The organism is Streptomyces sp. NPDC002680 (genome assembly GCF_042889145.1).
GTDB classification, from domain to species: Bacteria; Actinomycetota; Actinomycetes; order Streptomycetales; family Streptomycetaceae; genus Streptomyces; species Streptomyces adonidis.
In genome coordinates this window covers 1-90108 of the sequence record NZ_JBIAQP010000031.1, presented here as the reverse complement: position 1 = coordinate 90108, position 90108 = coordinate 1, and the positions used below count along the sequence as shown (strand labels likewise).

The 90108-nt window shown below is 71.0% G+C and carries 74 protein-coding genes and 1 riboswitch; of the genes, 42 read left to right on the top strand and 32 right to left on the bottom strand.

Annotated elements, in window-relative coordinates; translation table 11 throughout:
- The first annotated feature begins 237 nt into the window (after positions 1 to 237).
- Positions 238 to 1026, top strand: coding sequence for a carbon-nitrogen hydrolase family protein (locus ACFYXF_RS49420; RefSeq protein WP_389360516.1), 789 nt, complete (start codon positions 238 to 240; stop codon positions 1024 to 1026).
- Between the two features lie 51 nt (positions 1027 to 1077).
- Entirely contained in the window at positions 1078 to 2775 is a 1698-nt protein-coding gene (locus ACFYXF_RS49415) for a flavin monoamine oxidase family protein (protein ID WP_389360514.1), read from the top strand.
- Positions 2776 to 2790: 15 nt separating this feature from the next.
- Here ACFYXF_RS49415 and ACFYXF_RS49410 read toward each other — a convergent pair whose 3' ends face one another.
- Both ACFYXF_RS49410 and ACFYXF_RS49405 read right to left on the bottom strand, forming a co-directional pair.
- Positions 2791 to 3723 (bottom strand): LLM class F420-dependent oxidoreductase, encoded by a 933-nt coding sequence (locus ACFYXF_RS49410; RefSeq protein ID WP_389360512.1) that lies wholly within the window; start codon positions 3721 to 3723, stop codon positions 2791 to 2793.
- A gap of 89 nt (positions 3724 to 3812) precedes the next feature.
- Entirely contained in the window at positions 3813 to 4499 is a 687-nt protein-coding gene (locus ACFYXF_RS49405; protein ID WP_389360510.1) for a DUF5995 family protein, read from the bottom strand.
- A 175-nt stretch (positions 4500 to 4674) separates the two neighbouring features.
- On the opposite strand from ACFYXF_RS49405, the gene ACFYXF_RS49400 reads away from it, so the two are divergent.
- Positions 4675 to 5820 carry a glycoside hydrolase family 6 protein gene (locus tag ACFYXF_RS49400; protein WP_389360528.1) on the top strand — a complete coding sequence of 382 codons (1146 nt, stop codon included), beginning with the start codon at positions 4675 to 4677 and terminating at the stop codon, positions 5818 to 5820.
- A gap of 199 nt (positions 5821 to 6019) precedes the next feature.
- Here ACFYXF_RS49400 and ACFYXF_RS49395 read toward each other — a convergent pair whose 3' ends face one another.
- Positions 6020 to 7222: an MFS transporter gene (locus tag ACFYXF_RS49395; protein ID WP_389360508.1), complete on the bottom strand. Its 1203-nt coding sequence runs from the start codon at positions 7220 to 7222 to the stop codon at positions 6020 to 6022.
- 171 nt (positions 7223 to 7393) lie between these two features.
- Between ACFYXF_RS49395 and ACFYXF_RS49390 the strand changes: the two genes are divergently transcribed.
- From ACFYXF_RS49390 to ACFYXF_RS49345, 10 genes are all read left to right on the top strand, one after another.
- Positions 7394 to 8584 (top strand): ROK family transcriptional regulator, encoded by a 1191-nt coding sequence (locus ACFYXF_RS49390; RefSeq protein ID WP_389360506.1) that lies wholly within the window; start codon positions 7394 to 7396, stop codon positions 8582 to 8584.
- A 238-nt stretch (positions 8585 to 8822) separates the two neighbouring features.
- Positions 8823 to 8959, top strand: a riboswitch (FMN riboswitch).
- Positions 8960 to 9106: 147 nt separating this feature from the next.
- Positions 9107 to 9709 (top strand): riboflavin synthase, encoded by a 603-nt coding sequence (locus ACFYXF_RS49385; protein WP_389360504.1) that lies wholly within the window; start codon positions 9107 to 9109, stop codon positions 9707 to 9709.
- Entirely contained in the window at positions 9706 to 10347 is a 642-nt protein-coding gene (locus ACFYXF_RS49380; RefSeq protein ID WP_389360502.1) for a nicotinamide riboside transporter PnuC, read from the top strand. Before ACFYXF_RS49385 ends, ACFYXF_RS49380 begins: the two co-directional genes overlap by 4 nt.
- A complete protein-coding gene (locus ACFYXF_RS49375; protein WP_389360500.1) occupies positions 10344 to 11639 on the top strand; it encodes a bifunctional 3,4-dihydroxy-2-butanone-4-phosphate synthase/GTP cyclohydrolase II in 1296 nt (431 codons plus the stop codon). The genes ACFYXF_RS49380 and ACFYXF_RS49375 overlap by 4 nt, the downstream gene beginning before the upstream one ends.
- Positions 11640 to 11677: 38 nt before the next feature.
- On the top strand, positions 11678 to 12163 hold the full coding sequence (gene ribH / locus ACFYXF_RS49370; RefSeq protein ID WP_369032068.1) for a 6,7-dimethyl-8-ribityllumazine synthase: 486 nt from the start codon (positions 11678 to 11680) through the stop codon (positions 12161 to 12163).
- Positions 12164 to 12197: 34 nt separating this feature from the next.
- On the top strand, positions 12198 to 12470 hold the full coding sequence (locus ACFYXF_RS49365) for a phosphoribosyl-ATP diphosphatase (RefSeq protein WP_006378313.1): 273 nt from the start codon (positions 12198 to 12200) through the stop codon (positions 12468 to 12470).
- A 46-nt stretch (positions 12471 to 12516) separates the two neighbouring features.
- Positions 12517 to 13374 carry an ATP phosphoribosyltransferase gene (hisG, locus tag ACFYXF_RS49360; RefSeq protein WP_389360497.1) on the top strand — a complete coding sequence of 286 codons (858 nt, stop codon included), beginning with the start codon at positions 12517 to 12519 and terminating at the stop codon, positions 13372 to 13374.
- 46 nt (positions 13375 to 13420) lie between these two features.
- On the top strand, positions 13421 to 13903 hold the full coding sequence (locus ACFYXF_RS49355) for a PH domain-containing protein (RefSeq protein WP_389360526.1): 483 nt from the start codon (positions 13421 to 13423) through the stop codon (positions 13901 to 13903).
- A 198-nt stretch (positions 13904 to 14101) separates the two neighbouring features.
- The gene (locus ACFYXF_RS49350; protein ID WP_389360495.1) at positions 14102 to 15448 is read left to right on the top strand and encodes a hemolysin family protein; all 1347 of its coding nucleotides are present in this window, start codon (positions 14102 to 14104) and stop codon (positions 15446 to 15448) included.
- On the top strand, positions 15445 to 16530 hold the full coding sequence (locus tag ACFYXF_RS49345) for a hemolysin family protein (RefSeq protein WP_389360493.1): 1086 nt from the start codon (positions 15445 to 15447) through the stop codon (positions 16528 to 16530). Before ACFYXF_RS49350 ends, ACFYXF_RS49345 begins: the two co-directional genes overlap by 4 nt.
- Before the next feature lie 500 nt (positions 16531 to 17030).
- On the opposite strand, the gene ACFYXF_RS49340 is transcribed toward ACFYXF_RS49345, so the two are convergent.
- Positions 17031 to 18896 (bottom strand): AAA family ATPase, encoded by a 1866-nt coding sequence (locus tag ACFYXF_RS49340; RefSeq protein WP_389360491.1) that lies wholly within the window; start codon positions 18894 to 18896, stop codon positions 17031 to 17033.
- A gap of 430 nt (positions 18897 to 19326) precedes the next feature.
- Positions 19327 to 19980, bottom strand: coding sequence for a uridine kinase (locus ACFYXF_RS49335; protein ID WP_389360489.1), 654 nt, complete (start codon positions 19978 to 19980; stop codon positions 19327 to 19329).
- 194 nt (positions 19981 to 20174) lie between these two features.
- Here ACFYXF_RS49335 and ACFYXF_RS49330 point away from each other — a divergent pair, with 194 nt between their 5' ends.
- The 3 genes from ACFYXF_RS49330 to ACFYXF_RS49320 all read left to right on the top strand — a co-directional run bounded on the left by ACFYXF_RS49330 (position 20175) and on the right by ACFYXF_RS49320 (position 22620).
- Entirely contained in the window at positions 20175 to 21539 is a 1365-nt protein-coding gene (locus ACFYXF_RS49330) for a peptidase C39 family protein (RefSeq protein ID WP_389360487.1), read from the top strand.
- A gap of 158 nt (positions 21540 to 21697) precedes the next feature.
- Complete coding sequence (locus tag ACFYXF_RS49325; RefSeq protein ID WP_369032076.1) at positions 21698 to 21841, top strand: SCO1431 family membrane protein; 144 nt, start codon at positions 21698 to 21700, stop codon at positions 21839 to 21841.
- A gap of 119 nt (positions 21842 to 21960) precedes the next feature.
- The gene (locus ACFYXF_RS49320; RefSeq protein ID WP_389360484.1) at positions 21961 to 22620 is read left to right on the top strand and encodes a TetR/AcrR family transcriptional regulator; all 660 of its coding nucleotides are present in this window, start codon (positions 21961 to 21963) and stop codon (positions 22618 to 22620) included.
- A 56-nt stretch (positions 22621 to 22676) separates the two neighbouring features.
- Here the strand turns inward: ACFYXF_RS49320 and ACFYXF_RS49315 are convergent, their stop codons facing one another.
- Positions 22677 to 23939, bottom strand: coding sequence for a glycoside hydrolase family 18 protein (locus tag ACFYXF_RS49315; RefSeq protein ID WP_389360482.1), 1263 nt, complete (start codon positions 23937 to 23939; stop codon positions 22677 to 22679).
- 322 nt (positions 23940 to 24261) lie between these two features.
- Here ACFYXF_RS49315 and ACFYXF_RS49310 point away from each other — a divergent pair, with 322 nt between their 5' ends.
- Positions 24262 to 25434 carry an acyl-CoA dehydrogenase family protein gene (locus ACFYXF_RS49310; protein WP_389360480.1) on the top strand — a complete coding sequence of 391 codons (1173 nt, stop codon included), beginning with the start codon at positions 24262 to 24264 and terminating at the stop codon, positions 25432 to 25434.
- Here the strand turns inward: ACFYXF_RS49310 and ACFYXF_RS49305 are convergent.
- Both ACFYXF_RS49305 and ACFYXF_RS49300 read right to left on the bottom strand, forming a co-directional pair.
- Positions 25397 to 25684 carry a hypothetical protein gene (locus ACFYXF_RS49305; protein ID WP_389360478.1) on the bottom strand — a complete coding sequence of 96 codons (288 nt, stop codon included), beginning with the start codon at positions 25682 to 25684 and terminating at the stop codon, positions 25397 to 25399. The genes ACFYXF_RS49310 and ACFYXF_RS49305 overlap by 38 nt on opposite strands.
- 150 nt (positions 25685 to 25834) lie before the next feature.
- Positions 25835 to 26275, bottom strand: a complete 441-nt coding sequence (locus tag ACFYXF_RS49300) for a hypothetical protein (RefSeq protein WP_389360476.1) — start codon at positions 26273 to 26275, stop codon at positions 25835 to 25837.
- Positions 26276 to 26542: 267 nt separating this feature from the next.
- On the opposite strand from ACFYXF_RS49300, the gene ACFYXF_RS49295 reads away from it, so the two are divergent.
- The 5 genes from ACFYXF_RS49295 to fxsA all read left to right on the top strand — a co-directional run bounded on the left by ACFYXF_RS49295 (position 26543) and on the right by fxsA (position 30852).
- Positions 26543 to 26983 carry an Lrp/AsnC family transcriptional regulator gene (locus ACFYXF_RS49295; protein ID WP_053740313.1) on the top strand — a complete coding sequence of 147 codons (441 nt, stop codon included), beginning with the start codon at positions 26543 to 26545 and terminating at the stop codon, positions 26981 to 26983.
- Positions 26984 to 27240: 257 nt separating this feature from the next.
- On the top strand, positions 27241 to 28848 hold the full coding sequence (locus ACFYXF_RS49290; protein ID WP_389360473.1) for an amidohydrolase: 1608 nt from the start codon (positions 27241 to 27243) through the stop codon (positions 28846 to 28848).
- 27 nt (positions 28849 to 28875) lie between these two features.
- The gene (locus ACFYXF_RS49285; protein WP_389360471.1) at positions 28876 to 29151 is read left to right on the top strand and encodes a hypothetical protein; all 276 of its coding nucleotides are present in this window, start codon (positions 28876 to 28878) and stop codon (positions 29149 to 29151) included.
- Between the two features lie 233 nt (positions 29152 to 29384).
- Positions 29385 to 30179 carry a polyprenol monophosphomannose synthase gene (locus ACFYXF_RS49280; RefSeq protein ID WP_389360469.1) on the top strand — a complete coding sequence of 265 codons (795 nt, stop codon included), beginning with the start codon at positions 29385 to 29387 and terminating at the stop codon, positions 30177 to 30179.
- Between the two features lie 91 nt (positions 30180 to 30270).
- Entirely contained in the window at positions 30271 to 30852 is a 582-nt protein-coding gene (gene fxsA, locus ACFYXF_RS49275; RefSeq protein ID WP_389360467.1) for an FxsA family membrane protein, read from the top strand.
- A 213-nt stretch (positions 30853 to 31065) separates the two neighbouring features.
- On the opposite strand, the gene ACFYXF_RS49270 is transcribed toward fxsA, so the two are convergent.
- The 4 genes from ACFYXF_RS49270 to ACFYXF_RS49255 form a co-directional block, all read right to left on the bottom strand.
- The gene (locus tag ACFYXF_RS49270; RefSeq protein WP_003977404.1) at positions 31066 to 31440 is read right to left on the bottom strand and encodes an RNA polymerase-binding protein RbpA; all 375 of its coding nucleotides are present in this window, start codon (positions 31438 to 31440) and stop codon (positions 31066 to 31068) included.
- Between the two features lie 267 nt (positions 31441 to 31707).
- Positions 31708 to 33069, bottom strand: a complete 1362-nt coding sequence (locus ACFYXF_RS49265; RefSeq protein ID WP_389360465.1) for an MFS transporter — start codon at positions 33067 to 33069, stop codon at positions 31708 to 31710.
- A gap of 43 nt (positions 33070 to 33112) precedes the next feature.
- Complete coding sequence (locus tag ACFYXF_RS49260; protein ID WP_389360463.1) at positions 33113 to 33880, bottom strand: glycerophosphodiester phosphodiesterase; 768 nt, start codon at positions 33878 to 33880, stop codon at positions 33113 to 33115.
- Positions 33877 to 34530, bottom strand: a complete 654-nt coding sequence (locus tag ACFYXF_RS49255) for a YitT family protein (protein ID WP_389360524.1) — start codon at positions 34528 to 34530, stop codon at positions 33877 to 33879. Before ACFYXF_RS49255 ends, ACFYXF_RS49260 begins: the two co-directional genes overlap by 4 nt.
- Positions 34531 to 34638: 108 nt before the next feature.
- Here ACFYXF_RS49255 and ACFYXF_RS49250 point away from each other — a divergent pair, with 108 nt between their 5' ends.
- Positions 34639 to 36138 (top strand): PLP-dependent aminotransferase family protein, encoded by a 1500-nt coding sequence (locus tag ACFYXF_RS49250; protein WP_389360461.1) that lies wholly within the window; start codon positions 34639 to 34641, stop codon positions 36136 to 36138.
- A 174-nt stretch (positions 36139 to 36312) separates the two neighbouring features.
- Here ACFYXF_RS49250 and ACFYXF_RS49245 read toward each other — a convergent pair whose 3' ends face one another.
- Together ACFYXF_RS49245 and ACFYXF_RS49240 are read right to left on the bottom strand one after the other, a co-directional pair.
- Positions 36313 to 37875, bottom strand: a complete 1563-nt coding sequence (locus ACFYXF_RS49245; RefSeq protein ID WP_389360459.1) for an ATP-binding protein — start codon at positions 37873 to 37875, stop codon at positions 36313 to 36315.
- Between the two features lie 37 nt (positions 37876 to 37912).
- Complete coding sequence (locus ACFYXF_RS49240; RefSeq protein ID WP_318318678.1) at positions 37913 to 38107, bottom strand: hypothetical protein; 195 nt, start codon at positions 38105 to 38107, stop codon at positions 37913 to 37915.
- A gap of 247 nt (positions 38108 to 38354) precedes the next feature.
- On the opposite strand from ACFYXF_RS49240, the gene ACFYXF_RS49235 reads away from it, so the two are divergent.
- The 5 genes from ACFYXF_RS49235 (at position 38355) to ACFYXF_RS49215 (ending at position 43785) form a co-directional block, all read left to right on the top strand.
- Entirely contained in the window at positions 38355 to 38747 is a 393-nt protein-coding gene (locus ACFYXF_RS49235) for an ankyrin repeat domain-containing protein (RefSeq protein ID WP_389360456.1), read from the top strand.
- 301 nt (positions 38748 to 39048) lie between these two features.
- Positions 39049 to 40479 carry a HEAT repeat domain-containing protein gene (locus ACFYXF_RS49230; protein WP_389360454.1) on the top strand — a complete coding sequence of 477 codons (1431 nt, stop codon included), beginning with the start codon at positions 39049 to 39051 and terminating at the stop codon, positions 40477 to 40479.
- A gap of 128 nt (positions 40480 to 40607) precedes the next feature.
- Positions 40608 to 41732 carry a glycosyltransferase family 4 protein gene (locus ACFYXF_RS49225; RefSeq protein WP_389360452.1) on the top strand — a complete coding sequence of 375 codons (1125 nt, stop codon included), beginning with the start codon at positions 40608 to 40610 and terminating at the stop codon, positions 41730 to 41732.
- Positions 41729 to 42931: a glycosyltransferase gene (locus ACFYXF_RS49220; RefSeq protein WP_389360450.1), complete on the top strand. Its 1203-nt coding sequence runs from the start codon at positions 41729 to 41731 to the stop codon at positions 42929 to 42931. The genes ACFYXF_RS49225 and ACFYXF_RS49220 overlap by 4 nt, the downstream gene beginning before the upstream one ends.
- Entirely contained in the window at positions 42928 to 43785 is an 858-nt protein-coding gene (locus ACFYXF_RS49215; protein WP_389360448.1) for an SGNH/GDSL hydrolase family protein, read from the top strand. Before ACFYXF_RS49220 ends, ACFYXF_RS49215 begins: the two co-directional genes overlap by 4 nt.
- 591 nt (positions 43786 to 44376) lie before the next feature.
- On the opposite strand, the gene ACFYXF_RS49210 is transcribed toward ACFYXF_RS49215, so the two are convergent.
- Genes ACFYXF_RS49210 through ACFYXF_RS49190 form a run of 5 tightly spaced genes read right to left on the bottom strand, consistent with a single transcriptional unit; the run spans position 44377 to position 48788 of the window.
- Complete coding sequence (locus ACFYXF_RS49210) at positions 44377 to 45246, bottom strand: biotin-dependent carboxyltransferase family protein (protein WP_389360446.1); 870 nt, start codon at positions 45244 to 45246, stop codon at positions 44377 to 44379.
- Positions 45243 to 45860 carry an allophanate hydrolase subunit 1 gene (locus tag ACFYXF_RS49205; RefSeq protein ID WP_389360522.1) on the bottom strand — a complete coding sequence of 206 codons (618 nt, stop codon included), beginning with the start codon at positions 45858 to 45860 and terminating at the stop codon, positions 45243 to 45245. The genes ACFYXF_RS49210 and ACFYXF_RS49205 overlap by 4 nt, the downstream gene beginning before the upstream one ends.
- Positions 45861 to 45874: 14 nt before the next feature.
- Positions 45875 to 46627: a LamB/YcsF family protein gene (locus tag ACFYXF_RS49200; RefSeq protein ID WP_389360444.1), complete on the bottom strand. Its 753-nt coding sequence runs from the start codon at positions 46625 to 46627 to the stop codon at positions 45875 to 45877.
- A gap of 23 nt (positions 46628 to 46650) precedes the next feature.
- On the bottom strand, positions 46651 to 47472 hold the full coding sequence (locus ACFYXF_RS49195; protein ID WP_389360442.1) for a putative hydro-lyase: 822 nt from the start codon (positions 47470 to 47472) through the stop codon (positions 46651 to 46653).
- Positions 47469 to 48788 (bottom strand): MFS transporter, encoded by a 1320-nt coding sequence (locus tag ACFYXF_RS49190; RefSeq protein ID WP_389360440.1) that lies wholly within the window; start codon positions 48786 to 48788, stop codon positions 47469 to 47471. Before ACFYXF_RS49190 ends, ACFYXF_RS49195 begins: the two co-directional genes overlap by 4 nt.
- 165 nt (positions 48789 to 48953) lie before the next feature.
- Between ACFYXF_RS49190 and ACFYXF_RS49185 the strand changes: the two genes are divergently transcribed.
- The 4 genes from ACFYXF_RS49185 to ACFYXF_RS49170 all read left to right on the top strand — a co-directional run bounded on the left by ACFYXF_RS49185 (position 48954) and on the right by ACFYXF_RS49170 (position 57079).
- Entirely contained in the window at positions 48954 to 49649 is a 696-nt protein-coding gene (locus ACFYXF_RS49185; RefSeq protein ID WP_389360438.1) for a GntR family transcriptional regulator, read from the top strand.
- Between the two features lie 134 nt (positions 49650 to 49783).
- Complete coding sequence (locus ACFYXF_RS49180; RefSeq protein ID WP_389360436.1) at positions 49784 to 51310, top strand: hypothetical protein; 1527 nt, start codon at positions 49784 to 49786, stop codon at positions 51308 to 51310.
- A gap of 118 nt (positions 51311 to 51428) precedes the next feature.
- The gene (locus ACFYXF_RS49175; RefSeq protein WP_389360434.1) at positions 51429 to 52316 is read left to right on the top strand and encodes a hypothetical protein; all 888 of its coding nucleotides are present in this window, start codon (positions 51429 to 51431) and stop codon (positions 52314 to 52316) included.
- Positions 52317 to 52387: 71 nt separating this feature from the next.
- Positions 52388 to 57079: a hypothetical protein gene (locus ACFYXF_RS49170; RefSeq protein WP_389360432.1), complete on the top strand. Its 4692-nt coding sequence runs from the start codon at positions 52388 to 52390 to the stop codon at positions 57077 to 57079.
- A 63-nt stretch (positions 57080 to 57142) separates the two neighbouring features.
- Here the strand turns inward: ACFYXF_RS49170 and ACFYXF_RS49165 are convergent, their stop codons facing one another.
- From ACFYXF_RS49165 to ACFYXF_RS49150, 4 genes are all read right to left on the bottom strand, one after another.
- Positions 57143 to 58693 (bottom strand): GMC family oxidoreductase, encoded by a 1551-nt coding sequence (locus tag ACFYXF_RS49165; protein WP_389360430.1) that lies wholly within the window; start codon positions 58691 to 58693, stop codon positions 57143 to 57145.
- Positions 58694 to 58739: 46 nt separating this feature from the next.
- Entirely contained in the window at positions 58740 to 60311 is a 1572-nt protein-coding gene (locus ACFYXF_RS49160) for an APC family permease (RefSeq protein WP_389360428.1), read from the bottom strand.
- Between the two features lie 178 nt (positions 60312 to 60489).
- Positions 60490 to 61950 (bottom strand): aldehyde dehydrogenase family protein, encoded by a 1461-nt coding sequence (locus tag ACFYXF_RS49155; RefSeq protein WP_389360426.1) that lies wholly within the window; start codon positions 61948 to 61950, stop codon positions 60490 to 60492.
- 398 nt (positions 61951 to 62348) lie between these two features.
- Positions 62349 to 62921, bottom strand: a complete 573-nt coding sequence (locus ACFYXF_RS49150; RefSeq protein ID WP_389360424.1) for a hypothetical protein — start codon at positions 62919 to 62921, stop codon at positions 62349 to 62351.
- 423 nt (positions 62922 to 63344) lie between these two features.
- Between ACFYXF_RS49150 and ACFYXF_RS49145 the strand changes: the two genes are divergently transcribed.
- Genes ACFYXF_RS49145 through ACFYXF_RS49125 form a run of 5 tightly spaced genes read left to right on the top strand, consistent with a single transcriptional unit; the run spans position 63345 to position 71486 of the window.
- Positions 63345 to 66386 carry a nitrate- and nitrite sensing domain-containing protein gene (locus tag ACFYXF_RS49145; RefSeq protein WP_389360520.1) on the top strand — a complete coding sequence of 1014 codons (3042 nt, stop codon included), beginning with the start codon at positions 63345 to 63347 and terminating at the stop codon, positions 66384 to 66386.
- Complete coding sequence (locus ACFYXF_RS49140; protein WP_389360422.1) at positions 66383 to 66823, top strand: roadblock/LC7 domain-containing protein; 441 nt, start codon at positions 66383 to 66385, stop codon at positions 66821 to 66823. The genes ACFYXF_RS49145 and ACFYXF_RS49140 overlap by 4 nt, the downstream gene beginning before the upstream one ends.
- A 9-nt stretch (positions 66824 to 66832) precedes the next feature.
- A complete protein-coding gene (locus ACFYXF_RS49135; protein WP_369032109.1) occupies positions 66833 to 67228 on the top strand; it encodes a DUF742 domain-containing protein in 396 nt (131 codons plus the stop codon).
- 24 nt (positions 67229 to 67252) lie between these two features.
- Positions 67253 to 70900 carry a hydantoinase B/oxoprolinase family protein gene (locus ACFYXF_RS49130; protein ID WP_389360419.1) on the top strand — a complete coding sequence of 1216 codons (3648 nt, stop codon included), beginning with the start codon at positions 67253 to 67255 and terminating at the stop codon, positions 70898 to 70900.
- A complete protein-coding gene (locus tag ACFYXF_RS49125; RefSeq protein WP_389360417.1) occupies positions 70881 to 71486 on the top strand; it encodes an ATP/GTP-binding protein in 606 nt (201 codons plus the stop codon). The genes ACFYXF_RS49130 and ACFYXF_RS49125 overlap by 20 nt, the downstream gene beginning before the upstream one ends.
- Positions 71487 to 71600: 114 nt before the next feature.
- On the opposite strand, the gene glpK is transcribed toward ACFYXF_RS49125, so the two are convergent.
- From glpK to ACFYXF_RS49100, 5 genes are all read right to left on the bottom strand, one after another.
- Positions 71601 to 73112: a glycerol kinase GlpK gene (glpK, locus tag ACFYXF_RS49120; protein ID WP_389360415.1), complete on the bottom strand. Its 1512-nt coding sequence runs from the start codon at positions 73110 to 73112 to the stop codon at positions 71601 to 71603.
- A 58-nt stretch (positions 73113 to 73170) separates the two neighbouring features.
- Positions 73171 to 73896 carry an MIP/aquaporin family protein gene (locus ACFYXF_RS49115; protein ID WP_369032113.1) on the bottom strand — a complete coding sequence of 242 codons (726 nt, stop codon included), beginning with the start codon at positions 73894 to 73896 and terminating at the stop codon, positions 73171 to 73173.
- Between the two features lie 340 nt (positions 73897 to 74236).
- Entirely contained in the window at positions 74237 to 75862 is a 1626-nt protein-coding gene (locus ACFYXF_RS49110; protein ID WP_389360412.1) for an EAL domain-containing protein, read from the bottom strand.
- A 136-nt stretch (positions 75863 to 75998) separates the two neighbouring features.
- The gene (locus tag ACFYXF_RS49105; protein ID WP_389360410.1) at positions 75999 to 77189 is read right to left on the bottom strand and encodes a lipid-transfer protein; all 1191 of its coding nucleotides are present in this window, start codon (positions 77187 to 77189) and stop codon (positions 75999 to 76001) included.
- Positions 77186 to 77611: a Zn-ribbon domain-containing OB-fold protein gene (locus tag ACFYXF_RS49100; protein WP_389360518.1), complete on the bottom strand. Its 426-nt coding sequence runs from the start codon at positions 77609 to 77611 to the stop codon at positions 77186 to 77188. The genes ACFYXF_RS49105 and ACFYXF_RS49100 overlap by 4 nt, the downstream gene beginning before the upstream one ends.
- A gap of 246 nt (positions 77612 to 77857) precedes the next feature.
- Between ACFYXF_RS49100 and ACFYXF_RS49095 the strand changes: the two genes are divergently transcribed.
- Together ACFYXF_RS49095 and ACFYXF_RS49090 are read left to right on the top strand one after the other, a co-directional pair.
- The gene (locus ACFYXF_RS49095) at positions 77858 to 78661 is read left to right on the top strand and encodes a M15 family metallopeptidase (RefSeq protein WP_389360407.1); all 804 of its coding nucleotides are present in this window, start codon (positions 77858 to 77860) and stop codon (positions 78659 to 78661) included.
- Positions 78662 to 78709: 48 nt separating this feature from the next.
- Positions 78710 to 79243, top strand: a complete 534-nt coding sequence (locus tag ACFYXF_RS49090) for an NUDIX domain-containing protein (protein WP_389360405.1) — start codon at positions 78710 to 78712, stop codon at positions 79241 to 79243.
- A 6-nt stretch (positions 79244 to 79249) separates the two neighbouring features.
- Here the strand turns inward: ACFYXF_RS49090 and ACFYXF_RS49085 are convergent, their stop codons facing one another.
- Positions 79250 to 81616 (bottom strand): TIM-barrel domain-containing protein, encoded by a 2367-nt coding sequence (locus ACFYXF_RS49085; protein ID WP_389360403.1) that lies wholly within the window; start codon positions 81614 to 81616, stop codon positions 79250 to 79252.
- A gap of 182 nt (positions 81617 to 81798) precedes the next feature.
- Between ACFYXF_RS49085 and ACFYXF_RS49080 the strand changes: the two genes are divergently transcribed.
- Positions 81799 to 83775, top strand: coding sequence for an acetoacetate--CoA ligase (locus tag ACFYXF_RS49080; RefSeq protein WP_389360401.1), 1977 nt, complete (start codon positions 81799 to 81801; stop codon positions 83773 to 83775).
- 20 nt (positions 83776 to 83795) lie between these two features.
- Here ACFYXF_RS49080 and ACFYXF_RS49075 read toward each other — a convergent pair whose 3' ends face one another.
- Complete coding sequence (locus ACFYXF_RS49075; RefSeq protein WP_389360399.1) at positions 83796 to 85115, bottom strand: aminotransferase class I/II-fold pyridoxal phosphate-dependent enzyme; 1320 nt, start codon at positions 85113 to 85115, stop codon at positions 83796 to 83798.
- Between the two features lie 45 nt (positions 85116 to 85160).
- Between ACFYXF_RS49075 and ACFYXF_RS49070 the strand changes: the two genes are divergently transcribed.
- The gene (locus ACFYXF_RS49070) at positions 85161 to 86435 is read left to right on the top strand and encodes an MFS transporter (protein WP_389360397.1); all 1275 of its coding nucleotides are present in this window, start codon (positions 85161 to 85163) and stop codon (positions 86433 to 86435) included.
- 22 nt (positions 86436 to 86457) lie between these two features.
- Positions 86458 to 87351, top strand: a complete 894-nt coding sequence (locus ACFYXF_RS49065; protein ID WP_389360395.1) for a hypothetical protein — start codon at positions 86458 to 86460, stop codon at positions 87349 to 87351.
- A 105-nt stretch (positions 87352 to 87456) separates the two neighbouring features.
- Here ACFYXF_RS49065 and ptsP read toward each other — a convergent pair whose 3' ends face one another.
- The gene (gene ptsP / locus ACFYXF_RS49060) at positions 87457 to 89127 is read right to left on the bottom strand and encodes a phosphoenolpyruvate--protein phosphotransferase (protein WP_389360391.1); all 1671 of its coding nucleotides are present in this window, start codon (positions 89125 to 89127) and stop codon (positions 87457 to 87459) included.
- 76 nt (positions 89128 to 89203) lie between these two features.
- Positions 89204 to 89653 carry a PTS glucose transporter subunit IIA gene (locus ACFYXF_RS49055; protein WP_389360389.1) on the bottom strand — a complete coding sequence of 150 codons (450 nt, stop codon included), beginning with the start codon at positions 89651 to 89653 and terminating at the stop codon, positions 89204 to 89206.
- Positions 89654 to 90108 lie beyond the last annotated feature (455 nt).

Here is a 90108-nt window from a genome sequence, read left to right as displayed (position 1 = left end):
CGTCCGGCGTTTGAGGACGAGCGCGTTCAGCGCGAAAGGGGGGTCTGGGGGCGCAGCCCCCAGAAGGATGGGACGGGTAGGGGCGGCGGGGGCGAGAACAACGAATCGCTGCCCCGTGCCCTCCCCGCGCAACGATTCCCCCACCGACGCGCAACAGCCACTCCTTGTCCGCTCCAGCCCCCACCCGTACCGTCTATTCGGCCCCCAGAAAACGTTCAGCACCTGCAAGGACCCCGCATGCGCACCGCCCTCCTCCAAAGCTCCGGCCGCCCCGGCTCCCTCGTCGCCAACCTCAAGGTGCTCGACGAGACCGCCGCCCGGGCCGCCGCAGCGGGCGCCGCGCTGCTGGCCGCGCCGGAGATGTTCCTCACGGGGTACGCCATCGGCGACGACATCGGCCGCCTCGCCGAACCCGCCGACGGCGACTCCGCCGACGCGGTCGCCGAGATCGCCTCGCGCCACGGCCTGGCCATCGCCTACGGCTACCCCGAGCGCGCCGCCGACCAGGTCTTCAACTCCGCCCAGCTGATCTCCGCCGACGGCACCCGTCTCGCCAACTACCGCAAGACCCACCTCTTCGGCCGCTTCGAACGCGACCACTTCACCCCGGGCGAGCAGCCCGTCGTACAGGCCGAACTGAACGGTCTCCGGGTCGGCCTGATGATCTGCTACGACGTCGAGTTCCCGGAGAACGTCCGCGCCCACGCCCTCGCCGGCACCGACCTCCTCCTGGTCCCGACGGCGCAGATGCACCCGTTCCAGTTCGTCGCCGAGTCCGTCGTACCGGTGCGGGCCTTCGAGAACCAGATGTACGTCGCGTACGTCAACCGGGTCGGCCAGGAAGGGGAGTTCGACTTCGTCGGGCTCTCCACGCTCGCCGCACCCGACGGGGTCGCCCGTACCCGGGCCGGCCGCGGTGAGGAACTCCTTTTCGCCGACGTGGACCCCGTCCTCCTCGCCGCCTCCCGCGAGGCGAACCCGTACCTCCAGGACCGCCGCCCCGGCCTGTACGGCTCCCTCATCTGACCCCCCCCCCGTGCCTCATACCTGCTTCACCCCGCAAGGAGTCCGTACCCCATGACGTCCACGGTGCCCACCGCCGTCCAGCACGCCGACGCGCAGCAGCCGCCGATCACCATGTTCGGGCCGGACTTCCCCTACGCCTACGACGACTTCCTCGCCCACCCGGCCGGGCTCGGGCAGATCCCCGCGACCGAGCACGGCACCGAGGTCGCCGTCATCGGCGGCGGGCTGTCGGGGATCGTGGCCGCGTACGAGCTGATGAAGATGGGGCTCAAGCCTGTCGTGTACGAGGCCGACCGGATCGGCGGGCGGCTGCGGACCGTCGGTTTCGACGGCTGCGATCCCTCCCTCACCGCCGAGATGGGCGCGATGCGCTTCCCGCCCTCCTCCACCGCCCTCCAGCACTACATCGACCTGGTGGACCTGGAGACCCGGCCGTTCCCCAACCCCCTTGCCGAGTGCACCCCTTCGACCGTCGTCGACCTCAAGGGCGAGTCCCACTACGCGGAGACCGTCGGCGATCTGCCGCAGGTCTATCGCGATGTCGCCGAAGCCTGGAGCAAGTGCCTCGAAGAAGGTGCCGACTTCTCCGACATGAACCGGGCGCTGCGCGAGCGGGACGTCCCGCGCATCCGGGAGATCTGGGCCCGGCTCGTCGAGAACCTCGACAACCAGACCTTCTACGGCTTCCTCTGCGACTCCGAGGCCTTCAAGTCCTTCCGGCACCGCGAGATCTTCGGCCAGGTCGGGTTCGGTACGGGGGGCTGGGACACCGATTTCCCCAACTCGATCCTGGAGATCCTGCGCGTCGTCTACACCGAGGCCGACGACCATCACCGGGGGATCGTGGGCGGCTCACAGCAACTGCCCCTGCGGCTCTGGGAACGCGAGCCCGGGAAGATCGTCCACTGGCCGTACGGGACCTCCCTCGCGTCCCTGCACGTGAACGGCGTACCGCGCCCCGCCGTGACCCGCCTCCACCGCACGGCCGGCAACAGGATCACCGTCACCGACGCGGGCGGCGACATCCGTACGTACCCGGCGGCCGTCTTCACCGCCCAGTCCTGGATGCTGCTCTCGAAGATCGCCTGCGACGACTCGCTCTTCCCGATCGACCACTGGACCGCCATCGAGCGCACCCACTACATGGAGTCCAGCAAGCTCTTCGTGCCTGTCGATCGGCCCTTCTGGCTCGACAAAGATGCGGTCACCGGGCGGGACTTGATGTCCATGACTCTCACCGACCGTATGACGCGCGGGACTTACCTCCTCGACGACGGGCCCGACAAGCCCGCCGTCATCTGCCTCTCGTACACCTGGTGCGACGACAGCCTCAAGTGGCTGCCGCTGTCCGCGAACGAGCGGATGGAGGTCATGCTGAAGTCGCTCGGCGAGATCTATCCCCGCGTCGACATCCGCAAGCACGTCATCGGCAGCCCCGTCACCGTGTCCTGGGAGAACGAGCCCTACTTCATGGGTGCGTTCAAGGCCAACCTGCCCGGCCATTACCGCTACCAGCGGCGCCTGTTCACCCACTTCATGCAGGACCGGCTGCCCGCCGACAAGCGGGGCATCTTCCTCGCCGGTGACGACATCTCCTGGACGGCCGGCTGGGCCGAGGGCGCCGTCCAGACCGCGCTGAACGCGGTCTGGGGCGTCATGCACCACTTCGGCGGGACGACCGACCCGACCAACCCCGGCCCCGGTGACGTCTACGACGAGATCGCGCCCGTCGAACTCCCGGAGGACTGACGGGAATCGGGCTGATCAGATTCCGGCCGCCCGTGCCGCCTCGTACAACTCGGCGGCCAGGTCCTTGAGTTCGGCGGCGTTCCTCGGGGCGTCGCCGAACTCCACGAAGAACTCGTCGAGGCCGTCGATCCCGGCGTGGGCGGCGAGGTCCGTCACGATCTGGTCGATGTTGCCCTGGAAAGCCTGGCGGTCGGCGCCGTCGTACGCCTTCGCCGTGTACGTGAGGTTCACCCGCACCGCCGTCTCGATCGGCCTGGTGCGGCCCTTCTCGGCGGCGAAGGCCTGCACCTGCTGCCACTGGGCGGCGAGTTGCTCGGCGCCCATGGCGACCGGGTTCCAGCCGTCGCCGCGTTCGACGAGCCGGGTCAGGGACTTCTTGCTGAAGGCGGGCAGGAATATCGGTATCGGCCGAGCGGGCTTGGGGGCGACCACGGCCGACGCGATCTTCGTCAGCCGGCCGTCGTACTGGACCGGGTCCGGGCCCCAGACCGCCCGGCACACGTCGAGGACCTCGTCCAGCACCTGACCGCGCTCGGCGAACGGGGCCACCCCGGCGGCGGCGTACTCGTCGAGGGACCAGCCCGTGCCGAGGCCCGCCACCACCCGGCCGCCGCTCGCCGCGTCCAACGTGCCCAGCGCGCGGGCCAGTTGGAAGGGGCCGTGCAGCGGGGCGACCAGCACGCTGGTGCCGAGTCGGGCCCGCTCGGTGACCGCGGCGGCCAGCGTCAGCGTCACCAGTGGTTCGGACACACTCCGGTACATGTCGGGCCAGGGGACGCCCTCCATGCCGTACAGGCCCTGGGTCGCGGGCTCCGGGAACAGGGCGCGTTCGAACACCCAGAGGCTCTCGTAACCGATCTGTTCGGCGGTGCGTGCCACGTCCGGCACGTCCCGTCCGATCTCGTACTGGCGTGTTTGCGGTAGACCCAGACCCAGGCGGACGGCCATGCTCGTGCTCCTTCGCAAGAGGCGCTGTCGCCGTCGAACGTACAACGTTCATCTAGTTCTGGCGGGGGTCGTGCGCAGGAGTGGCCGGATCAGTCCGGCAGTGGCGTGAGAAGCATGCGGCTCGCGAAGCCGACCGCCGCGTCGAGGCGGTCGGTGAACTCCTCGGTGACATCGGGCAGTCGGCGCAGCGCCCAGAGCGCGCGGGCCGCCGACCAGGTGGCGGCCCGGGCCCGTTCCATGCTCCAGGCGCCGAGGAGATGGGTGAGCGGATCGGCGATCTGGAGGAGATCGGGGCCTGGCATCAGCTCTTCGCGGACGCGCTCCTCCAACGAGACGAGTAGATCGCCCACACGCTCGAACTCATCCTCCAGGTCGGCCGGTTCGCAGTCGAGCGTACGACAGGTGTCCACGACGGCGAGCGCCAGATCGTGCCCGATGTGCGCATTGATGCCCGCGAGTGCGAACTGCAGCGGTCGTACGCCGGGATGGTGGCGGAACTGGAGCAACGGGCGCCAGCAGGCGGGCGCGTGGTCGTCCTCGGCGACCCGCAGATACCGCTCCGCGAACCGTACGTCCAGGGCGATCGCGGCCTTCGCGTCGGGGAACGCGCCGGCCTCCAGATGCCGTTCGAAGGCCTCCGTGACGGCGAGGTAGACGCGGTTGAAGACCGCCAGTCCGTCGCGCGGCGGCAGGTGTGCCTCCAGCGCGCGCATCCGGGACACGACGTGATCGACCGGTGTATTGACAGGAGTGGTGAACTGTTCCAATTGCACCATGAGGGCAGGGTCCCAGTCCTAGGCTGGCGCACGTGCCGCCGGGCCGGACGCTTCCCCAGAACGGGGGAACGCGCCCACCCCGGCCGAGGAGAGGGAGCTGTACGTGTCAGGCTTGCGCGCCCAACGCCTGGCCGCGCGCCGGGCCGAACGCAGGCGCGCCGCCCGGCGTTCCGTCATGGTCGCCGCCGCCTCGGTGGTGGTCGCCGTCGGCACTGCCACCGGGCTGCTCTCCGCGCTCGACGACGGCGGTGGCGGCTCCGACGAGGCCAGGCCCGAGCTGAGCAGCTCACCGCTGCTCGCCCCGCTGCCCGCGGTGTCGTCGGCCTCGCCCACGCCGAGCGCCTCGAAGTCCCCGTCCCCGTCCGCCCGTACGAAGGAAGCGCGGAAGCCGAGCCGCACGCCCTCGCCGACGAGCGCGGAGCCGACACCTGAGCCGGAGTCGAAGAACGCCCCCGCGTCCGCCCGCCTCTACCGCCACCCCGACTCCCAGGTCCTCGACTGGGTCCGCGCCCACCGAGACGATCCGCGCCGCCCCGTCATCGAGACGGAGATCGCCGACCGTCCGGCGGCGGTCTGGTTCGCCGACTTCACGCCCTCGACGATCACTGCCCGGGTCCGCGCGGTCACCGCCGGCGCGGCGGGCGCGGGGCGGGTTCCGGTTGTGGTGCCCTACGCCGTTCCCGACCGCGACTGCGGCGGCGCCTCCCAGGGCGGTGCACCCGACCTCGCCGCGTACGACGGCTGGATCGACGCGTTCGCGGCGGGCCTCGGCTCCGACGAGGTCATCGTGATCCTGGAGCCCGACTCGATAGCCCTGGCCAACTGCCTGTCCACCGGCCAGCGCACGGCCCGCTTCGCCTCACTCGCCCGCGCGGGCCGCGTCCTCAAGGCCGCCAACCCCAACGCCCGCGTCTACTACGACGCCGGCCACTCCGGCTGGAACGCCCCCGCCGCACAGGCGGCCCTGCTCCGCCAGGCGGGCGCCGCCTCGGCCGCCTCCTCCGACGGCGTCTTCAGCAACGTCTCCAACTTCCACACCACGGCCGACGAGATCGCGTACGACCGACAGATCCTTGACGCCCTGGGCGGCCCCGCCGGCCTCGGCGCCGTCATCGACACCAGCCGCAACGGCAACGGCGCCCCGCCCGACGGCGAGTGGTGCGACCCGGCAGGCCGAAAACTCGGCCGCGCCCCGACCACGAACACGGGCGAGTCCCGCATAGACGCCTACCTGTGGGTCAAACTCCCGGGAGAATCGGACGGCTGCAAGGGCACCCCCGGCACGTTCACGGCGTCGTACGCCTACGACTTGGCACGCTGAGCTGCACCTACGTCAGTGACATGGTCGCGGAACCGCAGGGCGCTGGTCAGTGGGCTCAGGACAGGCGGGGCGGGTTGGACGGGCGCGGAGCGCCCTCCCAGGGGCGCGGGGAACTGCGCGACCAGCCCCCACCGACCCGCAGCCGAACGAATCTGGACGGACAGGCGGCCGGTCCGGCGTCCGCGCTGGAGCCGCCGGTTCAGGCCCTGCGCTCAGGCACCACCGCGCTGGGCGGACCGACCTTCGGGCGGTCCCGGTCACCCGTGCGCAGCACCCCCGCGAACCCCGTGAGCCCGCACGCCAGCACCGTGACCAGCCCGAACGACACCACCAGGCTCGTCGCCTGGGCCAGCGTCCCGATCGCGCTCGGGGCGACCAGGCCCGAGGTGTACGTGATGGTCGCGACGCCCGCGATGGCCTGACTGGGGTTGGGGCCGCTGCGGCCCGCCGCCGCGAAGCACAGGGGGACGACCACGGCGATGCCGAGACCGAGCAGCGCGAAGCCCGTCATCGCCGTGGCGGGATGCTCCGCGACCACGATGAGCAGACCGCCGATCACGGCGAGGGCGCCGCTCGCGCGGACCGTGCGTACCGAGCCGAAGCGGTTCACGACCGCGTCGCCGACGAGCCTGGCCAGCGCCATCGTCAGCATGAAGCCGGTCGTGGAGGCCGCCGCGAGACCGTCCGAGGTGCCGAGCTCGTCCCGCAGATACACCGCCGACCAGTCCAGGCTCGCGCCCTCCGCGAACACCGCGCAGAACCCGATCGCGCCGATCAGCAGCGCCGACTTCGGCGGCAGCGCGAACCTCGGGGGCGGCTCCTCGTCCTCGGTCGGGCGAAGATCGAGCACCCAGCGGCAGGCGGTCAGGCCGAGCAGCGTGAGGGTCGCCGACGCGAGCGCGTGGTGCAGGCGCGCGTCCGAGCCCAGATGCGCGGCGAGTGTGCCGCCCGCCGCGCCGATCAAGGCGCCCGCGCTCCACATGCCGTGCAGCCCGGACATGATCGACTTGCCGAGCCGGTTCTCGATCTCGACGCCCAGCGCGTTCATCGCCACGTCCCCCATACCGGCCGTGGCGCCGTAGACGAACAGGGCGAGACAGAGCGTGGGGAGGTTCGGGGCCAGGGACGGCAGCACCAGGGCCAGGGTCCAGAGCGAGATCAGCACGCGCAGCGCCGTACGGGCGCCCAAGCGGTGGCTGATCCGGCCCGCGAGCGGCATCGCGAGGGACGCGCCCAGCGCCGGGAACGCCAGCGCCAGCCCCAACTGACCGGCGCTGACCGAGGCATGGTCCTGAATCCACGGCACACGGGTCGCGAACGAGCCGGTGACGGCGCCGTGCACGGCGAAGACGGCGGCCACGGCGTACCGGGCGCGCTTCACCTCGTGTCGTTCTTTCAGCACTGAACTCATTCTGCGGCCTCTCCCCGGATCGGCTCCCCGCCCGTGTTCTGAGCTGCGTCGCGGAGGCTCCGCCGCGCGCTGCCGTAAACTATCAGGAACCCTGCCTGATAGATAGCGAGATATCGGCCGTCCACACCGGGAACGGCCCCGCCGATCTGGAAGGATCTCGGCATGCCCGCATCCCCGAGCACCGCCCGGGCCATCAACGACCGGCTCGCCCTGCGTCTGCTCCAGCAGGAGGGCCCGTTGACGGCCGCGCGGTTGAAGCAGCTCACCGGCCTGTCCCGCCCGACGGTCGCCGACCTCGTCGAACGCCTCACCGCCGCCGGCCTGATCACGGTCGTGGGGGAGTCGGGGGAGCAGCGGCGCGGACCGAACGCGAAGGTGTACGGGATCGTCGCCGGCCTCGCCCATCTGGCAGCCCTGGACGTCCGTACCGAAGGCGTCTCCGTCGTCGTCGCCGATCTGCTGGGCGAGGTGCTCGCCGAGGCGTCCGTGCCCATCGGGGACGACACCGGCACCGGCCCCGCCGTCGAACAGGCGGTGGCTCTCGTCGAGCAGGTCGCCAAGGAGGCCGGCGCCGACCGGCTCCACACGGTCGGGATCGGCGCCCCCGGCCTGATCGACCCGGCGACCGGCGAACTCCGGAACTCCTCGGGCCTGCCCGAGTGGCACCGCAGACTCGTCGCCGCGCTCCAGGAACGGCTGCCCGAGGCCCGCGTGATCGTCGAGAACGAGACCAACCTCGCCGCCCTCGCCGAACAGCGCGACGGCGCCGCCCGTGACCGGGACACCTTCGTACTGCTGTGGCTCGGCCACGGCACCGGCGCGGCCGTGGTCCTCGACGGCACCCTGCGCCGGGGGGTCTCCGGCGGCACCGGCGAGATCGGCTTCCTGCCGGTGCCGGGCACGGGACAGCTGCCGTCGGCGACGGACTGCGAGGGCGGCTTCCACTCCCTCGCCGCGGCGGCGGCGATCGGCCGGCTGGCGCACGCGGAGGGCGTGGTGGCCGACGCCGATGCCCATGAGCCCCACGCGGCTGCCCTGGTCCGGGCGGCCGTCGCGGCCCCCGGGGCCCCGGCTCACGCCCGTTTCCTCGACATCCTCGCCGACCGCGTCGCGATCGGCGCCGCGTCCGTCGTCGCCGTCCTCGACCCGGGGTGTGTGGTGCTGGGCGGCGAGATCGGCCGGGCGGGCGGTGACGTACTCGCCGCCCGTGTCGAGGAACGGCTCGCCCGGATGTCACCCCTCCCGGCGGAGGTGCACGCGAGTGCGCTGGGCGGCGGAGCGGTGTTGCGCGGGGCGCTGCTGACGGCGCGGGAGGGTGCCCAGGACGTGCTGTTCGGGGTCTCGGCGAGGTAAGGCGTGGGGGGCCCGGCGGCGGGCAAGGGCCATCTTCACCGCCGCCGGTCCGGCACCGACGGTAGGAGGTCCGGACCTTGACGGTCAATAGGTATGGACCAATTGCGTGGCTTGACTGCCCGCCCCTCACCTGCCGCTTGTCGCCCGCCACTTATTCCCGTCACTGCTTGTGAGTCAGTCCACACAACTCACCCGCATGGACCATGCCGCGGCGTGGCACACTGGCCTGTAACAGAAGCAGCGCACTCCGGGGTCGGTGAAAGTCCGAACCGGCGGTTATAGTCCGCGACCCGTCCGCTCAGCGTTTTGGCGGCCGGTTGACCAGGTGGAATTCCTGGACCGACGGTTAAAGTCCGGATGGGAGGCAGTGCGCGGCGAGCGGGCATTCGTGCGCGCCGCCGTACCGCTCGGTCATGGGCCGAGTCGCGTCCGGCGTCGCTCCCGGTGTTCCCGCTCGTTCACAGCTGTCGTCATCGACAGGCCCCGGAGTCCGTGCCCGAAGAGGCAGGGAGGACCCGGGAAGTGTTCACCGGAATCGTCGAAGAGCTGGGCGAAGTCACGGCCGTCGAGAACCTCGGCGATGCCTCACGCTTCCGGCTCCGTGGCCCCGTAGTCACCGAAGGCGCCCGCCACGGCGACTCCATCGCCGTCAACGGCGTGTGTCTCACCGTCGTCGAACACGAGGGCGACGAGTTCACCGCCGACGTCATGGCGGAGACCCTCGACCGCTCCAGCCTGGGCGTTCTCGCCGTCGGCTCCCGCGTCAACCTCGAACGACCCATGGCCCTGGGTGCCCGCCTCGGCGGCCACATCGTGCAGGGTCACGTCGACGGCACCGGCACGGTCCTCGAACGCAAGCCGTCCGAGAACTGGGAGATCGTCAAGATCTCGCTCCCCGCCGACCTCACCCGCTACGTCGTCGAGAAGGGCTCCATCACCGTCGACGGCATCAGCCTCACCGTCGTCGACGCGGGCCCCGACTACTTCACCGTCAGCCTCATCCCCACCACCCTCGACCTGACCACGCTCGGCCGCAAGCAGCCCGGCGACCCGGTCAACCTTGAGGTCGACGTCATCGCCAAGTACGTCGAGCGGCTGCTCGGGCCACAGGGGGCGGCGAAGTGAACCGGCTGAACACCGAGGCGTTCACCCTCCTCGACCAGCACATCCTCTGGTCGGACATGATCGGCAACATCCTCGGCCTGATCGCCCTGGCCCTGGGCTGGCGGCGCTCCCTGCTGAGCTGGCCGGTGCAGTTCCTCTCCGGACTCATCCTTTTCGGGGCGTTCTACGGCCATCTCACCGGCAGCGCCGGCAAGCAGGCCGTCGTCATGCTCGTCGCCGGTTACGGCTGGTGGCAGTGGAACCGCCGCAAGGGCGAGGGCGGGGACGGCCACATCACCCCACGGTTCGCCACCTGGCGCGAGCGCGGTGCGATGATCGGCGCCGCCGCCGTCGGCACGGTCGCCGTGGCCCTGCTCTTCAAGGCCTACCCGACCCTGTCCTGGGACCCCTGGCCGGACGCCTACATCTTCGTCGGCACCATCGTCGCCATGTACGCCCAGGCGCGCGGCATGGTCGAGTTCTGGTTCGCCTGGCTCCTCGTCGACCTCGTCGGCGTCCCCCTCAACTTCGCCAACGGCTACGCCTTCTCCGGCTTCGTCTACGTCATCTACGGCGCGCTCGTCCTGTGGGGCATGCGCGACTGGTGGCTGCGCTCCCGCAAGGACACGCGGCCCGTCCTGGAAGGAGCGCCCGCATGAGTACGGCACCCATCCTCTACAGCACCGACAACATCGAGGACTGGTCCCTCGACCCCATCGAGCAGGCCATCGCGGACATCGCCGCCGGCCGCCCGGTCGTGGTCGTCGACGACGAGGACCGGGAGAACGAGGGCGACCTCGTCATCGCCGCCGAGAAGGCGACCCCCGAGATCGTCGCCTTCATGATGAGCGAGTGCCGCGGGCTCATCTGCGCCCCCATGGAGGGCGACGAGCTGGACCGGCTCAAGCTGCCGCAGATGGTCGACGACAACACCGAGTCGATGAAAACCGCGTTCACAGTCTCCGTCGACGCCTCCGCCGTTCACGGTGTGAGCACCGGTATCTCGGCCTCCGACCGGGCCACCACGCTTCAGCTCCTCGCGGGCGGCGACGCCGGTGCCGACGACTTCGTCCGCCCCGGCCACATCTTCCCGCTGCGCGCCAGGCCCGGCGGCGTGCTGGTTCGCAACGGCCACACCGAGGCCGCCGTCGACCTCGCCCGCCTCGCGGGGCTGCGCCCGGCCGGCGCGATCGTCGAGATCGCCGGCGAGGACGGCCGGATGCTGCGGCTGCCCGAGCTGATCCCCTTCGCCCGCAAGCACGGCCTGACGATCATCTCCATCGAGGACCTGATCGCCTACCGCAGGAGCGCCGAGCCCACCGTCCGCCGTGAGGCCGAGACCCGGCTCCCCACCGCCTTCGGCACCTTCACGGCGTACGGCTACCGCTCCACCGTCGACGGCGTCGAGCACGTCGCCCTCGTCCACGGCGACCTCGGCGCCGACGACGGCGAGGACGTCCTGGTCCGCGTCCACTCCGAATGCCTCACCGGCGACGTCTTCCACTCCCTGCGCTGCGACTGCGGCCCCCAGCTGCAGACCTCCCTGGAACGCATCCGGGACGAGGGCAGGGGAGTCGTCGTCTACCTGCGCGGCCACGAGGGGCGCGGAATCGGACTGCTGTCCAAGCTCCGGGCGTACGAGCTTCAGGAGCAGGGCCGCGACACCCTCGACGCCAACCTGGAGCTGGGCCTGCCCGCCGACGCCCGGGACTACGGCGCCGGCGCGCAGATACTCCAGGACCTCGGAGTCCGCAGCGTGCGCCTGATGACGAACAACCCCGACAAGACCGACGCGCTCGTCCGGCACGGCATCGAGGTCACCGACCGCGAGCCGATGCCCGTACAGGCGGGCGAGCACAACCTCCGCTACCTGCGCACCAAGCGGGACCGGATGGGCCACGACCTGCCCTGGCTGGACACGACCCCCGTGTCCCCCTGCGGCAACCAGTAAGAACAGCACGACAGGTTTTCAAGGTTCAGAGGAGAGACGTGAGCGGCAAGGGTGCACCGGAGCTGTCCGTAAGCAATGTGGGTGACTTCAGGGTCGCCGTCATCGCGGCCCAGTGGCACGAGAAGGTGATGGACGGTCTGGTGGACGGCGCCCTGCGCGCCCTGCGCGACCTGGGCATCGACGAGCCGACCCTGCTGAGGGTCCCCGGCAGTTGGGAACTCCCGGTCGTCGCCAAGGTGCTGGCCGGGCGGGGCTACGACGCGATCGTCGCGCTCGGCGTCGTCATCAGGGGCGGCACCCCGCACTTCGAGTACGTGTGCCAGGGCGTCACCCAGGGCCTCACCCAGGTCTCGGTCGACACCGGAGTCCCCATCGGAATGGGCGTGCTGACCTGCGACACCGAGGAACAGGCCCTCGACCGCGCGGGCATCGCGGGCTCCAACGAGGACAAGGGGCACGAGGCGGTGACGGCGGCCGTGGCGACGGCGGCCACCCTCCGCTCAGTATCCGAACCGTGGCGTTAGGCCGGTCGGAGCAACGCGTAAAGTGGGCGTCACCATGTCCAATAAGACGTTCGAGGAGCTGTTCACCGAGCTCCAGCACAAGGCCGCCACGGGCGATCCCGCCACCTCCCGCACCGCGGAACTGGTCGGCAAGGGTGTCCATGCCATCGGCAAGAAGGTCGTAGAAGAGGCCGCCGAGGTCTGGATGGCCGCCGAGTACGAGGGGAAGGAAGCAGCCGCCGAGGAGATCTCGCAGCTGCTCTACCACGTCCAGGTGATGATGGTCGCCCGCGGAATCTCGCTGGACGACGTGTACGCCCACCTGTAAGCAATAGCCACACACCGTTCCGTACGAAACGAAGGAAGCTAGCCTCATGCTGCGCATCGCCGTCCCCAACAAGGGTTCCCTGTCAGGACCTGCGGCGGAGATGCTGCATGAGGCCGGCTACCAGCAGCGCCGCGAGTCCAAGGAACTGCGCATCGTCGACCCGGAGAACGAGGTCGAGTTCTTCTACCTCCGCCCCCGCGACATCGCGATCTACGTCTCCTCCGGCCGCCTCGACATCGGCATCACCGGCCGCGACCTGCTCATCGACTCCGGGGCCAACGCGGAGGAGATCCTCCCGCTCGGCTTCGCCCGCTCCACCTTCCGCTTCGCCGGCAAGCCCGGCACCGCGGAGGGAATCGAGGACCTGGCCGGTCTGACCGTGGCCACCTCGTACGAGGGGATCGTCGCCAAGCACCTCGCCGACCACGGCGTCGACGCCTCCGTCGTCCACCTCGACGGCGCCGTCGAGACCGCGATCGAACTCGGTGTCGCCGGGGTCATCGCGGACGTCGTCGAGACGGGCACCTCACTGCGCAACGCGGGCCTGGAGGTGTTCGGCGAGCCCATCATGAAGTCCGAGGCGATCGTCATCCGCCGGGTCGGCGCGGAGGCCGAGGAGACCGCCGAGTCGAAGGTCCAGCAGTTCCTGCGCCGCCTCCAGGGCGTCCTGGTGGCCCGGACGTACGTGATGATGGACTACGACTGCCGCGTCGAGCAGCTGGAGAAGGCCGTCGCCCTGACGCCCGGTCTGGAGTCGCCCACCGTCTCCCCGCTGCACAACGAGGGCTGGGTCGCCGTCCGCGCGATGGTCCCCGCCAAGGAGGCCCAGCGGATCATGGACGACCTCTACGACATCGGCGCCCGCGCGATCCTGACCACGGCCATCCACGCCTGCCGCCTCTGAGACACGGGAAGCGACCGACACCGTGAGCGACAGGGACCGTACGCCGATGCAGGATCCGCCCACCACCCCCGTTCCGCCCGCCCTGCCCGCGTTGCCCGTCACTTTCCGGCCGGGCCGCACCCGGGCCGTACTGGTCTCCGCGGGCGCCGCGATCTTCGTCGTCATCACGACGATCTCGCTGCTCCTGGACAGGCTCAGCCCCGGGGAACGCCTCAGCTTCGTCTTCACCGCCGCCCTGCTGTCGTCCGTACTCCTGCTGCTGTCCCGGCCGAAGGTGGTCGCCGACGAGGCCGGGGTCACGGTCGTCAACATCGCGAGCAAGAGGCGTCTGGACTGGGCGGAGATCCTCCGGGTGAACCTCCGTTCGGGCGATCCCTGGGTGTTCCTCGACCTCAGCGACGGTACGAGTCTGCCCGCCCTCGGCATCCAGCCCGGCATCTCCAAGCAGCGCGCCATCGACGACGCGCGCACCCTGCGGGCGCTCACCGAAGCGCGCTCCGCGGGCGACCCCGAGCAAGATCAGGGCTGACTCAGGGCCGTCCACCCTGCCGCACAGGCCCCTGTCTTGATTAATCTGTTGGCGGAGGTGTTTTCGTGCGCCTCCGCCACTGATGTTCCCCCCGGTCCTCAGAGGCCCCCTGCTACCCGAGGAGTGACTCCCTCCAGCGATGGACGGATCGTCCTGTAGTACCTGCGCCGCCCCCTCCCGACATACCGAGGCGGCGGCATGACCATCCCCCTGCTGCTCCTTGCCGCGGCATTCCTGCTGATCCTGGCCAACGGCTTCTTCGTGGCAGCCGAGTTCGGCCTCGTCACGGTCGAGCGACCGGAAGCAGAGAAGGCCGCCGCAGAGGGCGACCGACGGGCCCGTACGGTCGTCGACTCCCTCAAGGAGCTGTCCTTCCAGCTCTCCGGCACCCAGCTCGGCATCACCATCACCTCCCTCGTCGTCGGCATGCTGGCCGAACCGGCGCTCGCGGAGCTGCTGCACGGCCCGTTCACCGCGATCGGTCTGCCCGAAGGGGCCGTCCCGAGCGTCTCGGTGATCGTCGGCATGCTGCTGGCCTCGGCCGTGCAGATGGTGATCGGCGAACTGGTGCCCAAGAACTGGGCGGTGTCCAAGCCGATGCAGGTCGCCCGCTTCGTGGCCGGCCCGCAGTACGCCTTCTCCCGTCTCTTCCGCCCGGTCATCGCCGGGCTCAACTCGGTCGCCAACCGGCTGGTCAGGCTCCTGGGCGTCGAGCCCACCGCGGAACTGGCCTCGGCCCGCACCCCCGGCGAACTGGTCTCCCTGGCCCGGCACTCGGCCCAGGCCGGCGCACTGGAACAGGACACCGCGGACCTCTTCGTACGGACACTGTCGCTGGCAGACCTGACCGCGCAGCACGTGATGACCCCCCGCGTGCGGGTCAGCGCGCTGCAGTCGTCGGCCACCGCCGAGGACGTCGTCAACCTGACCCGGGCCACCGGCCTGTCCCGCTTCCCCGTCTACCGGGAGCGGATCGACGAGATCGTCGGCATGGTCCACCTCAAGGACGCCCTGGCGGTGCCCGCGGCGGACCGGCTGCGCACCCCCGTCGGCCGGATCGCCCAATCCCCCCTCTTGGTCCCCGAAACGCTCCCCGTGCAGCCGCTGCTCGAACTGCTGCGCAGCCAGCAGCCCATCGCCGTCGTCGTCGACGAGTACGGCGGTACGGCGGGCGTGGTCACCCTGGAGGACATCGTCGAGGAACTCGTCGGAGAGGTCCGCGACGAGCACGACGGCCAGGACGTCCCCGAACTCGCCGCCGCCCCGGCCGACGACGGCCGCCCCGCCTGGGACGCCGACGGCAGCTGCCGGGTCGACATCCTCCAGCGCATAGGTCTCGACGTGCCCGAGGGCCCGTACGAGACGGTCGCCGGCCTCGTCGCCGACCTGCTGGGCCGGATCCCGGTCCCCGGTGACCGGGCCGAACTGCCGGGCTGGCGCCTCTCGGTCCGCCAGGTCGGCCACTACCGGGCCGAGCGGGTACGCCTGATCAGGACAGAGGACAGCAAGCAGCCGGCCGACCTCGCGGTGGAGGCGGCCCGATGAGCGTGCTCCAACTCCTCTTCGCCCTTCTCCTCGTGCTGGCCAACGGCTTCTTCGTGGGCGCCGAGTTCGCCCTCGTCTCCGTCCGCCGCAGCCAGATCGAACCGCTCGGCACGGCGAGGTCCCGCCAGGTGCTGTACGGCCTGGAGCGGCTGCCGCAGATGATGGCCGCGGCCCAGTTCGGCATCACCGTCTGCTCGCTGACCCTGGGCGCGGTGGCCGAACCGACGGTGGCCCACTTGCTGGAACCGCTCTTCGAGGCGGCACACCTGCCCGAGGGCATGATCCACCCGCTGGGCTACGTCATCGCGCTGGCGGTGGTGGTCTTCCTCCACCTGGTCATCGGGGAGATGCTCCCGAAGAACCTGGCGATGGCGGCGCCCGAGAAGACCGCGCTGTGGCTGAGCCCGGGACTGGTGGCCTTCGCCCGCCTGTGCCGCCCGGTCACGGTGGGCCTGGGCGCCTGTGCGAGGCTCGTCCTCAGACTCTTCCGCGTCGAGCCCAAGGACGAGGTCGAGGCGGTCTTCACCAGCGAACAGCTCAACCGCCTGGTGGAGGACGCGGGCCAGGCGGGGCTGCTGGACCCCGGCGAGCAGGAACGCCTGGAGGACGCCCTGGAACTGGGCTCCCGCCCGGTCACCGACGTCCTCCTCGACCGCGAGTCCCTGGTGACGGTGGGCCCGTCGGTCACGCCGGGCCAGGTGGTCGCCCTCACGGCCCGCACGGGTTACTCCCGCTTCCCGGTGGTGGCGGAGAACGGCGCCTTCATGGGCTACCTGCACGTGAAGGACGTACTGGACCTGGAGGACTCGGAACGGGCGGTGCCGCAACACGTCTGGCGCTCCATGACGACCCTCCGCTCGGAACTCCCGCTGGACGACGCCCTGACGGTGATGCGCCGCGCGGCGACGCACCTGGCCCAGGTGGCGGACGCGTCGGGGCGGGTGATCGGGTTGGTGGCGATGGAGGACGTACTGGAACTCCTGGTGGGCGAGGTACGGGACCCGGCCCACCGCCAGCAGCCTCCGGTGCCGAAGGTGCGGGAGCCGCGGGCGGAGGCACAGGAGGAGGCACTGGCAAGCTAGGCGCTCCGCGGGTTGGGCGGGTGTTTTGCCGCGGGCCCGGTGGAGCTGGTCGCGCAGTTCCCCGCGCCCCTGGAAACCCCGCCCGTCCCGGTTCGTTTGGCTGCGGGCGGGTGGGGGTTGAGCGCGCAGTTCCTCGCGCCCCTAAAAGTGCGCCCGTGCCGATCCGTTTGGCTGCGGGCTGGTTGCGTAGTTCCCCGCGCCCCTCAAAGACCCGTCCGTCCCGATTCGTTCGGCTGCGGGTCGGTGGGGGTTGATCGCGCAGTTCCCCGCGCCCCTAAGGGGGCGCTCCAGCCGGGCGGAGTTCGCAACGGCGAGCCGCTTCGCCAGCTTGCGCGGCGGCTCCCGCCCGACCCGCCCAGCTGCAGGCATGCGCGTCGTTGGGCGGTGCCCGCCGAACCCACCCAGCTGCGGGCATGCGTGCCGCTAAGGGCGGCTCCCGTCCCACTGAGAGCGGCACCCCGTACAGCGCCGGGCTGCGCGACCCACCCCCGCCTCGGCACTCAGAGGGCCGACGGGTCCTGGGGGCCCCGGCCCGACAGGACCTCCCCGTACGCCTGCATCAGGTCCGGCAGGCGCAGCGTCGACAAGTCGTCGCGGGTCAGCATCCCTGGGTACACCGACAGCCGCAGATCCCTGTACGCACAGCTCTTCTCGTACAGCGTCCGCAGGAACCGCCCGTTCCCCAGTTCGTCGATCCACCCCTGGTCGACGACGTGCCCGGCGATCGAGCGCAGCTCGTCCAGCGCCTCCTCGTCCCACACATCTCCGTTCTCCGCCGCCAACACCTCCCCGATGGAGGTGAGTTCCAGCGGCCGGTACGAGGGGAAGTCGACACGGGTCGTGAAGCGGGACGACAGGCCGGGGTTCGCGGCCAGCAGGCGGTCCATGCCCTCCGGGTAGCCGGCCAGGATCACCACCAGGTGGTCCCGGTTGTCCTCGGCCCGCTTCAGCAGCACCTGCAACGCCTCGTCCCCGTACGCATCCCCCTTGCCGTACCCGGAGTTGGAGAGGGAGTACGCCTCGTCGACGAACAGGACGCCCCCGATCGCGGAGTCGATCAGCTCGTTCGCCTTCACCGCCGTCTGGCCGAGATACTCGCCCACCAGGTCCGCCCGCTGCGCCTCCACCAGATGGTCGCCGCCCAGGAGTCCGAGTGCGTAGAACACCCTGCCCAGGATCCGCGCCACCGTCGTCTTGCCGGTGCCCGACGGGCCCGAGAAGACGAAGTGCCGTTTCGGCGGCTGTACCGGCAGCCCCTGCCCCGCCCGCAGCCGCGCCATGTTCAACTGGGCCGACAGCGCCTTCACTTGGCGCTTCACCGGCTCCAGGCCCACCATCCGCTCCAGCTCGGCCAGAGCCTCCTCCAGCAGCGCCGGATCGGTCGGACCGGTCGGCAGCGGCTGTACGGGCAGCGCCGCCTTCTCTCGCACCGAGTCCGTCGCCGACGGCAACGGGGCGCCCGGCGGCGGGAGTTCGGGCTCAGACAGCTTCAGGTCGCGGCCCTCGCCGCCGAACAGGGGGTCGATGCCGTCCGGGCTTTCGAGCAGCTCCTGCCCGATGCCGGTGAGCGTGATCGCCGCCAGGTCGGCCGCCTCGTCGTACCCGTCGCCCTCGGAGATCGCCGCGAGCCGCGCCGAGGTGTCCATGAACGCGGGGTCCACGCGATGCACCGCCCGGTACAGGGGGAGTGCCGCCGCCGAGCGGCCCGTGCCCTCGTGGGCCCGCGCCAGCCAGTACCGCAGCTCCTTGCGCTGCGGCTGTTCGCTGCGACAGCGCATCAGTGCCGCCGAGAGGAGCGGTTCCGCCTGGCCGTACATCTCCAGGCGCACCCGGGCCATCCCGCCGAACAGACCCGCCTCGATGCCCAGCATCGCGTCGTTGATCAACGGGTCGGTGTGCCGGACCAGTTGCTCCCAGTCCTTGACGAGATAGGCGCGGCACGCGTGCAGGAAGCGGACCTGCGGGTCGGTGTCCACCGGCGGCAGTCCTGCCAACGCCCGGTCCAGCTCGGGCACATGGCGGCCGTCCAGCCAGTGCGAGGCGTGCGCGAGCAGCAGATCGCGCGGGCTTTCGAGCACCGGCTGCACCCACCAGCCCAGCCAGTACCAGGAGTTGAGGGTCCGGCGGTGACGCGAACGCTGCTCCCCGAAGCGCTCCCGGTGCCGGAACATCCGTAGCAGCGCGGTCGTCGTGTCGACGCGCAGCGCATGCAGTCCGAGCCAGCCGTCGGCCATCCCGGGATCGATCCGCACCGCGGTGCGGAACTCCTCCTCCGCCTGCGGATAGGCGCCCATCGTGTAGGCGTCCACACCTCGCAGCCAGGCGAGGTCGGCCGGGGCCTCGGGGCCCTGCGTGCCGAAGTCCATCACGTCCCCCACAAACCGTGCCCCCGATTGCCTCTCCGACGGGCCGGTGCCCGTCGGCAGCTTGGTCGAACCGCTGTGCCGCGGACGGGAGTTGCAACGGTGCGCAGAGCAGCCGTCCGAGTCGCACCGAGGGCATCGTACCTGCGCTTCACGTGCCCGCAGCAGGGTGCCGCACAGGACGTTTCACGAGGTGGGAGCAGATGGGGCGCACTCGACACGGTCACCGAGGGTGAACAGAAAACGCCTCGTGACGGCCGGAAAACGGGGTGCGGGCAGAACGAAGCCCCCGATCACGGGGGAACAACCGGGGGCTTCGCGACTGCGGGCGGCAACGAATGGCCGCACATTCAGAACGTAAGTCCTGTACGGCCAGTCGGTCAAGCCGAGTTGGGGCGCGCGGGCCGGTTGAACGGCAAGGGTCTTCACAAGTTCAGCACACAGCCGACGGCCCGTCACGGTGAGTGAGAATCTGGTCTGATCCAACGGTCCCGGCAGGTCCCGGCAGCACCTCGTACCCCTCGCGGCACTGCCGTACCAACAGGTCGGCGAACGGACGCGAGGGGTCCGCGGCGAAGTGCCGACGCTCCGCGCCGACCCACCCGGCCCAGAAGTCGCTCTGGTCCGCTCCGTCCCGCAGCCGCCCGCGCGCCCAGGCCTCCTCGTCGGCCACCTCCATCCACAACAGCCGCGCCAGGAACGGCCGTAGCGCCCGCCGCCCGGCCCCGACCCCCTCCACCAGCACCACGGGCGCGGCCGGCAGCTCCCTGGGCGGTCCGAAGCGCCGGGACACCCAGTCGTAGGGGGCGTAGGAGGCGCTCTCGCCGCGCCGCAGCGGCTCGATCACCTCGCTGACCAGGCGCCGCGTCCACGCGAACAGCTCGTCGTGGGTCGCGATGTCGTCGAGGTGCAGCACGGGCACCCCGCCGAGCGCCGCGGCCAACCGCCCGGCGAACGTGGTCTTCCCGGACCCCGCGTGTCCGTCGACGGCGATCAGCCGGACGGGGCCGCAGGAGGGCGGCAGGCGGCGCAGGGCGCGTGCGAGGTCGTGGATGACGGTTCCCGGAGGGCGATGGGATTCGGACATATTGGCGAGGTCCATTCTAGGGACCGGTCGGGCACCATCACGATCCACGGCGCAGGTCACGCCAATGGTCGAGACCAATATTCGTCCGCGTGGCACGGCTCGAAGTGCTGGCATGAGCCGGTCACCGGCGGCCATAGTTGGCGCACATCCGTGTACCGTCCCGCCCGCCTAGGACACCTGGGGGTCACCCGCCCATGAGCAGAGCCGAACAGCCGTCCCGCAGGAGCGTCCTCGCCGCGGCGGTCGCCGCCGCCGTCGCGGGCAGCGCCGGCCCGGCCGCCGCCGACACCCCGGACGCGACCGGCCGCGAGGCCGAGGCCGATCCCGTCCGCACCGTCGACAACCGCGCCTGGACCTCGTACGCGGACTGGTGCGCCGGCACCTTCAAGGGCACCCGTGCCGTCGCCGGTACGCGGCCCGGGGTCGTGATCGGTACGCCGGCCGGCACGGTCGACTACACCGATCCGCACACCGGAAAGACGGCCGCCTGGGAGTACGCGACCTGGACGTCCCCCGTGCACCGGCTCGCGGTGCCCGCCACCGAGGCCATCGCCTCCTGGAACGCGCGCACCCCGGCCGGCACCTGGCTCCAGATCGAGCTGACCGGCACGTACTCCGACGGCACCACCACCCCCTGGTACGTCATGGGCCGCTGGGCCTCCGGCGACCAGGACATCAAGCGGACCTCCGTCGACGACCAGACCGACGACAAGAGCACCGTCTGGACCGACACCTTCGCCATCGACGACCCGGCCACGGGCCTGCGCCTGGTCTCGTACCGGCTGCGCCTGACCCTCCACCGCAAGCCCGGCACCACGGCCACGCCCACCGTCTGGCGCGCCGGCGCGATGGGCTCCGACGTCCCGGACCGCTTCACCGTGCCCGCGTCGACGCCCGGCCCGGCGAAGGAACTGGTCGTCCCGCGCTACTCGCAGGAGATCCACAGCGGCCAGTACCCCGAGTACGACAACGGCGGCGAGGCCTGGTGCAGCCCCACCTCCTCGCAGATGATCATCGAGTACTGGGGACGGAAGCCCACGGCACAGCAGCTGGCCTGGGTCGACCCGGCCTACGCCGACCCGCAGGTGTGCCACGCGGCCCGCTTCACCTACGACTTCCAGTACGGCGGCTGCGGCAACTGGCCCTTCAACGCGGCCTATGCGGCGACCTACCAGGACTTCCAGGGCGTGGTCACCCGGCTCGGCTCGCTCACCGACCTGGAGGCGCTGATCGCGGCGGGCATCCCGGCCATAACGTCCCAGTCGTTCCTCAAGACCGAGCTGACGGGGGCCGGTTACGGCACCTCCGGCCACCTGATGACCGTGATCGGCTTCACCGCCGACGGCGACGTGATCGCCAACGACCCGTTCTCGGCGACGAACGAGGCCGTGCGCCGGGTCTATCTGCGGCGAGAGTTCGAGAACATCTGGCTGCGGACCAAGCGGTACAACGCCAGTGGCAAGGTCGTCTCCGGCACCGGCGGCGTCTGCTACCTGTACTTCCCGGCCCGGCCGACCGCCGCCCAGCTCGCCGCCCTCACGGCGGTGGGCGTGCGCTGAAACCGAAGAGACCGAAGAGAACACAGCCCCCGGGAGACCGGGGGCTGTCCGTTTTCGGTGGGATGTGACCAACGTCTCCGCCATGAAAGCCCCGATGAATGGCAAGGTGGACAGAACGGTGGGGGGAGTCCATCGCACACCGACCTCAGCGAGATGCCATGACCGCGAGCACTGCCGCAGCCCCCGCCCGCACCCGCACCGGCGGCCCCCAGGAAGACGGCCCGAAGATCTTCGAGCACGTCATGGGCTGGACCTTCGTGGTCGTGCTCGCCATGCTCGTCGCCCAGCTCGGCCTGCTCTGAGCCGGTGCGATCAGCCCTGAATCGGGCGCCTGCGCCCTCGATCAGAGTCGAACGTGCAGGTGGCTCAGGTCTGCCATACTTCGGATGTCCCGCCCGCAGTTGGAGACCAGGGCCCCAAATTGAACAGTAGTCGACAGCCTGCCGCCGAACGCCCGCGGGCGCGCGGCACCGACCGCTCTCTGGCGCGACGCGCCGAACTCATCGCCATCGGACGGAAACTGTTCGCCGATCGGTCGTACGACGCACTGTCGATGGACGACATCGCACGTCAGGCACAGGTCGCCAAAGGGCTGATCTACTACTACTTCCAGTCGAAGCGCGGCTACTACCTCGCCATCGTCGAGGACTCGGTCGCCGACCTGGTCACCTTCGCGTCCAGCGGCCTCAGCCACGCCCCCGTGGACCGCGTGCACCGCACCATGGACGCCTACCTCCGCTTCGCCGAGCACAACCAGGCCGCCTACCGCACGATCGTCAGCGGCGGTGTCGGCTTCGACACCGAGGTGCACGCCATCCGGGACGGCGTGCGCGAGGCGATCGTCGCGACCATCGCCGAGGGCGCGTACGGCCGACAGGACATCGGCCCGCTGGCCCGCATGGGCCTGTTCGGCTGGGTGTGCAGCGTGGAGGGCGCCACCCTCGACTGGATCGACCGCCCCCAACTGCCCCGGGACGTCATGCGCGAGCTCCTCGTGAAGATGCTCGGCGGTGCGCTGCGTGCCATCGAGGAACTCGACCCGGCGTACGTGACACCGGAACCGGCCCGCCGGGACAACTGACGGCAGAGGGGCGGAAGCTCGTGGCTCCCGCCCCCCCAACCACCCTTCGGGTGGGTCTACTTGATCGCCCTGATCAGCTCACCGTTCGAGGTGTCGCCGCTCAGCTCCCAGAAGAACGTGCCGCCCAGGCCCTGCTGGTCCTTGTACGCCATCTTCGTGCGGATGGTCGCCGGGGTGTCGTAACTCCACCAGTCGCTCCCGCACTTGGCGTACGCCGTCCCGCCGACGGTGCCGGTCGCGGGGCACGTGGTCTTGAGCACCTTGTAGTCCTCGAAGCCCTCCTCGTACGTACCCGCCGCCGGGCCGGTCGCCGTGCCGCCGGGCGCCGACTGCGTGACGCCGGTCCAGCCGCGCCCGTAGAAGCCGATGCCGAGCAGCAGCTTCGAGGCCGGGATGCCGAGGCTCTTGAGCTTCGCGATGGTCGCCGAGGTGTAGTTGCCGGCCTGCGGGATGCCGGGGTACGAGTTCAGCGCCGAGTGCGGTGCCGTCGGCCCGGTCGCCGCCCAGGCGCCGAAGTAGTCGTACGTCATCGGGTTGTACCAGTCGACGTACTTGGCCGCGCCCGCGTAGTCCGCCGCGTCGATCTTGCCGCCGGAGGTGGCGTCGGCCGTGATCGCCGCCGTGATCAGGTTGCGGGGGCCGAACTTGGCCCGCAGCGCCGCCATCACGTTCTTGAAGGCCGCCCGGCCGCTGGTGTCACAGGTCAGGCCGCAGGCGTTCGGGTACTCCCAGTCGATGTCGATGCCGTCGAACACATCGGCCCACTGCGAGTTCTCGACCAGGTCGTAGCAGGACTGCGCGAACGCGGCCGGGTTCTGCGCGGCCTCGCCGAAACCGCCCGACCAGGTCCAACCGCCGAAGGACCAGAGGACCTTGAGGTTCGGGTGCTTCCGCTTCAGCTCGCGCAGCTGGTTGAAGTTGCCGCGCAGCGGCTGGCTCGCGGTGTCGGCGATCCCGTCCACCGACTCGGCGGCGGTGTACGCCCGGCCGATCGCCGCGTCGGCGTCGCCCATCGCGCACTTGCCGCCGGTGACGTTGCCGAAGGCGTAGTTGATGTGGGTCAGCCGGGTGGCCGAACCGGACGTCTCGATGTTCTTGACGTAGTACGCGCGGTCGTTCGTGCCCCATTCGGTGAAGTAGCCGAGAACCTTGGAGCCGGCTTTCGGGGCGTGCTTCGCGGCGGCTTCCGAAACCGGCTGCGCTGTCTGCGCGGCGGTCGCGGTGCCCGCGCCGGCCAGCAGTCCGGCGCCGAGAACGGCACAACACGCGGCGGACACAAGGGCCTTGAAGCGGACGCGGGGGAGGTGCGGTCGGTGCATCGGGCTTGTCTCCTCGGAGGGGAGGGGAGCGTGGGGACGGTGTTGTCGGGAACTGCGGGCACAGTAAATGGACTAGACCACTGTGGTCAATGGTTCGGACCAATCCTGGAGCGAGGTCGATGTCGGGGGATGTGATCGAATAAACGCTCGTTAACCGGTGACGCCGTGCCGCCGATCGGGCATACTCGCAGCTCCACAGCCGTTCGCCGACCGCTTCCGCGACCCGGAAGAGCCAGCATCGGCCGTGACAAGTGAGACCGGCGGACGCCCCCTACTCGGGCGCGCGTGTGCCGTCGCGCCCAACAGGGAGGAGAGCGTCGACATGCCCGACCACGCCCCGCAGCCGGTGGAACGTCAACTGCCCACGGACGAGGCCCGGGACCTGATCTCGCTCGTCCGCGACATCGCCCAGCGCGAGATCGCCCCGAAGGCGGCCGAGGAGGAGGACGCCGGACGCTTCCCGCGCGAAGTCTTCGCCCTGCTCTCGGAATCGGGGCTGCTCGGCCTTCCGTACTCCTCCGACCACGGCGGCGGCGACCAGCCGTACGAGGTCTACCTCCAGGTCCTCGAAGAGCTGGCCGCGGCCCGCCTCACCGTCGGACTCGGCGCCAGCGTGCACACCCTGTCCTGTCACGCCCTCGCGAGCTACGGCACCAAGGAACAGCAGGCCGAACACCTGCCCGCGATGCTCGGCGGCGGCCTCCTCGGCGCGTACTGCCTCTCCGAACCAGCGTCCGGCTCCGACGCCGCCTCCCTGAGCACAAAGGCCGTCCGGGACGGCGACGACTGGGTGCTCACCGGCACCAAGGCCTGGATCACCCACGGCGGCATCGCCGACTTCTATACGGTCATGGCGCGCACGGGGGAGGAGGGCCCGCGCGGCATCACCGCGTTCCTGGCCCCGGGCGACGCGGCCGGTCTCAACGCCGCAGCTCCCGAACGGAAGATGGGCCTCAAGGGCTCACCCACCGCCCAGATCAACTTCGACGGGGTTCGGCTCGACGCGGGCCGCCGCATCGGCGAGGAGGGGCAGGGCTTCGCGATCGCACTGTCCGCGCTCGACTCCGGGCGCCTCGGCATCGCGGCCTGTGCGATCGGCCTGGCCCAGGCGGCACTCGACGAGGCGGTGGCCTACGCGACCGGGCGCCGGCAGTTCGGACGGCCGATCTCCGACTTCCAGGGGCTGCGCTTCCTGCTCGCCGACATGGCCACGCAGATCGAGGCGGGCCGCGCGCTGTACCTCGCGGCGGCACGGCTGCGCGACGCGGGGCGGCCGTTCGCCAAGCAGGCCGCCATGGCCAAACTCCTGTGCACCGACGCGGCGATGAAGGTCACCACGGACGCGGTCCAGGTGCTCGGCGGCTACGGCTACACCGCGGACTTCCCGGTCGAGCGCTACATGCGCGAGGCCAAGGTCCTGCAGATCGTCGAGGGCACCAACCAGATCCAGCGGATGGTCATCGCCCGTCACCTCGCGGGTCCGGAGACGCACTGAACGGATCGACCACGATCCCGAGCCCGGCCGGCGGCGCCGCGAGCCGGACCCACTCCGGGTCGTAGCGCCCCGGCAGAGTGCGGCCGCGGTCGGCCCAAGTGCGCAGCAGAGCACGGTAGATGGGCGGGTCGGGCGGAGCCGGTGGGCTCAGTCGGCCCTGCGGAACCGATTCGCCCTGGCCGGAGTCGTAGAGGCCGGAGTCGTAGAACTGGCGCGAACGTCCCAGCGCCGCGTACGTGGGGGTCGTCATGCCAGGGCAACGCGGTGACGGTCGGTCAGGTCACCGCGCCCCGGATTCGGCCCTGAGTTCGCCCCTCGGGGCGCGCACGCCGGACCCGCACCACGGCACAGACGTGCGAGCTGTGGTGCAGGGACAGTCAGGAGGTTCGAGCGGATGCGCTCAGGCGGCGTCGCGCCGCATCTCGGGGACCCGCATCGGGCGTGAGCCCGGGCCGCCGACGTGCGAGAAGGGCTGGGTCCGCCAGTCGAGTCCCTGAGGGAGCGTCAACAGCAGGGCGGTGTGCTGCTCCTGGGGCTTGGCGGACTCGTCGTCCGTGGGCCGGGCATCGGCCGCCGCCCGGCCCGTACCGGCGCAGACCGTGAGCCCGAACGGGTTCCACGGCGAAGCACACAGCGCGTGCTCCGGCAGGATCTCCTCGTCCGCGAGCAGCGCGATGGGCTGCGCGCAGTCCGGGCAGATCACCCGGAACATCTCGAAGGTGTCGTAGTCGTCGAGTTCCTCGCCATCGAGTGCGTCGGGTTCGACGCCCTCCGGCTCGGGTTCGACGACCAACTGGGGCCTCTTGGGCGCGGTGCGACCAGGGCGCTTAAGACTCTGCATGGGTTACTCCCCCTCGGGCTGGGCCGACAAGGCGCTGCGGCCTCGACCACAGCAAGCACTTCCCGCCCCGTCTCGGCGGTAATCACGAGACCATCACGGAGCATGTTCGAGGGCTGTGGCGTTCGTCACATGCCGCTCGCAGGTGCCCGTGGCGTTGCTTTTGTCCCTCAGTCGGCTCACAGGACGCTCCTCGTCACATCACGAACAGGGCATGACCTGCACCGCTCAGGTATCGGAGGAGATCAACCGCACTGTAGGTTCTGCGCCATGGAGGAGCTGGACCGACAGATCGTGCAGCTGCTCGTCAAGGACGGGCGGATGAGTTACACCGACCTGGGCAAGGCCACGGGCCTGTCCACGTCTGCCGTGCACCAGCGGGTGCGCCGGCTGGAACAGCGTGGCGTCATCCGCGGTTACGCCGCGGTCGTCGACCCGGAGGCCGTGGGACTGCCCATGACGGCCTTCATCTCGGTGAAACCCTTCGACCCCAGCGCCCCGGACGACATCGCGGAACGCCTCCGGGACGTCCCGGAACTCGAGGCATGCCACAGCGTGGCGGGCGAGGAGAACTACATCCTCAAGGTCCGCGTGGCCACCCCCCACGAGCTGGAGGAACTCCTGGCCAGGGTCCGCACCCTGGCAGGCGTCTCGACCCGCACGACGGTGGTCCTGTCCACACCGTACGAGGCGAGACCTCCGAAGATCTGACCATCTGACGTCGGCCCCGGCTGAGGGCAGTCGGCCCCGCTCCGCCCCGCTGCGGGCAAGCGTTCCCGGTACCGCCACCCCGCCCCGCTGCGGCCAGGCATCCCGCGCAAGCGCTGCGAGGCAGCGGCTCCGCACCGCCCACCGCTGTGGGCAGGCGTTCCGCAGGGCGGAACGGGTGGGCACAGCCCACAGCGCCGGGCACCGCGACAACCCGCCCCAGGTGCAGCGCCGGTGAGGTCACGCGGGAAACTGTCCTCATGAGTGAACGCCCAGCCCAGCCCGACACCGTCCTCCTCCGCGGCGGCGAAGTCCACAGCCCCGCAGACCCCTTCGCGACCGCGATGGTCGTCGAGCGAGGCCACATCGCCTGGGTCGGCTCGGAAGGCGCCGCAGACGCCTTCGCGGGCGCGGCGGACGAGGTGATCGACCTCGACGGCGCCCTCGTCACCCCGGCGTTCACCGACGCACATGTGCACACCACCGCCACGGGACTCGCCCTCACCGGCCTCGACCTCTCCGACGCCCCCTCCCTCGACGCGGCCCTCACCCTCGTACGAGAGTTCGCCGCCGCCCGCCCGGCCGACCGCGTCCTGCTCGGCCACGGCTGGGACGCCGCCCGCTGGCCCGGCGGCCGCCCGCCGACCCGCGCCGAACTGGACGCGGCCACCGGTGGACGCCCGCTGTACCTCAGCCGGATCGACGTCCACTCGGCGGTTGTGACGACGGCACTGCTCGACCTGGTCCAGGGCGACACCGGCCGCCCCGACGCCCCGCTGACCGGCGACGCCCACCACACGGTCCGGGCCGCCGCCCTGGGCGCGGTGACCCCGGCACAGCGCACCGAGGCCCAGCGGGCCGCCCTCGCCCGCGCCGCCTCGCTCGGCATCGGCTCCGTCCACGAGTGCGCCGGGCCGGAGATCTCCTCGGAGGACGACTTCACCGGGCTGCTCCGCCTCGCCGCCGAGGAGCCTGGCCCCCGCGTCGTCGGCTACTGGGCCGAACAGGATGTCGAGAAGGCCCGTGCCCTGGGCGCGCTCGGCGCCGCCGGTGACCTGTTCGTCGACGGCGCCCTCGGCTCCCACACCGCCTGCCTGCACGAGCCGTACAGCGACGAGGACGGCCACACGGGCACCGCGTACCTGGACACCGCCGCCGTCGCCGCCCATGTCGTCGCCTGTACCGAGGCGGGCCTCCAGGCGGGCTTCCACGCCATCGGGGACGCCGCCGTGACCTCCGTGGTCGAGGGCGTCCGCGCCGCCGCCGAGAAGGTCGGCCTGCCCCGGATCCGCGCCGCCCGGCACCGCGTCGAGCACGCCGAGCTGCTCACCCCCGAGACCATCGCCGCCTTCGCGGAACTGGGCCTCACCGCGTCCGTACAGCCCGCCTTCGACGCCCTGTGGGGCGGTGAGGACGGCATGTACGCCCAGCGCCTCGGCGCGGACCGCGCGCGTGCCCTGAACCCCTTCGCGGCCCTCCTGAAGGCCGGCGTCCCGCTCGCCCTGGGCTCGGACAGCCCCGTCACCCCGCTGGACCCCTGGGGCACGGTCCGCGCCGCGGCCTTCCACCAGACCCCGGAGCACCGCATCTCGGTCCGCGCCGCGTTCACCGCCCACACCCGGGGCGGCTGGCGGGCCGTCGGTCGCGACGACGCGGGCGTCCTGGTGCCGGGCGCGCCCGCGGACTACGCCGTGTGGCGCACCGGCGCCCTCCTCGTCCAGGCCCCCGACGACCGGGTCGCCCGCTGGTCCACCGACCCCCGCTCCGGTACCCCGGGCCTGCCCGATCTCACCCCGGGCGCCGACCTTCCCGTCTGTCTGCGCACGGTGGTGGGCGGACGAACGGTGTTCGTACGGCCGGGCGAGTGATCTCCCGGGGTGGCGCGGTACGGATCGATGGCCGACACGCCGTCGCGCGACCTGCGTATCCTCGGCGTTGACCAGGCGATTGAGGAAAGAACCGCAGGTCAAGCAGCTGTTGACAGCCGACGGCAGGTGGCCGGTAGGTTCGGCCGGGTCCACCACCGGACGCCCGACCGGGGAACCTCCGAGCAGTCGCCGCAGCGCCGCTGGGTCAGGGATGGTGTGCCGCACCGGCGCACCGTCACTGGCAGCCAGGCCCAGCGCCCGCGCCACGGCGACGGAACGTTCCACCCGGCCGGCAAGGTGTGACCCGGGTGGGGCCCGGACGTCCAGTAGACAACGGCTTTCGGTCGACCCGCAGCCAGCGGGTCCCAGGTCGGCCCGAAGGGCGCCGGGCCCCGATCCGCAGTGCGCACAGGTGACGAAGCGGACTCCTTACCCGTCTCTTCCCGAATAGACACCCCTGTACGAACGTGCCGACGTTTCGGCGCAGGCTGCGGCCACTATGGTGGACCTCTGCGTACGGACTTGAAGGGGCAGCAGTGAACGACGGCGACGGGACCCTCGCGGCAGAAGCCCAGGGGCGGCGGTTCGGCCCGCTCGGCACGGCCTTGGTGATCATTCCGACCTACAACGAGGCGGAGAACATCAAGAAGATCGTGGGCCGGGTGCGCGAGGCCGTCCCCGACGTCCACGTTCTCGTGGCGGACGACAACAGCCCCGACGGCACCGGCAAGCTCGCCGACGAACTGGCCGTCGACGACGACCAGGTCCAGGTGCTGCACCGCAAGGGCAAGGAAGGGCTCGGTGCCGCCTACCTCGCGGGCTTCCGCTGGGGCATGGAGAACGGCTACGGCGTCCTGATCGAGATGGACGCGGACGGCTCCCACCAGCCCGAGGAACTGCCCCGCCTGCTGACCGCCCTCAAGGGTGCCGACCTGGTCCTCGGCTCCCGCTGGGTGCCCGGCGGCCGGGTGGTCAACTGGCCCAAGTCCCGCGAGTTCATCTCCCGTGGCGGCAGCCTCTACTCCCGGGTCCTGCTCGACGTACCCATCCGGGATGTCACCGGCGGCTACCGTGCCTTCCGCCGCGAGACCCTCGAAGGCCTCGGCCTCGACGAGGTCGCCTCGCAGGGCTACTGCTTCCAGGTCGACCTGGCCCGTCGCGCGATCAGGGCCGGCTATCACGTCGTCGAGGTGCCGATCACCTTCGTCGAGCGCGAGCACGGCGACTCCAAGATGAGCCGAGACATCCTGGTCGAGGCGCTCTGGCGGGTCACGACGTGGGGCGTGGCGGAGCGAGTGAACAAGGCCCGCGGCAGGACCAGGAAGCCGTAGCGGCCCGTCCCGGACATACCGGTACGACTTCACAGGCTCCGTTGATCATCTGCTTATCCCGTGCTGAGCCCGGCCCAGGCACACTGGACGTATGACGACTGGCGCACCGATTCCCACATACCCCGCCCGGCCGCGGCGTTCCCGGCTGCGCACCTTCCTGCCGCTGGGCATCGCCGCCTGGCTGGTGCTGGAGATCTGGCTGCTGACCGTGGTCGCCGGCGCGGCGAGCGGCTTCACGGTCTTCCTGCTCCTCGTCGCCGGCTTCGTGCTCGGTTCCGTGGTCATCAAGCGGGCCGGCCGCCGGGCCTTCCGCAACCTCACGGAGACGCTGCAACAGCAGCAGGGCGGCATGCCGACGGCGGCCGCGGCCCGCCCCGGCGGCAGCGAGGGCAACGGCCTGATGATGCTCGGCGGCCTGCTGCTGATGCTGCCCGGTTTGATCTCGGACGCGGTGGGCCTGCTCCTGCTGATTCCCCCGCTCCAGAAGGCGATCAGCCGCTACGCGGAACGCACCTTCGAACGCAAACTGAGGGAGGCGACCCCGGGCACCCTGGGCGACGCCTTCCAGCAGGCCCGTATGCACCGCCCGGACGGCAAGGTGGTCCCGGGCGAGGTCATTCGCGAGGACGGCACGGACGCACGGGGCGAGCAGCGCCCGCCGCTGAACAGTTAGCTGGGATCACCGGTCGGCGGGCTGGGATTTCCAGCCCGTCCGGCGTTTGAGGACGAGCCCGAAGGGCGAAGGGGGTCTGGGGCGCAGCCCCAGGAACCGCAACCCCCACGGACCCGCCACGAAAACGCAAAACCGCAGGCACCGTACGCAAACCTCACGTACGGCACCCGCGGTGTCACGCGTGCGTTGTATGCCGCCCAGCCCCCGGAGGGACTATGCGGACTTGCGGCTGTCCCGCGGATGTACCGCGATGTTCATCGCTCCGGAGCGGAGTACGGCCAGTCGCTCCTCAAGGACCTCTTCGAGTTCCTCGCGGGTGCGCCGCTCCATCAGCATGTCCCAATGCGTACGCGCGGGCTTGGCCTTCTTCTCCTCAGGGCCGTCGCCGTCCACGAGGAGTGCCTGGGCCCCGCAGACCTTGCACTCCCACTCCGGCGGGATCTCCGCCTCGACCGAGAAGGGCATCTCAAAGCGATGCCCCTTCTCGCATGCGTACTCCACGGCCTGGCGCGGGGCCAGGTCGATGCCGCGGTCCGTCTCGTAGCTGGTCACCACGAGGCGCGTGCCGCGAAGAGCTCGCTCACTCATGAATCGTGCCTCCCGGGCTTGTCGCCCACAGGACAGGTGTCGCTGTCGTCGTCATCCGGTCAACGTCCGGTCGGCGGTAAAGATTCCCGTCCCGTGTCCCGTTTCGGGTCATGCGTCGCCGTCGTAGCCGCCCCTTGTTGTACCCACCAGCGCCCGGTTTGTCACATCTGCAAGCAGATGTCACCCAGCGTTTCATCATCTTTGACGCGCAGTAACGGTACGCCTGGCAGGCCAACGGCGTACACTACCGCTCTTTTGCCGTGGATGCTAAATCCTTTCGGGAACGGGATTGCCCGCGTCGCGGATCGCCCGGCCCACCGGAACCCGCGCGAGCAGCGCGAACCCGAGGACGAAGAAGGCCACGAGCGAGATGATCGCGTCCCGGTAGCTTCCGGTCAGTTGATAGGTGATCCCGAACAGAAGTGGACCGAGCCAGCTCATACCCCGGTCGCTCATCTCGTACGCCGAGAAGTATTCGGCCTCTTTGCCGGGCGGCACCAGATGCGAGAACAGCGACCGGGACAGGGCCTGGCTGCCGCCGAGGACCAGGCCGATCCCGGCGGCCAGCACGAAGAACCACACCGGAGCGCCGGCCGGCAGGAAGTACCCCGCCGCCAGGGTCACCGTCCACGCCACCAGGGATCCGAGAATCGTCCGCTTGGCCCCGTAGACCCGGGCCAGTCGGCCCATCGCCAGCGCTCCCGCCACCGCGAGCACCTGCACCAGCAGGATCGCCCCGATGAGCGTGGACTGGCCGAGCCCGAGTTCCTCGGAGCCGTACACCGAGGCCTGGGAGATCACGGTCTGGATGCCGTCGTTGTAGACGAGGTAGGCGAGCAGGAAGGAGAGGGTGAGCGGGTGGCGGCGCATGTCGCGGACGGTCGCCGCGAGCTGCCGCAGCCCCGGGGAGGTGGGCTCCTTCGGCGCGCCCTCCTCGGCGGCGGCCCGGCGGTCGCGGAGCCTGCGCAGGGGTACGAGGGTGAAGGCGCCCCACCACAGGCCCGCCGAGGCCAGACAGATGCGGACGGCCATGCCTTCGGAGAGCCCGAAGGAGTCGTGGGCCGTGTACAGCACCAGGTTGGCGACGAGGACCAGGGCGCCCGCCGCGTAGCCGAACGCCCACCCGCGCGAGGAGACCGCGTCGCGCTCCTCGACCGGGGCGATCTGGGGGAGGTAGGAGTTGTAGAGCATCATCGAGACGGACAGGGCCGCGTTGGCGACGACCAGCAGCAGCCCGCCGAGCAGATAGCGGTCGCCGTCGAGGAAGAACATGCCTGTCGTCGCCGTGGCGCCCACGTACGCGGCGGCCCCCAGCAGCGGCTTCTTCCGGCCCGTGCGGTCGGCGGCGGCGCCCACCAGGGGCATCACCAGCACCGCCACGATGATCGACAGGGACACCGAGTACGCGAAGTACGAGCCCGCGCGCACCGGTATGCCCAGCGGATGCACGAACCCGTCCGCGTCGGCCGCCTCTTCGGCGACCGACGTCAGATAGGGGCCCAGGAACACGGTGAGCACGCTCGTCGAGTAGACGGAGCACGCCCAGTCGTAGAAGTACCAGCCGCGCTGCTCGCGCTTGCGCCCGGCGGCTTCGTCGGCCGCCTCGTCCCGCACGGTGTCGGTACCCACCCGTGCCCCTCGCTTTCCCCGTGAAGGCGGTGCGCGCGGGGCGTCAGAACCAGGTGCCCCGGTCCTCCAGAACCTTGCGCAACGTGTCGATGTGATCGGTCATGATGCCATCGACTCCCAGGTCCAGGAGCCGGTGCATGCGATCGGGATCGTTGACCGTCCACACATGGACGTGCAGCCCGCGCGCGTGGGCGGTGCGCACGAAGGCCCGGTCGACCACCGGGATGCCCGACTGCGACTCGGGAACCTGGGCCGCGACCGCCGACCGGCGCACCCCCACGGGCACACCCCAGGAGCGCAGCCGCAGGTTGAGGACGCCCCGGGTGCCGTACGAGGTCGCCAGCCGCGGACCCGCGAGCCGCTGGGCGCGCACCACGCGTGCCTCGGAGAAGGAGCCGACACAGATCCGGTCCCAGCACCCGGTGCGCTCGATCAGATCGAGCAGCGGGCGCAGCGCGGGCTCGGCCTTGACGTCGACGTTCCAGCGCGCCTCGGGAAAGGCTTCGAGCAGGTCCTCGAAGAGGGGCACCGGTTCGCTGCCCGCCACGCGCGCGTGCTGTACGTCGGACCAGGGGAGGTCCGCGATCAGGCCGCCGCCGTCCGTCACCCGGTCCAGCGTCGAGTCGTGGAGGGCGACGAGTTTTCCGTCCGCCGTGCAGTGGACGTCGGTCTCCAGGTAGCGGTAGCCCGCGTCGACCGCCCGCCGGAACTGGAGCATCGTGTTCTCCAGCCCGTCCGCCGCTCCGCCCCTGTGGGCGAAGGGGATCGGGCCGGGATGGTCGAGGTAGGGATGGCGTATCCGCGTGGTCACGGTCGCAGTATCGCCGCTTCCGGTTGACCGGCGGCAACGGCCGGGCTGCGGTCCGATGCCGCCGGGGCGGCGAAAACGCGCAGGAACAGTTGTGCCAGCGGTCCGATCGCCACCGCGTACAGCACCGTTCCGACCCCCACCGTGCCGCCCAGGACGAAGCCCGTCGCCACCACCGCCAGCTCGATCGCCGTACGCACGAGGCGGATCGAGCGGCCGGTGCGCCGGTGGAGGCCGGTCATCAGGCCGTCGCGCGGGCCCGGGCCGAAGCTCGCCGCGATGTACAGGCCGGTGGCCACGCCGTTGAGGACGATTCCCGCCACCAGGAGCGGGACGCGGGCGGCGAGAGCGTGGGTGTCGGGGACCAGGGCGAGCGTGCCGTCCATGGCGAGGCCGACGACGAAGACGTTCGAGACCGTGCCCAGGCCCGGGCGCTGGCGCAACGGGATCCACAGGAGCAGCACGGCGGCCCCCACGAAGATCGACACGACGCCGATGGTCAGCCCGGTCAGCTCGGCCAGCCCCTGGTGCAGCACGCCCCAGGGCTCCAGACCGAGGCCCGATTCGACGAGCAGCGCCGAGCTGGCGCCGTACAACGCGAGACCGATGTAGAGCTGGATCAGCCGTCGCCCGAGACGGTCCTGCGCCGACAACGAACTCACGAGCTGCCCCCTGTGGTGGTAGTGGCCTGGCACATGACACCCTGTGGCTTGGGAATCAATCGCATCCATGGCCAATTAGGGGAAGGTGGACTGATTCGGATGGTGCAGTGGACTTCGGCGGTGGGTACCGCGCAGCTCGCTCGGCTGCTCACCTCTCAGCAGGACCGTCCCGCGGGTCCCGGCACCCGCCGTCCGCCCGCCTACCGCTCACTGGCCGACGGCATCCGCCTACTGGTCCTGGAAGGCCGGGTTCCGGTCGCCGCCCGCCTCCCCGCCGAACGCGAGCTGGCCCTCGCACTCTCCGTCAGTCGCACCACGGTCGCCGCCGCCTACGAGGCGCTGCGCGCCGAGGGCTTCCTGGAGTCCAGACGAGGCGCGGGCAGCTGGACCGCTGTACCCGCGGGTAACCCACTTCCCGCGCGCGGGCTCGAACCGCTGCCCCCTGAGGCGCTCGGTTCGGTGATCGATCTCGGTACGGCGGCCCTGCCCGCGCCCGAGCCCTGGCTCACCCGCGCCGTCCAGGGCGCCCTGGAGGAACTGCCCCCGTACGCGCACACGCACGGCGACTACCCGGCCGGGCTGCCCGCGCTGCGCGCGATGATCGCCGAGCGGTACACCGCGCGCGGGATCCCCACCATGCCCGAACAGATCATGGTGACGACCGGCGCGATGGGCGCCATAGACGCGATCTGTCATCTCTTCTCCGGCCGGGGCGAACGCATCGCCGTGGAATCGCCTTCGTACGCCAACATCCTCCAGCTGATGCGGGAGGCGGGTGCCCGGCTCGTGCCCGTCGCGATGGCCGAGGGGCTCGCCGGCTGGGACCTGGACCGCTGGCGCCAGGTCCTGCGCGAGGCGGCGCCCCGGATCGCGTACGTCGTCGCCGACTTCCACAACCCCACCGGCGCCCTCGCCGACGAGGACCAGCGGCGCCAGCTCGTGGACGCGGCCCGGTCGGCGGGCACGGTGCTCGTCGCCGACGAGACGATGACCGAGCTGTGGCTGGACCCGGACGTGGAGATGCCGAGGCAGGTGTGCGGCTTCGACCCCGCCGGGTCCACGGTCATCACGGTGGGTTCGGCGAGCAAGGCATTCTGGGCCGGGATGCGCATCGGCTGGGTCCGGGCTGCTCCGGACGTGATCCGCAGCCTGGTCGCCGCGCGCGCCTACGCGGACCTGGGCACCCCCGTACTCGAACAGCTGGCCATCAACTGGCTGCTGAGCACGGGCGGCTGGGAGCAGGCGGTCCAGATGCGCCGCGAACAGGCCCGCGACAACCGGGACGCGCTGGTCGCGGCGGTACGACGGGAGCTGCCGGACTGGGAGTTCACGGTGCCGCGGGGCGGGCTCACGCTGTGGGTGCGTACGGGTGGGCTGTCGGGGTCGCGGCTCGCCGAGGCGGGGGAGCGGGTGGGGGTACGGGTGCCCTCGGGGCCGCGCTTCGGGGTCGACGGGGCCTTCGAGGGGTATGTGCGGCTGCCGTTCACCGTGGGGGGAGCGGTGGCGGACGAGGCGGCGGTTCGGTTGGCTGCGGCGGCGCGGATTGTGATGAGCGGGGGGTCAGGGGGAGGGGAGTCCCCGCGCACGTTCGTGGCATAGCTGCGGGCATGCGTGCCGCTAGGGGCGGCACCCGTCCCACAGAAGCGGCACCCCACAAGCGGGGCGAGCGATGCTGCTGCCCGGGGGTGGGACGCGCGGCCCGGCGCTGACGGGGTGCCGCCTGCGCCCACCCGTGCCGCCCCAGGCGGCACGCATGCCCGCAGACGGCGGCTGCTACGCGCCCTCCGCCACCGCAGCCTCGACGGGCACCGGCTCCAGGTCGGCCGGAGTCGTCCGAGGCGGCAGCAGCTCCAGTACCGCCTGCCGCTGCGCGTCGCTCGTCGCGTCGTCGTGGGGGTCCGGGGTGGCCGGGACCTGGAGGCGGTGGACCGGGCCCGTGCCCAGGCGGGCGTAGCCGCGGCCCGGGGGCATGACCTGGACCGGCGTCGTGTGCGGGGGCGCGCCCAGGACCGCTTCCGCCTGGGCGGGAGACACGGCGCCGAGGACGACACGCGCGCGCGTGTGCTGACGTACGGCGTCGCTGAGGGTGTCCGCGCTGTCGAACTGTTCCGCCACCACGACCGTGACGTTCGCCGCCCGGCCGTGCCGCAGGGGGACCTGCAGCAGGGACTGGGGATCGCGGTGGCCGTCGGCGGTGGCCAGGTGGGCGAGGGCTCCGGGGCGGTCGAGGAGGAGCCAGAGCGGGCGTCGGGTGTCGTCGGGGAGGGGCTGACCGGCCTGGCGGGCCTGGTTGGCCGCGATCAGCCGGCGTTCCGTCTCGTGGGCGGCCCATTCCAGGCTCGCCAGGGCTCCAGTGGGGGCACAGTCGACGGCCAGGACGCCGTCCCGGCCGGTCAGGCACGCGTACTCGCCGGTGCCGCTGCCGTCGACGATCAGGACATCGCCGTACTGGAGGGCCTGGAGGGCGATCGAGCGCAGGAGTGTCGTCGTGCCGGTGCCGGGCTCGCCCATCACCAGGAGGTGCGGTTCGGTGGAGCGGGGGCCCGTGCGCCAGACGACCGGCGGGACGTCACGCTGCTCCTCGCCGTGGCCGAGGGGGAGCGTGCGCTGGACCTGGGTGGGGTCGGTGAAGCCGAGCACCGTCTCGCCGGGGGACGTGACGAAACGCTGCGCGGCGATGTCGGTGGGGAGGGGCGGCAGGACCGTGACCGTGAGCTGGTTGCCCTCTTCGTCCCACGCGAAGTGGTATTCACGGCCCCGGCCCGACTTGGCGTGCAGCAACTGCTCGATCCGCGCGCGGGAGTCGGCCTCGCCGTCGGTGAAGTACGCCGGGTAGCGCACCAGCAGGTGCGAGATGCGGCCGGTGCCGTCGAACTCGTACGCGGGGAAGGTCTTCTCCCAGTCGCCGCCGTGGGCGTACAGGGGATCGGGGTCGTCGGGGGTCGAGAAGTAGGGGACCAGTGCCTCGTGCAGGGACTGGAGGCGCTGGGTCTGGGACTCGTCGGGGCCCTCGGGCTCCGCCGGGGCGCGGTCCCTGCCGTGCCAGGCCGCTGCCGCCATCACCGAGATGACGGCGAGCAGCGGGCCGTAGGGCACGAGAGCCACGACCAGGACCATCGAGGCCACCATGAACAGCAGCGGCCCGCGCTTGTCCTTGGGCGTGTCCGCCCACTTGCGCCGCCCGGCCGCAGCCAGTCGGCGCAGCCCCCTGCTGATCGTGATCAGCGGATGGAGGACGTCAGTGGCGCTGTCGGCCGCGGTCCGGGCCAGCTCCCGGCTCCGGGCGATCTGTGCGCTGCCGTTGCTCAGGATGCGGGGGAGGGGGCGCCGGACCACTGCTGTCTCCTGGAGGTGCGTGCGGGCGGGAGGGACGTCAGAACTTGATTCCGCCGAGCAGGCCCGCCAGGCTCTCGCCGCCGGCCTTGATGCTCGGAGCGATGGCGGTGCTCGCGAGGTAGAAGCCGAACAGCGCGGCCACGAAGGCGTGCGACGCCTTCAGCCCGTCCTTCTTGAAGAACAGGAAGACGATGATGCCGAGCAGAACGACGCCTGAGATGGAGAGGATCATGAGAGATCTCCTGGTGTGGTGGGGACAGTCACCATGAGTTCTTCCAGGATCACCGCATGTATCCATACGATAAAAGGTGCAATCGAGTGAATTTCGGCGTATTTCACTCCGCTGGCGGACCTGTTGGGTGTCATTCGGTGCCGTTCGGGTGTGCTGATCTTTGCCGCCGAGGTGTCGGGCCATGAGCCTGCCGAGCCAGTACGCTGACGATTCACCCGTACGGTTGTAACGAGAGGCGGTCCGGCCGATGAGCGAAGCCCCCGACCCCGATGTCGTGGAGCTGGCGACCAAGATCTTCGATCTGGCCCGGGAGGGGCAGACCGAGGCACTCGTGGCGTACGTCGACGCGGGCGTCCCGGCCGACCTCACCAACGACCGCGGCGACTCCCTGGTGATGCTCGCCGCCTATCACGGGCACGCCGACGCGGTCCGGGCGCTCCTCGCGCGCGGTGCCGACGGGAACCGGGTGAACGACCGGGGTCAGACCCCGCTCGCCGGGGCCGTTTTCAAGGGTGCGCAGGACGTCATCCAGGCCCTCCTCGAAGGAGGCGCCAATCCGGCCGCGGGCATGCCCTCGGCCGTTGACACCGCACGGATGTTCGGCAAGACGGAACTGCTGGAGCTGTTCGGCGCGCACTGAGCCGTACGCACTGATCAGCAAAGACACGGAAAACGGGGGAGGCGGAACGGGGCCGCCGGAAATACGGTCGCGGCAGCTTGAACAGCCGGGTCATCATGACGTCGTGATTCACGGACGCGATGGCTGGGCAGGGGTTGCCGCACCGCGCGGGCCGTGAGGCGGTCCGCATGGGCCCACCTACGAGAGGCAGAGGAACATGGTCTACAGCAAGCAGGAAACGGCGGACGCTCCGACGTGTTGTCACGTGGCCAGGTAAAGCAAGATCCCGGTTGCGTCGACGCTTGATGTGAGGCTGTTTCCCATGTTCGATCCGGTCATAGCGCCCAGCGGTACGCTGCTCGGCCTGCTCCAGAGGGGCCGCGGCGACGGCACGCTGCACGCGCTCACCGCACCGCGCGCCGAGGCGCTCGCGGCGCTGAACCACTGCGTGCTCCGCGACCCCCGCCACGACTGGCAGGTGGAGAACCGCTCCCTTTACTACGCCCGTCTCTATGTCGACCTCCATGGCGAGGTGGACGAGATCGAGGCCCATCTCTTCGACGCCGAGGACGTCCTCGACACCGACGAGTCACGCACCGGGCTCGCCCTCGCGGTCCTCGGGCACCTCGCCTCGTACGGCAGGCGCGACGCGCTCGAACTGCTGCGCAGGTACGCCGCCACCGGCACCAGCTGGGCCTGGGCGCTGGACGAACTGGCGCTCAGGGACGACGACGCGGGGCTGCGCGCCCTCGCCGCCCCCGTGCTGGCCCGCTTCGGCACCGACGCGGAGGGCGAGGCCGAACTCGCCGCCGCCGTGCGCGACGCGTTCGAGCCACGGCCCTGGCGGCTGTGGGCCGACGATCCGCGCGAATCGGTCTCCACACGCGTGCGTGCCGCTCAGGAGACCGGCTGCTTCGACCGCTGGCAACGCCAGATGCGACCGTCCGGACCCCGCCCGGGCTGGAGTGTGCAGGCCGTCTTCGAATGGGCCCAGCAGGGCATCGACCGCGGCGCCGTGCTCCATGTGCCCGCCGCGCGCTGTCTCACGGCTGTGGCGGGCCCAGAGGACCGGCCCCAGATCCTGGAGGCGGCCCGCAGCGGCGGCGACGGCGCCCGCTGTACGGCCCTTCGCTATCTCGCCGACGGCAATGATCCCGACGCCCTCGACCTGATCGAGGGCGCGATCGCCGACGGCACGACGGCCGTCGTGGAGGCCGCCGTCGACTCCTTCGAACGCATGCGCAGTATCGCCGCCGTCGACCGCGCGCGCGGGTGGGTCCACCGGCCCGACCCCCTGGGCGCGGCCGCCGGACGGATGCTCGCGTGCCTGGGCGGCACCCGGGACAGCGACCTCGTCCTCGGCGCCCTGCGGGAGGCCGTACGGGGCGAAGGGCCCGACGCGCCGACCCTGTGGACCCTGGTGGACGGCGCGGGACGGCTCGGCATCGTCTGCGCGGCCCCCGTCCTGCGCCATGTGTACCGCGAGACCGCCTCGTCCCATCTGCGCGGCCGGGCCGCCCGGGCCCTCGCCGCCACCGATCCCTCCTTCGCCGCCGGCTTCGCCGTCGAATGCCTGTGGGACTGCGAGGAGACCACCCGCGAGGTCGCCGCCCGGCACGCCGAGACCGGTGACGCCAGGGTCGTCGAGCAGCTGCGCCGACTCGCCGCGGACCCGGCCGAGGAGGCCGAGGTCCAGACAGCCGTAAGAAGCCGTATCGGGCCTGATTTCACCCATCGCATGAACGGGGGGTGACTCGGAGGTCAGGAGCGTATGGACGCGCGCCGACCTGCGAGGGGGCGGTGCGCAACGCTCACGGGACGTTCCCCGGCCGGAAAGATCGACGTTGACGCGAGCACGTCCAGTACGGCGACAACACCCCTATGCGTGTCGTCATCGTGACCGAATCCTTTCCCCCCGATGTGAACGGCGTGGCCCACTGCGCGCTCCAGACCGCCCGGCACCTCGTCGATCGCGGTCACGTTCCCCTCGTCGTCGCCCCGGCCACCGCCGCCGGGACCGGGCCCGACGCCTCGGCGCCGTGCCCCGTCGTCCGTGTCCCCTCCCTACCGCTCCCGGGCTACCCCCAGGTCCGCGTCGCCCTCCCCAGCCGACGCGTCGCCGCCGCGATCACCGAGCACCGCGCGGACATCGTCCACCTGGCCAGCCCCTTCATCCTCGGCGTACGCGGCATGGCCGCCGCCGCCCGGCTCGGCATCCCCGCCGTTGCCGTCTACCAGACCGATCTGGCCGGATACGCTCGTACATACGTCCACGCGGGTGAGGCCGCCGCCTGGCGCCGCATCCGCTCCGTCCACGCCGCCGCCGACCTCACCCTCGCGCCGTCCAGCGCGGCCCTGCACGACCTGGAGTCGCACGGTGTGCCCCGCGTCAAGCTGTGGCAGCGCGGGGTGGACACCGTGCGGTTCCGCCCCGAACTGCGCGACGAGGCCATCCGCCGCGAACTGGCCCCGAACGGCGAACTGATCGTCGGCTACGTCGGCCGGCTCGCCCCCGAGAAGCAGGTCGAACTCCTCGCCGGGGTCTGCGGCCTCGACGGCGTACGGGTCGTCGTCGTGGGCGACGGACCCAGCGAGCCGGGACTGCGCGAGCAGCTGCCCGGCGCGGTCTTCCTGGGCCGCCGTACCGGCGACGAACTCGCCCGGATCTTCGCCTCGCTGGACGTCTTCGCGCACACCGGACCGTTCGAGACCTTCTGCCAGACCGTGCAGGAGGCCATGGCGAGCGGCGTCCCCGTCGTCGCGCCCGCCGCCGGCGGACCGCTGGACCTGGTCGCCCACGGGCGCACCGGTCTGCTGGTCCCGCCGCGCGACGCCGGCGCCGTACGGGACGCGGTGTGGTCCCTGGCCGGTGACCCGGCGCTGCGGGCCGCGTACGGCGCCGCCGCGCGGGCGATGGTCGAGGACCGCACCTGGGCGGCCGTCGGCGACCAGCTCGTCGGGCACTACGCCGACATACTCACCGCGCGGACGGTGGTGGCGGCGTGAACGGCGAGACAGCACGCCCCGCGGACGGACCGCTGCGCATCGTCCGGCTGGCGAACTTCGTCGCCCCCGCCTCGGGCGGCCTGCGTACCGCGCTGCGCGAACTGGGCACCGGCTACCGGGCCGCCGGGCACGAACCCGTCCTGATCGTGCCCGGTGAGCGGGCGGGCGACCGCGACACCGAGCAGGGGCGCGTGATCACCCTGCCCGGCCCGCTGCTGCCCGGCACCGGCGGCTACCGCGTCCTCACGGACAAGCGCCGCGTCGCCGCCCTGCTCGAATCACTCGCGCCGGACCGCCTGGAGGTGTCCGACCGGACGACCCTCAGGTGGACCGGCAAGTGGGCGCGGCGGGCCCGCGTCCCCGCGGTGATGGTCTCCCACGAGACCGCCGACGGCGTCCTGCGCACCTGGGGCCTGTCGGAGAACCTCTCCCGGCGCGCCGCCGACGCCCTCAACGTCCGTACGGCACACACCTACGCGCGCGTGGTGTGCACCACCGAGTTCGCCGAGCGGGAGTTCGTGCGGATCGGCGCGCGCAATGTCGTACGGGCCCCATTGGGCGTCGATCTTGTCCTGCGGCACCCGTCGCTGCGGGACCCGGAACTGCGGGCCGCCCACGCGCGCGAGGACGAGACGCTCCTGGTGATGTGCTCCCGGCTGTCCGTCGAGAAGCGGCCCGGAACGGCGCTGGACGCCCTGGAGGCGCTGCGGCGGCGCGGACAGCGGGCGCGGCTCGTGGTCGCCGGGGACGGGCCGCTGCGGGCCCGCCTGGAGCAGCGGGCGCGGGATCGCGGGCTGCCGGTCACCTTCCTCGGGCACGTCGCCGACCGGGCACTCCTCGGCGGGCTCCAGGCGTCCGCCGACGTGTGCCTGGCGCCCGGGCCCGCAGAGACGTTCGGGCTCGCCGCGCTGGAGGCCATGGCCTGCGGTACGCCCGTGGTCGTCAGCGCGTCCTCCGCGCTGCCCGAGGTGATCGGGTCCGCCGGGGCCGTCGCCGCCGACGACGGCGAGGCCTTCGCGGACGCCGTACGGCTGCTGCTGGGACGGCCCGAACACGAGCGCCGCGAGAAGGCACGCGCGCGTGCGGAGTGTTTCGGCTGGTCGGCCGCGGTCGAGGCGTTCCTCGCGGCACACGACGCGAGGGTGCCTTCCACCGGTGAGGCGCCCGTGCGGCCCGTGATACCGGAGGGCGTCGGATGAGACCGCTGCGGTTCGTGGCGCTCGGCGACTCGCTGACCGAGGGGGTGGGCGATCCCGTGGACGACGGGTGGCGCGGCTGGGCCGCGCTGCTCGCCGGCGGGTTCGGCGACATGCCGGTCGAGTTCACCAACCTCGCGGTCAGCGGGGCCCAGACACGCGACGTGCTGGAGAAGCAGACGCCGGCGGGTCTCGACCTCGAACCGGACGTGGTGTCCGTGGTCATCGGCGTGAACGACACCCTGCGCCGCACCTTCGACATCCACGCGGTCGCCGCCCGCCTCGACGAGGTGTACGCGGCGTTCACCGAGCGGGGCGCGCTCCTGCTCACGGCGTGTCTGCCCGACCCCGGGGCGATGCTGGGGCTGCCCGGCGTCCTGGCCAACCCGCTGGCCCGGCGGCAGCGGGCGGTCAACACCGTCGTCCACGCGCTCTCCGAGCGATACGGGGCCGTGCATCTGCACGCCGCCGAGGGCGAGTGGCTCAGCGGGCGCGAGATGTGGAGCGCGGACCGGCTCCATCCCGGCGAGCAGGGGCACCGGCAGCTCGCGGTCCGCTTCCACGCGCTGCTCGCGGAGGCGGGCGTCACGGACGGGGCAGGCCCGTCGGCCGCGCCGGAACGCCCCGCGCCCACCCGGTCGGCCAGCCTGCGCTGGCTGGCCACCGCGGGCACGGGCTGGGTGGCGCGACGTTGCACCGACCTGCTGCCACAGCTCCTCCGGCTCGCCGCCCAGGAGGTCCGCCACCGCGCCCGTGGCACCAGCGCCCGCCTCGACCTGGGGGCGTCCCACGCCGTGGCGGCGGCCTTGGCCGCATTGACGGTCGCGGAGCACGGGGCTGAGCCGGACGTGGCGTAGGGCCCATGGCGCGGATGGCTGGCGTGAGCGCCCGGGGGCTCGTGTCCTGGGTGCTCGTGGCACGGGCACCCGTTTCGATCGGGGGGCGCCTCACGTGGTGGTGGCGGCTCTGGCTGTTCAGCCGGTCGCGGGGCGCCGGGTTGGGCTGGACGTGGCGTAGGGCTTGTGTGGTGTGTCGCGGCGGCGGGTGGTTGCGGCGTCGAGTCGGTGCGGGTGAAGGGGCTCGGGGAGTGCCGGGTTGGGCCGGACGTGGCGTAGGGCCTACGTGGTGTGTCGGGGCAGAACGTGATTGCGGTGCCTCGTCGGCGTGGGCGAAGGGGCGCTCGGGGCACGCGTGCTGGTCTCGATCTGGGGGCGCCCCACTCCGTGGCGGCGGCCCTGGCCGCGGATCAGGCCTGAGTACGGCTACGGCGGCTCGTCGGCGTAGGCGAAGGGAGTTCGGTGCGTCTGGTCCCAGGGCAGCGTCTGACGTCGACGTGAGACGCTGCCGCAGCGGGCGGCACCTGGGGGAGTGGGCAACCCGTGACCACGCCACATGCGGGCCGCCCACGGCCCCAGCTCGGCTTGGTCCGCCGGACCGGGCCCGCGCGGTCAGTGGCGGCGTACGGGCACGAATCTGACCGGGGTGCCCGGCGCCGCCTGGGCCGCCGCGGGGAGGTCGGTGGCGCGGACGACGGCGATCACCGGATAGCCCCCGGTGGTCGGATGGTCGGCCAGGAAGACCACTGGACTGCCGTCCGGGGGCACCTGGACCGCGCCCAGGACCATGCCCTCGCTGGGGAGTTCGCCGGAGAAGGCCCTCTCCAGGGAGGGACCCTCCGTGCGCAGCCCGATGCGGTTGCTCGCGGAGGACACCCGGTACGTGGACGTGGTGAACGTCCGGAGTGCCGTCGGCGTGAACCAGTCGTCGCGTGGGCCGACGGTCACCCGGAGCACGAGTTCGGCCGGGGGCGCGGGCTGCGGAACGACGTCCACGCGCGCGTGGGCGCCGATCACGTGACCCAGGGGCAGCACCGCGGAGTCGGTCAGGGGCGGCGGGCCCAGACCGGAGAGCAGGTCGGTGGAGCGGCTGCCGAGCACCGGCTCGACGGCGACTCCGCCGGAGACGGCCACGTAGGTCCGTACTCCGGAGAGAGCCGTTCCGATGTCCAGCAGCGCGCCGGCCGGCACCCGTACCGGAGCGCCCCAGGCCACCGCGCGGCCGTCCACCGTGACCGGGCAGGGGGCGCCGCCGACCGCGACGGTGACCGGGCAACGGGGGCGCAGGGCACAGCCATTGAGGGTGGTCTCCAGGACGGCCGCCTCGGGCGGGTTGCCGACCAGCCGGTTGACGAGCGTCGCCGCCGGCGCGTCCAGGGCGCCGGAGCGGGGCACCCCGAGATGGGCGTACCCGGGACGCCCCAGGTCCTGCACCGTGGTCAGCGCCCCCGCCCGTACGACGGCCAGCGCACGATCGGTCATCGGCGTGCCACCGGGACGAAACGGACCCGGGTGCCTGGCGACAGCAGCGCGGCCGGCACGCGCGCGTGGTCCCACAGGACCACGTCCGTCGTACCGATCAGCTGCCAGCCGCCCGGCGACGAACGCGGGTACACACCCGTGTACGGGCCCGCCAGAGCCACCGCACCCGCCGGGACGGACGTCCGCGGGGTCGCCCGGCGCGGAACGTTGTAGCGCGCGGGGAGGCCGGTGAGATAGCCGAAGCCGGGCGCGAAACCGCAGAAAGCGACCCGGAACTCGGTGTCCGTGTGGATGCCCGCCACCGCCTCCTCGGACACGTCCCACAGGGCGGCGACATCGGCGAGATCCGGGCCGTCGTAGCGGACCGGGAGCTCGACGACCTCCTGGGTGCGGGGGAGCACCGGGGGCACTTTGGTGGCGGTCAGTTCGGCGGCCAGGCGGGCGGGGTCGGGCAGGCCGTCGAGGAGGACCGTACGGGCCGCGGGGACGATCTCCCGGACGGCCAGGGTGCCCTCCGCGCGGCGGCGCAGCAGTTCCGCGTGCAGGGCCTGGGCCTCCTCGCCGGAGGAGACCTCGAACAGCAGCGCGTCGTCGCCGACGGGCAACGCCCGCATGCCCTTCGCGCTGCTCATGAGAACGCCTCCACGCGGATGCCCGATGCCTCAAGGCGCTCCCGCACGCGGCGGGCCAGGTCCACCGCGCCGGGTGTGTCGCCGTGAACACACAGGGAGCGGGCTTGGACCGCCAGGGGCGTCCCCGAGCGCGACGCGATCACGCCCGTCCGGGCGAGGGTCACGGAGCGGGCCACCACCGCCTCCGGGTCGGTCACCAGCGCCCCGTCCTGGCCGCGCGGCACGAGCGTGCCCTCGTCGGTGTACGCGCGGTCCGCGAAGGCCTCCTGGACGGCCGGGAGGCCCGCCGCCCCGGCCAGCTCCAGCAGGCGCGAGCCGGGCAGCCCGAGCACCGGCAGGGTGTCGTCGGCCAAGAGCACGCCGTCGATCACCGCCGCCGCCTGCTCCTTGTCGTGCACGACGCGGTTGTAGAGCGCCCCGTGCGGTTTGACGTACGACACGCGTGTGCCCGCCGCGCGCGCGAAGACCTCGAGGGCGCCGATCTGATAGGCCACCTCGGCCGTCAGCTCGTCGGGCGGCACGTCCATCGCGCGCCGCCCGAACCCCGCCAGGTCGTGGTAGGAGACCTGGGCGCCGATCCGTACGCCGCGTTCGGCCGCCAGCTCGCACACCCGCCGCATGGTGACCGCGTCCCCGGCGTGGAAGCCGCAGGCCACGTTGGCGCTGGTGACGACGGACAGCAGCTGTTCGTCATCGGTCAGCCGCCAGCGGCCGAAGCCCTCGCCGAGGTCGGCGTTGAGGTCGATCATCCGGGACTCCTGTCACGCTCCGGTCAGGCGACGCGGTACTGCTCGTCGCGGGTGTCGGTGAGGAACATCTGGCCCGGCGCATGGGTGATGGCGAAGGGCGGGCGGGAGGCCATGACCGCGGCCTGCGGGGTCACTCCGCAGGCCCAGAACACCGGGATGTCGTCCGGCGCGAGGTCCACCGGATCGCCGAAGTCCGGACGGCCGAGGTCGTCGATGCCGAGCCCCGACGGGTCGCCGCAGTGTACGGGGCTGCCGTGCACCGCCGGGAGCAGACTGCTCTCCCGGATCGCCGCCGCCAGATGCTCCGGAGGCACCGGACGCATGGACACGACCATGGGACCGTGCAGCCGCCCGGCGGGACGGCACTGGCGGCCGGTGACGTACATCGGGACGTTGCGGCCCTGCTCGATGTGCCGGATCGGGACGCCCGCCTCCGCGAGCGCCCACTCGAAGGTGAAGCTGCACCCGATGAGGAACGTCACCAGGTCGTCGCGCCAATGGGCGAGCACGTCCGTGGGCTCGTCGACCAGTTCGCCGTCCTGCCAGACCCGGTAGCGCGGCAGGTCGGTGCGCAGGTCCGCGCCCTCGGCGAGGACGGTGGTCCAGGAGCCGGCGTCCGTGACGTCCAGGACCGGGCAGGGCTTCTGGTTGCGCTGGCAGAACAGCAGCATGTCGTACGCCCAGTCCGCGGGCACGGAGATCAGGTTGGCCTGGGTGTGACCGGCCGCGACGCCCGCGGTCGGTCCCGTGATGCCCGCGCGGAAGCGGGCTCGCGCGGATTTCGGGCTCCACGCGTGCGCGTGCTCGTCGACGAGGGTCAGGGGGCGGTCTTCCGTACGGTTCACTGGAGTTCCTTCCCTTGGGTCTCCGGCAGCCCCAGCAGTGCCAGGGCGGCGATGCCGTACCCGATCGCGCCGAAGACCAGCGCGCCGCCCACACCCCAGCTGTCGGCCAGGAAGCCGACCGTGGTGGGGAAGACGGCGCCGACGGCCCGGCCGGTGTTGTAGGTGAAGCCCTGTCCCGTGCCGCGTACGGCCGTCGGGTACAGCTCGCTCAGATAGGAGCCGAAGCCGCTGAAGATCGCCGACATACAGAACCCGAGCGGGAAACCGAGCACCAGGAGAAGGGTGTTGGCGCCGCTCGGGATGTTCGCGTAGGCGAGGATGCACAGCGCCGAGAGGACCGCGAAGAGCCAGATGTTGCGCCGGCGGCCGATCCGGTCGGTGAGGTAACCGCCGGTCAGATAGCCGATGAAGGCCCCGGAGATCAGGAACGTGAGGTAGGAACCGGTGCCGACCACCGACAGCCCGCGTTCCGTCTTGAGGTAGGTGGGCACCCAGGTCGCGAGGGTGTAGTAGCCGCCCTGGACACCGGTGGACAGCAGCCCCGCGAAGATCGTGATCCGCAGCAGTCCGGGTGCCTCGGCCGTGCCGGGCCTGAAGATCTCCTTGAACGAACCCTTGTTGGGGTTCTTCTCGCGCTCGGCGACCGCGCGGGGTGCGTCCTGCACCGAGCGGCGCACCCAGACGACGAGCAGCGCGGGCAGGGCGCCGGTCCAGAACATCACGCGCCAGGCCAGGTCGTCGTCGAGGAACGTGAAGACCGTGGTGTAGACGATCACGGCCAGTCCCCAGCCCACGGCCCAGGAACTCTGGATCGCGCCGAGCGTACGGCCGCGGTGCTTGGGGCTCGCGTACTCGGCCACCAGGATCGCGCCGACGGCCCACTCACCGCCGAAACCGAGGCCCTGGAGGGCGCGGAACACCAGCAGGGTCTCGTAGTTGGGCGCGAAGCCGCAGGCCACGGTGAAGACCGCGTACGTGATCACCGTGATCATCAGCGCCTTGACCCGGCCGATCCGGTCCGCGAGCACACCCGCGCCGGCACCGCCGATCGCGGAGACGACCAGGGTGACGGTGGTGAACAGCCCGGTCTGGCCGCTGTTCAGACCGAAGTACGCGGACAGCGCCACCATGCTCAGCGGCAGTGTGAAGTAGTCGTACGAGTCCAGGGCATAGCCGCCGAACGCACCGCCGAAGGCGCGGCGACCACGCGGGCCCAGCGCCCGCAGCCAGGCGAACGCGCCTTCGTCGACGGCGGGTTCAGCCGCTCCGGGGAGGGACTCGGTGGCCAGGGCCTGCGGTGGAGGGGTCGTGCTCATGGGCACCTCGCAGTTGAGGGACGGAGGGTGCTTCGGAATGAGCAGTGCGGGAGCGGTCGGCACCGCGTGGATCCGGCGGTGCCTGTCCAGCAAGGTAGAGGATCGTTGAACGATCCCTCAATACCCATGTTGTTTCGTTCTTGTATCTACGGTTGAATTCCAGGCATGGCAGAGCAGTTGACGGGACTGGCGGACGACCGAGCGCTCCTCGGGCGCACCAGCACCGCCGAGCGGGTCTCGGACATCCTCAGGAGCCGTATCGCCGACGGGTACTTCCCGCCCGGGACCCGGCTCTCCGAGGACAGCATCGGAGGCGCGCTCGGCGTCTCCCGCAACACGCTGCGCGAGGCGTTCCGGCTGCTCACGCACGAACGCCTGCTGATCCACGAGCTGAACCGAGGGGTCTTCGTACGGGTCCTCACGGTCGAGGACGTCGAGGACATCTACCGCACCCGCGCCCTCGTCGAGTGCGCCGTGGTCCGTGGCCTCGGTGAGCCGCCGTACGCCCTGGAGAACCTCGCCGCGGCCGTCGAGGAGGGGCAGCAGGCGGCGCGCGAGGGTGACTGGAAAGAGCTGGGTACAGCCAACATCCACTTCCACCGCGAACTCGTCGCGCTGGCCGGCAGCGCCCGCACCGACGAGCTGATGCGCAGCGTCTTCGCGGAACTCCGCCTGGCCTTCCACGTCGTGGACGACCCGCGACGCCTGCACGAGCCCTATCTCGCGCGCAACGAACAGATACTGCGGGCGCTCCAGGAGGGTGACCGGGAGCGGGCCGAGGGGCTGCTTTCGGTCTATCTCGGCGACTCGCTCGAACGGGTTGTCGAGGTGTATCGGCGGCGGGTGGGCGAGGACGGGTAGGTGGCGCGTGGTGCGGGCCGGGGTGCGTCCGGGCTGCTCGTGGCGCGGTGACGGCGGGTCGCCATGGCGTGGGACGGCGGGTCGCTTCTGAGTCGTTTGGGCCGTTGTCAGACCGAGGACCTAGTCTGTGCAGCGTGACTTCGCCTGCATCGACGGACAGTGTTCCGCCCCAGCTCAGCGCGGGGCCGCGCCCCGCTCCGGGCCCGGCCGCCGACGAGGGACTGGCGCGGCGCCTGCGCGCGCTCGCCTGCACCGCCCCGCTCCACGACCTGGACGCGCGCAAGGCGAATCTCGCGGGCGAGTACTCGGTGTACGGCATGGCGGAGGTGGCCCTCGCGGCCATCGACCTGGTCACCCTGAACATGGACTTCGACACCGGCGCCGACCACGACCAGATCGTCGCCCGCCTCATCCCGCGCATCGCCGCCCAGGCCCCGCAGCGCCCCGTCACCGAGCACGAGCGCGTCGCCCGCTGGGTCCTGGAGAACCTGATCAACGTCGGCAGCGTCGACCGCGGCTTCCGGGCCGTATACGGCACGTTCTCGCCGGACGGCACCTATGTACGCCGCGACTACGACTTCAAGCTGATCGAGGAGGTCCCGGGATACGGCGGAAGCGTCTACCTCCGTACGACGGATGAGGCGGTCAACGTACTCGTCGGGGCTCTCGACACCGACGTCACCAGCGCCCAGATCGCCGCCGAGGTCAAGCTGGAGGTGCTCATCAGCCGGGGCAGGCTGGCCGACGCCCAGCTCGCCGCGGAGCAGGCCCGCTACCGGACCGTGCAGTACTCGGAGGTCCTGCGGAGGGCGCTGGACGCGACCCGTCGGAACGTACGCGCGGTGGACTGGCTCCAGACCGTCCCCGACATGATCGCCGAGGCGCTCGACCATGTCGCCGACCGGTATCGCCACGAGAACGCGATCCTGACCAACATCCGCAAGGCCCGGGACGAGTCCGAGGACCCGGAGCAGAAGCGGCGCGCCGCCGAACTCGTCGACATCGTCAAGGACTGCATCCGCCGGCACACGCAGCTCCAGTCCAGGCTGCTGGAAGCGGGGCCGCTGTTCCGCGCGGAGCAGGACCGGCAGGCCTTCGCGACGCCGATGACGTCGTCGGGGATCGATCTGTACGGCCATCTGGTCGCCCCGGTGCTGCCGTTGCCCCTTGAGCGGGCGGTGCGGGTCACGGACGCGTTCTTCGCGCGCGGGACGGGGCTTCGTACGCCGGTGTCGGTCCGCGTCGGCGACCTCGTCGACATACTGCTGACGCCTCCGCTGGAACGGGAGCATCTCGGGGCGGAGATGCCGGAGCCGGACCTGATCGCGACGCCGGACGACAGCCGGTTCAGCGAGGAGCAGTTGGCGGCGGCCATGGAGTTGCTGGATCTGCCCGCGGACGCGCCCCGGCGGTTGTCGGGGCTGCTTGCCGAGGCGCGTCTTCGGGATGCGGAGCTTCCTTATCTGGTGGCTTTGTTGGCCGTTCATGCGGCCAGTCCGCCGGTGGGGACGGCTTATCGGCAGGGGGAGGAGAAGTTGTTGTTCGCTGTCGATGACGGGACGGAGTTGGACGATCCGGAGTTCGGGGGCGCCGATCTGATTGTGGGGATGGCGTTGCTGGATGCGGTGGGGATGGCGGCGGGCAGGTCGGAGGCGGCGTGAAGTTGTGTGGGTTGTTCTTCGGCTTTCGGCCGGTGGGGGCTTGTCGCGCAGTTCCCCGCGCCCCTAAAGGCGAGTCTGTCCGCGCCCCCGTCTGCATGAGCCGTAAGGAGTCGCAGCTGTGAACGAGTCGGTCGAGTGGAGTGAGGCGGAGGCTGTTGCCGTGCCGGCTGCCGCTGCCCCTGTGACTCCTGCCGACGCCGCTGATGCCGCTCGGCTGGTTGCCTTTGGGCTTCAGCCCAAGTTGCAGGCTGCTCGGGATCAGGAGTACGCCGAGTTGTTGCGGCGGTATCGGGAGGACTCGGCCTTTGCCCGGCTCGCCGATGCCGTTGCGGCCGGGCTGGGGCTGGTCGTGCTGGAGGTGTCCCCGCGCGCGGGGATGGCCGTCACCGCCGCCGAGGACTCCGTCTTCGCCGTGCGGATGGGCGACTACGCCCGTCGTACGTCCGCCGACGGGTCGGACCGGTTTCTGCACGGGCTCGCCCATCTCGCCGTTGCCGCCATGGCGTTTCCGCGGCCCGAGGACCTTGCCGACGACGGCTACATCGGGCGCGTCACCGTCAACGGGGTCGAGGCCTTCGTACGGCAGGCCTGTCGGCGGCTGGAGGAGCGGGCCGAGGCACAGGGGGAGAACACCGACCCGGCCAGTGATGCCCCGGGGCTCGAGGCCGCTTGGCGGATCTGGATGAGACGGAGTGCGACGGGGGCCACCAAGGACGCGCGCAGACCGGCCGGTTCGACGACCGGCATCGTCGGCAAGGCGGTCGCGTTCCTCACCGACTCCGGCTTCCTCCAGCGGACGGGTGACGACAACGGCGGTACGTATCGGACGACGGCTCGTTACCAGCTCCAGGTGCGCGACATGGCCGGCAACGCCGCCATGGCCGAACTGCTGGAGCTGGGTGTCGTGCCGGTCACCGACGGGACACCGACGCTGCTGCCCGCCGAGGAGACCGACGACCTGGAGCTGGTGTCCGACGCCGGACTGCCCTTCCACCACTCGTCCTGACCTGCCGCTCCGACTCCCTGCCTGTTTGATCCCACAACCCGACTACTCCCTTACGACTACGAGAGTCCGCCATGTACGAGCTGTCCCGGGTCCGCCTCTACTCCATCGGTCCTGCCGGTGCGCGCTACGCCGACACCGTGCTTGACCTGCGGGGTGTCGGCGAGCCGGTGCCCGACCCCGCGCCCACCCAGGCGGAGTTCTTCGAGGACGAGCCCGTCGGACCGCCGCGCCGGCCCGCGCCCGCGGGCGTGCTCTTCCTGGAGAACGGCGGCGGCAAGTCCGTACTCCTCAAGCTGATCTTCTCCGTGATGCTGCCGGGGCACCGCAACACGCTCGGCGGGGCCAGTTCCGGTGTGCTGCGGAAGTTCCTGCTCGCCGACGACTGCGGGCATGTGGCCCTGGAGTGGCAGCACACGCTCACCGGTGAGCTGGTGGTGGTCGGCAAGGCGAGCGAGTGGCGGGGACGGCAGGTCTCCAACGATCCGCGGAAGTTCGCCGAGGCCTGGTACTCATTCCGGCCCGGGCCGGGGCTGAGCCTCGACAACCTTCCCGTCGCCGAGTCCACCGCCGTACGGCCGCCGGTGGAGGGCGCCTCCGGGGCCCAGGGGCGGCGCCGGACGATGAAGGGCTTCCGGGACGCGATCACCGAGGCGGGCAAGGCGTATCCGCACCTCGAAGTGCACTGGGAGGAGATCCACGACCGCTGGATCGAGCACCTCGGGGAGCTGGGTCTCGACCCCGAACTCTTCCGCTACCAGCGGGAGATGAACGCCGACGAGGGCGAGGCCGCCGGCCTCTTCGCGGTCAAGAAGGACTCCGACTTCACCGACCTCCTGCTGCGCGCGGTCACCGACACCCGGGACACGGACGGGCTCGCCGACCTGGTCGGCGGCTTCGGCAACAAGCTGGGGCGACGGTCCGAACTGATCGCCGAACGGGACTTCACCGCCGGGTCCGTGGACCTGCTCGGGCGGATCGTCGAGGCCGCGGAAGCACGGTCCCGCGCGCGGGACATCCACGCGGGCGCGGAGCGGCGTACGCGCACCCTCGCCCGACGGCTGTCCGCGCGGGGCGTCCAGGAGCGCGTCCGAGCCGGCGACCTCGCCCAGCGGGTCACCGCCGCCGCGTACTCCGTCACGCACTCCGAGGGCGGGCGGGAGCGCAGTGCGCTGATCGCCGCCGAACTCGCCTTCCGGCACGCCTCGCTGGCACTCGCGGCCGCGGAGAAGACGGCCGCCGCTCAGAAGCGCGAACTCGCCGACGCGCGCACCATGCACTCGGCCTGGCAGGCCGCCGAGGTCGTCCTGCGCCACCGCGCCGCCGCCGACCGCTCCGCGCGCGTGGCCGTCGCGATCCGCGAGGCCGAGCGGGACGCGGCCCCGGCCCTCGCCGCCCGCGCCAAGGCCGCCGTCGACCTCGTACGGGCGCTGCACTCGGCGGCGGAAGGCGCGGAGGCGCTCGCCAACGAGGAGGAGGAGCGGTCCGCCGTCCTCCAGGAGGCCGGCGAGGCCGCGCACCGGGACTCGACCGGCGCCGCCACCGAGGCCCAGCGTGCCCGCAGCGAGGTCGGGCATCTGAAGCAGCGGCTCAGCGAGGTCGAGCAGGAGACCGCCGAGGCGGTACGCGCGGGCTGGCTCGACGACAGCGCTCCCGACGCGGACCCCGCGCGGGCCGCGCTCGCCGCGAGCGACGCCGAGAAGACAGCCGTAGAGGCCTGGGACACCACCCGTGAGGCCTCCAGGCGGGCCTCCGAGCACGCGCGTGAGGCGGCGTCCGCCGAGTCCCGCGCGGAGCTGACGGCGGCCCGCGCGGCGGACGCCGCCACGGCTGCCGAGCGCGCGTACGACGCCGAGCAGCGCACCGCCGAGGCCCTGGCGGCCGAGGAACGGCTCGCCGAGCTGCTGAGCCTGCCGTCCGTGGGCGGGGCACGGCAGCGGGCCGCGCTGCCGCATCAGCACGGGGGCAGTGAGAGAGAGGGCAGTGGCGGTGCGGGCGGGAAGGGTGTCTCCCGTGCCCTCGACGAGGGCCCCCTGACCCCCGAGGAACTGGACCGCTTCGCCGACGAACTCCGTGAGCTGCTCGACGACGGTGTCACCTCCGCCGAGCGGCAGCTCTTCGAGCTGCGGACCGCCGCCGCCGACGACGCACGCATCCTCGGCGCACTCGGCGACGGCGGACTGCTGCCGCCCGGCCCCGACGTCCTGGCCACCGTCGAGTTCCTCGGCGAGCACGGCATCCCCGCGCTGCCCGGCTGGCGCTATCTCGCCCAGGCAGTCGACCCCGCCGACCACGCGCGCGTGCTGGCCGCCCGCCCCGAGCTGGTCGACGGCGTCGTCATCACCGACCCCGGCACGCACGCGCGTGCCCGCGAGGCCCTCGCCGACGCGGCCCTGCTGCCCCGGTCGGCCGTGGCGGTCGGAACGGCGGCCGCCCTCCTCGCTCCCACCCCGGCCCCCGGACCGGGCGACGGCGATGTGTTCCTCGTACCGCCGAACCCGGCCATGCACGACGAGCACGCGGCCGACGAGGAGCGGCAGGCGCTCCGGGCCCGGGCGGGGGAGCGGGAGGAGGAGATCCGCACGCTCGCGGCGCGGCTCGGGAAGGACCGGGAGCTGGCCGCACGGCTCACCTCCTGGCGTACGGGCTGTCCGGCCGGGCGGCTCGTCGAGCTGGCCCAGGCCGCTCGTGACGCGCGTGCCTTCGCCGAGGAGGCCGAGGCCGAGCTGGCCGAGGCGCGGACCGTGCGGGCCGAGGCCGACGAGGTGGCCGGTGAGGCGTCCCGTGTGCGGGACGAACGGCAGGAGGCCGCCCAGCGGGCCCGCCGCGCCGCCGACGCGCTCGCCGGACTGGCGTTCCGGCTGCGCGAACGTGCCGGCTGGCAGGTCAAGGTGCGTGAACTGGCCGACGAGGCCGTCGAGTCGGAGGCCCGCGCCCAGGTCTGCCTGGAACGCGCCCGGTCCGCCGACGAGGACCGGCGCGCCGCCCAGCGCGCCGCCGACGACGCGCGCCGCACGGCCCGCGCCCTGCGCGCCGAGCGCGCGGAGATCGCGGGCGCCCCCGACGACGTACCGGAAGCCGACGAGGACGCCGCGAAGTCGTCCCTGCCCGCCCTCCGCGAGGCCTACCGGGCCGCCTCCCAGCTCTACGAGAAGGTCGGCGTCGGAGCCGACCTGCGCGCGGAGCAGGCGCGGGCCGAGAGCGAGGAGAGCGCCAGTCGTGCGGAGCTGGACCGGCTGAGCAACAAGGTGCGTACGCGCGCCGAGCAGATGCTCCTGTCGCCCGACGGGTCCGACGGGCCGTCCCGGCAGGCCGCCTCCGCGCGCGCGGAGGAACTGGTCCAGCTGCTGGAGACCCGGGTGTCCACGGCCAGCGAGCAGCTGGGGCGGCTGCGCGGCGAGGCCGAGCGGCACGCGCCCGAGGACGGCGAGGCGCACACCGAGCTGGCCGAGAACCTCGTTCCGCGCGATGCCGAGCACGCCCAGGCCCTGCTGCGCACCGCCACCGCCGAACTCGCCTCCCGCACCGAGGCGTTGACCCAGGCCAGGGAGGCGCACGCCGAACTGCTCGACGCCCACCGGGCGGCCGAGGACGCCGCCTCGGGGTTCGACGAGATCGCCGCCATGCTCCGCGACCTGCTGCGCGAACACACCACGGACGAGGATCAGGAAGCCCAGGAGCCCTACCCGGGTAGCCCCGAGGAAGCACGGCAGTCGGCTGCCGAGGCCCGCCGCTCCCTGCGCGGCTGCGCCGCCGACCTGTCCGCCGCCGAGGGCGCGGTGCGCGAGGCGAGCGACATCCTCGTACGGCATGCCAACTCGACGCGGTACGAGGCGGTACGCACCCCCGCCCGCCAGCAGATCCGCGAGCTGCCCGCGTCCGCGCTGCCCGAGCACGCCCAGAAGTGGGCGGACGCCTTCGCACCCCGACTCCGGGTCCTGACCGACGAGTTGGCGCAGCTGGAACGGAACCGGGACTCGATCGTTGACCGGCTGCGCGGGCTCGTGGAGTCGGCGCTGGCCACTCTGCGGTCCGCGCAGCGGCTGTCCCGGCTGCCCGAGGGGCTCGGCGAGTGGTCCGGGCAGGAGTTCCTGCGCATCCGGTTCGAGGAGCCCGACCAGGCCACGCTCACGGAGCGGCTCGGCGAGGTCATCGACGAGGCGACCCGGGCGGCTGTGAAGAAGAACTCCGACCTGCGCCGGGACGGCATGTCCCTGCTCCTGAGGGGAGTCGGCGCCGCCCTCCAGCCCAAGGGCATCGCCGTCGAGATCCTCAAGCCCGACGCCGTACTGCGCGCCGAGCGCGTGCCTGTCGGCCAGATGGGCGACGTCTTCTCGGGCGGCCAGCTGCTCACCGCCGCCATCGCCCTGTACTGCACGATGGCCGCGCTGCGCAGCAACGACCGGGGCCGCGACAGGCACCGCCACGCCGGCACGCTCTTCCTCGACAACCCCATCGGCCGTGCCAACGCGACGTACCTGCTGGAACTCCAGCGAGCGGTGTCCGACGCGCTGGGCGTCCAACTCCTCTACACCACCGGCCTGTTCGACACGACCGCCCTCGCCGAGTTCCCCCTGGTCATCCGCCTTCGCAACGACGCCGACCTCCGCGCGGGCCTGAAGTACATCAGCGTGGAGGAACACCTCCGCCCGGGCCTGCCTCAGCAGCCCGTGGAGGGGGAGGGGGACACGGTGCACAGCGAAATCACGGCGACGAGAATGTTCAAGCGCCCGACACAGTCAACTCCCTCAGGGGCGACTCCCTAGGGGCGCGGGGAACTGCGCGACCAGCCACGACGGCGCCGCAGTTCCCCCACCACCCGCACCCCCCTAGGCGTCCCCCTTCAAAAGGTCAGCGCACTTCTCCCCGATCATCATCGTCGTAATACACGGATTCACAGACACCAACTCCGGCATCACCGACCCGTCAGCAACCCGCAACCCGTCAACCCCCTTCACCCGCAACCGCGTATCCAGCGGAGCCGACGCATCATCATCCGCCCCCATCTTGACCGTGCAGGCCGGGTGATAAACGGTGTTGTGGGTCTTGTGGATGTAGTCCAACAACTCCTCGTCCGTCCGGACATCCGGCCCGGGCGCCAGCTCCACCCCCGCCCACCCGCTCAGCGCGGGCTGCGCGGCGATACGACGGGCCAGCTTCAACCCGTACGTCATCACCCGCGCATCGTGCTCGTGCGTGAAGTACCGCGGATCGACCATCGGCTTGTCCCGATAGTCACGCGTGCGCAGCCTCACCGTGCCGCGCGACTTCGCCCGGGTCACATTGGGAGTCAGGCAGAACGCGTTCTCCGAGGTCGGATAGCCCCAGCGCGCCGTGTTCATGTCGAACGGCACCGAGCCGTAGTGGAACATCAGGTCGGGCCGGTCCAGGCCAGGTTCGGTGTCGTAGAAGATGCCCGCCTCCCACCACTGACTGGACGTCGTGGTCATCGGCTGCTTGGCGTCCCAAATGATGACGCCCTCGGGGTGGTCCTGGAGGTTCTCGCCGACGCCCGCCGAGTCCACGACCACCTCGACGCCGACCTCGCGCAGTTGCTCGGCCGGTCCGATGCCGGACAGCATCAGCAGCTTCGGGGTGTCGATCGCGCCGCAGGACACGACGACCTCGCGGCGCGCCCGTACGGTCCGGTTGTGGATGAGATCCGGGTCGAGATACTCGGCGCCCACGCAGCGACGCCCGTCCAGCACGAGCCGCTTCGCCCGCACCCCCGTCCGTACCTCCAAGTTCGGCCGCTTGTCCATGACCGGGTGGAGATAGGCGACGGAGGACGACTGACGGATGTTGTTCTCGTCGGAGTTGATCTGGAACCAGTTGGCCCCGCGGACCACCGTGTTGCCGGTGTTGAAGGGCGTGGTCGGGATGCCCGCCTGCGCGCACGCCTCCAGCAGGGCCGTGCCGCACGGGTCCTCGCTCTTCAGTGTGCGGAGCTTCACCGGGCCGGTGCGGCCGTGGTGGTCGCCGGGGGCGTCGTTGGTCTCCAGGCGCCGGTAGAGCGGGAAGAGGTCGGCCGCGCTCCAGCCCGTACAGCCCGCCGCCGCCCAGTCGTCGAGATCCTCGGCCGGGGCCCAGAAGGCGATGCAGGAGTTGTGGGACGAGCAGCCGCCGAGCACCTTCGCACGGGCGTGCCGCATGAAGCTGTTGCCGCTGGACTGCGCTTCGACCGGGTAGTCCCAGTCGTAGCCGGACTCCAACAGGCCCATCCAGCGTTCCAGTTTGAGGACGTCGTCGTCGCCGACGTCGCTCGGGCCCGCCTCCAGCACGCACACCGTCACGGACGGATCCTCCGAGAGCCGCGCCGCCACCACGTTTCCCGCGGTGCCACCGCCCACCACCACATAGTCGAACTCTTCGGTGCTCATGAGTGGTTGGTCCCTGAGTGGTTGGTCCATGGGTGGTTGACCTCCTTCAGTCGGCCGCCGGAGCGGAGAGGGGACCGGCCGACCCGGCCGAGGGCTCCTCAAGCCGGTGTCCGGCGAGCACACCTGTCCGGTGCCGCTGGATGAACCAGTAGTAGGCGAAGCCGCCGCCCGCGATGACCCCGACGAACAGCACCGCGCCCCACTGGAGGTACCAGTGGAAGGGGGCGGTCGCGTTGTAGACCTCGGCGCGCGGCCAGATCAGGTTGGTCGTCATGGCGGCGCCCCAGACCACGGCCCCGATGTTGACGAGCAGGCCCCAGCGGCCCAGCGAGAACTTGCCGTCACCGGCCGGCTGCCACTTCCCGCGCAGCCTCGCCACCAGCATGGGCCCGGTGACGCCCAGATAGGCCAGGTAGATCATGATGATGCCGATGCTGGTGACGACCGTGAAGATCTGCGGCTGGCGGATGTTGACCACCAGGATCCCCAGCGCCAGGACGCCGATGATGACGGCGGGCAGTACCGGTGTCTGGAAGCGCGGGCTGACCTTCGCGAGCAGCGAGGACGCGGGCAGGTTGTTGTCGCGGGCCATCGCGAACGCCAGCCGGATCGCCGCCGTGTGGACGGCGAGCGCGCAGACGGTGACCGCGATCAGCACGCACCACAGCATCGCCTTGCCGGCCGTGGACCCTAGGACGTCGAGCACGATGTACTGCAGACCGTCTGTGGACAGCTGCTCCCCTTTCAGGCTGGAGACGCTCATCAGCGCGAGGAGCAGGATCAGTCCGCCCAGGACGAAGGAAGCGACGATCGCGCGGATGATCGCGCGCGGCGCGTTCCGGGACGGGTCCACGGACTCCTCGCCGAGCGAGGCGGCCGTGTCGAAGCCGTACATGACGTACGCGGATGCCAGGGAGGCCACCAGGAACGCGCCGAGGTAGCCGGCGCTGTGGTTCGCGCCTGTGCCGTTCGTCTCCATGACCACCTGCGGACCGCGTGTGATGTGCACGGCGAACAGGACGATCAGCACCACTGTGGCGACGAGCTCGATGAAGACACCCGCCGTGTTGATCGTGGCCATCAGCTTGACGCCGAAGGCGTTCACCACGGTCGTGAACAGGATCAACACTGTGGCCAGGATCACCGCGTTGGTCGCCACGTCGTACTTTCCGGTGCCGTCCCCGACGATCTGGAACACGTGGGAGATCTGCGGCAGCGTGAGCTGGTAGGCGAGCGCCACCGCCGCGATGGACACGATCGAGGCGATGAGCATCATCCAGCCGGCCAGCCAGCCCAGATGCGGATTGCCGACCTTCTTCGACCAGTTGTAGACCGAGCCGGCCACGGGGTAGCGGGCGGCCAGCTCCGCGAAGCAGAGCGCGACCATGAACTGGCCGACGAACACCATCGGCCACGACCACCAGTAGGCGGGACCGCCGCTGCCGTAACCGAAGTAGAAGAGTTGGAAGGTGCCGGTCAGGATCGAGATGTAGCTGATCCCGGCCGCGAAGGTGTGGAAGTTGCCGAGGGTGCGCTTGAGTTCGGGCTTGTAGCCGAACTCGGCGAGTTCGGCGTCGTCCGTGTGCCCTGGGCCTGTGGGTTTTTCGGTCGTTGCCATGAGCGGACTCCTGGTGGGCCTGGGGAGTGGGAGGAATCGGAGCGGCTCGTTGCGGGTGCCGGGATCAGTCGAGTGATGGCATCAATGGGGCGGGATCAATAAAAGCGCACATTCAAGACGTGCGGAGGGAACGACGTACGAGCGGGGTTACAGACGTGGGGCGGAACGTGGGCGGGCGTTACGCGAACCAGCCCTGCGGTGAGGGATCGGTGTTCCGCCAGATGTGCTTGGCCTCGCGGTACTCGGCGAGTCCCGAGGGCCCGAGTTCGCGGCCGAAGCCGGACTGCTTGTAGCCGCCCCACTCGGCCTGGGGGACGTACGGGTGGTAGTCGTTGATCCACACCGTGCCGATCCGCAGCCGGGCCGCGACCCGCTGTGCCTTGGCGTCGTCGGTGGTGAAGACACCCCCGGCGAGCCCGTACACGGTGTCGTTGGCGAGCCGGACGGCCTCCGCCTCGTCCGTGAACCGCTCCACCGTGAGCACCGGACCGAACGACTCCTCCTGTACGACGGTCATCCGGGCGTCGCACTCGTCGAGCACTGTCGGCGGGTAGTAGAAGCCGTCGTCCAGGCCTTCGGGGCGTGCCCCGCCGCAGCGCAGCACCGCGCCCTCCGCCAGCCCCTGGGCGACATACGCCTCGACCTTCGCACGATGTGCCTCGGAGATCAGCGGGCCGGTCTGCGCCTGCTCGTCGAACGGGCCGCCGAGCCGGATCAGTTGGGCCCGCCGGACGACCTCGTCGACGAACCGGTCGTGCAGCGAGTCCTCCACCAGCAGCCGGGCCCCGGCCGAGCAGACCTGCCCGGAGTGCAGGAACACGGCGGTGAGTGCCATGTCGACGGCCGTGTCGAAGTCGGCGTCGGCGAACACGATGTTGGGGTTCTTGCCGCCGAGTTCAAGCGCGACCTTCTTCACCGTTCCGGCTGCCGCGGCCATCAGACGGCGGCCGGTCTGGAGTCCGCCCGTGAAGGAGAGGAGGTCGACGTCCGGATGGTCGCCGAGCGGCGCGCCCGCCTCCGGACCTGCGCCGAGGACGAGGTTGGCCACGCCCGCGGGCAGTCCGGCCTCGTCCAGGAGCCGCATCAGATGGATCGCGGAGTGCGGGGTCAGCTCGCTCGGCTTGAGGACGAAGGTGTTTCCGGCCGCGAGAGCCGGGGCGACCTTCCAGGCGGTCTGGAGGAGCGGATAGTTCCATGGGGTGATCAGCGCGCAGACGCCGACCGGCTCGTACACGACCCGGCTGTCCACGCTCGGCGAGCCGGTGTCGATGACCCGCCCGGTCTCGCTCGCCACGAGCCGCCCGAAGTAGCGGAAGCAGTTGACGATGTCGTCGATGTCGTACGCGCTCTCCACCAGCCGTTTTCCGGTGTCGAGGGACTCGGCGCGGGCCAGCTCGTCCTTGTCGCGGACCATGAGGTCGGCGACGCGCAGCAGCAGATCACCACGCTCACCCGCCGGAGTACCCGGCCACGGGCCCTCGTCGAAGGCACGGCGGGCGGCGGCGATCGCCTCCACCGTGTCCTTGCCGCCCGCCTCGTCGACGACACCGACCAGTGAACCGTCGGCGGGACAGCGGATCTCCCGGGTGCGCTCGTCGAGCGCGGACCTCCACGCACCGCCGATGAAGAGTTCGGGCATGTTCCTGTTCCTCCTGGTCAGCGCCGTAGCAAGGCGCCCTTGCGGCTGGGCGCCTCCCCGGCCGACGACGGTTCATGCCGAATGTGATCTTCGACACGTCAGCTGGGGTGGTCGGCGTGCCCGGCCGGAGGGAGTGCCTTCGCCTGTGGAACCGATGTGGTACTCGTCCGGCACCAGCACACCACCCTTCGGGCGCGACCGCGACGCCATCGCAGGCGACATTCGCGCATGGGGGTCGCAGGGGTGTGCGGTTCATTGGTGATGAGGCGCCGCTGGAGTGGGTGCTGGCGTCCGCGCCCCGGTGGAGAGGCTCAGGGGACCGCAACCGGCCCTGGGCGAACGCCCGGGCCTTTCCCGGCCCTGGGGCGTCCTCCTGCGGGGTCTGCCCGATCGGGGCCTCAGGGGTGGGAGAGCTGCCCGGATCCGCCGCCCTGCCTGGCTATCCGCTCCTGGGTCCGAGCGGCCGCCCGGACCTGCCGTCGGGCCTTGCGGCGCTCGCGTCGCAGTGCCCGTGCCGTGCTGCTGGGGGTCGACACCACGCCGTTGCGCTGGTTCCAGACCTGGCGTGTCACCCATACGTCGAGCGCGGCCCAGGTGGCCACCACTGTGCTGGCCACGCTGCTGAGCACCATCGGGAAGGCCAGCCAGGAACCGGCCAGCGTGCACAGGAAAGCCACCATCGCCTGGATCAGGGTGACGGCGATGACGAGCACCGCCCGTACGGCCGCCGTACGCACCGGGTCCGGCAGTCGGCGCCGACGTGCGGGCTCCTCCACCCACAGCTGTCGATAGGAGGGCTGTGCGCCGACACTCCCGTCCACCGCGTCCCCTTCCCTTTCCCCCGTGCTCCCCGGCACCTCGCGCCGGTCCGCCGCCGCGAGGCCGCCATCGGGTGCCTCGGGAGCGCGGACCGCCGCCAAGGGCGCCGCGATGTTGTTCTCGACCTCTTCGCGTCGTTCCGCCGTGCCCATCACGTGCCACTCCCCACCGCCCGGCAAGACCGCCCGTCCCGATGCCCGTGGACACCGGCTCCCCAGTGGTTGCCCGGCTTGCACTGTTCTACGCCGCCCGGATGCGGGTTTGCGGACCCCGCTGACGGTTCCGCTGCCCACTTCCTGTGTACAAAGACGAACGACGTGTCTCGAAGATTCCCATCAAACGCAAAAATCCAGCCAAACGGTCAGGTTGGCCGACGGCTGCCGTCCTGCGGTCGATGCCGGATTCGTGGAGGCAATCTCCCGTAATGATCGGACAACTCGCCATCTCTCGCCAGGGGGACGGAAGTTCAGCCTCCGGACAGGTCTTCGAGTTCTCTGTGGGTCAGTAGTAGGCTCACGCCGATTATTGACGCACATGTGTACCCCCGCACCGGCGGGGGCGAGCTGGGGGAGGCCATGCGCTTTCGCGGGAAGTCCATCCGCCGGAAGATCGTGGCGCTGCTTCTCGTGCCGCTGGTGTCCTTGACCGCGATCTGGGGCTTCGCCACGGTGCTCACGGGTCGCGAGGCGGCCGAGTTGTTCAATGTGTCGTCGATCGTGGAGAAGGTCAGCTACCCCACGGAGGACGCCGTACGCGTGCTCCAGCAGGAGCGCCGGCAGACCCTCGTCTACCTCGCCGACCCCCGTGCCTCCGACGCACTGGCTGCTCTTCGGCGCAGCCGCAGCGCCACCGACGACGTCATCGGCGAGATCCGTGACAACGCCGATAAATCCGACGTACGCAACTCGATCAGCGACAGTGACAGCGAGCGCCTCAGCGCCGTCCTGGAGGCGTTCGACGGCATCGACCCGCTGCGCCGCAGTGTCGAGGAGGGTACCGTCACCCGGTCCCAGGCCCTCGACCTCTACAACCGCCTGGTCGACCCCTGTTACGTCCTGCTCGCCAACCTGCACATCATCGACAACCTCGAGATGGACAAGCAGGCCCGCGCCCTGGTGAACACCGCCCGCGCCCGCGAACTGCTCTCCCGCGAGGACGCGTTGCTCGGCTCGGCCCTGGTCGTCGGCAAGGTCTCCCGCGACGAGTCCCGCGACATCTCCGACCTCGTGGCACAGCGCACCGTCATGTACGACGTCAGCCTGCCGCTGCTCCCGCTGTCGGACCGCGCACGCTACGAGCGGTTCTGGAAGAACGCCTCCACCGCACCGCTCCGGGTGGCCGAACAGGCCGCCATCGGCGCCGAGTCCGGTCGGCCCCGCGGTGTCACGGCGAAGAGCTGGGACACCACCGCAGGCGATGTCCTCGACGAACTCCGCAAGCTCAACGACCAGTCGGGCGACCGCTATCAGGACCGGGTCCGCCCGGTCGTCATGGGCGTCATCGTCAAAGCCGTCGTCGCCGGCGTCCTCGGACTGGTCGCCCTGCTGTTCTCCCTCTTCCTGTCCGTACGCATCGGCCGCGCCCTCATCCGCGACCTGCGCCAACTCCGCCTTGAGGCCCACGAGGCCTCGGGCGTGCGGCTGCCCAGCGTGATGCGCCGTCTGTCGGCCGGTGAACAGGTCGACGTGGAGACCGAGGTACCGCGCCTGGAGTACGACAAGAACGAGATCGGCGAGGTCGGCCAGGCCCTCAACACCCTGCAGCGCGCCGCCGTCGAGGCCGCCGTCAAACAGGCCGAACTCCGCTCCGGAGTCTCCGAGGTCTTCGTCAACCTCGCCCGGCGCAGCCAGGTCCTCCTGCACAAGCAGCTCACCCTGCTCGACACCATGGAGCGCAGGACCGAGGACACCGACGAACTCGCCGATCTGTTCCGCCTCGACCACCTCACCACGCGTATGCGTCGGCACGCCGAAGGCCTGGTGATCCTCTCCGGAGCGGCCCCCTCCCGGCAGTGGCGCAAGCCCGTCCAGCTGATGGACGTCGTACGCGCCGCCGTCGCCGAGGTCGAGGACTACGAGCGCATCGAGGTCCGCAGACTGCCGCGGATGGCCGTCACGGGACCGGCCGTCGCCGACCTCACCCACCTCGTGGCCGAACTCCTGGAGAACGCCACGGTGTTCTCGCCCCCGCACACGGCCATCCAGGTCCTGGGCGAACGGGTCGCCAACGGGTTCACCCTGGAGATTCATGACCGGGGCCTGGGCATGGCGGCCGAAGCACTGCTCGACGCCAACCTGAGGCTCGCCGAGACACCCGAGTTCGAACTGTCCGACACGGACCGGCTCGGCCTGTTCGTCGTCAGTCGGCTCGCCCAGCGGCAGAACGTCCGAGTCTCCCTCCAGCCGTCCCCGTACGGCGGCACCACGGCCGTGGTCTTCGTTCCCGACGCGCTCCTCACGGACGACGTCCCGGACACCAACGGCATCGGCTTCCGCCTCGACCGTGCCCAGCCCTCCAAGGAAGCCGCGTTCGAGGAGAGCCGCAAGACCGCGCTCTCCCCGGCACCCGTGCGCCTCCCCGGCCTGCCCGCCTCGCTCATCGACGGCCCGGTCGAACTGGAGGCGCCGGTCGACCTGGACGCCCTCGACGACTTTCCCGGTTCCTTCGGCGACGTGGACGGCGAGCAGGGCGCTTTCCTTCGGCCGCGCCGCTCGATCACCGGAGCGACGGACGAAACGAGCGACCTCCCGGTCGACCCTCGCCAGCAGTTCTCCGAGGACCGGGGACAGACCGCCCCCGACGGTGCGGCCGGCCGGACCGACGACCCCGTGGCGCTGCCGCGCCGCCGGACTCCCAAGCTGGTCAGCTCACACGGCCGTCCGGTCACGGAACAGCCGTCCCGGCGCAGCCCGGCCCTGGCGGACGAACAGCCGGAGACCACGGGTTCGTCGGACCCGGACACGCTGGCCCCGCTCCCGGCCCGCCGCCGAGGCGAGTCACCGGTCCGCCGGTCGGGCGGCGGTGCGGGTGACGGTTTCGGCGACCGCACGGAACCTCCGGTGCGCAGTTGGGACAGCCGAGGGGACAACGCCGGCCGGGGCTTCGAAGGCCGCGCGGACTCAGCAGGCTCAAGGTCCTTCACCGACCGCATGCAACCGCCCGCCTCACGCTTCGGCGACCGATCCGTCACCGACCGTCCCGACGCGCCCTCCCGCGGTGCGGGCGGACGGGCGGAGGCCGGCCGCAACGGCCTCGGCGACCTGTCGCCGGAAGCCCCGGCCCTTCCGCAGCGCGACCGGCGCGGTGGCTCCGGCGGGACCGCCTCCCACCCCGGTGCGGCGGCGGATCCGGCCGCGTCCGGTACGGCAGGGCTGCCCCGCCGCGTACGCCAGGCGAACCTGGCTCCGCAGCTGAGGGACGGCCCGGAGCGGCGCGCCGAACGGGCGAAGTCCCGTACCCAGGACGGAGCCGACCTCTTCGACCGCGATGCCGACCAGGTCCGCAGCCGAATGGCTTCGCTGCAGCGTGGCTGGCAGCGTGGTCGTGAGGAGAACGCCACGGGCGAAGACGCCCAGGACGGCACAGCACAAGGAACGACTAAGGGGGACGGTCGATGACCGCACCGAAGGCGACCGGCCAGAGCGCGAGTGACAAGGCGTCCGGCGAACTCAACTGGCTCCTCGACGACCTCGTGGACCGGGTGGCCAGCATCCGCAGAGCGCTCGTGCTCTCCGGCGACGGACTGCCGACCGGGGTCTCCAAGGACCTCAGCCGGGAGGACAGTGAGCACCTTGCCGCCGTGGCCTCCGGATTCCACAGCCTGGCCAAGGGCGTGGGACGTCACTTCGACGCGGGCAGTGTCCGCCAGACGGTCGTCGAACTCGACGAGGCCTTTCTGTTCGTGACGGCCGCCGGGGACGGCAGCTGCCTGGCCGTGCTCTCGGACGCCGACTCGGACGTGGGCCAGGTCGCCTACGAGATGACTCTCCTGGTGAAGCGTGTCGGTGTGCATCTGGCGGCCGCTCCGCGCACCGATCTGCCCGCAGGCGGGTAGTGAGATGACATGAGCGGAGACGGTCAGCCCAGAAGCCACTGGTTCGACGACGAGGCCGGACCGGTGGTCCGTCCGTACGCCATGACGCGGGGCCGCACCAGCCATGCGGCCCAGCACCGCCTGGATCTGATCGCGGTGGTCGTCACGGAGGCGCACGCGGACGATCCGGAAGCGGACCACATGCTGTCCCCGGAACACGTGGACATCGTCGAACTCTGTCGTGACGCCCCCCAGTCGGTCGCCGAACTCGCCGCCGAGCTCAATCTCCCCATCGGCGTGGTGCGGGTCCTCATCGGGGACCTCGTGGACGAGGAAATGGTCCATGTGACGCGCCCCGTACCCCCCGCCGAGCTGGTGGACGAGAGTATTCTGCGCGATGTGATCAACGGCCTCCGGGCGCTCTGAGCAGCGCGGAAGCGGGGTAGAGACGTGACAGGCTGGCAGTTCTGGGTCGACCGTGGCGGTACCTTCACCGACATCGTCGCGCGGCGCCCGGACGGCGGCCTGCTCACCCACAAACTGCTGTCCGACAACCCCGCCCGGTACGCCGACGCGGCCGTCGCAGGCGTACGCGAACTCCTGGGCGCCTCCCGGGAGCCCATCGAGGCCGTCCGGATGGGTACGACCGTCGCCACCAACGCACTCCTGGAACGCAAGGGCGAACGCACCCTCCTCGTCGTCACCCGCGGTTTCCGCGACGCACTGCGCATCGCCTACCAGAACCGCCCCCGCATCTTCGCCCGCAGGATCGACCTTCCCGGGCCGCTCCACGAACGGGTCGTCGAGGCCGACGAGCGCATCGCCGCCGACGGCACCGTCCTGCGTGCCCCCGATCTCGACGCCCTCGCCGGGCCGCTCCAGGAGGCCTACGACGACGGGATCCGCGCCGTCGCCGTCGTCTGCATGCACAGCCACCTCCACCCCGCGCACGAACAGGCCATCGGCGCCCTTGCCGCCCGTATCGGCTTCCCGCAGATCTCGCTGTCCAGCGAGGTCAGCCCGCTCATGAAGCTCGTCCCGCGCGGTGACACGGCTGTCGTCGACGCCTACCTGTCGCCCGTCCTGCGCCGGTACGTCCAGCACGTCGCCGCCGAACTCCAGGACGTGCGGCTGATGTTCATGCAGTCCAACGGAGGCCTCACGGAAGCCGGCCAGTTCCGCGGCAAGGACGCCATCCTGTCCGGACCGGCCGGCGGCATCGTCGGCATGGCCCGCATGTCCCAGCTCGCCGGATTCGACCGTGTCATCGGGTTCGACATGGGCGGTACCTCCACCGATGTCTCGCACTTCGCCGGCGAGTACGAACGCGTCTTCACCACCCAGATCGCCGGTGTCCGCCTGCGCGCCCCCATGCTGGACATCCACACCGTCGCCGCCGGCGGCGGCTCCGTCCTCCACTTCGACGGCTCTCGCTACCGCGTGGGACCCGACTCCGCGGGCGCGGACCCCGGCCCCGCCTGCTACCGGGGTGGCGGCCCGCTCACCGTCACGGATGCCAACGTGGCCCTCGGGCGCATCCAACCCGCCCATTTCCCCAAGGTGTTCGGCCCCGACGGCGACCAGCCCCTCGACGACACCCTCGTCCGCGACCGCTTCGCCGCCCTCGCCCGCGAGATCCGCGAACGGACCGGCGACGACCGCACCCCGGAGCAGGTGGCCGAGGGCTACCTGCAGATCGCCGTGGCCGGCATCGCCAACGCCGTGAAGCGGATCTCCGTACAGAAGGGCCACGACGTCACCCGATACGCCCTCACCACCTTCGGTGGTGCGGGCGGACAGCACGCCTGCATGGTCGCCGACTCGCTCGGGATCCGCACCGTCCTGGTGCCGCCCATGGCCGGTGTCCTTTCCGCGCTCGGCATCGGACTCGCCGACACCACGGCCATGCGTGAACAGTCCGTCGAGGCACCCCTGGAGCCCGCCTCCATGCCCGGCGTCCTCAAGACCGCCGAAGACCTGGAGGGCGCCGCCCGGGCCGAACTCCTCGCCGAGGACGTCCCCGAGGACCGCATCCACGTCACGCGTCGTGCCCAGCTCCGCTACGACGGCACGGACACCACCCTGACCGTCGGGCTCGGCGAACCCGACGCGATGAAACACGCCTTCGAAGAACGTCATCGCGCCACGTACTCCTTCACCCTCGACCGCCCCGTGGTCGTCGAAGCACTCTCCGTGGAAGCCACTGGCATCACCGAACCCCCCGATCTCTCCGCCCTCACCGCTTTCGGATCCCGCACCACCGCCCCGGAGACGGCCGCCCTCCACACAGGCGGTGCCTGGCACGACGTACCCCTGCACCGCCGCGAGGAACTGCCCTCCAGCGAGACGGTCACCGGCCCGGCGATCATCACCGAGGCCAGTGCCACGACCGTCGTCGACGACGGCTGGCGGGCCGCGACGACCGACGACGGGCATCTGGTCATGGAACGCGTGGCGATTACGCAGAGTTCCGATCTCGGCACAGAAGTCGATCCAGTTCTGCTGGAGGTCTTCAACAACCTCTTCATGGCGATCGCCGAACAGATGGGCGCCCGGCTGGAGTCCACCGCCCAGTCCGTCAACATCAAGGAGCGTCTGGACTTCTCCTGCGCCCTCTTCGATCCGGACGGAAACCTGGTCGCGAACGCACCCCATATCCCCGTCCACCTGGGATCCATGGGGACGAGCGTCAAGGAGGTCATCGAACGCCGAGGCGACGGCATGCGCCCGGGCGACACATACGCCGTCAACGACCCGTACCACGGTGGCACCCACCTCCCCGACGTCACCGTGATCACCCCGGTCTTCGGCACCGGGCGGACGACAACGGGCAGCGGCGACACGGAGAGTGACCGCATCCTGTTCTATGTCGCCTCGCGCGGACACCACGCCGAGATCGGCGGGATCGCCCCCGGCTCCATGCCGGCCGACAGCCGCACCATCGACGAGGAAGGCATCCTCTTCGACAACTGGCTGCTCGCCGAGAACGGCCGCTTCCGCGAGGAGGAGACCCTCCGGCTGCTCACCGAGGCGCCCTACCCCTCCCGCAACCCCAGGACCAACCTCGCCGATCTGCGCGCCCAGATCGCCGCCAACCAGAAGGGCGTCGACGAAGTCGCCCGGATGATCGACAACTTCGGCCTCGACGTCGTCCAGGCATACATGAAGCACGTCCAGGACAACGCCGAGGAATCGGTGCGGCGAGTGATCGACACCCTGGAGGAGGGCGAGTTCGCCTACGAGACGGACTCAGGAGCCGTCATCCGCGTACGTGTCTCCGTGGACCGCGAAACGCGTTCGGCGACGGTCGACTTCACCGGCACCTCCGCCCAGCTGAGCAGCAACTTCAACGCCCCCTTCGCCGTGGTCAACGCGGCCGTCCTGTACGTCTTCCGCACTCTGGTCGACGACGACATCCCCCTCAACGACGGCTGTCTGCGCCCGCTCGACATCGTCGTACCGCCCGCTTCGATGCTCGCTCCCGAGCCGCCGGCCGCCGTCGTCGCGGGCAACGTGGAAACCTCACAGGCCATCACCGGAGCCCTGTACGGGGCGCTCGGCGTCCAGGCCGAGGGATCCGGCACGATGAACAACGTCACCTTCGGCAACGAGCGGTACCAGTACTACGAAACCGTCGCCTCCGGGTCCGGCGCGGGCGACGGTTTTCCGGGCGCGTCCGTCGTCCAGACCCATATGACCAACTCGCGGCTCACCGACCCCGAGGTCCTGGAGTGGCGACTGCCCGTCCGGCTCGACGAGTTCGCGGTACGGCACGGCAGCGGCGGTGCGGGACAATGGCGCGGCGGAGACGGGGCGGTGCGCCGTCTCCGGTTCAACGAGCCGATGACTGTCTCCACCTTGTCGCAGCACCGCAGGGTTCCGCCGTACGGTATGGCGGGCGGCGAGCCGGGCGCGCTGGGCGCCAACCGCGTGGAGCGTGCGGACGGCACGGTCACCGTGCTCGGCGGCAGCGACTCGACGGACGTCGGCCCCGGCGACGTACTCGTCATCGAAACCCCCGGCGGCGGGGGCTACGGCCCACCGCCGACCGACCCCGAACAAGCAGGAGAAGAGATCGATGATCTTCGGGCGTACTGAGCGCGGCAAGCCCCCGGTCGAGCCCGTCACACTCAAGATCCTCGTGGCCGGCGGATTCGGCGCGGGCAAGACGACCCTCGTCGGCGCGGTCAGCGAGATCAAGCCGCTGCGCACCGAGGAGTTGCTCACCGAGGCGGGCCGCCCGGTCGACGACACCAGCGGGGTGGAGGGCAAGCACACCACCACTGTGGCCATGGACTTCGGCCGCATCACGCTGCGCGAGGACCTGGTGCTGTACCTGTTCGGGACGCCCGGACAGGACCGCTTCTGGTTCCTGTGGGACGAGCTGGCCACCGGCGCGCTGGGGGCGGTCGTCCTCGCCGACACCCGCCGCCTGGAGGACAGTTTCGCCGCCGTCGACTACTTCGAGCGGCGTTCCATACCCTTCCTCGTCGGCGTCAACTGCTTCGACGGAGCGGCCCGTTACCCGTCGCAGTCCGTCCGCGCGGCGCTCGACCTCGACGCCAGTGTGCCGCTCCTGCTGTGCGACGCGCGCGACCGGGAGTCGGTCAAGGAGGTCCTCATCGGAGTCGTCCAGCACGCGATGGCGTACGCGGCCGACCGCCGCGCGACCGTCACCACCTGACAGCCCCTCACCGCCCCGCACGCGCACGGCCCGTACCCCCGCCGACCGGGGTACGGGCCGCGGTCCAAAGGCACGCGCGCGCGTGGACCTCGTTTTCCGCTCCGAGTGGTGGTTCTAGCCCCTGCCCTCTTCCTCCCAGCCGAAGCTCTTCTCCACGGCCTTGCGCCAGTTGTGGTACTCGCGGTCGCGGACCGACGCCTCCATGGCAGGAGTCCACTCGACGTCCTTCTGCCAGTGCGACTTCAGCTCGTCGAGGTCGTTCCACACCCCGGTCGCGAGCCCGGCCGCGTACGCCGCTCCCAGGCATGTCGTCTCGGAGACCTTCGGCCGGATGACCGGCACCCCGAGGACGTCCGCCTGGTGCTGCATCAGCAGGTTGTTCTTCGTCATCCCGCCGTCCACCTTCAGGGTCGTGATGCTCACCCCGGAGTCCTGGAACATGGCGTCCACGACCTCCCGCGTCTGCCAGCTCGTCGCCTCCAGCACCGCGCGCGCCAGATGCCCCTTGGTGACGTACCGCGTGAGGCCGGTGACCACCCCGCGCGCGTCGGAGCGCCAGTAGGGCGCGAACAGGCCGGAGAAGGCGGGCACGATGTACGCGCCGCCGTTGTCGTCGACGCTCGCCGCGAGCGTCTCGATCTCGTCGGCGGTTCGGATGATGCCGAGCTGGTCGCGGAACCACTGCACGAGCGCACCGGTGATCGCTATCGACCCTTCGAGGCAGTAGACGGGAGCCTCGCCGCCGATCTTGTAGCCCATCGTCGTCAGCAGGCCGTTCTTCGACGGGACGGGACGGGTCCCGGTGTTGAGCAGCAGGAAACTGCCGGTGCCGTACGTGTTCTTGGCCGTCCCCACGTCGTAGCAGGCCTGGCCGAACACCGCGGCCTGCTGATCGCCCAGCGCGGAGGCCACGGGGACGCCCGCGAGCTGGCCCACCGCGATGCCGTACACCTCGGACGAGGACCTGATCTCGGGGAGGATCCCCTCGGGGACGTTCATCGCGGACAGGATGGACGCGTCCCATTGGAGGGTCTCCAGGTCCATCAGCATGGTGCGGCCGGCATTGGTCACGTCGGTGACGTGCCGCCCGCCGTCCGTACCGCCCGTCAGGTTCCAGATCAGCCAGGAGTCGATGGTGCCGAAGGCGATCTCGCCGTGCTCGGCGCGGGCCCGTAGCCCCGGCACGTTGTCGAGCAGCCAGGCCGCCTTGGGGCCGGAGAAGTAGCTGGCCAGGGGCAGTCCCGTCTGCTCGCGGAAACGGTCCTGCCCATCGGTGCCGCCGAGTTCGTTGCAGAGCGCCGCCGTACGTGTGTCCTGCCAGACGATCGCGTTGTGGACCGGCTTGCCCGTGGCGCGGTCCCAAAGGACCGTCGTCTCGCGCTGGTTGGTGATGCCGAGCGCGCTGAGCTGGTCGGCGCGCAGCCCGGCCTTGGCGAGCGCGCCCGCGACCACCGCCTGCACCTTCGACCAGATCTCGGTGGCGTCGTGCTCCACCCATCCGGGCTTGGGGAAGATCTGGCGGTGCTCGCGCTGGTCGACGGCGACGATCGCGCCGTCCTGGTTGAAGACGATGCAGCGGCTGGACGTGGTGCCCTGGTCGATCGCGGCGACGAACTTGTCCGTCATGACGTCCCCTTCGTGGGAAGCTCCGGAAGTCTGCGGCCCCGGCACGCGCGCGTGCGTGTCAGAAGGCGGCGTTGAAGACGATCCCCGCCAGCGCGGCGCCGATCAGCGGCCCCACCACCGGGATCCACGCGTAACTCCAGTCCGAGGTGCCCTTGTTGGGTATCGGGAGCAGGGCGTGGGCGATGCGCGGGCCCAGGTCACGGGCCGGATTGATGGCGTACCCCGTGGGACCGCCGAGCGACAGACCGATGCCGACCACCAGGAAGGAGACGATCAGGATCGATGTGCCGGACTCGCCGAGCCCCTTGGTCAGACCGAAGGCCAGGATCGGCAGGACCAGCGCCATGGTCGCGATGATCTCGGTGACCAGGTTCGCCACGGGATTGCGGATCGCCGGCGTGGTGGAGAAGATCCCGAGCGTGGGCTGGGCGATCTCCTCCTCCGCGTTGGCCTGGAACTGGGCGAAGTACACCAGCCAGCACAGGACCGCGCCGAGGAAGGCGCCGACCATCTGCCCGGCGATGTACACGGGCACCTTGTCCCAGTCCCCGGTGTCGACGGCGATCCCGATGGTCACCGCGGGGTTGAGATGCCCACCGGACAGCGGTGCGGCGGTGTACGCCCCGGCGAGCACGCCGAAGCCCCAGCCGAACGTGATGACGATCCAGCCGGCGTCCTTCGCCTTGGAGTAGTTCAGTACGACGGCGGCGACCACGCCGGCGCCGAAGAGGATCAGAATCGCTGTACCGATGATCTCGCCGACAAAGATGTCCCCATTGCTCATGGCGGCTCCTAGGCCTTCGCCCGGGGCGGTCCGGCCCCGGTCGACCTTGCAGGGTGCGTTCCCATGGCTACTTCAGCCGAGGACAGGGAGTTCCCGCGCCCCGCCCGGCGTCCGTGACGAGCGTGCCGTCGCAGCCGGATCGCCCGCATGGAGATGGCCCGTGGTGCGGCTGGGGCCCGCACGGCGCATTGCCTGATTACGCCGAGAATGTGTGGCGATGCCGACTGACACCGGAAGTGTTCTCCGACGTCCTGTGAGCGTCAAGGTCGCCGACGACACTGGTTGAGACGCCCCCTCGCGGATGCGGTGGCGGTTGCCTGGAACGGCCTCTGTGCCGCCCTCACCCCGCCTGCGCGGGTGCCAGCCCCGAGCCCCGCCGGATCTCGTGACCGGGCAGGCCTGCCCGGCCGAGCACCCAGCTCGCCCCGTAGAGGGACTTCGCCGCCTGCTTCAGCGGCGCCAGGCACGCGGCGGCCTGCCGGTGGTCCGCGACACTGCCGGGCGCGCACAGGACCGTCGCCAGGGACAGCGTGACGGCGTGTCCGCCCGCGTACCAGGGCGTGTCGAGCACCGCCGACGCCAGCGGATCGAGACCTTCCGGATCCGCCAGTACGAGGAAGTCGTCCCCGCCGATGTGCCCCACGCGCGTGCTCCCGGACGCCGAGTGCGACAACACCCGCCCCACCGAACGGATCAGCTCGTCGCCGGCCGCGAATCCGGCACCGTCGTTGACGCGCTTGAAGTGGTCGACGTCCAGCCAGCTCAGCGCGAACATCCGCCCTGCCGCGATCCGCCGGTCCACTTCCGCGGTGATCGCGTCCGAACCGGGCAGCCGCGTCAGCGGATTGAGCCCCGCCGCCTCCTCGACCCGGGTCTCGGCGAGCGCCCGTACGAGATCCGCCAGCCGTACGACGCCCACGCACCGCCCGTACCGGTCGACGACCGCCACGTCGTCCGACGTACGGTCACGGTCGCCGTCCGCGACCACGTCCAGGACCTCCCAGGCGGTCGCGTCGACGCCGACCGTGCGCGGCGGGTCGCCCAGCTTGGCGGCGGGCCGGTCGGCGTACAGGGCGTGCCCGTAGCGCCCCGACATCGACAGCAGGAAGCGGGACCGGTGCACCGACCGGACGGGAATCCCGGTCTCGTCCACGAGGACCACCCCGGAGACGTCGGGCGACCCGGTGAGGAGCGCCCGCACCCGGCCCGAGGACGCGGTGGCGGGCAGGAGCGCGGCCGGCCGTACGAACTGCCGCACCGACGGCCCGGAAGGAGCCGTGGCGGTCATCCCGGGGGAGAGCGGAGGAACGTATACGTCGGCTGTGGGCAGCCGGGTCGGCGGGGCGAACAGCTCGCCCTGGGCCAGCTGGGCCCCGGCCGACACCGCGGCGGCGCACTGCAGTTCGGTCTCTACGCCCTCCACCGAGAGAAGCGCGCCCAACTGCTCGCAGAGGGTCCGCATCGCCCGTACCGCCGCGGGCCGGGACAGCATGGACGCGTCGAGCTTCACCAGGTCCGGCGCCAGGTCCGTGAGCAGTCTCAGGGGTACGTCCCCGTCGCCGACGCCGTCCGCGCAGATCCGGAAGCCCTCGCCCCGCAGCACGGCCACCGCCTCCAGGAGCGCCCGCTGAGGCACGTGCGTGTACGGCGGGACCACGTCGACCGTCACCTCCCACGGCAGCCGCCCCGCCTCGCGCACGGCGTCATGCAGGGCGGCGAGCCCGCCGAGGTCGGCGAGGGTGCCGGCGAACACGTTGACGTGGAGCGGCAGCAGCGTCTCCCGGGCGGCCGCCGCCCGAACCGCCAACGCGGCCAGTCGGCCGTCGAGTTCGGGGTCGCGGCGAGCCTGGGCGAGGATGTCGCCGCTCTCCGGGCGGGCCAGGATCTCCAGCGCCGCGACGCCACCGGTCGTCAGATTGACGACCGGCTGGAAGGCGAAACGGAGAGCGTCCGTCCAGGAGGGCACGGCAGTATTTTGGCGCTCCAGGCGTACGCCCGGGCGCAGTTCACGAGGTGTTCACGCACGATTCCGGGCCGATCACGCAGCGTGGAAGTTCCCAGTTGGGCGCGCACTTCATGCGCACTCCCCGCCCACCTGTACTTCACCGCACCGCGATCACCGACGAACCGTGCCCGAACAGGCCCTGGTTGGCCGTGATGCCTACGCGCGCCCTCGCGATCTGCCGGTCACCGGCGTCCCCCCGCAACTGCCAGGCTAGCTCGCACACCTGTGCGATGGCCTGTGCGGGCACGGCCTCTCCGAAGGAGGCGAGACCGCCACTGGTGTTGACGGGTATGCGCCCGCCCGGGGCCGTCGCGCCCTCCCGCAGCAGCTTCGCCGCCTCGCCCTCGCCGCACAGGCCCAGGTCCTCGTACCACTGCAGCTCCAGGGCCGTGGACAGGTCGTAGACCTCGGCCAGGGACAGGTCCTCGGGGCCGATGCCTGCCTCCTCGTAGGCCGCCCGTGCGATCGAGGCCCGAAAGGTCTCGTCCGTCGGCTGCACGGCCACCGCGGAGTCCGTGGCGATGTCAGGCAGGTCCAGCACCGTGGTGGGGTACCGCGGGGTCACCGTCGACACCGCCCGGATCCGCACCGGCTCCGCCACCCCGTGCCGGCGCGCGAACTCCATGCCGGTCAGTACCAGCGCCGCCCCGCCGTCCGAGGTGGCGCAGATGTCGAGCAGCCGGAGCGGATCGGCGACCACCGTGGACGCGGCGACCTCGTCGGCCGTGACCCGCTTGCGGTAGCGGGCGTTCGGGTTGAGCGCCCCCATGGCGGCGTTCTTCACCTTGACCTGTGCGAAGTCCTCCAGGGTGTCCCCGTGCACGGCCATCCGCCGTCGCGCGTACAGCCCGAAGTACGTCGGGTTCGTCGCCCCCAGGACCCGGAACCGCAGCCAGTCCGGGTCGTCGGGTCGGTCCCCGCCGGCCGGCCGGAAGAACCCCTTCGGCGCCGAGTCCGCGCCCACGACGAGCACCACCTCCGCGAGCCCGGCGAGGATCTGCGCGCGTGCCACGGCGACCGCCTGCGCCCCGGACGCGCACGCCGCGTACACGCTGGTCACCCGGGCGCCCTGCCAGCCCAGCGCCTTGGCGAACGTCGCCCCAGCCACATAGCCGGGATAGCCCCCGCGCACGGTGTCCGCCCCGACGACCGAGTCGACGTCCCGCCAGTCGATCCCCGCGTCGGCGAGTGCCGCGCGCGCGGCACTCGCTCCGTACTCGGCGAAACCGCGCCCCCACTTGCCCCAGGGGTGCATGCCCACGCCGAGCACCGCCACCTCTCCGGTCATTTCACCGCCCCCGTCGGTCGCCAGTGCCAGGTCGTCCAGGTCGTCTCCGCGTCCTCGTGGAGCACCCCCTGGACGACCTCCACCTCCATGCCCACCGTCAGATCGGCGACGGTGACCCCGGGAACCGCCTGTCCCAGCACCACCATCCGCTCGGACTCCAGCTCCACAGCGATCAACGCGTACGGTTCCCACGGAAGTTCCGGATTGGTCACATAGGGTGACGGCGGCCGGTATCTGCCGTCGGTGTACGACCAGACGCGCCCGCGCCGGGACAGCGGCACCTCGGCCAACTCGCCGCCCGGGCACCCCGGATTGCGGCAGTGGACGTCCTCGCGGGGGAAGAAGACCGAGGCGCAGGCCGAGCAGCGGGTGCCGAGGAGCCGGAAGCCGTCCCCGTCCCCGGTGAACCACCCGGCGACCACAGGTGTGCGGGTACGTGTCACATCCCCTCCAGAGACCTGGATCTGACGGAACGTCAGAAGTGTGGCACGGTCACTTCGGATTGGGCAGCCGTCGCACAGAACCGGACACCCCGTCCGTGCGTCGTCGTATCGGTAGGGACGGCCGGGGCCCACGGGGGTGGTTCCGGCCGTCCCTGGTGCCCGATCGGGCAGGATCGCATCGGATCGCTTCCCCGGAGAGATCCACAACTGATAAACGCAGGGGGCATGACACGACTTCCTGTCGCAGTACGTGGCTTGATGACAGCGCTCGCCCTGCTGCTGGCCGCCTCCGCGCCCGCCGTAGGGTCCACGCCGGAGGCCGGCGCCCCCGAAGACTTCCTGGCCCTGAGGTCCGTCGACCCGACGATCGTCCAGGAGATGCGCTACTTCACCCCGCACAACTTCGTGGGCGAGCCCATCGACGGCTACGAGCAGCCGATCTGCATCCTCACCAGGCCCGCGGCCGAGGCCCTCCACCAGGCCCAGCTGAAGCTGCGCCCGCAGGGGTACACCCTCAAGGTGTACGACTGCTACCGCCCGCAGCGCGCCGTGGACCACTTCGTCCGCTGGGCCGAGGATCTCGACGACCAGGCCATGAAGGGCGAGTTCTATCCGGACGTCGACAAGACCCGCCTGTTCGAGGACGGCTACATCGCGGAGAAGTCGGGCCACAGCCGGGGCTCGACCATGGACCTGACGATCGTGAAGCTCCCGGCGAAACCGACCAGGCCGTACGTGCCCGGGGAACCTCTGGTGCCCTGCTACGCGCCCCAGAGCGAGCGTTTCCCCGACAACTCGGTGGACATGGGCACGGGCTACGACTGCTTCGACACCCGCTCCCACACGCTCGACCCGCGCATCCAGGGCGAGCAGCGCGCGAACCGGCTGCTCCTGAAGGACACCCTTGAGGCCCTCGGTTTCGTCAACCTCGCCGAGGAGTGGTGGCACTTCACGTTCAAGCCCGAGCTCTATCCGGACACGTACTTCGACTTCCCTGTTTCCGCGAGTTCTCTCACGCCGACGTCCTGAGGAGCCCCCGGAAGGACCCCGTCCGCATGATCGGATACAGTCCGCCGCGTGTCCGTAAATCATCTGTCAACCAACAACTCCGCGCCGGATTCCCACTGTTCGAGCTGCGGAGCGCCCTACGGAGAGGGCGTTTCCGGCTGGCCCCGTACCTGCCCCGTCTGTGGCACCGTGGCCTACCGCAACCCGCTGCCCGTCGCGGTGGCACTCCAGCCCGTGTACGACACCAAGGGCGCCGCCCTGGTCGTCATCACCCGAACCATCGCCCCCGCGCGCGGGGGGATCGCCCTGCCGGGCGGGTACGTCGACCACCGCGAGGACTGGCGTCAGGCCCTCGTCCGTGAGCTGAGGGAAGAGACGGGCATCGAGGCGGCGAGCCGCGATGTCCGGCTCGCCGACGCCATGAGTTCGCCGGACGGGCACCTGCTGCTCTTCGGAGTCCTGCCGGAGCGCTCCGCCGACCACCTGCCGCGGTCCACCGCCACGGACGAGACGGACGGCTGGCACCTTCTGCGCAGGCCGGAGGAACTGGCCTTCCCGCTGCACACGGTGGCCGCACGCGCCTGGTTCGAGGGCCGCTACTGAGCCCGATCAGAGCCCGGCGAGACCCCGCACGCGCACGGGGCGGGACGGCTCGCTCACGCCGTCCTCCCCGTCCCGCTCGACGACCACCCGCCGCCCCTCCCAACGCGTGACGTACCGCTCGATGTCCGCCTCCTCCCACCCGTCACCCTCGTCCGGCACCACCAGCCCGCCCCCGGTACGCCCGAGGGCGGGAGCCCACGCCTCCAGCTCCAGGCCGCCGTCTGCGCCCCGCACGGGTACGACGGCGCCCGCGCGCGCGAGCACCGGAATCCGCGACAAAGGGGCGTCGATCAGCACCTGACAGGGCCCCTCGTACGCCTGCTCCGTCACCGTGTCGTACCAGCGCCCACGCGGCAGCCGCACCGCACGCCGGTCCGCACCCGGGTCGAGCACCGGCGCCACCAGAAGACAGTCACCCAACAGAAAGGCGTCCTCGCAGTCCCGCAGGGCCCGGTCCTCGGGCGCACCCCACCACAACGGCCGCACATAGGGCGCCCCCGTGCGCCGCGCCAGATGCGCCAGCGTCATGAAGTACGGCAGCAGGCGCCGGCGTTCGACGAGCACCACGCGCGCGTGGGCGAGTACGTCCGCGCCGAACTCCCAGGGCTCCCTGCGCCCCGCCCGCAGACTCGCGTGCGTACGGAACAGCGGCAGATAGGCGCCCAGTTGGAACCAGCGCAGATACAGCTCCGGCGACGGGCTCCCGTCGAAGCCGCCCACATCCGGACCCGAGTAGGGCACCCCGCACAGCCCGAGGCCCATGACCAGCGACAGTGACGCCCGCAGCCCCGGCCAGCCCGTCGCCACGTCCCCGGACCACGTCCCTCCGTAGCGCTGCATACCGGCCCACCCGGAGCGGGAGAATATGAACGGTCGCTCCTCGGGCGCCAGTTCGCGCAGCCCCTCGTAGGCGGCCCTGGCCATGCACAGGGCGTACACGTTGTGCGCCTCGCGATGGTCGCCGTCGTGTCCCTCCAGCGAGTGGCGGGCCGAACGCGGCAGGGTCGACTCCCCGAAGGCGGTGAACGACGTGGGCTCGTTCATGTCGTGCCAGAAACCCGAGAACCCCTGCCCGAGCCGCTCCGCGTACATCCGGCCCCACCAGGCCCGCACGCGCGCGTGCGTGAAGTCGGGGTAGACCGACTCCCCGGGCCACACGACGCCCCGTACGAGCTGCCCCGACGCCTCCCGTACGAACGCTTCCTCGGCGCTCCCGCTGTCGTACACGGTGTTGCCCGGCTCGGCCTTGACCGCCGGGTCGACGATCGACACCAGCCGGATCCCGTCGCGCCGCAGATCCTCGGCGAGGGCCGGCAACTTGGGAAACTGCTCCTGGTCGACGGTGAACACCTGGTTTCCGTCGAGGTGGTCGATGTCGAGATGGACCGCGTCGAGCGGCAGATCGTGCTCCTGATAGCCCGCGACGACCCGTCGCACCCCCTGCTCGCCGCCGAAGCCCCAGCGCGCGTGGTGGTGGCCCAGCGCCCACGAAGGGGGCAACGCGGGCGCACCCGTGAGCATGGTCCAGGTGTGCAGCACGCGCGCGGGGGTGCCCACCATCATCCAGCAGCGCAGCGGCCCGCCGTCCATCCGCAGCTCGCACGTCCCGGCCCGGTCATGGCCGGAACCCGCGCCCTCCTCGCCCTCCCTAAGGGTCACCGTGCCGTCCCAGGAGGTGTCCTGGAACACCAGATGGGTCGCCGCGTCGGCCACCACCAACTGCACCGGCATCGTGATGTACAGCGGATCGTCGCCGGGACCGAAGGCCCGACCGGGATCCGTGTTCCACAGGCGGTACGTCCCATCGCGCAGCCAAAGCCCCGACGCGCGCCCGCCGAGCCCGAAGAACCGCGCGTCCGCGGCCACTTCGGAGCGTTGCGTCCAGCGGCTCGTACCGCCGCCCACGGGCTCCCACCAGCGGGGCGGCAGTTCCCGTCGCAGACTCACCCCTCCGGGGGTGAGCACTTCCACCGCGCCGTGCCGAGAGACCACGACCGTCACCCGCTCGGCCACGACCCGCCAGCCACCGTCCTTGTCCGGTTCCAGCGAGGCACGGGGATCCGGCTCCGGACAGCGGCCCGTGAGCGCGTACGACGGCTCGGGACCGGCCCCGTCCCAGCCCCAGAAGACAGCCCCGTTGACGGCGACGGTGATTCGCAGCTCGGCCCGCGCGAACCGGACGACACCACCACCTGGCCCCGGCGCCACGTCCCGCACGGCCCCCGGCACCCGTGCGCGCTCGGTACCCCGGGGCGGCAGCCCGGCGGCGTCGGCACGCCTGCTGCGCCACGCGGCCCGTACGGTACGCAGCCCGTGAGCCGCCCCCGCCGAACCGACCGCCTTCACCGAACGCACCAGGTCACGACCGTCCATGCTGTTCAGCCTGCCACTGACTTCGCCCGATATACGTACCGTTCAATATCCGTTCACCCCGGTAATGAGCACATCTTCATCTCCACGACACGACGCCCGCGCGGCGCACCCTGGTGTCGGAGTCGATCAGATGGCATGGTCCGTGTCAGCCGTGTCACGAGCACTGTTCCGGGAGCCGCCCCATGTCCACCACGAACCCCACGCCTCTCTGGCAGCCGGACCGAGAACGCGTCGCCCGGGCCAGGATCACCAAGTTCCAGGCCTGGGCGGCCGAACGACACGGAGCCCCCGCCGACGGCGGCTACGCAGCGCTGCACCGCTGGTCCGTGGAGCGACTCGACACGTTCTGGCAGGCCGTCACCGAGTGGTTCGACGTGGGGTTTTCGACCCCCTACGCGCGCGTGCTCGGCGATCGCTCGATGCCCGGCGCGGAATGGTTCCCCGGGGCGACCCTCAACTACGCCGAGCACGCCCTGCGCGCCGCGGACACCCGCGCGGACGAACCGGCCCTCCTGTACGTCGACGAGACCCACGAGCCCCGCCCGGTGACCTGGTCCGAGCTGCGCCGCCAGGTCGGCTCCCTCGCCGCCGAGCTGCGTGACCTCGGAGTACGCCCAGGAGACCGCGTGAGCGGCTATCTCCCGAACGTTCCGCAAGCAGTGGTCGCCCTGCTCGCCACGGCCGCAGTGGGCGGCGTATGGACGTCCTGCGCCCCCGACTTCGGCGCGCGCAGCGTTCTCGACCGCTTCCAGCAGGTCGAACCGGTCGTGCTGTTCACCGTCGACGGCTACCGCTACGGCGGCAAGGAGCACGACCGCCGCGACACGGTCGCCGAACTCCGCCGCGAACTGCCCACCCTGCGCGCCGTCGTCCACATCCCGCTGCTGGGCACCGAGGCCCCTGAAGGCGCCCTGGAATGGTCGGCTCTCACTTCCGCGGACGTGACACCCGCCTACGAGCAGGTCGCCTTCGACCACCCCCTGTGGGTGCTCTACTCCTCGGGCACGACCGGCCTTCCCAAGGCCATCGTCCAGTCCCAGGGCGGCATCCTCGTCGAGCACCTCAAACAACTCGGCCTGCACTGCGACCTGGGGCCGGAGGACCGCTTCTTCTGGTACACGTCCACCGGCTGGATGATGTGGAACTTCCTGGTCTCCGGCCTCCTGACTGGTACGACGATCGTCCTGTACGACGGCAGCCCCGGCTACCCCGACACGGGCGCCCAGTGGCGGATCGCCGAGCGCACGGGCGCGACCCTTTTCGGCACCTCGGCCGCGTACGTCATGGCCTGCCGCAAGGCCGACGTGCACCCGGCCCGGGACTTCGACCTCTCCAAGGTGCAGTGCGTCGCCACCACCGGATCACCGCTGCCCCCCGACGGATTCCGCTGGCTGCACGACGAGTTCGCGCAGAGCGGGGCCGCACTGTGGATCGCCTCGGTCAGCGGTGGCACGGACGTGTGCTCCTGCTTCGCAGGAGCCGTACCGACCCTCCCCGTGCACATCGGCGAACTCCAGGCGCCCGGACTGGGCACCGACCTCCAGTCCTGGGACCCGAGCGGAAAACCCCTGGTGGACGAGGTCGGTGAACTCGTAGTCACCAACCCGATGCCGTCCATGCCCATCCACTTCTGGAACGACCCCGACGGCAGCCGCTACCACGACAGCTACTTCGACACCTATCCCGGAGTCTGGCGGCACGGCGACTGGATCACCGTCACCTCGCGCGGCTCCGTGATCATCCACGGCCGCTCCGACTCCACGCTCAACCGCCAGGGCGTACGCATGGGATCGGCCGACATCTACGAAGCCGTCGAACGGCTCCCCGAGATCAAGGAATCCCTCGTCATCGGCGTCGAACAGCCCGACGGCGGCTATTGGATGCCACTTTTCGTCCATCTCGCGCCCGGAGCCGTCCTCGACGAGGCCTTGCTGAGCCGCATCAAGCAGACCATCCGTGAACAGCTCTCCCCGCGCCACGTCCCCGACGAGGTCATCGAGGTCCCCGGAGTACCGCACACCCTCACCGGCAAACGCATCGAGGTACCGGTGAAGCGACTTCTGCAGGGCAGCCCCCTGGAGAAGGCAGTCAACCCCGGCTCCGTCGACAACCTCGACCTGCTGCGCTTCTACGAAGAGCTGGCCAGCAAACGCTCCTGACCAGCACCCGGGAACAGCGGTCAACCACCATAGGTGGCCTCGGACTCGACCAGCACGGTTGCGAAGTCCGAGGCCAGCCGCACCGCGTCGGCCGGTTGGAGGTCAGCCACCGCGATCCGCACCGCGGGCCCGGACGCGAGCCGGAACCGCGCACCGGCCGCGACCCACCAGCCGTACGACCGCAGCCCGTTCACCACGGCGGACTCGTCCGGCACGGGCACCCACACATTCATCCCGCTCGCCCCCTGAGCGGGGATCCCGTGCCGCTCCAGCTCCCGCAGCAGCGCGTTCCGCCGTAGCGAATACGTCTCCCGCGCACTCGCGACCAACGCGCGCGTGCCGTCGTCCGTCATCAGCCCGTACACGGTCTCCTGGAGCAGATGACTGACCCAGCCGGACGTCAGCAGCATCCGTCCGTCGTGCCGGGCCAGTGTGGTCGGGTCGCAGGCCGCCGCGGCCCACCGCAGATCGGTCCCGAGGAACTTGCTCACCGTACGGACGTGCACCCACCGGGCCAGTCCGCCCGAGGTCAGCGTGTACAGGGGTGCGTCCGCGACGGCGGACGCGTGATCGTTCTCGACCACGAGCACCTCCGGCTCCTCCCGGAGCACCGCGACAAGCGCGTCCCTGCGCGCCGCCGAGAAACACCCCCCGCGGGGATTCTGCGCGCGCGGACTGCACACAACGGCCTGTACGCCCGCCCGCAACGCCTGTCGCAGCGTTTCCGGAAGCAGCCCCTCGTCGTCCACGGCGACGGGGACGTTGCGCAGCCCCAACGCGGTCACCAGGTCCAGCAGATGGTGGTAGCCAGGGTCCTCCATGGCCACCGCATCGCCGGGACGCAGCTCCACCGACAGCAGCCGCCCGATCAGATCCAGCGCCCCGTGGGCGAAGGCCACGTGCTCCGTCGGCACTCCGTCGGGCCCGAACCACTCCCGCACGATGTGTTCCAGCCGCGTCAGCCGGGGCGTCGCGCGATGCGAGCGGGCGCCGGGAGAGAGACGGGAGGGCGGCACCAACCGGGGGAGCAGTTCGGGATCGGGGTGTCCGCCGGCCAAGTCGCGCAGTCCGTCCGGGACTTTGGGCGGCCGCCGCGAGGCAACTGCCGGAGCCGCCGCCACCACGGTCCCGCCCCGGCCGCGCGTGACCACGATCCCGCGCCGCTGCAGCTCCTTGTAAGCCGTCGCGACCGTCCCCGGACTCACCCCCAGTTCATCGGCGAGCCGGCGTACCGGAGGCAGCGCGGCCCCCGGCCCCAACGACCCCTCGGACACGCCTCGTTCGACGGACGAGGCAATCCCCTTGGCCGTCGTACCACTGATCCCATATTGTGTTGCCACGTTGGAGATTATGTATCAGTACATAAATCGAAGCAAGGGGGAGACGTGAATCCACTGCGTCGCGCGGCAGCCTGGACCGACCGCGTACCAGGCGGCCCGGACGGCCGCAGAATGCTCCTGATCACCCTCGTCGACCGTGTCGGCAGCGGCCTGTGGGCATCCGTCTCCGTCCTGTACTTCACCTACGTCGCCGGCCTCTCCATCGCCGAGGTCGGCACTCTCGTCGCCGCCGCGGGAGTCATCGGCATCGCCGGGGCACCCATGGGCGGCCGCCTCGCCGACCGGTTCCCGCTCACCCGCGTCCTGATCGCCGTCCAAGTGATGCGCGCCCTGGCCTCGTTCACCCTGCTCACGACCGACCACTACGCGGCGCTCCTCGCGTGTACGGCCGTCGGCGGCTTCGGCGACCGCGCGTCGAGCGTCATCACGAAGCTCTACGCCACCCGCGTCGCCGGCCCGGACCGCGTTCGCTATCAGGCGGTCAACCGGACGGCCGCCAATGCGGGCTGGGCCCTCGGTGGCCTGGCCGCCGCCGCGGCTCTGGCCCTCGGCACCACCACGGCGTACCAATGGCTGCTCGTCGGCGACGCACTCTCGTTCGTCGCCACCGCGATACTCACCCTCCGCTGCGCCGAACCCCCTTCCCCCTCTCGCACGGTAGCCACATCGTCCGATCCCACGCCCACGACCAAACCGGCGAATCCCTGGCGCGATCGCACCTACCTCGCCTACGTCGCGACCGAGACCGTCCTCTTCCTCGACGACGCGGTCTTCAAGGTCGGCCTGCCCCTCTGGATCGCCCACACCGGCAGCGCACCCACCGGCCTCGCCCCACTGCTGATGGTCCTCAACAACGTGATGGTGGTTGCCTTTCAAGTCCCCCTGGCCCGTTTCGGCGCCACCACCAAGGCCGCTCGTGGGCTCCTGCTCCCGCTGTCCGCCGTCTTCGCTCTGGGAGGCATCACCATGGCCCTCTCGGCAACCGGTACGACCGTCTCCGCGACGCTGTTCCTCACAGTCTCGGCCGCCGCCTTCACCCTGGCCGAGATGCTCCACGCCACCGTCTCCTGGGAACTCTCGGTCGCCCTCGCCTCCGACAGCGCCCAGGGCGCGTACCTCGGGGTCCATGGACTCGCGCAAGCCGTCCAACGCAGCATCGGTCCACTGACGGTCACGGCAGCCATCGCCACCGGCCCCCTCGGCTGGACCTGCTTCGGCGCCGGCATCGCTGTGACCTGCGTGATCCAGCACCGCCTCGTCCGCGACCGCCTGACCCGAGCCCGATTGTCAGTGGCCACGGTTACTGTGAGTGAGCATTGATCGACTGCGCACAGGGGGAACCATGGCGAACACCAGGCACTCGACCATGCGGCGCGTTCTGCGCCGTGAGATCGCGGGCACCATCGGCCTGCTCACCGACGAGCACGACTTCCGGGCGATGCGGCGCTACCGCAGCTTCACCTTCGACAACCACAGGTCCTACCTCCGCGAGGTGGAAGCTCTCCTGAAGAGTCTTGCCGCCCAGGGCAACCACACAACCGTCGCGCTCTTCGACCCCGAGGAGTACGCCGAGTTCTGCATGGCGACCGGCCTCGACCCGGACGCCCCGTCCAGCCGCACCCGCTTCACAGCGGAACTCGCGACCACAGGCCCCACCGTTCCCTACGACGGCCAACCCCTCGCCGAACTCGTCCCGGACCTCGTCGACGAGGCCGTCCGCCAGGCGACCTGGGAGTACGCCGCCACGCTCCTGGCCCGTATCGGCGCCTGCGCATCCTGCGGTGAGGACATCGGACACGCGGCCTTCGCCCGTGCCTCGAACCTCCTGGTCCGCATCCTCGACACCGCCCCGCAGGGAAACAGGCACCTCGTCTGCAGCGTCACGACACCGGCCGAAACATTGGTCGCCGTCCTCCACGCGGACGACGACAGCGAGGGCACCACGGAACTCGACGAGGCCGAAGTCCTCGAATTCACCACGGTCCTGGCCCTCGGCATCGCCTCCCAGAGTCCCGGAGGCCTCGTCATGCGCACCACCGCCCCCGGCACTACTGACCGCATCTACGGCTGGCGCCTGCGTGGAAACGGCGTCGAGCCCCTTACGGCCGGCGAGGTCTTCGACGCCTACTGCACCGACGCCGAATCAGGCGACCTGATCTCCCCGGAATCGGACGTCGACTACTGCACACCCCCCGATCTCGGAGGAGAGGAACCCACCACGGGCCACGCCCACTGAACGAGCAATGGGTGAGGGGCGCCCCACACGAAGTGGGACGCCCCTCGACGAACGGACGATCTGCGCCGGGCCGATCTGTTCAACGACTCGGTGCAGACCTGCCGCTTACTCGCCCGACAGCACTGCCTGAGCGGCGTCGCGCGCCTCTTCGGCGCTGTCCGCAGCCCGGGCCGCCGCAGCGGCCCGCTCGCACTGCGCCAGCGTGTACTTGGCGAGTGACGCCCGCACATAAGGAATCGAAGCCGCGCCCATGGAAAGAGAGGTGACACCCAGACCGGTCAGGACACACGCGAGCAACGGGTCCGAGGCCGCTTCACCACAGACACCACAACTCTTGCCCTCGGCCCGTGCCGCCTCGGCGGACAGCGCGACGAGGTCGAGCAGCGCAGGCTGCCACGGATCCTGCAGACGGGAAACCGCACCCACCTGACGGTCGGCGGCGAAGGTGTACTGCGCGAGGTCGTTGGTCCCCAAGGACAGGAACTCGACCTCCTGGAGGATCGAACGTGCCCGCAGCGCGGCCGACGGGATCTCCACCATGGCACCGAACTTCGCCTGCAGCCCGGCCGCACGGCACGCGTCCGCGAACGCCTTGGCGTCGGCTCGGTCCGCGACCATCGGAGCCATGACTTCGAGATAGACCGGCAGACCTTCTGCGGCCTTCGCGAGCGCCGTCAACTGCGTATGCAGCACATCGGGGTGATCGAGCAGGGTCCGAAGTCCGCGCACGCCCAGAGCCGGGTTCGGCTCGTCGGCCGGCGTCAGGAAGTCCAGCGGTTTGTCCGCGCCCGCGTCGAGCACCCGGACAACGACACGCCCCTCGGGGAACGCTTCGAGAACCTGCCGGTACGCCTCGATCTGCTTCGCCTCGGACGGCGCGCTCTTGCTGTCGTCCAGGAACAGGAACTCGGTACGGAAGAGACCGACACCCTCGGCCCCGGCCTCGACGGCAGCCGGTACGTCCGCAGGTCCGCCGACGTTCGCCAGCAGCGGCACCTTGTGACCGTCGGAAGTGGCCCCGGGCCCGGTCGAGCCCGCCAGCGCCGCCTTGCGCTGGGCCGCTGCCGCCTCCAACTGCGCCTTCTTCTCCGCACTGGGTTCCACGAAGATCTCGCCAGTGCTGCCGTCCACGGCGATCACCGTGCCCTCGGCCAGCTCACCCGCACCGGGCAACGCCACTACGGCGGGAACACCGAGGGCCCTTGCCAGGATCGCGCTGTGGCTGGTCGGTCCGCCTTCCTCGGTGACGAAGCCGAGTACCAGAGTGGGGTCCAGCAGCGCCGTGTCGGCGGGAGCGAGGTCACGAGCAATAAGGACGTACGGCTCGTCGCTGTCGGGGACACCGGGCATGGGAACCCCGAGCAGACGGGCGACGATACGGTTCCGCACGTCGTCGAGGTCCGCCACGCGTCCGGCGAGGTACTCGCCGGCACCCGCCAGCAGAGCGCGATACGCGGCGAACGCGTCATACACGGCGCGCTCGGCCGTGCTCCCGACCGCTATTCGCCGCTCGACGTCCGCCATCAGTTCGGGGTCCTGGGCCATCATGGCCTGCGCCTCAAGCACCGCCTGGGCTTCGCCGCCGGCCAGATTGCCGCGCGCATTCAGGTCGGCGGCCACAGCATCCACGGCCTGGCGGGCGCGCCCCTGTTCGCGCTCTGCCTCCTCGGCCGGAATCTGCTTCGCAGGCGGTTCGAGCACCGCCGTTCCCATGTGCCGAACCTCGCCGATCGCCACACCGTGGCTCACACCGACGCCTCGCAGCGTTGTCTCCATCTCACCCGTCTCCGTTAGTGCGGCGGGTCCCGCCGCCGCGGTGGTTTTCCTGCCGGCTGTCATCGTCCGGCTGATGTCACTGCCAACCGAAGAGGCTGTCGCCGGCCTTCACAGCGCCGTCCTCGACGAGATCGGAGAGGGAGTCGGCGGTGGCTTCGAGTGCCACGATCGGGCACACCGGCGACTTGCCGGCAGCTTCGACAGCGGCCGGGTTCCAGCGCACCACGCTCTGTCCACGCGTCACGGTGTCGCCCTTGTTGACGAGCAGCTCGAAGCCCTCGCCATTGAGCTGCACGGTGTCGATACCGAGGTGGGTGAGCACGCCGTGGCCTTCGTCGTCCACGACGACGAAGGCATGCGGGTGGAGCGAGACGATGACTCCGGACACAGGGGCGACGGCCTCCGAAGGCTCACGCACGGGGTCGATCGCGGTGCCGGGGCCGACCATGGCCCCGGAGAAGACCGGATCCGGCACGGCGGCCAGTCCGATGGCACGCCCTGCAAGAGGGGACGTCACAGTGGTCAAGGGAAGCCTCCCGGGGATGGAGATTCATACCGGCCGTCACTGCCTGTCCCGGACGGCACACTGTTGAGCAGCGTATGTCATATGAAGTGCCGGTTCCGTGCGAGAGACGGCGGTTGACGTCCGTAGAGCACCACGCAATCGATTTGCGCCTGCTCCGAACGCCCGTGTACAGTCGTACTCCTGCTTGAGGCCGAGCGACGCGATCACGTGCCTTTGCCTGGCAGCACCAAACTTGTCAGATCCTATCCCGGGGTCTCGTTCTGCATGCCTGCTGAACGATGGTCAGGGAGCCGGAAAAACACTGATAGAGTTTGGAACACCGAAGGGAAGCGCCCAGAGGAAAGTCCGAGAGAAATTCTCGGGTGAGTACGAAGGAAGCGTCCGTTCCTTGAGAACTCAACAGCGTGCCAAAAATCAACGCCAGATATGTTGATACCCCGTCCATCACATTCGTG

What these genes read in the sequence shown, in the direction of transcription:
- ACFYXF_RS49310 (WP_389360480.1), top strand. Translation starts at nt 24,262, where the DNA reads ATGCCCGACCACGCCCCGCAGCCGGTGGAACGTCAACTGCCCACGGAC.
- ACFYXF_RS49095 (WP_389360407.1), top strand. Translation starts at nt 77,858, where the DNA reads ATGACACGACTTCCTGTCGCAGTACGTGGCTTGATGACAGCGCTCGCC.
- ACFYXF_RS49230 (WP_389360454.1), top strand. Translation starts at nt 39,049, where the DNA reads ATGTTCGATCCGGTCATAGCGCCCAGCGGTACGCTGCTCGGCCTGCTC.
- ACFYXF_RS49315 (WP_389360482.1), bottom strand. Translation starts at nt 23,939, where the DNA reads ATGCACCGACCGCACCTCCCCCGCGTCCGCTTCAAGGCCCTTGTGTCC.
- ACFYXF_RS49185 (WP_389360438.1), top strand. Translation starts at nt 48,954, where the DNA reads ATGGCAGAGCAGTTGACGGGACTGGCGGACGACCGAGCGCTCCTCGGG.
- ACFYXF_RS49235 (WP_389360456.1), top strand. Translation starts at nt 38,355, where the DNA reads ATGAGCGAAGCCCCCGACCCCGATGTCGTGGAGCTGGCGACCAAGATC.
- ACFYXF_RS49065 (WP_389360395.1), top strand. Translation starts at nt 86,458, where the DNA reads ATGGCGAACACCAGGCACTCGACCATGCGGCGCGTTCTGCGCCGTGAG.
- ACFYXF_RS49145 (WP_389360520.1), top strand. Translation starts at nt 63,345, where the DNA reads ATGCGCTTTCGCGGGAAGTCCATCCGCCGGAAGATCGTGGCGCTGCTT.
- ACFYXF_RS49290 (WP_389360473.1), top strand. Translation starts at nt 27,241, where the DNA reads ATGAGTGAACGCCCAGCCCAGCCCGACACCGTCCTCCTCCGCGGCGGC.
- ACFYXF_RS49250 (WP_389360461.1), top strand. Translation starts at nt 34,639, where the DNA reads ATGGTGCAGTGGACTTCGGCGGTGGGTACCGCGCAGCTCGCTCGGCTG.
- ACFYXF_RS49420 (WP_389360516.1), top strand. Translation starts at nt 238, where the DNA reads ATGCGCACCGCCCTCCTCCAAAGCTCCGGCCGCCCCGGCTCCCTCGTC.
- ACFYXF_RS49410 (WP_389360512.1), bottom strand. Translation starts at nt 3,723, where the DNA reads ATGGCCGTCCGCCTGGGTCTGGGTCTACCGCAAACACGCCAGTACGAG.
- ACFYXF_RS49350 (WP_389360495.1), top strand. Translation starts at nt 14,102, where the DNA reads ATGACCATCCCCCTGCTGCTCCTTGCCGCGGCATTCCTGCTGATCCTG.
- ACFYXF_RS49155 (WP_389360426.1), bottom strand. Translation starts at nt 61,950, where the DNA reads ATGCCCGAACTCTTCATCGGCGGTGCGTGGAGGTCCGCGCTCGACGAG.
- ACFYXF_RS49140 (WP_389360422.1), top strand. Translation starts at nt 66,383, where the DNA reads ATGACCGCACCGAAGGCGACCGGCCAGAGCGCGAGTGACAAGGCGTCC.
- ACFYXF_RS49345 (WP_389360493.1), top strand. Translation starts at nt 15,445, where the DNA reads ATGAGCGTGCTCCAACTCCTCTTCGCCCTTCTCCTCGTGCTGGCCAAC.
- ACFYXF_RS49135 (WP_369032109.1), top strand. Translation starts at nt 66,833, where the DNA reads ATGAGCGGAGACGGTCAGCCCAGAAGCCACTGGTTCGACGACGAGGCC.
- ACFYXF_RS49150 (WP_389360424.1), bottom strand. Translation starts at nt 62,921, where the DNA reads ATGGGCACGGCGGAACGACGCGAAGAGGTCGAGAACAACATCGCGGCG.
- ACFYXF_RS49170 (WP_389360432.1), top strand. Translation starts at nt 52,388, where the DNA reads ATGTACGAGCTGTCCCGGGTCCGCCTCTACTCCATCGGTCCTGCCGGT.
- ACFYXF_RS49405 (WP_389360510.1), bottom strand. Translation starts at nt 4,499, where the DNA reads ATGGTGCAATTGGAACAGTTCACCACTCCTGTCAATACACCGGTCGAT.
- ACFYXF_RS49115 (WP_369032113.1), bottom strand. Translation starts at nt 73,896, where the DNA reads ATGAGCAATGGGGACATCTTTGTCGGCGAGATCATCGGTACAGCGATT.
- ACFYXF_RS49085 (WP_389360403.1), bottom strand. Translation starts at nt 81,616, where the DNA reads ATGGACGGTCGTGACCTGGTGCGTTCGGTGAAGGCGGTCGGTTCGGCG.
- ACFYXF_RS49335 (WP_389360489.1), bottom strand. Translation starts at nt 19,980, where the DNA reads ATGTCCGAATCCCATCGCCCTCCGGGAACCGTCATCCACGACCTCGCA.
- ACFYXF_RS49340 (WP_389360491.1), bottom strand. Translation starts at nt 18,896, where the DNA reads ATGGACTTCGGCACGCAGGGCCCCGAGGCCCCGGCCGACCTCGCCTGG.
- ACFYXF_RS49205 (WP_389360522.1), bottom strand. Translation starts at nt 45,860, where the DNA reads ATGCGGGCGTTGCCCGTCGGCGACGACGCGCTGCTGTTCGAGGTCTCC.
- glpK (WP_389360415.1), bottom strand. Translation starts at nt 73,112, where the DNA reads ATGACGGACAAGTTCGTCGCCGCGATCGACCAGGGCACCACGTCCAGC.
- ACFYXF_RS49160 (WP_389360428.1), bottom strand. Translation starts at nt 60,311, where the DNA reads ATGGCAACGACCGAAAAACCCACAGGCCCAGGGCACACGGACGACGCC.
- ACFYXF_RS49165 (WP_389360430.1), bottom strand. Translation starts at nt 58,693, where the DNA reads ATGAGCACCGAAGAGTTCGACTATGTGGTGGTGGGCGGTGGCACCGCG.
- ACFYXF_RS49125 (WP_389360417.1), top strand. Translation starts at nt 70,881, where the DNA reads ATGATCTTCGGGCGTACTGAGCGCGGCAAGCCCCCGGTCGAGCCCGTC.
- ACFYXF_RS49190 (WP_389360440.1), bottom strand. Translation starts at nt 48,788, where the DNA reads ATGAGCACGACCCCTCCACCGCAGGCCCTGGCCACCGAGTCCCTCCCC.
- ACFYXF_RS49270 (WP_003977404.1), bottom strand. Translation starts at nt 31,440, where the DNA reads ATGAGTGAGCGAGCTCTTCGCGGCACGCGCCTCGTGGTGACCAGCTAC.
- ACFYXF_RS49375 (WP_389360500.1), top strand. Translation starts at nt 10,344, where the DNA reads ATGAGTACGGCACCCATCCTCTACAGCACCGACAACATCGAGGACTGG.
- ACFYXF_RS49215 (WP_389360448.1), top strand. Translation starts at nt 42,928, where the DNA reads ATGAGACCGCTGCGGTTCGTGGCGCTCGGCGACTCGCTGACCGAGGGG.
- ACFYXF_RS49080 (WP_389360401.1), top strand. Translation starts at nt 81,799, where the DNA reads ATGTCCACCACGAACCCCACGCCTCTCTGGCAGCCGGACCGAGAACGC.
- ACFYXF_RS49325 (WP_369032076.1), top strand. Translation starts at nt 21,698, where the DNA reads ATGACCGCGAGCACTGCCGCAGCCCCCGCCCGCACCCGCACCGGCGGC.
- ACFYXF_RS49415 (WP_389360514.1), top strand. Translation starts at nt 1,078, where the DNA reads ATGACGTCCACGGTGCCCACCGCCGTCCAGCACGCCGACGCGCAGCAG.
- ACFYXF_RS49105 (WP_389360410.1), bottom strand. Translation starts at nt 77,189, where the DNA reads ATGACCGGAGAGGTGGCGGTGCTCGGCGTGGGCATGCACCCCTGGGGC.
- hisG (WP_389360497.1), top strand. Translation starts at nt 12,517, where the DNA reads ATGCTGCGCATCGCCGTCCCCAACAAGGGTTCCCTGTCAGGACCTGCG.
- ACFYXF_RS49200 (WP_389360444.1), bottom strand. Translation starts at nt 46,627, where the DNA reads ATGATCGACCTCAACGCCGACCTCGGCGAGGGCTTCGGCCGCTGGCGG.
- ACFYXF_RS49285 (WP_389360471.1), top strand. Translation starts at nt 28,876, where the DNA reads ATGGCCGACACGCCGTCGCGCGACCTGCGTATCCTCGGCGTTGACCAG.
- ACFYXF_RS49300 (WP_389360476.1), bottom strand. Translation starts at nt 26,275, where the DNA reads ATGCAGAGTCTTAAGCGCCCTGGTCGCACCGCGCCCAAGAGGCCCCAG.
- ACFYXF_RS49210 (WP_389360446.1), bottom strand. Translation starts at nt 45,246, where the DNA reads ATGACCGATCGTGCGCTGGCCGTCGTACGGGCGGGGGCGCTGACCACG.
- ACFYXF_RS49225 (WP_389360452.1), top strand. Translation starts at nt 40,608, where the DNA reads ATGCGTGTCGTCATCGTGACCGAATCCTTTCCCCCCGATGTGAACGGC.
- ACFYXF_RS49390 (WP_389360506.1), top strand. Translation starts at nt 7,394, where the DNA reads ATGCCCGCATCCCCGAGCACCGCCCGGGCCATCAACGACCGGCTCGCC.
- ACFYXF_RS49330 (WP_389360487.1), top strand. Translation starts at nt 20,175, where the DNA reads ATGAGCAGAGCCGAACAGCCGTCCCGCAGGAGCGTCCTCGCCGCGGCG.
- ACFYXF_RS49355 (WP_389360526.1), top strand. Translation starts at nt 13,421, where the DNA reads ATGCAGGATCCGCCCACCACCCCCGTTCCGCCCGCCCTGCCCGCGTTG.
- ACFYXF_RS49365 (WP_006378313.1), top strand. Translation starts at nt 12,198, where the DNA reads ATGTCCAATAAGACGTTCGAGGAGCTGTTCACCGAGCTCCAGCACAAG.
- ACFYXF_RS49400 (WP_389360528.1), top strand. Translation starts at nt 4,675, where the DNA reads ATGGTCGCCGCCGCCTCGGTGGTGGTCGCCGTCGGCACTGCCACCGGG.
- ACFYXF_RS49305 (WP_389360478.1), bottom strand. Translation starts at nt 25,684, where the DNA reads ATGACGACCCCCACGTACGCGGCGCTGGGACGTTCGCGCCAGTTCTAC.
- ACFYXF_RS49295 (WP_053740313.1), top strand. Translation starts at nt 26,543, where the DNA reads ATGGAGGAGCTGGACCGACAGATCGTGCAGCTGCTCGTCAAGGACGGG.
- fxsA (WP_389360467.1), top strand. Translation starts at nt 30,271, where the DNA reads ATGACGACTGGCGCACCGATTCCCACATACCCCGCCCGGCCGCGGCGT.
- ACFYXF_RS49240 (WP_318318678.1), bottom strand. Translation starts at nt 38,107, where the DNA reads ATGATCCTCTCCATCTCAGGCGTCGTTCTGCTCGGCATCATCGTCTTC.
- ptsP (WP_389360391.1), bottom strand. Translation starts at nt 89,127, where the DNA reads ATGGAGACAACGCTGCGAGGCGTCGGTGTGAGCCACGGTGTGGCGATC.